Annotated in this window: 105 protein-coding genes and 1 tRNA gene (2 of these 106 cut by a window edge); 60 read left to right on the top strand and 46 right to left on the bottom strand. The window is 60.9% G+C overall.

What is annotated here, in order from left to right; all coding sequences use genetic code 11:
- Window positions 1-86, bottom strand: partial view of a histidine kinase gene (locus CWC48_RS13440; protein WP_100492018.1) — the 5' end (the start) only. It extends 1,909 nt beyond the left edge of the window; 86 of the gene's 1,995 nt are visible here — the first part of the coding sequence; it begins with the start codon at window positions 84-86; its stop codon lies off the left edge, out of view.
- A gap of 77 nt (window positions 87-163) precedes the next feature.
- Between CWC48_RS13440 and CWC48_RS13435 the strand changes: the two genes are divergently transcribed.
- Window positions 164-1,138, top strand: a complete 975-nt coding sequence (locus tag CWC48_RS13435; RefSeq protein WP_099493037.1) for an alpha/beta hydrolase family protein — start codon at window positions 164-166, stop codon at window positions 1,136-1,138.
- Between the two features lie 141 nt (window positions 1,139-1,279).
- Here the strand turns inward: CWC48_RS13435 and CWC48_RS13430 are convergent, their stop codons facing one another.
- From CWC48_RS13430 to CWC48_RS13420, 3 genes are read right to left on the bottom strand one after another with little or no spacing between them, the layout of a single operon-like run.
- Window positions 1,280-2,047, bottom strand: a complete 768-nt coding sequence (locus CWC48_RS13430; RefSeq protein ID WP_100492017.1) for a TerB family tellurite resistance protein — start codon at window positions 2,045-2,047, stop codon at window positions 1,280-1,282.
- A 1-nt stretch (window position 2,048) separates the two neighbouring features.
- A complete protein-coding gene (gene murU / locus CWC48_RS13425) occupies window positions 2,049-2,723 on the bottom strand; it encodes an N-acetylmuramate alpha-1-phosphate uridylyltransferase MurU (protein ID WP_078050420.1) in 675 nt (224 codons plus the stop codon).
- Window positions 2,720-3,745 (bottom strand): aminoglycoside phosphotransferase family protein, encoded by a 1,026-nt coding sequence (locus CWC48_RS13420; protein WP_099493039.1) that lies wholly within the window; start codon window positions 3,743-3,745, stop codon window positions 2,720-2,722. The genes murU and CWC48_RS13420 overlap by 4 nt, the downstream gene beginning before the upstream one ends.
- A gap of 130 nt (window positions 3,746-3,875) precedes the next feature.
- On the opposite strand from CWC48_RS13420, the gene CWC48_RS13415 reads away from it, so the two are divergent.
- The 11 genes from CWC48_RS13415 to CWC48_RS13365 all read left to right on the top strand — a co-directional run bounded on the left by CWC48_RS13415 (window position 3,876) and on the right by CWC48_RS13365 (window position 18,011).
- Complete coding sequence (locus CWC48_RS13415; RefSeq protein WP_100492016.1) at window positions 3,876-6,689, top strand: LPS-assembly protein LptD; 2,814 nt, start codon at window positions 3,876-3,878, stop codon at window positions 6,687-6,689.
- Window positions 6,664-8,001 carry a peptidylprolyl isomerase gene (locus CWC48_RS13410; protein ID WP_078050423.1) on the top strand — a complete coding sequence of 446 codons (1,338 nt, stop codon included), beginning with the start codon at window positions 6,664-6,666 and terminating at the stop codon, window positions 7,999-8,001. Before CWC48_RS13415 ends, CWC48_RS13410 begins: the two co-directional genes overlap by 26 nt.
- Window positions 7,998-8,987 (top strand): 4-hydroxythreonine-4-phosphate dehydrogenase PdxA, encoded by a 990-nt coding sequence (gene pdxA / locus CWC48_RS13405; protein WP_099493041.1) that lies wholly within the window; start codon window positions 7,998-8,000, stop codon window positions 8,985-8,987. Before CWC48_RS13410 ends, pdxA begins: the two co-directional genes overlap by 4 nt.
- Entirely contained in the window at window positions 8,984-9,796 is an 813-nt protein-coding gene (gene rsmA / locus CWC48_RS13400; RefSeq protein WP_100492015.1) for a 16S rRNA (adenine(1518)-N(6)/adenine(1519)-N(6))-dimethyltransferase RsmA, read from the top strand. Before pdxA ends, rsmA begins: the two co-directional genes overlap by 4 nt.
- A gap of 175 nt (window positions 9,797-9,971) precedes the next feature.
- Complete coding sequence (gene apaG, locus CWC48_RS13395) at window positions 9,972-10,352, top strand: Co2+/Mg2+ efflux protein ApaG (RefSeq protein WP_010206973.1); 381 nt, start codon at window positions 9,972-9,974, stop codon at window positions 10,350-10,352.
- Window positions 10,352-11,203 carry a symmetrical bis(5'-nucleosyl)-tetraphosphatase gene (locus CWC48_RS13390; protein WP_078050426.1) on the top strand — a complete coding sequence of 284 codons (852 nt, stop codon included), beginning with the start codon at window positions 10,352-10,354 and terminating at the stop codon, window positions 11,201-11,203. The genes apaG and CWC48_RS13390 overlap by 1 nt, the downstream gene beginning before the upstream one ends.
- A 32-nt stretch (window positions 11,204-11,235) precedes the next feature.
- Window positions 11,236-11,565 (top strand): thiosulfate sulfurtransferase GlpE, encoded by a 330-nt coding sequence (glpE, locus tag CWC48_RS13385; RefSeq protein WP_078050427.1) that lies wholly within the window; start codon window positions 11,236-11,238, stop codon window positions 11,563-11,565.
- 283 nt (window positions 11,566-11,848) lie between these two features.
- Window positions 11,849-13,771 carry a PrkA family serine protein kinase gene (locus CWC48_RS13380; protein ID WP_078050428.1) on the top strand — a complete coding sequence of 641 codons (1,923 nt, stop codon included), beginning with the start codon at window positions 11,849-11,851 and terminating at the stop codon, window positions 13,769-13,771.
- 113 nt (window positions 13,772-13,884) lie between these two features.
- On the top strand, window positions 13,885-15,156 hold the full coding sequence (locus CWC48_RS13375; RefSeq protein ID WP_034109658.1) for a YeaH/YhbH family protein: 1,272 nt from the start codon (window positions 13,885-13,887) through the stop codon (window positions 15,154-15,156).
- On the top strand, window positions 15,153-16,718 hold the full coding sequence (locus CWC48_RS13370) for a SpoVR family protein (RefSeq protein ID WP_078050429.1): 1,566 nt from the start codon (window positions 15,153-15,155) through the stop codon (window positions 16,716-16,718). Before CWC48_RS13375 ends, CWC48_RS13370 begins: the two co-directional genes overlap by 4 nt.
- A 63-nt stretch (window positions 16,719-16,781) precedes the next feature.
- Window positions 16,782-18,011, top strand: coding sequence for a multifunctional CCA addition/repair protein (locus tag CWC48_RS13365; protein WP_100492014.1), 1,230 nt, complete (start codon window positions 16,782-16,784; stop codon window positions 18,009-18,011).
- A gap of 58 nt (window positions 18,012-18,069) precedes the next feature.
- On the opposite strand, the gene folK is transcribed toward CWC48_RS13365, so the two are convergent.
- Window positions 18,070-18,588, bottom strand: coding sequence for a 2-amino-4-hydroxy-6-hydroxymethyldihydropteridine diphosphokinase (gene folK / locus CWC48_RS13360; protein ID WP_078050431.1), 519 nt, complete (start codon window positions 18,586-18,588; stop codon window positions 18,070-18,072).
- Window positions 18,579-18,932: a dihydroneopterin aldolase gene (folB, locus tag CWC48_RS13355; RefSeq protein ID WP_099493044.1), complete on the bottom strand. Its 354-nt coding sequence runs from the start codon at window positions 18,930-18,932 to the stop codon at window positions 18,579-18,581. The genes folK and folB overlap by 10 nt, the downstream gene beginning before the upstream one ends.
- A 74-nt stretch (window positions 18,933-19,006) precedes the next feature.
- Between folB and plsY the strand changes: the two genes are divergently transcribed.
- Window positions 19,007-19,576 (top strand): glycerol-3-phosphate 1-O-acyltransferase PlsY, encoded by a 570-nt coding sequence (plsY, locus tag CWC48_RS13350; RefSeq protein ID WP_078050433.1) that lies wholly within the window; start codon window positions 19,007-19,009, stop codon window positions 19,574-19,576.
- Between the two features lie 33 nt (window positions 19,577-19,609).
- Here plsY and tsaD read toward each other — a convergent pair whose 3' ends face one another.
- Window positions 19,610-20,635 (bottom strand): tRNA (adenosine(37)-N6)-threonylcarbamoyltransferase complex transferase subunit TsaD, encoded by a 1,026-nt coding sequence (gene tsaD / locus CWC48_RS13345; RefSeq protein WP_078050434.1) that lies wholly within the window; start codon window positions 20,633-20,635, stop codon window positions 19,610-19,612.
- Between the two features lie 202 nt (window positions 20,636-20,837).
- Here tsaD and rpsU point away from each other — a divergent pair, with 202 nt between their 5' ends.
- The 5 genes from rpsU to CWC48_RS13320 all read left to right on the top strand — a co-directional run bounded on the left by rpsU (window position 20,838) and on the right by CWC48_RS13320 (window position 29,347).
- On the top strand, window positions 20,838-21,053 hold the full coding sequence (gene rpsU, locus CWC48_RS13340; RefSeq protein WP_002551877.1) for a 30S ribosomal protein S21: 216 nt from the start codon (window positions 20,838-20,840) through the stop codon (window positions 21,051-21,053).
- Between the two features lie 444 nt (window positions 21,054-21,497).
- Window positions 21,498-23,471, top strand: a complete 1,974-nt coding sequence (gene dnaG, locus CWC48_RS13335) for a DNA primase (RefSeq protein WP_100492013.1) — start codon at window positions 21,498-21,500, stop codon at window positions 23,469-23,471.
- A 67-nt stretch (window positions 23,472-23,538) separates the two neighbouring features.
- Entirely contained in the window at window positions 23,539-25,389 is a 1,851-nt protein-coding gene (gene rpoD, locus CWC48_RS13330) for an RNA polymerase sigma factor RpoD (RefSeq protein WP_034109669.1), read from the top strand.
- 121 nt (window positions 25,390-25,510) lie between these two features.
- Window positions 25,511-29,254, top strand: coding sequence for a bifunctional diguanylate cyclase/phosphodiesterase (locus tag CWC48_RS13325; RefSeq protein ID WP_100492012.1), 3,744 nt, complete (start codon window positions 25,511-25,513; stop codon window positions 29,252-29,254).
- Between the two features lie 16 nt (window positions 29,255-29,270).
- A tRNA-Ile gene (locus tag CWC48_RS13320) sits at window positions 29,271-29,347 on the top strand.
- Window positions 29,348-29,392: 45 nt separating this feature from the next.
- Here the strand turns inward: CWC48_RS13320 and CWC48_RS13315 are convergent.
- Window positions 29,393-29,818, bottom strand: a complete 426-nt coding sequence (locus CWC48_RS13315) for a VOC family protein (protein WP_078050437.1) — start codon at window positions 29,816-29,818, stop codon at window positions 29,393-29,395.
- Window positions 29,819-29,931: 113 nt separating this feature from the next.
- Here CWC48_RS13315 and CWC48_RS13310 point away from each other — a divergent pair, with 113 nt between their 5' ends.
- From CWC48_RS13310 to pqqE, 10 genes are all read left to right on the top strand, one after another.
- The gene (locus tag CWC48_RS13310) at window positions 29,932-30,801 is read left to right on the top strand and encodes a LysR family transcriptional regulator (RefSeq protein ID WP_099493047.1); all 870 of its coding nucleotides are present in this window, start codon (window positions 29,932-29,934) and stop codon (window positions 30,799-30,801) included.
- A gap of 38 nt (window positions 30,802-30,839) precedes the next feature.
- Window positions 30,840-31,286, top strand: coding sequence for an Lrp/AsnC family transcriptional regulator (locus tag CWC48_RS13305; RefSeq protein WP_010206997.1), 447 nt, complete (start codon window positions 30,840-30,842; stop codon window positions 31,284-31,286).
- Between the two features lie 167 nt (window positions 31,287-31,453).
- A complete protein-coding gene (locus CWC48_RS13300; protein WP_099493332.1) occupies window positions 31,454-33,136 on the top strand; it encodes an NAD(P)/FAD-dependent oxidoreductase in 1,683 nt (560 codons plus the stop codon).
- Window positions 33,137-33,146: 10 nt separating this feature from the next.
- Window positions 33,147-33,941 (top strand): carbon-nitrogen hydrolase family protein, encoded by a 795-nt coding sequence (locus tag CWC48_RS13295; RefSeq protein ID WP_100492011.1) that lies wholly within the window; start codon window positions 33,147-33,149, stop codon window positions 33,939-33,941.
- 48 nt (window positions 33,942-33,989) lie between these two features.
- The gene (gene pqqF / locus CWC48_RS13290; protein WP_100492010.1) at window positions 33,990-36,338 is read left to right on the top strand and encodes a pyrroloquinoline quinone biosynthesis protein PqqF; all 2,349 of its coding nucleotides are present in this window, start codon (window positions 33,990-33,992) and stop codon (window positions 36,336-36,338) included.
- A 159-nt stretch (window positions 36,339-36,497) separates the two neighbouring features.
- Entirely contained in the window at window positions 36,498-36,572 is a 75-nt protein-coding gene (gene pqqA / locus CWC48_RS13285) for a pyrroloquinoline quinone precursor peptide PqqA (protein ID WP_003194766.1), read from the top strand.
- A gap of 66 nt (window positions 36,573-36,638) precedes the next feature.
- Entirely contained in the window at window positions 36,639-37,550 is a 912-nt protein-coding gene (gene pqqB / locus CWC48_RS13280; protein ID WP_032883902.1) for a pyrroloquinoline quinone biosynthesis protein PqqB, read from the top strand.
- Window positions 37,551-37,561: 11 nt separating this feature from the next.
- Entirely contained in the window at window positions 37,562-38,314 is a 753-nt protein-coding gene (gene pqqC, locus CWC48_RS13275) for a pyrroloquinoline-quinone synthase PqqC (protein WP_100492009.1), read from the top strand.
- Window positions 38,311-38,586, top strand: a complete 276-nt coding sequence (gene pqqD, locus CWC48_RS13270; RefSeq protein WP_100492008.1) for a pyrroloquinoline quinone biosynthesis peptide chaperone PqqD — start codon at window positions 38,311-38,313, stop codon at window positions 38,584-38,586. The genes pqqC and pqqD overlap by 4 nt, the downstream gene beginning before the upstream one ends.
- Window positions 38,579-39,709, top strand: a complete 1,131-nt coding sequence (pqqE, locus tag CWC48_RS13265) for a pyrroloquinoline quinone biosynthesis protein PqqE (protein ID WP_100492007.1) — start codon at window positions 38,579-38,581, stop codon at window positions 39,707-39,709. Before pqqD ends, pqqE begins: the two co-directional genes overlap by 8 nt.
- Window positions 39,710-39,714: 5 nt before the next feature.
- Here the strand turns inward: pqqE and CWC48_RS13260 are convergent, their stop codons facing one another.
- A complete protein-coding gene (locus CWC48_RS13260; RefSeq protein ID WP_003194776.1) occupies window positions 39,715-39,873 on the bottom strand; it encodes a YqaE/Pmp3 family membrane protein in 159 nt (52 codons plus the stop codon).
- Window positions 39,874-40,058: 185 nt separating this feature from the next.
- Window positions 40,059-41,327: an aspartate aminotransferase family protein gene (locus CWC48_RS13255; RefSeq protein ID WP_100492006.1), complete on the bottom strand. Its 1,269-nt coding sequence runs from the start codon at window positions 41,325-41,327 to the stop codon at window positions 40,059-40,061.
- Window positions 41,328-41,536: 209 nt separating this feature from the next.
- Here CWC48_RS13255 and CWC48_RS13250 point away from each other — a divergent pair, with 209 nt between their 5' ends.
- Window positions 41,537-42,436, top strand: coding sequence for a LysR family transcriptional regulator (locus CWC48_RS13250; RefSeq protein WP_100492005.1), 900 nt, complete (start codon window positions 41,537-41,539; stop codon window positions 42,434-42,436).
- 226 nt (window positions 42,437-42,662) lie between these two features.
- On the opposite strand, the gene CWC48_RS13245 is transcribed toward CWC48_RS13250, so the two are convergent.
- The 10 genes from CWC48_RS13245 to bioB all read right to left on the bottom strand — a co-directional run bounded on the left by CWC48_RS13245 (window position 42,663) and on the right by bioB (window position 54,997).
- Entirely contained in the window at window positions 42,663-44,441 is a 1,779-nt protein-coding gene (locus CWC48_RS13245; protein WP_078050446.1) for an acyl-CoA dehydrogenase C-terminal domain-containing protein, read from the bottom strand.
- 122 nt (window positions 44,442-44,563) lie between these two features.
- Window positions 44,564-46,333, bottom strand: a complete 1,770-nt coding sequence (locus CWC48_RS13240) for an acyl-CoA dehydrogenase C-terminal domain-containing protein (protein WP_100492004.1) — start codon at window positions 46,331-46,333, stop codon at window positions 44,564-44,566.
- A 90-nt stretch (window positions 46,334-46,423) separates the two neighbouring features.
- Window positions 46,424-47,713 (bottom strand): diguanylate cyclase, encoded by a 1,290-nt coding sequence (locus CWC48_RS13235; protein WP_078050448.1) that lies wholly within the window; start codon window positions 47,711-47,713, stop codon window positions 46,424-46,426.
- Between the two features lie 208 nt (window positions 47,714-47,921).
- The gene (locus CWC48_RS13230) at window positions 47,922-49,727 is read right to left on the bottom strand and encodes a phenylacyl-CoA dehydrogenase (RefSeq protein WP_078050449.1); all 1,806 of its coding nucleotides are present in this window, start codon (window positions 49,725-49,727) and stop codon (window positions 47,922-47,924) included.
- Window positions 49,728-50,051: 324 nt separating this feature from the next.
- Window positions 50,052-50,333 carry a hypothetical protein gene (locus CWC48_RS13225; protein WP_025857014.1) on the bottom strand — a complete coding sequence of 94 codons (282 nt, stop codon included), beginning with the start codon at window positions 50,331-50,333 and terminating at the stop codon, window positions 50,052-50,054.
- A 106-nt stretch (window positions 50,334-50,439) separates the two neighbouring features.
- Complete coding sequence (bioD, locus tag CWC48_RS13220; RefSeq protein ID WP_078050450.1) at window positions 50,440-51,120, bottom strand: dethiobiotin synthase; 681 nt, start codon at window positions 51,118-51,120, stop codon at window positions 50,440-50,442.
- Window positions 51,117-51,929 (bottom strand): malonyl-ACP O-methyltransferase BioC, encoded by an 813-nt coding sequence (gene bioC / locus CWC48_RS13215; protein WP_100492003.1) that lies wholly within the window; start codon window positions 51,927-51,929, stop codon window positions 51,117-51,119. The genes bioD and bioC overlap by 4 nt, the downstream gene beginning before the upstream one ends.
- On the bottom strand, window positions 51,922-52,653 hold the full coding sequence (locus tag CWC48_RS13210) for an alpha/beta fold hydrolase (protein WP_078050452.1): 732 nt from the start codon (window positions 52,651-52,653) through the stop codon (window positions 51,922-51,924). The genes bioC and CWC48_RS13210 overlap by 8 nt, the downstream gene beginning before the upstream one ends.
- Window positions 52,646-53,827, bottom strand: a complete 1,182-nt coding sequence (gene bioF, locus CWC48_RS13205; RefSeq protein WP_100492002.1) for an 8-amino-7-oxononanoate synthase — start codon at window positions 53,825-53,827, stop codon at window positions 52,646-52,648. Before bioF ends, CWC48_RS13210 begins: the two co-directional genes overlap by 8 nt.
- Before the next feature lie 114 nt (window positions 53,828-53,941).
- On the bottom strand, window positions 53,942-54,997 hold the full coding sequence (gene bioB / locus CWC48_RS13200) for a biotin synthase BioB (RefSeq protein ID WP_016977842.1): 1,056 nt from the start codon (window positions 54,995-54,997) through the stop codon (window positions 53,942-53,944).
- 92 nt (window positions 54,998-55,089) lie between these two features.
- Between bioB and CWC48_RS13195 the strand changes: the two genes are divergently transcribed.
- The 5 genes from CWC48_RS13195 to rarD all read left to right on the top strand — a co-directional run bounded on the left by CWC48_RS13195 (window position 55,090) and on the right by rarD (window position 60,827).
- Window positions 55,090-55,827, top strand: a complete 738-nt coding sequence (locus CWC48_RS13195) for a ComF family protein (RefSeq protein WP_100492001.1) — start codon at window positions 55,090-55,092, stop codon at window positions 55,825-55,827.
- Window positions 55,828-55,885: 58 nt separating this feature from the next.
- Entirely contained in the window at window positions 55,886-56,650 is a 765-nt protein-coding gene (locus tag CWC48_RS13190; protein ID WP_100492000.1) for a TOBE domain-containing protein, read from the top strand.
- 79 nt (window positions 56,651-56,729) lie between these two features.
- Entirely contained in the window at window positions 56,730-58,628 is a 1,899-nt protein-coding gene (locus CWC48_RS13185; RefSeq protein ID WP_078050456.1) for a PhoX family phosphatase, read from the top strand.
- A gap of 168 nt (window positions 58,629-58,796) precedes the next feature.
- Entirely contained in the window at window positions 58,797-59,771 is a 975-nt protein-coding gene (locus tag CWC48_RS13180) for a serine/threonine protein kinase (RefSeq protein ID WP_010207031.1), read from the top strand.
- A 171-nt stretch (window positions 59,772-59,942) separates the two neighbouring features.
- Window positions 59,943-60,827, top strand: a complete 885-nt coding sequence (rarD, locus tag CWC48_RS13175) for an EamA family transporter RarD (protein WP_078050457.1) — start codon at window positions 59,943-59,945, stop codon at window positions 60,825-60,827.
- A gap of 223 nt (window positions 60,828-61,050) precedes the next feature.
- Here rarD and CWC48_RS13170 read toward each other — a convergent pair whose 3' ends face one another.
- Window positions 61,051-61,563: a glycine cleavage system protein R gene (locus CWC48_RS13170; RefSeq protein ID WP_100491999.1), complete on the bottom strand. Its 513-nt coding sequence runs from the start codon at window positions 61,561-61,563 to the stop codon at window positions 61,051-61,053.
- A 266-nt stretch (window positions 61,564-61,829) separates the two neighbouring features.
- Between CWC48_RS13170 and CWC48_RS13165 the strand changes: the two genes are divergently transcribed.
- On the top strand, window positions 61,830-64,007 hold the full coding sequence (locus CWC48_RS13165; RefSeq protein WP_100491998.1) for a malate synthase G: 2,178 nt from the start codon (window positions 61,830-61,832) through the stop codon (window positions 64,005-64,007).
- A gap of 148 nt (window positions 64,008-64,155) precedes the next feature.
- On the opposite strand, the gene CWC48_RS13160 is transcribed toward CWC48_RS13165, so the two are convergent.
- The 3 genes from CWC48_RS13160 to CWC48_RS13155 all read right to left on the bottom strand — a co-directional run bounded on the left by CWC48_RS13160 (window position 64,156) and on the right by CWC48_RS13155 (window position 66,371).
- Window positions 64,156-64,605 carry a hypothetical protein gene (locus CWC48_RS13160; RefSeq protein ID WP_100491997.1) on the bottom strand — a complete coding sequence of 150 codons (450 nt, stop codon included), beginning with the start codon at window positions 64,603-64,605 and terminating at the stop codon, window positions 64,156-64,158.
- Window positions 64,606-65,093: 488 nt separating this feature from the next.
- Window positions 65,094-65,507: a hypothetical protein gene (locus CWC48_RS30155; protein WP_157806816.1), complete on the bottom strand. Its 414-nt coding sequence runs from the start codon at window positions 65,505-65,507 to the stop codon at window positions 65,094-65,096.
- 417 nt (window positions 65,508-65,924) lie between these two features.
- Window positions 65,925-66,371 carry a response regulator gene (locus tag CWC48_RS13155; protein WP_058426679.1) on the bottom strand — a complete coding sequence of 149 codons (447 nt, stop codon included), beginning with the start codon at window positions 66,369-66,371 and terminating at the stop codon, window positions 65,925-65,927.
- Between the two features lie 246 nt (window positions 66,372-66,617).
- On the opposite strand from CWC48_RS13155, the gene CWC48_RS13150 reads away from it, so the two are divergent.
- The 8 genes from CWC48_RS13150 to CWC48_RS13120 all read left to right on the top strand — a co-directional run bounded on the left by CWC48_RS13150 (window position 66,618) and on the right by CWC48_RS13120 (window position 75,494).
- Window positions 66,618-68,540 carry a putative nucleotidyltransferase substrate binding domain-containing protein gene (locus CWC48_RS13150; RefSeq protein WP_177409487.1) on the top strand — a complete coding sequence of 641 codons (1,923 nt, stop codon included), beginning with the start codon at window positions 66,618-66,620 and terminating at the stop codon, window positions 68,538-68,540.
- On the top strand, window positions 68,537-69,244 hold the full coding sequence (locus CWC48_RS13145) for a PolC-type DNA polymerase III (RefSeq protein ID WP_100491996.1): 708 nt from the start codon (window positions 68,537-68,539) through the stop codon (window positions 69,242-69,244). Before CWC48_RS13150 ends, CWC48_RS13145 begins: the two co-directional genes overlap by 4 nt.
- Before the next feature lie 100 nt (window positions 69,245-69,344).
- Window positions 69,345-69,863: an RNA polymerase sigma factor gene (locus CWC48_RS13140; RefSeq protein WP_100491995.1), complete on the top strand. Its 519-nt coding sequence runs from the start codon at window positions 69,345-69,347 to the stop codon at window positions 69,861-69,863.
- Window positions 69,860-70,828: a FecR domain-containing protein gene (locus CWC48_RS13135; protein ID WP_100491994.1), complete on the top strand. Its 969-nt coding sequence runs from the start codon at window positions 69,860-69,862 to the stop codon at window positions 70,826-70,828. The genes CWC48_RS13140 and CWC48_RS13135 overlap by 4 nt, the downstream gene beginning before the upstream one ends.
- Window positions 70,829-71,055: 227 nt before the next feature.
- Window positions 71,056-73,488 carry a TonB-dependent siderophore receptor gene (locus tag CWC48_RS13130; RefSeq protein ID WP_100491993.1) on the top strand — a complete coding sequence of 811 codons (2,433 nt, stop codon included), beginning with the start codon at window positions 71,056-71,058 and terminating at the stop codon, window positions 73,486-73,488.
- A gap of 64 nt (window positions 73,489-73,552) precedes the next feature.
- Window positions 73,553-74,656: a PepSY domain-containing protein gene (locus CWC48_RS13125; RefSeq protein ID WP_100491992.1), complete on the top strand. Its 1,104-nt coding sequence runs from the start codon at window positions 73,553-73,555 to the stop codon at window positions 74,654-74,656.
- On the top strand, window positions 74,653-74,829 hold the full coding sequence (locus CWC48_RS30355; RefSeq protein WP_099493066.1) for a hypothetical protein: 177 nt from the start codon (window positions 74,653-74,655) through the stop codon (window positions 74,827-74,829). Before CWC48_RS13125 ends, CWC48_RS30355 begins: the two co-directional genes overlap by 4 nt.
- Before the next feature lie 35 nt (window positions 74,830-74,864).
- Window positions 74,865-75,494 carry a glutathione S-transferase family protein gene (locus tag CWC48_RS13120; protein ID WP_078050466.1) on the top strand — a complete coding sequence of 210 codons (630 nt, stop codon included), beginning with the start codon at window positions 74,865-74,867 and terminating at the stop codon, window positions 75,492-75,494.
- Between the two features lie 186 nt (window positions 75,495-75,680).
- On the opposite strand, the gene creD is transcribed toward CWC48_RS13120, so the two are convergent.
- Genes creD through CWC48_RS13100 form a run of 4 tightly spaced genes read right to left on the bottom strand, consistent with a single transcriptional unit; the run spans window position 75,681 to window position 79,723 of the window.
- On the bottom strand, window positions 75,681-77,054 hold the full coding sequence (creD, locus tag CWC48_RS13115; RefSeq protein ID WP_099493067.1) for a cell envelope integrity protein CreD: 1,374 nt from the start codon (window positions 77,052-77,054) through the stop codon (window positions 75,681-75,683).
- A 51-nt stretch (window positions 77,055-77,105) separates the two neighbouring features.
- Window positions 77,106-78,545 carry a two-component system sensor histidine kinase CreC gene (creC, locus tag CWC48_RS13110; protein WP_100491991.1) on the bottom strand — a complete coding sequence of 480 codons (1,440 nt, stop codon included), beginning with the start codon at window positions 78,543-78,545 and terminating at the stop codon, window positions 77,106-77,108.
- Window positions 78,545-79,213 (bottom strand): two-component system response regulator CreB, encoded by a 669-nt coding sequence (gene creB, locus CWC48_RS13105; protein ID WP_100491990.1) that lies wholly within the window; start codon window positions 79,211-79,213, stop codon window positions 78,545-78,547. Before creB ends, creC begins: the two co-directional genes overlap by 1 nt.
- A gap of 9 nt (window positions 79,214-79,222) precedes the next feature.
- Window positions 79,223-79,723, bottom strand: a complete 501-nt coding sequence (locus tag CWC48_RS13100; protein WP_025858771.1) for an ATP-dependent zinc protease — start codon at window positions 79,721-79,723, stop codon at window positions 79,223-79,225.
- Window positions 79,724-79,896: 173 nt separating this feature from the next.
- On the opposite strand from CWC48_RS13100, the gene CWC48_RS13095 reads away from it, so the two are divergent.
- Window positions 79,897-80,784 carry an acyltransferase gene (locus CWC48_RS13095; protein WP_078050470.1) on the top strand — a complete coding sequence of 296 codons (888 nt, stop codon included), beginning with the start codon at window positions 79,897-79,899 and terminating at the stop codon, window positions 80,782-80,784.
- On the opposite strand, the gene CWC48_RS13090 is transcribed toward CWC48_RS13095, so the two are convergent.
- Window positions 80,781-81,353 (bottom strand): DUF2780 domain-containing protein, encoded by a 573-nt coding sequence (locus CWC48_RS13090; RefSeq protein WP_078050471.1) that lies wholly within the window; start codon window positions 81,351-81,353, stop codon window positions 80,781-80,783. The genes CWC48_RS13095 and CWC48_RS13090 overlap by 4 nt on opposite strands.
- Window positions 81,354-81,489: 136 nt before the next feature.
- Between CWC48_RS13090 and CWC48_RS13085 the strand changes: the two genes are divergently transcribed.
- From CWC48_RS13085 to CWC48_RS13070, 5 genes are all read left to right on the top strand, one after another.
- Entirely contained in the window at window positions 81,490-81,948 is a 459-nt protein-coding gene (locus CWC48_RS13085) for an anti-sigma factor domain-containing protein (protein ID WP_078050472.1), read from the top strand.
- A 396-nt stretch (window positions 81,949-82,344) separates the two neighbouring features.
- A complete protein-coding gene (locus CWC48_RS30350) occupies window positions 82,345-82,500 on the top strand; it encodes a hypothetical protein (RefSeq protein WP_177409486.1) in 156 nt (51 codons plus the stop codon).
- A 205-nt stretch (window positions 82,501-82,705) separates the two neighbouring features.
- On the top strand, window positions 82,706-83,059 hold the full coding sequence (locus CWC48_RS13080) for a hypothetical protein (protein ID WP_100491989.1): 354 nt from the start codon (window positions 82,706-82,708) through the stop codon (window positions 83,057-83,059).
- A 53-nt stretch (window positions 83,060-83,112) separates the two neighbouring features.
- Window positions 83,113-83,517, top strand: a complete 405-nt coding sequence (locus CWC48_RS13075; RefSeq protein ID WP_100491988.1) for a DUF3757 domain-containing protein — start codon at window positions 83,113-83,115, stop codon at window positions 83,515-83,517.
- A 158-nt stretch (window positions 83,518-83,675) separates the two neighbouring features.
- On the top strand, window positions 83,676-84,059 hold the full coding sequence (locus CWC48_RS13070) for a hypothetical protein (protein ID WP_100491987.1): 384 nt from the start codon (window positions 83,676-83,678) through the stop codon (window positions 84,057-84,059).
- 44 nt (window positions 84,060-84,103) lie between these two features.
- On the opposite strand, the gene fdhA is transcribed toward CWC48_RS13070, so the two are convergent.
- The 8 genes from fdhA to CWC48_RS13030 all read right to left on the bottom strand — a co-directional run bounded on the left by fdhA (window position 84,104) and on the right by CWC48_RS13030 (window position 93,849).
- On the bottom strand, window positions 84,104-85,303 hold the full coding sequence (gene fdhA, locus CWC48_RS13065; RefSeq protein ID WP_078050476.1) for a formaldehyde dehydrogenase, glutathione-independent: 1,200 nt from the start codon (window positions 85,301-85,303) through the stop codon (window positions 84,104-84,106).
- Between the two features lie 189 nt (window positions 85,304-85,492).
- Window positions 85,493-86,350 carry a formyltetrahydrofolate deformylase gene (purU, locus tag CWC48_RS13060; protein ID WP_099493074.1) on the bottom strand — a complete coding sequence of 286 codons (858 nt, stop codon included), beginning with the start codon at window positions 86,348-86,350 and terminating at the stop codon, window positions 85,493-85,495.
- Window positions 86,351-86,360: 10 nt separating this feature from the next.
- Window positions 86,361-86,993 carry a sarcosine oxidase subunit gamma gene (locus tag CWC48_RS13055; RefSeq protein ID WP_100491986.1) on the bottom strand — a complete coding sequence of 211 codons (633 nt, stop codon included), beginning with the start codon at window positions 86,991-86,993 and terminating at the stop codon, window positions 86,361-86,363.
- A 131-nt stretch (window positions 86,994-87,124) separates the two neighbouring features.
- Window positions 87,125-90,142 (bottom strand): sarcosine oxidase subunit alpha, encoded by a 3,018-nt coding sequence (locus CWC48_RS13050; protein ID WP_078050479.1) that lies wholly within the window; start codon window positions 90,140-90,142, stop codon window positions 87,125-87,127.
- Window positions 90,139-90,441 (bottom strand): sarcosine oxidase subunit delta, encoded by a 303-nt coding sequence (locus CWC48_RS13045; RefSeq protein WP_010207083.1) that lies wholly within the window; start codon window positions 90,439-90,441, stop codon window positions 90,139-90,141. Before CWC48_RS13045 ends, CWC48_RS13050 begins: the two co-directional genes overlap by 4 nt.
- A 15-nt stretch (window positions 90,442-90,456) precedes the next feature.
- Entirely contained in the window at window positions 90,457-91,707 is a 1,251-nt protein-coding gene (locus CWC48_RS13040; RefSeq protein ID WP_010207084.1) for a sarcosine oxidase subunit beta, read from the bottom strand.
- Window positions 91,708-91,729: 22 nt separating this feature from the next.
- Complete coding sequence (gene glyA / locus CWC48_RS13035) at window positions 91,730-92,983, bottom strand: serine hydroxymethyltransferase (RefSeq protein WP_100491985.1); 1,254 nt, start codon at window positions 92,981-92,983, stop codon at window positions 91,730-91,732.
- Window positions 92,984-93,120: 137 nt separating this feature from the next.
- Window positions 93,121-93,849: a TraX family protein gene (locus CWC48_RS13030; protein ID WP_100491984.1), complete on the bottom strand. Its 729-nt coding sequence runs from the start codon at window positions 93,847-93,849 to the stop codon at window positions 93,121-93,123.
- A 90-nt stretch (window positions 93,850-93,939) separates the two neighbouring features.
- Here CWC48_RS13030 and CWC48_RS13025 point away from each other — a divergent pair, with 90 nt between their 5' ends.
- A complete protein-coding gene (locus tag CWC48_RS13025) occupies window positions 93,940-94,980 on the top strand; it encodes a low specificity L-threonine aldolase (protein WP_078050483.1) in 1,041 nt (346 codons plus the stop codon).
- 176 nt (window positions 94,981-95,156) lie between these two features.
- On the top strand, window positions 95,157-95,393 hold the full coding sequence (locus tag CWC48_RS13020; RefSeq protein WP_100491983.1) for a hypothetical protein: 237 nt from the start codon (window positions 95,157-95,159) through the stop codon (window positions 95,391-95,393).
- 113 nt (window positions 95,394-95,506) lie between these two features.
- Here CWC48_RS13020 and gbcB read toward each other — a convergent pair whose 3' ends face one another.
- Complete coding sequence (gene gbcB, locus CWC48_RS13015; protein WP_100491982.1) at window positions 95,507-96,607, bottom strand: glycine-betaine demethylase subunit GbcB; 1,101 nt, start codon at window positions 96,605-96,607, stop codon at window positions 95,507-95,509.
- A 280-nt stretch (window positions 96,608-96,887) separates the two neighbouring features.
- On the opposite strand from gbcB, the gene gbcA reads away from it, so the two are divergent.
- Window positions 96,888-98,183: a glycine-betaine demethylase subunit GbcA gene (gene gbcA / locus CWC48_RS13010; RefSeq protein ID WP_100491981.1), complete on the top strand. Its 1,296-nt coding sequence runs from the start codon at window positions 96,888-96,890 to the stop codon at window positions 98,181-98,183.
- 685 nt (window positions 98,184-98,868) lie between these two features.
- On the opposite strand, the gene CWC48_RS13005 is transcribed toward gbcA, so the two are convergent.
- From CWC48_RS13005 to CWC48_RS12980, 6 genes are all read right to left on the bottom strand, one after another.
- The gene (locus CWC48_RS13005) at window positions 98,869-99,639 is read right to left on the bottom strand and encodes an electron transfer flavoprotein subunit beta (RefSeq protein WP_078050487.1); all 771 of its coding nucleotides are present in this window, start codon (window positions 99,637-99,639) and stop codon (window positions 98,869-98,871) included.
- 10 nt (window positions 99,640-99,649) lie between these two features.
- Window positions 99,650-100,870, bottom strand: a complete 1,221-nt coding sequence (locus tag CWC48_RS13000) for an electron transfer flavoprotein subunit alpha/FixB family protein (RefSeq protein ID WP_099493078.1) — start codon at window positions 100,868-100,870, stop codon at window positions 99,650-99,652.
- Window positions 100,870-102,813: a dimethylglycine demethylation protein DgcB gene (gene dgcB / locus CWC48_RS12995; protein WP_078050489.1), complete on the bottom strand. Its 1,944-nt coding sequence runs from the start codon at window positions 102,811-102,813 to the stop codon at window positions 100,870-100,872. Before dgcB ends, CWC48_RS13000 begins: the two co-directional genes overlap by 1 nt.
- Before the next feature lie 184 nt (window positions 102,814-102,997).
- On the bottom strand, window positions 102,998-105,058 hold the full coding sequence (gene dgcA, locus CWC48_RS12990; RefSeq protein ID WP_099493080.1) for a dimethylglycine demethylation protein DgcA: 2,061 nt from the start codon (window positions 105,056-105,058) through the stop codon (window positions 102,998-103,000).
- 15 nt (window positions 105,059-105,073) lie between these two features.
- Window positions 105,074-105,604 (bottom strand): DUF5943 domain-containing protein, encoded by a 531-nt coding sequence (locus CWC48_RS12985; protein ID WP_016977793.1) that lies wholly within the window; start codon window positions 105,602-105,604, stop codon window positions 105,074-105,076.
- 69 nt (window positions 105,605-105,673) lie between these two features.
- Entirely contained in the window at window positions 105,674-106,651 is a 978-nt protein-coding gene (locus tag CWC48_RS12980; protein WP_078050491.1) for a dipeptidase, read from the bottom strand.
- A gap of 219 nt (window positions 106,652-106,870) precedes the next feature.
- On the opposite strand from CWC48_RS12980, the gene CWC48_RS12975 reads away from it, so the two are divergent.
- Both CWC48_RS12975 and CWC48_RS12970 read left to right on the top strand, forming a co-directional pair.
- Complete coding sequence (locus CWC48_RS12975; RefSeq protein ID WP_078050492.1) at window positions 106,871-107,272, top strand: lysozyme inhibitor LprI family protein; 402 nt, start codon at window positions 106,871-106,873, stop codon at window positions 107,270-107,272.
- A 41-nt stretch (window positions 107,273-107,313) separates the two neighbouring features.
- Window positions 107,314-107,730, top strand: a complete 417-nt coding sequence (locus CWC48_RS12970; protein ID WP_078050493.1) for a DUF3010 family protein — start codon at window positions 107,314-107,316, stop codon at window positions 107,728-107,730.
- A 123-nt stretch (window positions 107,731-107,853) separates the two neighbouring features.
- On the opposite strand, the gene CWC48_RS12965 is transcribed toward CWC48_RS12970, so the two are convergent.
- On the bottom strand, window positions 107,854-109,032 hold the full coding sequence (locus tag CWC48_RS12965) for an AAA family ATPase (RefSeq protein ID WP_100491980.1): 1,179 nt from the start codon (window positions 109,030-109,032) through the stop codon (window positions 107,854-107,856).
- Between the two features lie 68 nt (window positions 109,033-109,100).
- On the bottom strand, window positions 109,101-110,045 hold the full coding sequence (locus CWC48_RS12960) for a GlxA family transcriptional regulator (protein WP_078050495.1): 945 nt from the start codon (window positions 110,043-110,045) through the stop codon (window positions 109,101-109,103).
- A 193-nt stretch (window positions 110,046-110,238) separates the two neighbouring features.
- On the opposite strand from CWC48_RS12960, the gene CWC48_RS12955 reads away from it, so the two are divergent.
- The 6 genes from CWC48_RS12955 to CWC48_RS12930 form a co-directional block, all read left to right on the top strand.
- Window positions 110,239-111,183 carry a choline ABC transporter substrate-binding protein gene (locus CWC48_RS12955; RefSeq protein WP_099493084.1) on the top strand — a complete coding sequence of 315 codons (945 nt, stop codon included), beginning with the start codon at window positions 110,239-110,241 and terminating at the stop codon, window positions 111,181-111,183.
- A 73-nt stretch (window positions 111,184-111,256) separates the two neighbouring features.
- Entirely contained in the window at window positions 111,257-112,144 is an 888-nt protein-coding gene (locus CWC48_RS12950; protein ID WP_100491979.1) for a 3-keto-5-aminohexanoate cleavage protein, read from the top strand.
- A 125-nt stretch (window positions 112,145-112,269) separates the two neighbouring features.
- Window positions 112,270-113,235, top strand: a complete 966-nt coding sequence (locus tag CWC48_RS12945; RefSeq protein ID WP_100491978.1) for an L-carnitine dehydrogenase — start codon at window positions 112,270-112,272, stop codon at window positions 113,233-113,235.
- A 13-nt stretch (window positions 113,236-113,248) separates the two neighbouring features.
- Entirely contained in the window at window positions 113,249-113,725 is a 477-nt protein-coding gene (locus CWC48_RS12940) for a thioesterase family protein (protein ID WP_100491977.1), read from the top strand.
- 27 nt (window positions 113,726-113,752) lie between these two features.
- The gene (locus tag CWC48_RS12935; protein WP_100491976.1) at window positions 113,753-114,913 is read left to right on the top strand and encodes a gamma-butyrobetaine dioxygenase; all 1,161 of its coding nucleotides are present in this window, start codon (window positions 113,753-113,755) and stop codon (window positions 114,911-114,913) included.
- A 294-nt stretch (window positions 114,914-115,207) separates the two neighbouring features.
- Window positions 115,208-115,343, top strand: the 5' portion of a protein-coding gene (locus CWC48_RS12930) for a hypothetical protein (RefSeq protein WP_028618238.1). 128 nt of this gene lie beyond the right edge of the window; only the first 136 of its 264 coding nucleotides appear in the window; it begins with the start codon at window positions 115,208-115,210; its stop codon lies off the right edge, out of view.

The following is a 115,343-nucleotide window of genomic DNA, read 5'->3' as shown; positions in this document are numbered from 1 at the left end:
GCCTGCGGTGCAGCGGGCGCAGGGGCGGCATTGGCCATCAAGGCAAGGCACAAACAGCCGATAACCAGCAGACAGCGATAAACCATGATCCACGTCTCACATCACTGACAAATACTGACCAACCCATTAGGCTGCTGGAATCACTTCTGGCCGGGAATTAACGATGCCCTTTTTCCAACGTTCGGCACTGCCAGCATTGTGCCTGTCGCTGCTTTTTACCAGTGCCTTTTCTGTACAAGCCGCTGACGCCCCTGCACCTGCCGCCGAAAAACCTGTCGAGCGCCAGCCGCTGCCAGAGCGTAGCCAGGAAGAAGCCAGCTTTCTTACACGCAAAATCCCGCAACAGGAACAGCAACAATTGCAGGCCGGCAGCGATTCATTCCTGGCGCTGTGGAAGCCGGCCAACAGCGCCGAACCCGAGGGCGTGGTGATTATCGTACCGGGCGCCGGCGAAAACGCTGACTGGCCGCAAGCAATCAGCCCGTTGCGGCACAAATTGCCGGATGCCAATTGGGGCAGCCTCAGCCTGTCGCTGCCAGACGTGAGCGTGGACACCCTGCCGCCGCGCGTAATGGAAGCGCCCAAGGCCACTGTCGACACCAGTAGCAAGGAAGCGAGCACCGCCGACAAACCCATCGAGCAGGCCGCCAGTGCCGAAGCCGAAGGCACCGACCCGTCACTGGTGCCGGGCGCCGATGAGCAAGACAAGACCGATGCGTCGCGCATTTTCGACCGCATCGACGCCGCCGTGGCCTTCGCCCAGACCCAGAGCGCGCGCAGTGTGGTACTGCTCGGCCATGGTACCGGCGCCTGGTGGGCCGCGCGCTATCTGAGCGAGAAGCAACCGTCCCAGGTGCAGAAGTTCGTCATGGTGGCGGCGCAGACGCCCACCGGGCGCCATCCCGATGTCCAGCAGTTGGCCCCAGGCCTGAAACTGCCGACTGCCGATGTTTTCTATCAAGACCAAGCCCTATCGCGCAAAAACGCCCTGGCCCGCGCCCAGGCGGCCAAGCGTTTGAAGAATGAGGGCTATAAGCAGGTGTCGTTGAAAACCTTGCCCGGCAACAGTGATGCCGGCCAGGAGCAGTTGTATCGCAGGGTTCGCGGCTGGCTGAGCCCGCAAGCAAGCGCCGACTGAGGGCACACCGCAGGTCTCCTTTGAGGGCGGGCTTGCTCGCGAAGGCGGTGGGTCCGTCAGCGCATCGGATACTGATAGACCGCATTCGCGAGCAAGCCCGCTCCCACACGGGAACGGGTTATCAACGTGAGGAAGTGAAAACTAACGGAAATCCCGGCGTTCGCGGATCAACGCATAGGCGTTGTGCAACTCGCGAGTACGCTCGGTGGCCTCACGCACTTGCGCGGCGCTGGCGCCGGTACCGGCAATCTTGTCCGGATGATGGCGACTGAGCAGGCGGCGATAAGCCCGTTTAATCATCGACGGCTCGGTAGTGGCGGTCACGCCCAGCAAACGCAACGCATCCTGATAAGTGGGGCCCCGACTGACCAGTGGCTTGCGCTCCGGCGTAAAGTCGGCGGCCAGTGCCTGGAGTTGCTGCGGCGTCCAGCCCAGCCACTTGCCCCAGAGGTCGATCAGGTCGCGCTCGGCGTCACTCGCCTTGCCATCCGCCCAGACCATGCGCCAACACGCGCGCAATACACCCTCCGCGGCATGAGGTTGAGCCTTGAGCACACGTAGATAACTGCGAACCCGATCGGAACCGGACTTGCCGCGATTGAACGCCGCAATCGCACGGCGCTGGGCTGAGTCACTCATGTCCAGCGCGCGCATTTCCTGGCGCGCCTGCTGGATATGCCCATCCACCACTCGCCCATTGCTCTTGGCCAAGCGCCCCAGCAACACAAACAACAATTCGTCATTGCGCAATGCCGGGCGCCCGCCCAGGCGCTCGCGCAGTTGCGCCCAACTCTGCAGTTGCAGACGGCGATCCAGCGCCTGCCCCAACAGTGCACCCAACATGGCCCCCGGAATACTGGCAATGGCAAAGCCAGCCCCGGCGCCGATCAGCGTCCCTGGCCACAGCATCTTACTGCCCCGCTGTCAGCAGGGTTTCGACTTGCGCCAGGCGCTCCAGCGTGCCGACATCAATCCAGCGTCCCGCCATGTGTTCCCCCGTTACCAGACCTTTGGCCATGGCCGCTCGCAACAGCGGCGCCAGCTTGAAGGCACCCGCGCTGCAACCCGCGAACAGCTTGGGGTCGAGGACGGAAATGCCACTGAAGGTCAGGTTATCGGCACCGGCCGCTGCATCATGAAGCAAACCTTGATCAAGGTAGAAATCGCCACCCGAAGGGTGATGCGCCGGGTTATCGACCATCACCAAATGAGCCAGGCCCTTGATCGGCTGCTTGAGCTGGGTGAAGTCGTAATCGGTCCAGATGTCGCCATTGACCACCAGGAAAGGCTCGTCCCCCAGCAATGGCAACGCCTGGAAAATTCCCCCGCCGGTTTCCAGCGGCTCGCCTTCTGCGGAGTAACGGATGCGCAGGCCAAACTGCGCACCGTCCCCCAGGTAGCTTTCGATCTGTTGGCCGAGCCAGGCGTGGTTGATCACGATCTCGGTGAAGCCAGCCTTGGCCAGCGCCTCCAGGTGATACTCGATCAAGCGCTTGCCGCCGGCCTGCACCAGCGGCTTGGGCGTGTGCAAGGTCAGTGGACGCATCCGCTCGCCTTTGCCAGCGGCCAGGATCATGGCCTTCATACGCTCGCCTCGACGGGCTGACGCAGGCTGGCCAGCAGCTCACCGAGTTCGCTCAGTTCCGGCCGGTCCGCCAGCACTGCTTCTATATAGGCAAAGAAGCGCGGCACGTCGGCCAGGTAGCGTGGCTTGCCGTCGCGATGACAAATGCGCGCGAAAATCCCGATGACCTTGAGGTGACGCTGCACGCCCATCAAGTCGCTGGCGCGCAGGAAGTCTTCGAAATCCGGCTGCACTGGAATGCCCAGTTGCCCGGCACGCGCCCAATAGCCGCGCTGCCAGTCCCGCACGCGCGCCTTGGGCCAACTGAGGAAGGCGTCCTTGAACAGACACGTGATGTCGTAGGTGACCGGCCCGTAGACCGCATCCTGGAAATCCAGCACGCCTGGGTTCGGCTCGCTGATCATCAGGTTGCGTGGCATATAGTCGCGGTGCACCAGCACCTTCGGCTGCGCCAGGGCGCTGTCAATGAGGTGGTCACTGACACGCTGCCAAAGCGCTTGTTGCTGTGTATCGAGTTCGATACCCAGGTGCCGACGCACGTACCATTCAGGAAACAATTCGAGCTCGCGGCGCAGCAAGGCGACGTCATAGCTGGGCAGCGGCGCGTCCATCGGCAGTTGCTGGAAAGCCAGCAAGGCGTCGATGGCATCGGCAAACAATTGATCGGCGTTTTTGTCGTCAATCACGTCCAGGTAGGTTTTTCTGCCCAGGTCATTGAGCAAAAGAAAGCCTCGCGGCAAATCTTCTGCGTAAATTTTTGGAACATTTATTCCCGACTTCGCCAGCAAATGAGCGATATCGACGAAAGGTTTGCAGTTTTCCTGGGGGGGTGGAGCGTCCATGACCACGAAGGTCCGGCCACCGCCTTCCCAACGGAAGTAGCGCCTGAAACTCGCGTCGCTGCTGGCCGCGGTCAATGTGGCCGGGGGTACGGCACCCCAGTCTTGAGCGTTGAAAAGGATCGGCAACTGCTCATCCAGCCAGACTTCCAGCTGTTGTAAACGTAGATCTTGCTCGGGCATTACAAGGGTCTCCGACGGCGCTAGCCGTCAAGCGGGGCATGCTTTATTATCACGCATCTTTTTCAGACCATCGAGAGGCGTGCGGCCCAAACCGCGGGCAGATGGCACGCAGGAAGCCCGGACTAATAAGATGGCATTGAAATCCCCCGCGTTTCGTAGAAAATTTCCGTTGCTGGTAACCGGCAGTCTGCTGGCCTTGCAACCCTTCGCCACCTCATTCGTGGTCGCCGCGGAACAGTATGACTGCTCAGTCTCTGCTTCGGGTGCCTGGGATTGCGCGCCAAAAACCGCCGCAGCCCCGTTGCCACCACGCCCGGTGCATGACGGTGCAGCCGTCAGCTCCGCCAACAGCACGGCGCAAGCCGATGCTGGCGGCAAAGCCGAGGCCGAGCCCAAGACCGCACTGGTCACCGAATCCAAGGGCCGTGGCCTGCGTTCGCGCAGCGCCGACTACAGCCACCTGGACTGGGTACCGCGCGACAAGCTGACCGCAGCGCAACTGGCCGAAACCGGCCCTTACTGCGGCGGTGCGTACATCGAGCCGACTCGTCCTGGCATGAACGACAAGACGAACAAGAGCGATGCGCCTACCTTCATCGGCGCCAAGGCCTCGCGTTACGAGCAGGAGTCGCAGGTTGCGACCCTGGCAGGCGACGTCGTCATGCGCCAGGGCAGCATGCAGCTGGAGTCGGAAGAAGCCAGCCTGTACCAGGCCGAGAACCGTGGCGAGCTGAACGGCAACGTCCGTCTGCGCGACAACGGTGCACTGATCGTGGGTGACCACGCCGAAGTGCAACTCGATACCGGCGCGGCCCAGATCGACAATGCCGAATACGTGATGCACAAGTCGCGCATCCGCGGTAACGCGCTGTACGCCAAGCGTGCCGAGAACGCGATCATCCGTCTCAAGGACGGTACGTACACCACGTGCGAGCCAGACAGCAACGCCTGGCAGCTCAAGGGCAACAACATCACGTTGAACCCGGCCACCGGTTTCGGTACGGCCACCAACGCGACGTTGCGGGTCAAGAACATCCCGATCCTCTATACGCCTTACATCTACTTCCCGATCGACGACCGTCGTCAATCCGGCTTCCTGCCACCGAGCTTCAGCACCGGCAGCGAAACCGGCTTTACCCTGGTGACGCCGTACTACTTCAACCTGGCGCCGAACTATGACGCCACGTTGTACCCGCAATACATGACCAAGCGCGGCATGATGATGGAAGGCGAATTCCGCTACCTCACCAAGTCCAGCGAAGGCCAGTTCGGCGGCGCGTACCTGAACGACGACAACGACGAACGCAAGCGTCAGACCGACTACGAAAAAACCCGCTACATGCTCAACTGGCAGCACAAGGGCGGGCTGGATTCGCGCGTACTGACCGAGGTCGACTACACCACGATCAGCGATCCCTACTACTTCCAGGACCTCAAGTCCTACCAGGAAGGTGTAGAGAGTCGCGACTACTTGAACCAGCAAGGTGCCGTGACTTATCGCGGCGACACCTTCCAGGCGCGCTTGAACCTGCAGGCCTACCAGCTGGCAACGATTTCGCAGGTCACTCCGTATAACCGCCTGCCGCAGATCACCTTCAATGGTCAGCTGCCGTATCACCCGGGCGGCTTGAACTTCAGCTACGAGACCGAGGCCGTGCGCTTCGATCGCGACCTGGAGAACGGCAACTTCACCAATGAAAACGGTGAAACCGAAGCACGCCTGGACACCTACGTGCGTGGCCTGACCCGTGCAAACGGTACCCGCCTGAACGTAGCACCAGCCGTCGAATACCCGATGAACTGGACCTACGGCTTCGTTACACCGAAGCTCAAGTACGTGTACACCAAGTACGACCTGGACCTGGACAACATCGGCAAGAACCAGATCATTGCTGACCAGGCTACATCGGTGGCAAATGGAACACAGTACGCCGGTGGCACCTTCAAAAGCTCCCAAGACCGTGCGGTCCCAGTGGCCAGCATCGACAGCGGCCTGTACTTCGATCGCAATACCAACTGGTTCGGCAAAGACTATCGCCAGACCCTCGAGCCACGTGCGTTCTACCTGTACGTGCCGAACAAGGACCAGGCTGATATCCCGGTCTTCGACACCAGCGAGTACTCGTTCAGCTACGCTTCGCTGTTCCGCGACAACCGCTTCAGCGGCTCCGACCGGATCGGCGACGAGAACAAGCTGTCCCTGGGCCTGACCAGCCGCTGGATCGAAGAGAATGGCTTCGAGCGTCAGCGCGTGTCCGTGGGCCAGGCGCTGTACTTCAAGGATCGTGAAGTGCAATTGCCAGGCATCCTGGCGGCTGACCGTGCCGATGCACAGTCGGATGTTTCCCCGGTTGCCCTGGACTATGAGTTCCGCTTCAACCGCGACTGGCGCGCCACTGCCGACTACAACTGGGACACCGAGGAACACAGTCCCCGTTCCGGCAGCGCGATGCTCCACTACCAGCCGGAAGACAACCCGAACAAGATCATCAACGTGGGTTATCGCTATCGTAACGACCAGGTTGTCTACAACCAGCTGACCGGCAAATGGCAGTTTGGTGGCGACTACGGCCAGCCAGGCGACGCGAATTTCGTGAAGGATTACTACAAAATCCAACAACACGACTTCTCGATGATGTGGCCGATCATTCCTCAGTGGAACCTGATCACCCGCTGGCAGTATGACTACGCCCGCAACCGTACCCTGGAAGCCTTCGGTGGTTTCGAGTACGACAACTGCTGCTGGAAACTGCGCGTCATCAACCGTTACTGGGTTTCCAACGACGAATACAGCCAGATCGCCCCGCTTAACGAAAAGGGTGACCACGGGCTCTTCTTCCAGATCGTCCTCAAAGGACTCGGCGGCCTGACCGGCGCCAAGGTAGAGAGCTTCCTCGACAAAGGCATTGAAGGTTATCGTGAACGTGAAAACCAAGCTTTCTGATTGTCTGCGCCCGCTAGTGCTGGGCGCGCTGTTCCTGGGTACCGCATCGGCGCACGCTGCGGTTCAAGAACTGGATAAGGTCGTGGCCATCGTCGATAACGATGTGATCATGCAGAGCCAACTGGACCAGCGCGTCAAGGAAGTCCAGCAAACCATCGCCAAGCGTGGCGGTGGCGTGCCACCGACCAGCGTCCTGGACCAACAGGTACTGGAACGCTTGATCGTCGAAAACCTACAACTGCAGATCGGTGATCGTTCCGGCATCCGTATTTCGGACGAAGAACTGAACCAGGCCGTGGGCACCATCGCCCAGCGCAACAACATGAGCATTGACCAGTTCCGTGCAGCCCTGGCCCACGACGGTTTGTCCTATGAGGACGCCCGTGACCAGATCCGCCGTGAAATGATCATCAGCCGTGTGCGTCAGCGCCGTGTTGCCGAACGGGTCCAGGTATCGGAACAAGAAGTGAAGAACTTCCTGGCATCCGACCTGGGCAAGATGCAGCTTTCCGAAGAACTGCACCTGGCCAACATCCTGATCCCGACACCGGACAGCGCCAACTCCGAGCAGCTCAATGCAGCCGCCGCCAAGACCCAGGCTATCTATGATCGCCTGAAAGCCGGTGCCGACTTTGCCCAGATGGCCATTGCCCAATCCGGCAGCGACAACGCCCTCGAAGGCGGTGACATGGGCTGGCGTAAAGCCGCTCAATTGCCACCTCCCTTCGATCGTGAACTGAGCGCAATGGAAGTGGGCGGCATCACCCAGCCAGCCCGCACGCCAGGTGGCTTCATTATCCTGAAATTGCTGGAACGTCGCGGTGGCGAGACCTCGCTGAAAGACGAAGTGCATGTTCGTCATATCCTGGTCAAACCAAGCGAAATCCGCACTGAAGCCCAAACCAAGGAGCTGGCCCAGAAGATCTATGACCGCATCGAAAGCGGTGAAGACTTCGCCACCCTGGCCAAGAGCTTCTCGGAAGATCCGGGTTCTGCCCTCAACGGTGGCGACCTGAATTGGATCGACCCTAAAGCCTTGGTGCCAGAGTTCCAGCAAGTGATGGCCGACACCCCGCAAGGCGTGCTGTCCAAGCCGTTCAAGACCCAATATGGCTGGCACGTGCTGGAAGTCCTTGGCCGTCGCGCCACCGACAACACCAGTCAGGCCCGCGAGCAACAAGCGTTGAACGTGCTGCGTAACCGCAAATACGACGAAGAGCTGCAAACCTGGCTGCGTCAGATCCGCGACGAAGCCTACGTTGAGAACAAGCTGCCAGGCGCCCAGACAGGCACCGACCAGGCCGTTCAGTGAAACCCCAGCGTTTCGCGGTGACACCCGGCGAGCCGGCCGGCATTGGTCCTGACCTGTGCCTGCTGCTCGCCTCGCAACCCCAGCCACACCCCCTGATTGCCATTACCAGCCACGACCTGCTCCTTGAGCGGGCCGTGCAACTGGGTGTGGCTGTCAACTTGCTGAAGGTGGCGCCAGGCAACTGGCCCGACCTGCCCGCCCCCGCCGGCAGCCTGTACGTGTGGGACACCCCGCTGCAGGCCAAGGTGGTTGCCGGGCAACTGGACAAGGCCAATGCAGCGTTCGTGCTGGAAACCCTGACGCGCGCGGGGCAAGGCTGCATCGACGGCGACTTCGCCGGCATGATCACTGCGCCAGTGCACAAGGGCGTGATCAACGAATCCGGCATCGCGTTTTCCGGTCACACCGAATTTCTCGCCGAACTGACCCACACCGAACAAGTGGTGATGATGCTGGCGACGCGCGGCCTGCGGGTCGCTCTGGTGACCACGCACCTGCCGCTGCGTGAGATTGCCGATGCCATCACCGCCGAACGACTGGAACGCGTGACGCGCATCCTGCACGCCGACCTGCAACAGAAGTTCGGCATCGCCCAACCGCGCATCCTGGTCTGTGGGCTCAACCCCCACGCCGGTGAAGGCGGCCACTTGGGCCATGAAGAAATCGACATCATCGAACCAACCCTGGAGCGTCTGCGCCAAGAAGGCATGGACCTGCGCGGCCCACTGCCTGCGGACACTCTGTTTACCCCCAAATATCTGGAGCACTGCGATGCAGTGCTGGCGATGTACCACGACCAGGGGCTGCCGGTGCTTAAATACAAAGGCTTCGGCGCCGCAGTCAACGTGACACTGGGCCTGCCGATCATCCGCACCTCCGTCGACCATGGCACCGCCCTGGATTTGGCGGGCAGTGGCAAGATCGATACCGGCAGCCTGCACGTGGCCCTGGAAACCGCCTATCAGATGGCCGAGACCCGTATATGACTGAGCATTACCAACACCGGGCGCGCAAGCGCTTCGGGCAAAACTTCCTGCACGACGCTGGCGTGATCGACCGTATCCTGCGCTCCATCCATGCCAAGCCCGAAGACCGTCTGCTGGAAATCGGCCCAGGCCAGGGCGCATTGACTCAAGGCCTGCTGGCCAGTGGCGGCCAATTGGACGTGGTTGAGTTGGACAAGGACCTGATCCCGATCCTCAACCAGCAGTTCGCCGGCATGCCCAACTTCAACCTGCATCAGGGTGATGCATTGAAGTTCGACTTCAACACCCTCAACGCCGCGCCCAACAGCCTGCGGGTGGTGGGAAACCTGCCATACAACATCTCTACGCCGCTGATTTTCCACCTGCTGAACAATGCCGGGATCATCCGCGACATGCACTTCATGCTGCAAAAGGAAGTGGTGGAACGCCTGGCTGCCGGGCCTGGCGGTGGCGATTGGGGCCGTCTGTCGATCATGGTCCAGTATCACTGTCGCGTCGAACACCTGTTCAACGTCGGCCCGGGCGCGTTCAATCCTCCGCCGAAGGTCGATTCAGCCATCGTGCGCCTGGTGCCGCACGCCGTGCTGCCACACCCGGCCAAGGATCACAAACTGCTGGAGCGCGTCGTACGCGAAGCCTTCAACCAGCGCCGCAAGACCCTGCGAAACACGCTCAAGGCGTTGTTGAGCAATGCCGAGATCGAAGCCGCCGACGTCGACGGCAGCCTGCGTCCCGAGCAACTGGACCTGGCCGCGTTCGTGCGCCTGGCTGACCAGCTTGCCATTCAGCCCACGCCAGCCGCTGAATAACCCTGTAGTAGCCGGCTTGCCGGCGATGTCGCCCTCAAGATCGCCATCGCCGGCAAGCCGGCTACCATAAGGGCGTGCCCACCCGGCCAGACGGCAAGTCTGGCCTAGTGCCCTCCTCTTGGCCTAGACTGACCGGCATCTGCTGTCCTCCGCTTTTGCTTTTAAGGCCTCTTGCATGTCCGATCCTCGCTACCAGATCGACGTCAGCGTCGTCACCCGCTTCCTGGCGGACCAATCGCAACCTGAACAGAACCGCTTCGCCTTTGCCTACACCATCACGGTGAAAAACAACGGGCTGGTGCCGGCCAAGCTGCTGTCGCGCCACTGGGTCATCACCGACGGTGACGGTCAGGTCGAAGAAGTTCGCGGTGCAGGCGTGGTGGGTCAACAGCCGTTGATCGACAGCGGCGCCAGCCATACCTACAGCAGCGGCACGGTGATGACCTCCAAGGTCGGCACCATGCAGGGCTCGTATCAGATGAAAGCCACCGACGGCCAACTGTTCGACGCCATCATTGCGCCCTTCCGCCTTGCAGTGCCGGGAGCCCTGCACTGATGGCAACCTACGCGGTCGGCGACCTGCAAGGCTGCCTGGAGCCCCTCAAGTGCCTGCTTGAACGCGTAAGCTTCGATCCGGGCAACGATCGACTGTGGCTGGTCGGTGACCTGGTTAATCGTGGCCCGGCATCCCTGGAGACGCTGCGCTACTTATATAGCCTGCGCGAATCCCTGGTGTGCGTACTGGGCAACCACGACCTGCACCTGCTGGCGGCCGGCAATAACATCGAGCGCCTGAAAAAGGGCGATACCCTGCGCGAAATCCTCGAAGCGCCCGATCGCGCCGAGTTGCTCGACTGGCTGCGCCGGCAAAAAATCATGCATTACGATGAAGGCCGCAACATGGCGCTGGTCCATGCGGGCATCCCACCCCAGTGGACACTCAAGAAAGCCCTCAAATGTGCCGCCGAAGTCGAGAGCGCCCTCGCCGATGACAACCTGTACACCGCTTATCTTGACGGCATGTACGGTAACGAGCCGGTGAAGTGGGACAACGACCTCACGGGCGTTACGCGGCTGCGGGTAATCACGAATTACTTCACGCGCATGCGCTTTTGCACCGCGGAAGGCAAGCTGGACCTCAAGAGCAAGGAAGGTGCCGACACCGCACTGCCCGGTTACAAACCCTGGTTCGCCCACAAGGAACGCAAAACCCGCGACACGAAGATCGTCTTCGGTCACTGGGCCGCCCTTGAGGGCAAATGCGATGAACCCGGCGTATTCGCCCTCGACACCGGTTGTGTGTGGGGCGGCGCCATGACCCTGATGAACATCGACACGGGCGAGCGCCACAGCTGCCAGTGCGAATCCCCCCTTCCCGTTACACTGCCGGCCGCCGCCAAGCGCTAGACGCCGCCGCTGCCAAGCCCAAGGAGCCCGCCATGAGCGAATTCAAACGTATCCCCCCTGAACAAGCCCAGGCCCTGCGCGAGAGAGGTGCAGTGGTGGTCGACATCCGTGACCAGCCGACCTATTTGGCTGCCCACATCACCGGCGCCCAACATCTGGACAACGTCAACATCGCCGATTTCATCCGCGCTGCCGACCTCGATGCACCGGTGATCGTGGCCTGCTACCACGGCAATTCCAGCCAGAGCGCGGCGGCCTACCTGATCAGCCAGGGCTTCTCCGACGTCTACAGCCTGGACGGTGGCTTTGAGCTGTGGCGCACGACCTATCCTGCGGAAATTTCCTCAGGCAATTCGCAATAATTTTTTTACACCCCGCTACCCCGCGTGACGCTTGGGCTCGCGCCGTTTCTGACGAACGGCGCAGCCAAACTAATTGCGCATCGCGCCTTGACCTCTCCGATTCCGAACTATCCTTAAGCGCAGGCCATCCGAATCAGGGGAGAGCCGGTACACCGGCGTGCGGGTCATCGGTAGCGTTTCAGGGTGTTTGGGGGGAAAACAGCCGTTGGCGTTCGCCAATGTCTGCCAGCATCGACTGATTGATCCGGCGTCGGCTCCACGTATCGAGCGAGGTGACGACGTCATGAGTATTTTTAGCCACTTCAAAAACCGCTTCGAATCCACACAGCAGGAAGAACTCACGCTGCAAGAGTATCTCGAGCTGTGCAAACAGGATCGCAGCACCTACGCCTCTGCCGCCGAACGTCTGCTGCTGGCAATTGGCGAGCCGGAGCTGATAGACACCTCGAACAATTCGCGCCTGTCGCGAATATTCTCCAACAAGGTGATCCGCCGTTATCCGGCCTTTGAAGACTTCCACGGAATGGAAGAATGCATTGACCAGATCGTCTCCTACTTCCGCCATGCCGCCCAAGGCCTGGAAGAGAAGAAACAGATCCTCTATCTGCTCGGTCCCGTCGGCGGCGGCAAGTCGTCCCTGGCCGAAAAGCTCAAACAGCTGATCGAGAAGGTGCCCTTCTACGCCATCAAGGGCTCACCGGTCTTCGAGTCGCCCCTGGGCCTGTTCAACGCCACGGAAGATGGCGCGATCCTCGAAGAAGACTTCGGCATCCCGCGCCGCTACCTCAACACCATCATGTCGCCGTGGGCCACCAAGCGCCTGGCCGAGTTCGGCGGTGATATCAGCCAATTCCGCGTGGTGAAACTCTACCCATCGATCCTCAACCAGATCGGCGTAGCCAAGACCGAACCAGGCGACGAGAACAACCAGGACATTTCGGCCCTGGTGGGCAAGGTCGATATCCGCAAACTCGAGGAATTCCCACAGAACGACGCCGACGCCTACAGCTACTCGGGCGCACTGTGCCGGGCCAACCAGGGCCTGATGGAGTTCGTGGAAATGTTCAAGGCACCGATCAAGGTGCTGCACCCCCTGCTTACCGCGACCCAGGAAGGCAACTACAACAGCACCGAGGGCCTGGGCGCGATCCCGTTCACCGGGATCCTGCTGGCCCACTCCAACGAATCGGAATGGCACACCTTCCGCAACAACAAGAACAACGAAGCCTTCATCGACCGGATCTACATCGTCAAGGTGCCGTACTGCCTGCGGGTCAGCGATGAAATCAAGATCTACGACAAGCTGTTGTTCAACAGCTCCCTGTCCAAGGCTCATTGCGCCCCCGACACTTTGAAGATGCTCGCCCAGTTCACCGTGCTGTCGCGCCTCAAGGAGCCGGAAAACTCGAACATCTATTCGAAGATGCGCGTGTACGACGGCGAAAACCTCAAGGACACCGATCCGAAGGCCAAATCGATCCAGGAATACCGCGACACTGCCGGCGTGGACGAGGGCATGAACGGCCTGTCGACACGCTTTGCGTTCAAGATCCTGTCCAAGGTCTTCAACTTCGACCCGCACGAGATCGCCGCCAACCCTGTGCATTTGCTCTACGTGCTGGAACAGCAGATCGAGCAGGAACAATTCCAGGCGGAGACCCGCGAGCGCTACCTGCGCTTCCTCAAGGAATACCTGGCGCCGCGCTATATCGAGTTCATCGGCAAGGAAATCCAGACCGCGTACCTGGAGTCCTACAGCGAGTACGGCCAGAACATCTTCGACCGCTACGTGCTCTACGCCGACTTCTGGATCCAGGACCAGGAATACCGCGACCCGGAAACCGGCGAAATCCTCAACCGCGTAGCGCTCAACGAGGAACTGGAAAAAATCGAGAAACCCGCCGGTATCAGCAATCCGAAAGATTTCCGCAACGAAATCGTCAACTTCGTACTGCGCGCCAGGGCCAACAACAACGGCAAGAACCCTACCTGGCTCAGCTACGAGAAGCTGCGGGTGGTCATCGAGAAGAAAATGTTCTCCAACACCGAGGATCTGCTGCCGGTCATCAGCTTCAACGCCAAGGCCAGCAAGGAGGACCAGCAAAAACACAACGACTTCGTCACACGAATGGTCGAGCGCGGCTACACCGACAAACAGGTACGGCTGCTCTCCGAGTGGTACCTGCGGGTTCGCAAATCGCAGTAAGGCAGCGACAGGCGTGCGCTGCCGGGCCTCAGGCCTGGCAGCCGACCGCTTGTCTCTAAGCTTCCAGCTCGCGGCTTGAAGCTTGTAACGTGAAGCTGCCCGGAGGGCTCCCCATGAGCTATGTGATCGACCGACGCCTCAATGGCAAGAACAAAAGCACGGTAAACCGCCAGCGTTTCCTGCGGCGTTACCGTGACCACATCAAAAAGGCCGTTGAAGAGGCCGTCAGCCGCCGTTCCATTACCGATATGGAGCATGGCGAACAAATCAGCATTCCCGGACGGGACATCGACGAACCGGTGCTGCACCACGGCCGGGGCGGTAAGCAGACCGTCGTGCACCCCGGCAACAAGGAGTTCACCACCGGCGAACACATCCAGCGCCCCCAAGGCGGTGGCGGCGGCAAAGGCCCGGGCAAGGCGGGTAACTCCGGCGAAGGCATGGACGAGTTCGTGTTCCAGATCACCCAGGAAGAATTCCTCGAATTCATGTTCGAGGACCTGGAACTGCCCAATTTGGTCAAGCGCAACCTGACCGGCACCGACACGTTCAAGACCGTGCGCGCCGGGATCAGCAACGAGGGCAACCCGTCACGCATCAATATCATTCGCACCCTACGCTCGGCCCATGCCCGGCGTATCGCCCTTTCCGGCAGCAGCCGCGCCAAACTGAAGGAAGCCAAAGACGAATTGGCGCGCCTGAAGCGTGAAGAACCGGATAACTTCGGTGATATTCAGGAAATCGAGGCGGAAATCGAGAAACTCAGCGCGCGTATTCATCGCGTGCCCTTCCTCGACACCTTTGACTTGAAGTACAACCTGCTGGTCAAACAGCCCAATCCCAGCTCCAAGGCGGTGATGTTCTGCCTGATGGACGTGTCGGGCTCCATGACGCAGGCCACCAAGGACATCGCCAAGCGCTTCTTCATCCTGCTGTATCTGTTCCTCAAGCGGAACTACGACAAGATCGACGTCGTGTTCATTCGCCATCACACCAGCGCACGAGAAGTAGACGAAGAAGAGTTCTTCTATTCACGCGAAACCGGCGGCACCATCGTTTCCAGCGCCTTGAAACTGATGCAAGAGATCATGGCCGAACGCTATCCGGCCAATGAGTGGAACATCTACGCCGCCCAGGCCTCGGACGGGGACAACTGGAACGACGACTCGCCCATCTGCCGCGACATCCTGATCAACCAGATCATGCCGTTTGTGCAGTACTACACTTACGTTGAAATCACCCCCCGTGAGCACCAGGCACTGTGGTTCGAATACGAGCGCATCGGCGAAGCCTTTGCCGACACATTCGCCCAACAGCAATTGGTCTCGGCCGGCGATATCTACCCGGTCTTCCGTGAACTCTTCCAGCGCAGGTTAGTGACATGACCGCCAAAAAAGAGCAAAAACGCCAACCTATCTCCACGGGCTCCGAGTGGACCTTTGAACTGATCCAGGCCTATGACCGGGAAATCAGCCGCATTGCGGCGGGTTATGCCCTGGACACCTACCCCAACCAGATCGAAGTGATCACCGCCGAACAGATGATGGATGCCTATGCATCGGTGGGCATGCCGCTGGGCTATCACCATTGGTCCTACGGCAAACACTTCCTCAGCACCGAGAAGTCCTACACTCGGGGCCAGATGGGCCTGGCCTACGAGATCGTGATCAACTCCGACCCCTGCATCGCTTACCTGATGGAAGAAAACACCATCTGCATGCAGGCACTGGTGGTGGCGCATGCCTGCTACGGGCATAACAGCTTCTTCAAGGGCAATTACCTGTTTCGCACCTGGACCGACGCCAGTTCGATCATCGATTACCTGGTGTTCGCCAAGCAGTACATCATGCAGTGCGAGGAACGCCACGGCATCGACGCAGTGGAAGACCTGCTCGACTCCTGCCACGCGCTGATGAACTATGGCGTGGACCGTTACAAACGCCCGTACCCGATCTCCGCCGAGGAAGAACGCCTGCGCCAGAAGGAACGCGAGGAACACCTGCAGAAACAGATCAACGACCTGTGGCGCACCATCCCCAAGCGCGCTGGCAAGAACAGCGACAAGGACAATGCACGCTTCCCCGCCGAACCCCAGGAAAACATCTTGTACTTCCTGGAAAAGCACGCCCCCTTGCTTGAACCTTGGCAACGGGAAATCGTGCGCATCGTGCGCAAGATCGCCCAGTATTTCTATCCACAGCGCCAGACCCAGGTCATGAACGAAGGCTGGGCAACGTTCTGGCACTACACGCTGATGAATGACCTATACGACGAAGGCCTGGTCACCGACGGCTTCATGATGGAGTTCCTGACCTCTCACACCAGCGTAGTCTTCCAGCCCGGCTTCGACAGCCCTTACTACAACGGCATCAACCCCTATGCACTGGGCTTTGCCATGTACCGTGACATTCGGCGCATGTGCGAACACCCTACCGAGGAAGACCGCCGCTGGTTCCCGGAAATCGCTGGCAGCGATTGGTTGTCCACCATCAAGTTCGCCATGAGCAGCTTCAAGGATGAGAGTTTTATCCTGCAGTACCTGTCGCCTCAGGTGATCCGCGATCTCAAGCTGTTCAGCATTCTCGACGATGATCTCAAGGATGATCTGGTAGTGCCGGCGATCCACGACGAACCTGGCTACCGCATCATCCGCGAAACCCTGGCGGCGCAGTACAACCTGGGTAATCGCGAACCCAACGTGCAGATCTACAGCATCGATGTGCGTGGCGACCGCTCGCTGACCTTGCGTCACCAGCAGCACGACCGCAAACCCCTGGGTGAGTCCACCGAGGAGGTGCTCAAGCACTTGCACCGGCTATGGGGCTTCGATATCCATCTGGAAACCCTGCAAGGCGATCAGGTGATGAAGACCCATCATGTGCCACCGCGCACCGATCACAACGACAACGACTACGGTCGCCTGGACCTGGCCGTCGTACATCTCTGAAACAGCAAAGCCTCCATTGGCCAGGCACAGGCGGTATCCTGTGGCGCTAATGGAGGCTTTTTCATGAAAATCTACAAAGTCGGCGGTGCCGTGCGTGACCGCCTGCTGGGCATCAAGGTCACCGACATCGACCGCGTCGTCGTGGGCGCAACCACCGAGGAGATGCTGGCCAGGGGCTTCAAGCCTGTGGGCTCAGACTTCCCGGTATTCCTGGACCCGAAAAACGGCGACGAATACGCCTTGGCCCGTACCGAACGCAAGAGCGGCCGCGGCTACGGCGGCTTTGTGTTTCATGCCAGCCCCGAAGTTACCCTGGAAGAGGACCTGATCCGTCGCGACTTGACCATCAATGCGATGGCGGAAGACGACGACGGCAACCTGACCGATCCCTACCATGGCCAGCGTGATCTGGAAGCACGCATTCTGCGCCACGTTTCCCCGGCGTTCGCCGAAGATCCATTACGTGTACTGCGAGTCGCGCGCTTTGCTGCGCGCTATGCGCACTTGGGTTTTACCGTCGCGCCGGAAACGCTGGAACTCATGCGTCAACTCAGCGAATCCGGCGAACTGGAAGCCCTGACGCCTGAGCGCAGCTGGAAAGAAATATCCCGGGCACTGATGGAGAACCAGCCTCAGGTGTTCATCCAGGTACTGCGCGACTGTAATGCGCTGAAAACCTTGATGCCCGAGGTCGATGCACTCTTTGGTGTACCGCAACCCGCAGTTCATCACCCGGAAATCGATACCGGCCTGCACACCTTGAGCGTATTGGAACAGGCTGCACTCCACCAGCAGCCGCTGACTGTACGCTGGGCCTGCCTGCTTCACGACCTGGGCAAAGGCACGACACCTGTGGATAAGTTGCCGCAGCACATTGCCCATGAACACCGAGGTTTGGAGCTGATCAAGGCTGTCAATGAACGCTTCAAAGTACCGAAGGATTGCCAGGAATTGGCGTTGCTGGTGGGCCAATACCACACTCACGGCCATCGGGCACTTGAGCTAAGAGCCTCGACGTTGCTGGAATTGCTGCAGAGCTTTGACGTGTATCGTCGGCCACAGCGCTTTGAAGAGTTTGTGGTCGCCTGCGAGATGGACGCCCGAGGCCGCAAGGGGCTGGAGCAAAGAAGTTATCCACAAGCGGATTATTTGCGTGGGGCCGCGAAGGCCGCTCGCGAAGTGGCGGTTGCCCCCTTACTGGAGAAGGGTTTCAAAGGCCCTGAGCTGGGCGAGGCCCTCAAGCGCGAACGGCTCAAGGCCCTAAAAATCTACAAAGAACACCACGCACTGTAGGCGCTCGGCTTGTCGGCGATAGCGACCTCAAGAACGCCATCGCCGGCAAGCCGGACGCCTACAGGAGAATGTTTGGCGTGAGTGGCTGGCCCTGCCATTCAAACGCGACAGGCGCCAGCACCTGGTCAATCTGCGCGTCGCGCCACAGCTCAGCCAGGCTCTTGCCCACTTCAGGGTGTACGCGCGCGGGCGCCATCAGCGACAGCGGCCACAGCACAAACGCGTTCTTCAGGATCTCTGCACGCGGCAGCACCAAACCATCGAAATTGCCCACTAGATCGCCATACAACAGCACGTCTATATCCAGCGGCAGCCCCTTGCGATCCGGCGCGTAGCGGCCATTGTCGGCCTCGATGAACTTCAAACGGCGATCCAGCTCCATCAACGGCAGATCGGTGTAGGCCGACACCACCAGGTTGAAGAACGGCCCGCTCTTGATACCCACTGGCTGGCTCTCGAACACCGGCGAACAACGCAGATCCGTCAGGAAACTCGCCAACGCGTCCAGACCAGCGCACAGATGCCGCTCACGCTCGATGTTGCTGCCTAGGCCTAGGTAAACCTGAGTTAGCGACATCCGCGCTCGATCTCCACGCCCACGCCCTTGGCAGCCGGCACGGCGCCTGGCTTGGTCAGTTTGAGGTGCAACCAGGGAATCTGGAATTCACTCATCAACACGTCGGCCAGGCGCTCGGCAAAGGTTTCCACCAGTTGGAACTGGGACTGTTCGGCAAACGCCTGGATACGGGCGGACACACTGGCGTAATCCAGCGCCAAGGTCAGGTCGTCACCAGCGGCGGCCGGGCGATTATCCCAGGCGAAGCTCAGGTCCAGGCGCAGGCATTGGCGGATTCCGCGCTCCCAGTCGTAGGCCCCGATGACGGTGTCGACTTCCAGGCCTTCGATAAACACTCTGTCCAAGCACTCTTCTCCGCAGCACGACAAGGGCGCGATGCCCCGTTAGAATCAGGGCGTCCTCGCCCGGAATAGTTAGCATGTTTTGGTCACTGGCGGTTTTCGCCTACCTGCTCGGCTCGCTGTCCTTTGCCATCTTGCTCAGCCGCCTGACGGGAAATCCCGACCCGCGAATGAGTGGCTCAGGCAATGCCGGCGCCACCAATATGTTGCGCCTGGCCGGCAAGAAGCTCGCCGTACTGACGCTTTTGGGTGACGTCTGCAAGGGCCTGTTGCCCGTGCTGATCGCCAGCCTCGCCGGCCTTACCCTGCAACAGCAGGCCTGGATCGGCGTATGCGCGGTCCTGGGCCATCTGTTTCCACTGTACTTCCGCTTTCGCGGTGGCAAAGGCGTCGCCACGGCTGCCGGCATGTTGCTGGGGATTTACCCACCGGCAGCGTTGCTGGCCGTTCTCGCCTGGCTGCTGACGTTCTACCTGACCCGCACCAGCTCACTCGCCGCGCTGATCGCCACTCCGCTCACCCTGCCGCTACTGGCCTGGCAGGAACCGGCGGCATTGCTGCCGATGAGCGTACTGACACTGTTGATCGTCTGGCGCCACCGGGGCAATTTACGCGACCTGTTTGCCGGGCGCGAACGGCATTTTTAAATACGTTCGCTGACCCCGGCCCACGTTACGGCGTTACAGCGGCGACAATTGCTCCATCGGCCAGCGCGCCTGCACGCTGATCGCCAGGCTCTCATGCTGCCCGGCCTGCAGGCGCTGGCAACCGGCATAGGCGATCATCGCGCCATTGTCGGTGCAGAACTCGGGCCGCGCGTAAAACACATCGCCTTTCATGTCGCCGAGCATTTTTTCCAGTGAACTGCGCAAGGCCTTGTTGGCGCTGACGCCGCCTGCGATCACCAGGCGCTTCATACCCGCCTGTTTCAGGGCGCGCTTGCACTTGATGGTCAAAGTCTCCACCACGGCCTGCTGGAACGCCAGTGCGATGTCGCAACGGGCTTGCTCACTGTCGTCCCCGGCGCTGACGCTCTGCTGCCAGGTGTTCAGCGCGGAGGTTTTCAAGCCGCTGAAGCTGAACATCAAGCCGGGGCGATCACACATCGGGCGCGGGAAGGTGTAGCGACCGGCAACACCCCTTTCGGCGAGACGGGCGATTTCCGGTCCGCCTGGATAATTGAGGCCCATCATCTTCGCGGTCTTGTCGAAAGCTTCCCCGGCGGCGTCATCCAGGGACTCACCCAAAAGGGTGTATTGACCGATACCATCCACCTGAACCAACTGCGTATGGCCGCCCGAAACCAACAAAGCGACGAACGGGAACTGTGGCGGTGTTTTTTCCAGCATCGGCGCCAGTAAATGGCCTTCCATATGATGCACACCGAGGGCCGGAATACCCCAGGCAAAGGCCAGCGCCTGGGCGCAAGAGGCCCCCACCAGCAGGGCTCCAACCAATCCAGGCCCGGCGGTATAGGCAATGGCGTCGATTTCGGTCGGCACGCAGCCGGCCTCATCCAGCACCTGGCGAATCAGGGGCAGCATACGCTTGACGTGATCACGGCTGGCCAGCTCCGGCACCACGCCGCCATAGGCACGGTGCAGGTCGATCTGGCTGAACAGCGCATCGGCCAAGAGCCCGCGTTCACTGTCGTAAAGTGCGACACCGGTTTCGTCGCAGGAGGTTTCAAGTCCCAGTACTAGCATGGGTTTGCGCCTTGTAGAGGCTGAATTCGAAGGCGCGCATAATAGTCGCCACTCCCCCTCCCGACTAGCGGTTTTCGATCAGAGGCTTTGCATTCCGGGCAATGAGGGGTTAACATCCGCAACCCTTAAAAACCGACGACCTCAGCCGCGAATTTTTTGCGACGAGAACGTTGATCCCGGTAATGAAAGAAGGTAGCTCTGGATGCCAGCCGTCAAAGTTAAAGAGAACGAACCCTTCGACGTAGCTCTGCGTCGTTTCAAGCGCTCCTGCGAAAAAGCCGGTGTACTGGCTGAAGTTCGTAGCCGCGAATTTTACGAGAAGCCTACTTCTGAGCGTAAGCGTAAAGCAGCAGCCGCTGTTAAGCGTCACGCCAAGAAAGTTCAGCGCGAACAGCGCCGCGCCGTTCGTCTGTACTAATACACAGACGTCTGTAGCAAGCTTCTGCCAAGCCCGGCCCTCAGCCGGGCTATTGGCATTTGCGGATATCGCTTGATGCTTCACTGTTGACGCCGCACACGCGACCGAGACAACTGCTTCACACGTCAGGACTGGCTTTTTGCCAGCGGTGCACGTCTCTTCTGACGAGCCTAACAAGGCTACTGACGAGCACACTCATTTTGTAAACAGGCGACCCACTGTATCGACTGTGCCTATCGAAGCGTATCCGAGGCCCGCCATTGGCCAAGACCGGACGCTGGGGCAACATTTCCACACCGATAACTGATCAGAAATTAACGTCAGTGAATATTCGGCAGATACACTTCCGTACACCCCATGCAGTCGCTAGATGCTCGAGCACTCGATACGTGCGCTTGAACACTTCACGGGCCCTCATTTACACGCAGTGATGACGAGAACGCCATGGCCGGGCTGATTCCCCAGAGCTTTATTGACGACCTTCTGAACCGCACCGACATCGTCGATGTTGTCAGCTCGCGCGTGCAAATGAAGAAGGCTGGCAAGAACTACACCGCCTGCTGCCCGTTCCACAAGGAAAAAACCCCGTCGTTCAGCGTGAGCCCCGACAAGCAGTTCTACTACTGTTTCGGTTGCGGCGCGGGCGGCAATGCCCTCGGCTTCATCATGGACCACGACAACCTGGACTTCCCCCAGGCCGTCGAGGAACTGGCAAAAGCCGCCGGCATGGAAATCCCTCGCGAAGAAAGTGGGCGCCCGCACAAACCGCGGCAACCCACGGATTCGCCGCTGTACCCGTTGCTGACTGCCGCTGCCGACTTCTACCGTCAGGCGCTTAAAAGCCATCCGCAACGTAAGGCAGCCGTCGACTATCTCAAGGGTCGCGGCCTCACGGGTGAGATCGCCCGCGACTTCGGGCTGGGGTTCGCCCCGCCCGGCTGGGACAACCTGTACAAGCACCTGAGCAGCGACACTCTCCAGCAAAAAGCCATGATCGACGCAGGCCTGCTGGTGGAAAACGCCGAGACCGGCAAGCGCTACGACCGATTCCGCGACCGCGTGATGTTCCCGATCCGCGACAGCCGGGGCCGCATCATCGCCTTTGGTGGCCGCGTGCTGGGGGACGACAAGCCCAAGTACCTGAACTCGCCGGAAACCTCCGTGTTCCACAAAGGCCAGGAACTCTACGGCTTGTTCGAAGCGCGCAAGAACAACCGCAACCTCGATGAGATCATCGTGGTTGAAGGCTATATGGACGTGATCGCGCTCGCCCAACAGGGCCTGCGCAACGCCGTCGCCACCCTCGGCACCGCTACCAGCGAAGAGCACATGAAACGCCTGTTTCGCGTGGTGCCCAGTGTGCTGTTCTGTTTTGACGGCGACCAGGCGGGCCGAAACGCTGCCTGGCGTGCGCTGGAGGCCACGCTGTCGAGCCTGCAGGACGGCCGTCGCGCGCGCTTTTTGTTCCTGCCCGAAGGCGAAGACCCGGACACCCTGGTGCGCTCCGAAGGCACCGACGCGTTTCGCGCGCGCATCAATCAACACGCACAGCCGCTGGCAGACTATTTCTTCCAGCAACTGACCGAAGAAGCCGACCCGCGCTCCCTCGAGGGCAAGGCCCACATGGCCACCCTCGCCGCCCCGCTGATCGACAAAGTACCCGGCGCCAACCTGAAATCGTTGATGCGCATGCGCTTGCTGGAAATCACTGGGCTTAGCGGCGAAGCCGTCAGCCAGCTGGTGCACAACGCACCCCATGATGCAGCGCCACCGGCCTACGACCCAGGCATGGATTACGACGCCATGCCGGACTATTCCGACTTCCATCAACCGCAGGAAGCCTACGCGCCCCAGCAGGAATGGACGCCGAAGAAACCCGGCGCCGGCGGCAAGAAATGGGACAAGAAACCCTGGAGCAAAAACGGCAAGCGCGGTGACGGCGATGAGGCCTATGCCCCACGCACCCCGGTTGCTGTGGAAGCGCCGACATTGATTGCGCTGCGCACGCTCATCCACCACCCGCAACTGGCGGAAAAGGTCGAGAGCGCCGATCACTTTGCCAACGAGAGCAATACCTACGCCCAGGTGCTGATCGCCTTGATCGAGGCGGTACAGAAAAATCCTAAGCTAAACTCAATTCAGTTGATGGCGCGTTGGCATGGCACCGAACAAGGCCGGTTATTGAAAGCCCTCGCAGAAAAGGAGTGGCTAATTGACGGCGATAACCTTGAACAACAGTTTTTAGACACCATTACTAGGTTATCCGCGGGTCAGCACACGCAGACCCTCGATGAACTCATCAAGAGAGCAAGGCAGCCGGGATTATCGGCTGAAGAGCAAATTCAGATAGCAAAACAGATGCGCGACCTCTTAAAACAGAATGTTTCCGCATCAAACCCGACCTCAGCTGGCGTGTGAGGTCATAGCTCGGGTATAATCCTCGGCTTGTTTTTTGCCCGCCAAGACCTTCAGTGGATAGGGTGTTATGTCCGGAAAAGCGCAACAGCAGTCTCGTATCAAAGAGTTGATCGTTCTCGGTCGTGAGCAGGGTTACCTGACTTACGCGGAGGTCAACGACCATCTGCCTGAGGATATTTCAGATCCAGAGCAGGTGGAAGACATCATCCGCATGATTAACGACATGGGGATCAACGTATTCGAAGCTGCGCCAGATAAGGATTCCCTTATGCTGGCGGACGCCGATACCGACGAGGCTGCCGCTGAAGAAGCGGCTGCCGCGCTGGCTGCTGTGGAGACCGATATCGGTCGTACCACCGACCCTGTGCGCATGTATATGCGTGAAATGGGTACCGTCGAGCTGCTGACACGCGAAGGCGAAATCGAAATCGCCAAGCGTATCGAAGAGGGCATCCGTGAAGTGATGGGCGCAATTGCGCACTTCCCTGGCACGGTTGACCATATTCTCTCCGAGTACACCCGCGTTACCACCGAAGGTGGCCGTCTGTCCGACGTCCTGAGTGGTTACATCGACCCGGACGACGGCATCGCGCCGCCTGCCGCCGAAGTGCCGCCGCCTGTCGATGCCAAGGCTGCAAAAGCCGACGACGACTCCGAAGACGACGACGCTGAAGCCAGCGGCGACGATGAAGACGAAGTTGAAAGCGGTCCAGACCCGATCATCGCTGCCCAGCGTTTCGGTGCGGTTTCCGACCAAATGGAAATCACCCGCAAGGCGCTGAAAAAGCACGGTCGTGGCAACAAGCAGGCGATTGCCGAGCTGTTGGCCCTGGCTGAGCTGTTCATGCCGATCAAGCTGGTGCCGAAGCAATTCGAAGGCCTGGTTGAGCGTGTTCGCAGCGCCCTTGAGCGTCTGCGTGCACAAGAGCGTGCGATCATGCAGCTCTGTGTCCGTGATGCGCGCATGCCGCGTGCCGACTTCCTGCGCCAGTTCCCGGGCAACGAAGTAGACGAAAGCTGGACCGACGCACTGGCCAAGGGCAAGGCGAAATACGCCGAAGCCATTGGTCGCCTGCAGCCGGACATCATTCGCTGCCAGCAGAAGCTGACCGCGCTTGAGACCGAAACCGGTCTGACGATTGCCGAGATCAAGGACATCAACCGTCGTATGTCGATCGGTGAGGCCAAGGCCCGCCGCGCGAAGAAAGAGATGGTCGAAGCCAACTTGCGTCTGGTGATCTCCATCGCCAAGAAGTACACCAACCGTGGCCTGCAATTCCTCGACCTGATCCAGGAAGGCAACATCGGCTTGATGAAAGCGGTGGACAAGTTCGAATACCGTCGCGGCTACAAGTTCTCGACTTATGCCACCTGGTGGATCCGTCAGGCGATCACTCGCTCGATCGCCGACCAGGCCCGCACCATCCGTATTCCGGTGCACATGATCGAGACGATCAACAAGCTCAACCGCATTTCCCGGCAGATGTTGCAGGAAATGGGTCGCGAACCGACCCCGGAAGAGCTGGGCGAACGCATGGAAATGCCTGAGGATAAAATCCGCAAGGTATTGAAGATCGCTAAAGAGCCGATCTCCATGGAAACCCCGATTGGTGATGACGAAGACTCCCATCTGGGTGACTTCATCGAAGACTCGACCATGCAGTCGCCAATCGATGTCGCCACCGTTGAGAGCCTTAAAGAAGCGACTCGTGACGTACTCTCCGGCCTCACTGCCCGTGAAGCCAAGGTACTGCGCATGCGTTTCGGCATCGACATGAATACCGACCACACCCTTGAGGAAGTCGGTAAGCAGTTTGACGTGACCCGTGAGCGGATCCGTCAGATCGAAGCCAAGGCGCTGCGCAAGTTGCGCCACCCGACGCGAAGCGAGCATCTGCGCTCCTTCCTCGACGAGTGATACCAGAACCCCCGGCCCAGGCCGGGGGTTTTGCTTTCTACAGATAAAATCCCAAGCAACACCCCACCCCCGCAATGCCCGTCTACACTCGAAACATTCCCCGTGCCATAACGAGACCGTTATGCCCAGACTGCCGGCCGTGTTACTGCTGTCGCTGCTGACCTGGACCGCAACGGCTGGCGCGTTGACTCTTAGCGATGATGAGCGTGGCTGGCTGGCGGACCATCAGGAGTTGCGCCTGGGGGTGGACGCCTCTTGGCCACCCTTTGAATACCGTGACGAAGAGGGTCGCTACCAAGGCTTGGCGGCCGATTACGTGCGCCTGATCCAGGATCGCCTGGGTGTGCGGGTCAAGTTGATCGAGCCAGTTAACTGGAGCGCCGTGCTGGAGCAAGCCCGCAACAACCAGCTCGACCTGTTGCCCGGCATCATGTCTACGCCCGAACGCCAGGGCTACATGGCGTTCACTCGCCCGTACCTGGACTTTCCCATCGTCATCCTGGCCCATGAAGGCGGCGCCAAACCGCGCACCCTGAAGGACCTCTACGGCTTGAAGATTGCCGTGGTGGAAAACTACGCCCCCCATGAACTGCTGCGCACCCATCATCCCGATCTCAACCTGGTGGCCATGCCCAACGTCAGCTCGACGCTGCAGGCCCTGGCCACCGATGAAGTGGATGCGGTGGTCGGCGACCTCGCCTCAAGTGTGTGGAGTCTGCGCCAACTCAAGCTCGACGGCTTGTACGTCAGCGGCGAAACGCCCTACCGCTACCAATTGGCGATGGGAGTACCGCGCGACAACAAGATGCTCGTGGGCATCCTCGACAAGGTGCTGGCCGACCTCAGCCCGGAGGAAACCGACGCGATCCAGCAACATTGGGTCGGCAGCTTTACCGACCATCGCACGTTCTGGGCGGACCTGCTGATATACGGCCTGCCCGCCGTGCTGCTGTTGAGCACCGTATTGGCCGTAGTGATTCGGATCAATCGCCGGCTCAGCTCGGAAATTTCCCGCCGCGTCGCCCTAGAACAGGAGTTGCGCAGCAGCGAATACCACTATCGCGGATTGGTGGAGAGCCTGTCCGCTATCGCCTGGGAAGCCAGTGTCACCGACTTCACCTACAGCTACGTGTCGCCGCATGCCGAGGAGTTACTCGGCTATCCCCGTGCGCATTGGCTGATTCCGGGCTTCTGGCGCAACATCATTCACCCAGCCGACCTGACGCGCACCGAAGCCTATTGCTACCGCGAGACCCGCGCCAACCGCGACCACAGCATCGATTACCGCGTAATCACCGCCGACGGCCGCTGCCTGTGGGTGCGCGACATCGTCAGCCTGATCGAACACGGCCATGAGCCGGTACTGCGCGGCTTGATGATCGATATCAGCGAAGCCAAGCGCACCGAGGAAGCCTTGCAGCTGTCCGAGCAGAAATTCGCCTCGGTATTCCAGCAATGCCCGGACATGTTAGTGATTGCACGCCTGTCCGATGGCTGCCTGCTGGAGGTCAACAAGGCATTCGAGGACCAGATAGGTCTCAAGGCCGAACAAGTGGTGGGCAAAACCGCTACCGAATTGAATATCTGGGGTATCCAGGGCGTGGGGCCGGACCTGCTGCAACGGGTGCAGACCACCAGCATCCGCAACCTGGAAATGCCCTTTCTGCGCAGCAATGGCCAAGCCTTCACCGGGTTGATTTCCGCCGAGCCGTTTCAACTCGATACCGTTGAAGCCATTGTGGTGGTGGTTCGCGACATCACTCAGCTCAAGGAAACCCAGCAACAGCTGCAGACCTCCGAAGAGAAATTCGCCAAGGCCTTCCACGCCTCCCCCGACGGCTTGCTGCTGAGCCGACAGCGCGATGGCCTGTTGATTGAAGTGAACGATGGCTTCAGTCGGATTACCGGCATCAATAGCGCGGCCTCCCTCGACCAATCGACGCTGGACCTGGGCATCTGGGTCGATCTCAATGAACGCAAACACATGCTCGAGCTGATGCAGCGCGATGGTTTTGTGCGCGACTTCGTCTGCCATATACGCCGCAGCGATGGCCAGATTCGCCTCTGTGAGCTGTCCAGCCGCCCACTGCCGATCGGCGACGACGATTGCATGCTGACCATCGCGCGGGACATCACCGAACGCCAACTGATGCAGGAAAAACTGCAACAAGCCGCCACCGTGTTCGAGAGCACGGCAGAAGGCGTATTGATCACCGATACCCAGCAGAACATCAGCGCCGTCAACCGTGCCTTCAGCGAGATCACCGGCTACAGCGAAACCGAAGCCCTGGGCCAGACCCCTCGCCTGCTAGCCTCCGGCCTGCATGACAGCGCCTTCTACGCCGCCATGTGGCACCAGTTGACCGCGCAGGGTCACTGGCAGGGCGAGATTTCCAACCGCCGCAAGAACGGCGAGCTGTACCCAAGCTGGTTGACGATCAGTGCCGTGCGCAACCGAGAGCACTTGGTCACCCACTTTGTCGCGGTGTTTGCCGACATCTCCAGCCTCAAGCTCGCCCAGGCGCGCCTGGACTACCAGGCACACCACGACCCCTTGACCGGCCTGCCCAACCGCACGCTGTTTGAAAGCCGGCTGCAGGCGGCTCTCAACGGGCAGCAAGAAACCGGCAAGCAAGGCGCCGTGCTGTTTCTGGACCTGGATCGCTTCAAACACATCAATGACAGCCTCGGCCACCCGATCGGTGACCTGCTGCTTAAAGACATCGCCGTACGCCTCAAGGAACAACTGCGCGACATCGACACCGTCGCTCGCTTGGGCGGCGACGAGTTCATCATCCTGCTCCCCGGCCTGCAACACGCCAGCGACGCCCAGTACCTGGCCAATAAACTGCTGGCCTGCTTCACGCCGCCGTTCCAGGCCGGTGAGCATGAGTTCTTTATCAGCGCCAGCATCGGCACCAGCCTGTACCCCCAGGACGGCACCGACGTCGCCACCCTGGTCAAGAACGCCGACGCCGCGATGTACCGCTCCAAGGCCAAAGGGCGCAACCGCGTCGAAAGCTATACCCGCGACCTCACCGCCCAAGCCAACGAACGCGTAGCACTCGAACATGAACTGCGTCGCGCCATCGAGCGCGACGAACTGAGCCTGTACTACCAGCCGAAACTGAGCCTGGAGACCCAGGCACTGATCGGTGCCGAAGCGCTGATCCGCTGGCGCCATCCCACTTTTGGCGACGTGCCGCCCGAACACTTCATTGCCCTGGCTGAAGAGAACGGCATGATCCTGCAAATCGGCGACTGGGTACTGGAACAGGCCTGCCAACAACTGCACGCCTGGCAAGGCACGTTCGACGATTTCGGCCCGCTGTCGGTGAACCTGGCTGGCGCCCAACTGCGCCACCCCGGCCTGCTCGGTCGCATCGAACAGCTACTGCGCGACTACCGACTAGACCCTGGCTGCCTGCAACTGGAGATCACCGAAAACTTCATCATGAGCCAGGCCGAAGAAGCGCTGGAAGTCCTGCACCAACTCAAGGACCTGGGCGTACAACTGGCCATCGACGATTTCGGCACCGGCTACTCCTCCCTCAGCTACCTCAAGCGCTTGCCGCTGGACTTCCTCAAGATCGACCAATCCTTCGTCCGCGGCCTGCCTGACGACCCCCACGATGCCGCCATCGTCCGCGCCATCATCGCACTGGGCCACAGCATGCAATTCACCATCATCGCCGAAGGCGTGGAGAACCCCGCACAGCAAGCCTTCCTGGCCGCCGAAGGCTGCGAACAGATGCAAGGCTACATCGTCAGCCTGCCGTTACCACCGGAGCTTTTTGCCGCGACGTTTCTTCGTATGAGCATTGAGGATTTTTCGGATGGCACAGCGGGGAAACCATCGTTATAATCCGCGACCTGTTACAGGGCCTATAGCTCAGTTGGTCAGAGCAGAGGACTCATAATCCTTTGGTCCACGGTTCAAGTCCGTGTGGGCCCACCAAACAAGAAAGCCGCGCATTGCGCGGCTTTCGTGTGTCTGGCAGTCTCACTTCGCAAACAACTGCCCAATATCCCGGAATGCCTTGAACTCCAGCGCGTTCCCACACGGATCAAACAGAAACAACGTCGCCTGCTCCCCCACCTGCCCCTTGAAGCGAATGTGCGGCTCCAGCACAAAACGGGTTTCCCTGGCCTGCAGACGTTCTGCCAAGGCCTGCCAATCTTCCCAGCCCAGCACCACGCCAAAATGCGGCACGGGCACGTTATGGCCGTCTACCGCGTTGGTGTGGGCTGACTCCTGGGAGGCGGTTTTCGGGTGTTCGTGAATGACCAACTGATGCCCGAAGAAGTTGAAATCTACCCAGTGTTCGCTGGAACGCCCCTCTTCAAGGCCAAAGACTTCACCGTAGAAATGCCGCGCAGCGGCGAGGTCGTATACCGGAATTGCCAGGTGAAAAGGTGCGAGTGTCATCAGGTCAAACCTCTTTGGGCATTAAGTCCCCCCGAGTTTAGCCTTGCTCCTGGCGATGAAAAGACGATAGTTTTTGCGCCGAGCTCAAATTATTTCGATCAATCGAGACGCCCATGCTGCGCGAATTGAAAACCTTTATTGCGGTAACCCGTCACGGCACGTTTGCGTCGGCGGGCATGCATATCGGGCTGACGCAGTCGGCGGTCAGTGCGCAGATTCGTCAATTGGAGCAGGCGCTTGGCGTGCAGTTGTTCGACCGTACCGGGCGCCAGGCCACGTTGAATGCAGCCGGTTTGCGCGCCTTGCCGTTGGCGAGGGAGATCCTGGAAACCTTCAATCGCATGGCCGTGCCCGTGGATGCCAACGAGTACCGGGGCGAACTGAAAGTGGGCGCCATCACCACCGCGCAGACCGGCCTGCTGCCCCAGGCGCTGGTGCGTTTGCGTCAGGCGGCGCCGACGGTGGAGTGCAAGTTGATACCGGGCGTTTCCCTGGAGCTATTGAGCCGGGTGGACGCTGGCGAATTGGACTCGGCCATCATCATTCGACCGCCCTTTGATTTGCCCAAGGAGTTGCACGTACAGGTACTGCGCAAGGAGCCATTTGCGCTGGTCGTGCCTCATGCACTGACCGGCGATGACCCTTTGCACCTGCTCGCGACACAGCCCCATGTGCGTTACGACCGTGCGTCGTTTGGCGGTCGGTTGGTCAGCCGTTTCCTGCGTGAACAGAAGCTGGATGTACAGATGGCGCTGGAGCTGGATGAGCTGGAAGCCATCGTCAAGATGGTCGAGTGCGGCCTGGGCGTGTCGCTGATTCCTCAGGCTGGGTTGTGGTTGGAGCGCTCGCCCAACGTGCGAATCATCCCCTTGGGCAGCCTGACTTTTCACCGCGAAATCATCCTGCTCAGTCGCTACAGCCAACACCACCTCCCCGTACCGCAACTGTTTACCCGCTGCCTGCTCGCCGATGCCAGCCTGTAAGATGCACGCACACTGCCCCCCTTATCGGAGCCCTCGCCTTGCCCGCCCTAGACGAAATTGATCGCCAACTGATCGCCGCCCTGCAGATCAACGCCCGCGAAAGCGTGGCCATGCTCGCACGGCAGTTGGGCATCGCGCGCACCACGGTGACGTCACGCCTGGCACGCCTGGAGAAAACCCAGGTGATCACCGGTTATGGCGTGCGCCTTGGGCAACGCGTGGTCGATGGTGGTCTGCAGGCTTACGTCGGGATCACCGTGCAAGCGCGCTCGGGCAAGGAAGTGTTGCGAAGGTTGAGTGCGATGGCACAGGTGCAGCAGTTGTGCGCGGTGAGTGGCGAGTTCGATTACGTCGCTTGGCTGCGCACGGATTCGCCCGAACAGTTGGACCAGTTGCTGGACCAAATCGGCAGCGTGGACGGGGTGGAGAAAACCACTACATCGATCATCCTGAGTAACAAATTGGATCGCGGCCAGCCAATCTGATCAACATGTTCGTCATTTCGACTAAAAACAGATCAATCCGACGACACATTGCGTCTTATTAACGAACGCTACGCTCCCTAAACTGGCTGCCATCTTTTCCTATACTCAGCGGGTCACGCCCGCCAGGTCGCCAGTAAGGGTCAGCCATGAGCATTCCGTCCAGCACCATCAGCAAGACCAATCGCCACCCCGCCGACGGCAAGAAACCCATCACCATCTTTGGCCCGGACTTTCCGTTTGCCTTTGATGACTGGATCGAACACCCGGCCGGCCTGGGCAGCATCCCCGCCGCCAACCACGGCGCCGAAGTGGCGATCGTCGGCGCCGGGATTGCGGGCCTGGTGGCCGCTTACGAACTGATGAAACTGGGCCTCAAGCCGGTGGTGTACGAAGCCTCTAAAATGGGCGGCCGCCTGCGCTCGCAAACTTTCGAAGGCGCCGAAGGCATCATCGCAGAGCTGGGTGGCATGCGCTTCCCGGTGTCATCGACCGCCTTCTACCACTATGTGGACAAGCTCGGCCTGGAAACCAAACCCTTCCCCAACCCGCTGACGCCAGCGTCCGGCAGCACGGTGATCGACCTCGAAGGCCAGACCCACTACGCCGAAAAACTCTCCGACTTGCCAGCACTGTTCCAGGAAGTGGCTGACGCCTGGGCGGATGCCCTGGAAGCCGGTTCGCAGTTCGGGGATATCCAGCAAGCCATCCGTGACCGCGACGTGCCACGCCTCAAAGCGCTGTGGAACAAGTTGGTACCGCTGTGGGACGACCGCACCTTCTACGACTTCGTCGCCACCTCCAAGGCGTTCGCCAAGCTGTCGTTTCTGCACCGCGAAGTGTTCGGCCAAGTGGGCTTCGGCACGGGTGGCTGGGACTCGGACTTCCCCAACTCGATGCTGGAAATCTTCCGCGTGGTGATGACCAACTGCGACGACCACCAACACCTGGTGGTCGGTGGCGTGGCACAAGTGCCAATGGGCATCTGGCGCCATGTCCCGGAGCGATGCGCCCACTGGCCGGCCGGCACCAGCCTGAGTTCGCTGCATCGCGGTGCGCCAAGGGCCGGGGTGAAACGCATTGCCCACGCCGCCGATGGCCGTTTCGCTGTCACCGATAACTACGGCGACACCCGCGAATACGCCGCAGTGCTGACCACCTGCCAGAGTTGGCTGCTGACCACCCAGATCGAATGCGACGAGACCCTGTTCTCGCAAAAAATGTGGATGGCCCTGGACCGCACGCGTTACATGCAGTCATCTAAAACCTTCGTGATGGTCGACCGCCCGTTCTGGAAAGACAAAGACCCGGAAACCGGGCGCGACTTGATGAGCATGACCCTCACCGATCGCCTGACCCGTGGCACCTACCTGTTCGATAACGGTGACGACAAGCCAGGGGTGATCTGCCTGTCTTACTCGTGGATGAGCGACGCCCTGAAAATGCTGCCGCAGCCCATCGACAAGCGCGTGAAACTGGCCCTCGACGCACTGAAAAAGATCTACCCGAAAGTCGATATCAAGGCGCGCATCATCGGTGACCCGATCACCGTGTCCTGGGAAGCGGACCCGCATTTCCTCGGCGCCTTCAAGGGCGCGCTGCCGGGCCACTATCGCTACAACCAGCGCATGTATGCGCACTTCATGCAAAAGGACATGCCCGCCGAGCAACGCGGAATCTTTATCGCCGGTGATGATGTGTCCTGGACTCCTGCGTGGGTGGAGGGCGCGGTGCAAACCTCGCTGAACGCAGTATGGGGCATCATGACTCACTTCGGCGGCAGCACTCACCCGGAGAACCCGGGGCCGGGGGATGTATTCGATGAAATCGGGCCGATCGCCCTGGCGGATTAAGGAGTTGAACATGCGTGTCGCCCTGTACCAATGCCCACCGCTGCCTTTAGATGTGGCCGGCAACCTCAAGCGCCTGCATCAACTGGCGCATGAGGCGTCCGGCGCCGATGTGCTGGTGCTGCCGGAGATGTTCCTGAGCGGCTACAACATCGGCGCCGAAGCCGTTGGCGCCTTGGCCGAGGCACAGGACGGGCCGTCGGCGCAGGCAATTGGCGAACTGGCCAAAAGCGCCGGGCTGGCAATTCTGTACGGCTACCCGGAACGGGCCGAAGATGGCCAGATCTACAACGCCGTGCAGTTGATCGACGCCCACGGCCAGCGCGTGTGCAACTACCGCAAGACGCACCTGTTTGGTGATCTGGACCATTCGATGTTCAGCGCCGGCGACGATGATTTCCCGCTGGTGGAGCTCAACGGCTGGAAGCTGGGTTTCCTGATCTGCTACGACCTGGAGTTCCCGGAAAACACCCGGCGCCTGGCCCTCGCAGGTGCCGAATTGATCCTGGTGCCCACGGCCAATATGGTGCCGTTCGACTTTGTCGCCGATGTGACCGTGCGGGCGCGGGCCTTTGAAAACCAATGTTATGTGGCCTACGCCAATTACTGCGGGCACGAAGGCGATATCCAGTACTGCGGGCAAAGCAGCATCGCCGCGCCGAATGGCCAGCGCATTGCCCAGGCAGGCCTGGATGAAGCGCTGATCGTCGGAGAGCTTGATCGCCAGTCGATCCTCGACGCCCGCGCTGCCAATCACTACCTGCAAGACCGTCGCCCTGAGTTATACGGCGCGCTGCACAAGCCCTGATCCAGCCGGTTTGTTAGCATAGGCACATTCTACGTTTCGGAAGTGCCCATGCCTGCGCCGGCCCACCCTCATCCTCTTCACCTGACCCTGGCCAACGGCTTGCGGGTTTCCTTGCAGCACGCGCCGCGTTTGAAGCGGTGCGCAGCCGTGCTAAGGGTGGCAGCTGGCAGCCATGACGTGCCGCCGGAGTGGCCGGGGCTGGCGCATTTCCTCGAGCATCTGTTGTTCCTCGGAACCGAACGTTTTCCCACAGACGAAGGGTTGATGGCCTACGTGCAACGTCATGGGGGCCAGGTCAATGCCAGCACCCGTGAACGCACCACGGATTTCTTCTTTGAACTGCCGGTCGCAACGTTTGCCGGTGGACTGGAGCGGTTGGTGGACATGCTGAACCACCCACGCCTGACCCTGGAGGATCAACTGCGCGAGCGCGAAGTGCTGCACGCTGAGTATGTGGCTTGGGCCCAGGATGCCAAGGCACAACAGCAGGTCGCGTTGCTGGAAGGGCTGGCGGCGGACCACCCGCTGCGGGGTTTTCATGCGGGCAACCGCGACAGCCTGCCGGTGGAGCGTGAGACCTTTCAGCAGGCCTTGCGGGAATTCCACGCGCAGTTTTATCAGAGCGGGCAGATGACCTTGAGCCTCGCCGGCCCATTGCCGCTGGAGGAGCTGGAAGCCTTGGCACAGCGCTTCAGTGAACAACTGACCTCAGGGCCTCTACGCCAACAATCCGCGCCACCGGCATTGATGCAGGGGCAAGCGCAGCGCTATCAGCACATCGCCGATAATCACCTGCACCACGTCATCACCTGTAACACCCCGCGTGAAGCCCTGGAATTCCTCTGCACTTGGCTCAACGCCCCGGCACCCGGCGGGCTGCTGGCTGAACTGAACACTCGGCAACTGGGCAGTGCACTGCAGGCTTCGGTGCTGTATCACTTCGCCGGGCAGGCGGTGTTGGATATCGACTTTACACTCAATAATCCCGCTGGATCGGCGCCGCAGGTCGAGTCGATGCTGCACGACTGGTTGAGTTTTTTCGCACACAGCGACTGGGCTGCCTTGCGCGAAGAATTTGCCCTGCTGGCCGCTCGCCAACAACAGACCCTAGGCGCCTTGGCACTGGCTCGGCACGACAGCGAGGCACTGTCGGAACAGGCGGTCATCGCCCTCAAGAGTCTGCTCGACACACTGCACCTGCCGCCCTCCGGGCACACGTGGCAACTGCCGCCGAACAATCCATTCCTGCGCCCACCGGTGCAGGAAGAGCGCGCCGGCCTGATTCGCGGACAGACCAGCGCCCACCGAGGGTTGCGCACCTTCGCCCAGGATCGCTCCCGCGGGCGTCGTGAGGTATCGGCGCTGGCGTTCAGCCAGGCAGTGGCGGCCGACAGCGATGAAGGTGCGCTGTATCTGCAATGGCAGTCTGCGCCGTCCGGGCTGGAAAGCGCCGTGCAGTCGCTGCGCGAAAATGCTCGTCAAGCGGGCGTTGATGTGTCGTTCGAATGCCTGGGTAGCCACGAGCTGGTGAAGATGGTCGGGCTACAGGAACCCATTCCAGCCGTGCTGGAGGTATTGGCGCGGAGCCTGAGCGAACCGCACGCCGCCCCAGCCGTCTCGCCGCCCATGATTGCCATCCGAACCTTGCTCAAGGCGCTGCCCGCTTGCTGCACCTCGACCATGCCCGAACCGGCATCCTGGGCCACCGCGCGCTGGCAAGGCCTGGGGCTGGGCTTCTCTGCCGCGCATGAAGCCGCGATCAAAACCGCAGCGGCTCGTCTACCGGGGCAACCCGCGAGCCTCACTCCGGTCGCGCCGCCCCTCAGCGGCCAACGTATCTGGCATGAGGTGCATACCGACTCAACCGAAGCCGCCTTACTGCTGTTTTGCCCGGCACCCAGCCAGTCCCTGGCGGACGAGGCCGCATGGCGACTGCTCGGCCATCTGCTCCAGGGGCCGTTCTACCAGCGCCTGCGCGTGGAGCTGCAAATCGGCTACGCCGTATTCAGCGGCGTCCGACAGATAAACGGCCAGACCGGACTGCTATTGGGTGTGCAGTCCCCCAGCGTGTCCCTTGAAGGCATCGCTGATCACCTGCACACCTTCCTCCAGCAATTGCCGACACTGATCGATAGCCTCGATGACTTGGGCAACCAGGCCTTGGCGCAGCAGTTCTCGGCGCAAACACTGCCCAACGCCCAAGCCGCCGAACTGCTGTGGCACGCCCACCTGGCGGGCCATCCGTCGGGGTATTTGGCGCACCTGCGCACTCATATCCAAACCTGTACACGGGAAGCCTTGCAGCTCGCCGCCAAGCAATTGAACGACGCCGCGGGCGGTTGGCGTTGCGTGGCCAACGGCCCGCGCCTTTCGACCATCTGGCAAACGGCAGGCTGATCATTGCCGCCCCTGCAAAAGGCTTTTTCCACCAAGACAGCGCTAACTTGAAAAGAATTGAGTAACATTCCTACGCACACATCTGAACATCTCCGACTGGAGGTGGACTATATGTATTACTTGGTAGTAAACGTCCCATCCCTTCGTAGGAGTAAGAATATGACCTGGTCCAAACCTGCTTACACTGATCTGCGCATCGGTTTCGAAGTCACCATGTACTTCGCCAGCCGTTAATCCGCTGGGTAATACAACGCCTCGGTTCGCCCGGGGCGTTTTTGTTTTGAGCTTGATGGAGCTGCCATGTTTGTCCAGATTCTAGGTTCCGCCGCCGGCGGTGGTTTCCCGCAGTGGAACTGCAACTGCGTGAACTGCGCGGGTTTTCGTGATGGCAGCCTGCGGGCCCAGGCGCGTACGCAGTCCTCTATCGCGATCTCCGACGATGGCGTGAATTGGGTGCTGTGCAATGCCTCGCCGGATATCCGCGCGCAACTCCAGGGCTTTGCACCGATGCAACCCGGCCGCGCCCTGCGGGATACCGGCATCAGCGCGATCATCCTGATGGACAGCCAGATCGACCACACCACCGGCCTGCTGAGCCTGCGCGAAGGCTGCCCGCACCAGGTGTGGTGCACCGACATGGTCCATGAAGACCTCAGCACCGGCTTCCCGCTGTTCACCATGCTCACCCACTGGAACGGCGGCCTGGCCTGGAACCGCATCGAGCTGGACGCCAGCTTCACCATCCCGGCCTGCCCGAACCTGCGCTTCACCCCGCTGCCACTGCGCAGCGCCGCACCGCCCTACTCGCCGCACCGCTTCGATCCGCACCCCGGCGACAACATCGGCCTGATCGTCGAAGACCTGCGCACTGGCGGCAAACTGTTCTACGCCCCAGGCCTGGGCAAGGTCGACGCGCCGCTGCTGGAGATCATGGCCGGCAGCGACTGCCTGCTGGTGGACGGCACGATGTGGGATGACGATGAAATGCAGCGCCGTGGCGTCGGCACCCGCACCGGCCGCGAGATGGGCCACCTGGCGCAAAACGGCCCCGGCGGCATGCTGGAAGTGCTGGAACAGTTGCCCGAGCAGCGCAAAGTACTCATCCACATCAACAACACCAACCCGATCCTCGATGAAGACTCCCCCGAGCGAGCGGAACTGGTGCGGCGCAATGTCGAAGTGGCTTACGACGGCATGAGCATTGAATTGTAGGAGCGACCGACATGACTGACACGCCATTGACCACCGCCGAATTCGAAGCAGCCCTGCGGGCCAAGGGCGCCTTCTACCATATCCATCACCCGTACCACATGGCGATGTACGAAGGCCGCGCGACCCGCGAACAGATCCAGGGCTGGGTCGCCAACCGTTTCTATTATCAGGTGAACATCCCGCTCAAGGACGCCGCGATTCTGGCTAACTGCCCGGACCGCGAGATCCGCCGCGAGTGGATCCAGCGCTTGCTCGATCACGATGGCGCCCCCGGTGAGGACGGCGGTATCGAAGCCTGGCTGCGCCTGGGCCAAGCGGTGGGCCTCGACCCAGACCAACTGCGCTCCCAGGAACTGGTATTGCCCGGTGTGCGTTTTGCCGTGGATGCCTACGTCAACTTCGCCCGCCGCGCCAGCTGGCAGGAAGCCGCCAGCAGCTCACTTACAGAGCTATTCGCGCCGCAGATCCACCAGTCGCGCCTCGACAGTTGGCCGCAGCATTACCCGTGGATCGACCCGGCCGGCTACGAATATTTCCGTACCCGCCTCGGCCAGGCCCGCCGCGATGTGGAACACGGTCTGGCGATCACCCTGCAGCACTACACCACCCGCGAAGGCCAGGAACGCATGCTGGAAATTCTCCAGTTCAAACTCGATATCCTCTGGAGCATGCTGGATGCCATGAGCATGGCCTACGAACTCAAACGCCCGCCGTATCACAGCGTGACCGAGCAGCGGGTGTGGCATAAAGGGATCACCCTATGAGCTTTGATCGCAGCAGAATACCGACCTGGCGCCAGGGCTATCGCTACCAGTACGAGCCCGCGCAAAAGGGCCATGTGCTGCTCTACCCCGAGGGCATGATCAAGCTCAATGACAGCGCCGCGCTGATCGGTGGTTTGATCGACGGCGAGCGCGACGTGGCGGCGATCATCGCCGAGCTGGATAAACAATTCCCTGGCGTGCCGGAGCTCGGCGAAGACATCGAGCAATTCATGGAGGTCGCCCGTGCTGAGCACTGGATCACCCTTGACTGAGAAGCCAGCCATCGGCCTGCCGCTGTGGTTGCTGGCCGAGCTGACCTACCGCTGCCCGTTGCAGTGCCCGTACTGCTCCAACCCGTTGGACTTTGCCGAACAGGGCAAGGAGCTGACCACCGAGCAGTGGTTCAAGGTGTTTCGCGAAGCCCGCGAGATGGGTGCCGCGCAGTTGGGTTTTTCTGGCGGTGAACCACTGGTGCGCCAGGACCTTGCCGAGTTGATCGCCGAGGCCCGCAAACTGGGGTTCTACACCAACCTGATCACCTCCGGCATCGGCCTGACCGAGCAGAAGATCAGCGACTTCAAGAAGGCCGGGCTCGACCATATCCAGATCAGCTTCCAGGCCAGCGACGAACAGGTGAACAACCTGCTGGCCGGCTCGAAAAAAGCCTTCGCGCAAAAGCTGGAAATGGCCCGCGCGGTGAAGGCGCACGGCTACCCGATGGTGCTGAACTTCGTCACCCATCGGCACAATATCGACAAGATCGACCGCATCATCGAGCTGTGCATTGCGCTTGAGGCGGACTTTGTCGAACTCGCCACCTGCCAGTTCTACGGCTGGGCGCAGCTTAATCGTGTGGGCTTGTTGCCAACCCAGGAACAACTGGTGCGCGCCGAACGCATCACCAACGAATACCGCGCCAAGCTCGAAGCTGAAGGCCACCCGTGCAAGCTGATCTTCGTTACACCGGATTACTACGAAGAGCGCCCGAAAGCCTGCATGAACGGCTGGGGCAGTATCTTTCTGACAGTAACACCAGACGGCACCGCCCTGCCCTGTCACGGCGCCCGTCAGATGCCGGTGCAATTTCCCAACGTGCGCGAGCACAGCATGCAGCACATCTGGTACGACTCGTTTGGCTTCAACCGCTTTCGTGGCTACGACTGGATGCCCGAGCCGTGCCGTTCGTGCGATGAAAAAGAGAAGGACTTCGGCGGCTGCCGTTGCCAGGCCTTCATGCTCACGGGGGATGCGAGCAATGCCGACCCGGTGTGCAGCAAGTCCGAGCAGCACGGCATCATCCTGCAAGCGCGGGAAGAGGCCGAACATGCCACCCAGACCATCGAGCAACTGGCCTTTCGCAATGAGCGCAACTCACGGCTCATCGCAAAAGGCTGAACGCCTCAGCGCTTGGCGATGATGTACACGGCGTGGATGATGCCTGGGAAGTAACCGCACAGGGTCAGCAGAATATTCAGCCAGAACGCACCGCCGAAACCCACTTGCAGGAACACACCCAGTGGCGGCAGCAGAATGGCGATGATGATACGAATGATGTCCATGGGTAAGCTCCAAAAAATCGGCTCGTGTGAGCCGTGTAGCTAATCGACCTTGGGCGTTCGTGAGGGTTCAGTGGGATCTGGCGTTGGGCCATCCATCGTTGTTGCGCAGACAAAAAAACGCCCCCAGCCAAAAGAATCAGGCCGGAGGCGCCGCGTAGTCCGCGAGACGGTTCAGGAATAGGGCGTTAAACGGCGATGCCCTTGCGGCACTGCAGCTGTGCAGTGCGTACGCGGGAGAAGGCGCGGGCCAGGCGCAGGAGCATTTCGTCGATGTTGCTTTTGCTCACGGTCAGGGCCGGGGTGAAGCGCAGGCAGTCAGGTTGCGGGGCATTGATGATCAGGCCTTCGTGCAGGGCAGCTTTTACGACGGCTTGCGCCGAATCATCCGACAGCGTCAGGCCCCACATCAGGCCGTGACCGCGCAATTGACCGTGGTCGTAGCGGTAGGCCAAGCGGGCCAGGCCTTCGCCAAGGTAAAGGCCGGACTCACGCACTTGCTCCAGGAAGCCGTGCTCCAGCACGGTATCGAGCACGGCAACCCCGGCTGACGCCATCAGCGCATTGCCATGATGGGTGCCATCCAGTTCGCCCACTTCGAAACAGCAGGCCTTGCCGCGTGCCAGCAGCGCCGCCAGGGGCACGCCGCCGCCCAGGCCTTTGCCCAGGGTGATGATGTCAGCCCGTACGCCGTATTGCTGCTCGGCGAGCAGAGTGCCGCAGCGGCCAATGCCGGTGTGCACTTCGTCGAGGATCAGCAGGATGCCCAATTCGCGGCACAGCCGCTCGACCCCTTTGAGATAGTGCTCCGTCGCGGGGACCACGCCGGCCTCACCCTGGATCGGCTCAAGCATGATCGCAACGGTTTGCGCATCGACTGCCGCATGCAGCGCTGGCAGGTCATTGAAGGGCACATGGCTGAATCCCGGCAGGTGCGGTTCAAAACGATTGCCACGCTCACTCGCCGACGCCGACATCGCCGCAAAGCTGCGGCCGTGGCAACCACTGCTCGCGCTGATGATGCGGTAGGCGCCACCGCGATGCAGCTGCCCCCATTTGCGCGCCAGCTTGATCGCCGCTTCGCAGGCTTCCGCGCCGCTGTTGAGCAGGTACGCCTGGTCGCTGCCAGTGCGGTGGCACAGGCGATCAACGAGGTTGAGTTGGGTGCGGTTATGCAGGCCGCTACCCGGATTGATCAGCGCCTGGGTCTGATCGGCCAAGGCCTTGATCAACACCTGTGGGCTGTGGCCGAGGCTGTTGGCTGCGCCGCCCTGGTTGAAGTCCAGGTAAGCGCGGTCGTCGCTGTCCCACAGCCAGGAGCCCTGGCCGCGCACAAACACTTGAGCCGGCCGCGCCACTGTGGGCATCAGCGATTCGCTGGAAGGACTGTCGCCTGGTGTATCGAGGATCAGGTCGTCGAGGCTCGGCGCGGGACGGCGCATATTGAACAGGTTCACACCTCACCCCCGCTGGCAACCGGACCTTGGTCGGTAGACACCCTGTGCCCTGGCCGGAAATTGTTTGCCTTGCCTATGTAAACGCTATCAACATAAACGCTGTTCATTGCCCAATCCGGCCCTGTAAGCCCTGCGAATAGGCGCTAGACTAGGCGTCTCGGGGGCCAACAGCCATTTCGTTTTTCCAGCTTTTTCGATAAGTAAGTCTTATGGATTTCAAGCAACTGCGTTATTTCGTCGCGGTGTATGAGGAAGGCCACGTAGGCCGTGCCGCGGAGCGTCTGTCGATCTCCCAGCCGGCGCTGTCTCAGCAGATTCGCCAGTTGGAACAGAACCTGGACGTGAGCCTGTTCGAACGCAGCAGCAAGCGCCTGCTCCCGACACTGGCGGCGCACACGCTATACAACCATGCCCTGCCGCTGATCGATGGTCTGCAGCAGGCGGTTGAAGCGCTGCGTAACTTCAAGGGCCAGGCGATGCGCACGTTGGCCATTGGCGTACTGCAAACCGTGCACACCAGCCTGGTCCCGCAGATGCTCGAACGCGTGCGCAAGGCTCAGCCGCACTTGGTGGTGCAGATCTACGAATTGACCGGGCTTGAGATCGAACGGCGGTTGCTGAACGGTTCGCTGGATATCGGCATCAGCTATTTGCCGCCACGCCAGCCGGGGCTGCATGGCGTGTTGCTGTATGAAGATGAGCTGAAAGTGGTCATCCCCGAGGACCACCCGTTGCGCGAATTCAAGAAAGTCTCGCTGAAGCAGGCGGCCGAGTTGCCCATGTTGCTGCTCGGGGAAGAGTTCCAGGTGCGACAGATCTGGCAGGGCCAACTGTCCAACCTCGGACGGCGCCCGCAAGTGCAGGCGGAGCTCAATACCATGGTGGGGATTCTCGACAGCTTGCCGCACACAAAACTGGCGACCGTGCTGCCGGGGCGCTCCCAAGACGAGCACAACAGCCAGTTGCTGCTGTGGAAACCCTTGAGTGAACCCAGGGTGCCGCTGAAAGTGGGGTTGGTGTGCCGCGATGTGCAGCGCCAGCAGGCGACGGTGGCGCTGCTGCGCACTTTGCTGGAAGACGTGATGAATGCCCCGCAGGCGCCTGCCTGACTTTTTCGCGGGCAAAAGAAAACCCCGCCGAAGCGGGGCTTTGCAGACTGTTTCCCTGACATCCATTTCACTCCGCCTTCCTGGCAGAATCCTACGTGTCCGTGTTGTTGCTTTGCGCTTCCTGCGCGACGTCCATGTGAAGTAGATTATCCGTGGATCCAATCTGGCGATAGAGGACGAATAGCAGCACGTCATGTAAGAGAATGCTTACACGCCCTCCAATCCCTTAAAACAGGGCTTCATCCAGCAAGAACAGCGATTCGCTACCGGATTTTACCGACGCACTCAGCGAGTGAATGCGTGGCAACAAGCGCGCAAAGTAGAAGCGCGCGGTGCCCAGCTTGCTGGCGTAGAAATCTTCTTCCGATTCCTTGCCCAGCGCGGCCTTGGCCATGCGTGCCCACATGTAGGCATAGGCCATATAGCCAAAGGCGTGCAAGTACTCCACCGACGCTGCGCCGATTTCGTTCGGGTTGGTCTTGGCGCGATCCAGCACCCAGGCGGTCAACTCATCCAGGTTATCCACGGCCGCGCTCAACGGCTTGGTGAATTCACCCAGCTCGGTACCCGCCGAGGCAATGAACGCGCGGATCTCATCGGCGAACAAGGTGTAGAACGCCCCGCCGCTGCCGACAATCTTGCGGCCCATCAGGTCCAAGGCCTGGATACCGTTGGTGCCTTCGTAGATCTGGGTGATGCGCACATCCCGCACCAGTTGCTCCTGGCCCCACTCGCGAATGTAACCGTGGCCACCAAACACTTGTTGACCGAGCACGGTGGTTTCCAGGCCCAGGTCGCTCAAGAACGCCTTGGCCACCGGGGTCAATAACGCAACCAGGTTATCGGCGCGCTCACGGGCTGCGGCATCATCGCTGAACTTGGCGATGTCCAGTTGCGTCGCCACATAGGTGGAGAACGCACGGCCACCTTCGTTCGCGGCCTTCATGGTCAGCAACATGCGGCGCACGTCCGGGTGCACGATGATCGGGTCGGCCACTTTGTCTTTATGCTGTGCGCCGGTCGGTGCACGGCTTTGCACGCGGTCGCGCGCATATTCAATGGCGTTCTGGTAGGAACGCTCGCCGGACGCCAGGCCCTGAATGCCCACACCCAGACGCTCGTAGTTCATCATGGTGAACATCGCCGCCAAGCCACGGTTCGGCTCACCCACCAGGTAGCCCACGGCTTCATCGAAGTTCATCACGCAGGTCGCCGAAGCCTGGATCCCCATCTTGTGCTCAATGGAACCGCAGCTCACGGTGTTGCGTGCGCCCAGGCTACCGTCGGCATTGACCATGAATTTCGGCACCAGGAACAGCGAGATACCCTTTGGACCGGCCGGTGCGTCCGGCAGCTTGGCCAGCACCAGGTGGATGATGTTGTCGGTGAGGTCGTGTTCACCCCCGGTGATAAAGATTTTGGTACCGCTGACTTTGTAGGAACCGTCCGCCTGCGGCTCGGCCTTGGTGCGGATAATCCCCAAGTCAGTACCGGCGTGGGCTTCGGTCAGGCACATGGAGCCGGCCCATTCACCGGAATACATCTTCGGCAGATAAGCGGCTTTCAGTTCTTCGCTGGCGTGGGTGTTGATCGATACGCAGGCGCCGGAGGTCAGCATCGGGTACAAACCGAACGCCAGGCTCGACGAGTTGATCATCTCTTCAACCTGGGCCGACACCGCCTTGGGCATACCCATGCCGCCGAACATCGGGTCACCACCTACCCCAACCCAGCCGCCTTCGGCATAGGTTTTGTAGGCCTGTGGAAAACCGTCCGGGGTGAACACAGCCGTGTTGTCCCAGCGGCAACCTTGTTCATCGCCGCCGCGGCTGAGCGGGGCGATGGACTTGGCGGTGACCTTGCCGGCTTCTTCGAGGATGGCCTCTACGGTTTCGGCGTCAACGGTGTCTGCCAATGCCGGCAATTGGGCCCAAGTGGTGGCGACCTCAAAGACTTCGTTGAGGACGAAGCGCATATCACGCAGCGGCGCTTTGTAATCAGCCATGGCAAACCTCGTGAGAACATGAAAAGTGATTCGGTAGGATCGGTTTTACAGGCCCCGAGTGTACCCGAACAACTTTTCAGACACATAGGGTCTACTTGTGACTGGTAGGTATTTTTAAGTCATCACAGCGCAAATGCCTCCGCAGGCAGACTCATCAGGCATTCGCTGCCCGCTTCCACAGCCGCGCGGTGGGTGGCGGTGCGCGGCAGCAGCCGCTTGAAGTAGAAGTCGCACGTGGCCAGCTTGGCCTTGGCAAAGTCGGTGTCATCGTGGGCCAAGGCCGCAATAGCCATGCGCAACCACAGGTAGGCGAGAATGACGTAGCCGCTGTACATCAGGTAATCCACGGCCGCCGCGCCCACTTCATCAGGGTTCTTCATCGCGGCCATGCCGACTTTGGTGGTCAGTTCGCCCCACTCCCCGTTCAGTTGGTTGAGCTGCGCCACATAGCCCTTGAGCTGCGGGTGCTCGGCATTCGCCCCACAGAACTTATGCACAATCTTGGTAAAACCACGCAGCAGCTTGCCCTGGCTGCCCAGCACCTTGCGCCCCAGCAGGTCGAGGGCCTGGATGCCATTGGTGCCCTCGTAGATCGGCGCAATCCGCGCATCGCGTGCCAGTTGTTCCATGCCCCATTCACGGATGTAACCGTGGCCGCCGAAAACCTGCATGCCGTGGTTGGTCACCTCCAGCCCGGTGTCGGTCATGAAGGCTTTGCAAATAGGTGTGAGAAACGCCAACAGGTCCTCGGCGTCCTGGCGCTGGGTGGCGTCGCTGCTCAAGTGCGCCGTGTCGAGCAATTGCGCGGTGAAGTAGGTCAGCGCGCGGTTGCCTTCGTTAAAGGCCTTCATGGTCAGCAGCATGCGGCGCACATCGGGGTGCACAATGATCGGGTCGGCGGCTTTTTCCGGGGCCTTGGCGCCGGTCAGCGAGCGCATCTGCAGGCGGTCGTTGGCGTATTTGATCGCCCCCTGGAAGCTCGCCTCGCCATTGCACAGGCCCTGCATGCCAGTGCCCAGGCGGGCATGGTTCATCATGGTGAACATGCAGTTGAGGCCCTTGTTCGCCTCGCCGATCAGGAAGCCCTTGGCGCCATCAAAGTTGAGCACGCAGGTCGCCGACCCCTTGATGCCCATCTTGTGTTCGATAGAACCGCAGTGCACCGCGTTGCGCGCGCCGGTATCGGCATGGAACTTGGGCACGATAAACAGTGAGATACCTTTGGTGCCCGCCGGCGCATCCGGCAGCTTGGCCAGTACCAGGTGGATGATATTGGCGCTCATGTCGTGTTCGCCGGCGGAGATGAAGATCTTGCTGCCGGTGACCGCGTAGCTGCCGTCCGCCTGGGGCACGGCGCGGGTCTTGATCAGGCCCAGGTCGGTGCCGCAGTGGGCTTCGGTGAGGCACATGGTGCCGGTCCATTCGCCGGCGGTGAGTTTGGTGAGGAACGTGTCTTTCTGCTCGGCGGTGCCATGGGCATGGATCGCCGACATCGCCCCGTGGGTCAGCCCTGGGTACATGCCCCAAGAGGTGTTGCTGGAGCCGATCATCTCGCTGAGTACCAGGCCCAATGACTGCGGCAAGCCCTGGCCGCCGTAGGCCGGGTCTGCCGCCACGCCGTGCCAGCCGCCTTCCACGTACTGGGCGAAGGCTTCCTTGAAACCCTTGGGCGTAGTGACCACGCCATTGTCGAAATGGCAGCCTTCTTCATCGCCACTACGGTTGAGCGGTGCGAGCACGTTCTCGCAGAATTTCGCACCTTCTTCGAGGATCGCGCCGACCATGTCCGGGCTGGCATCGGTCGCGCCCAATGCGGCGTAGTGGCCGTGGAAATCAAACACGTTGTCGATCAGGAAGCGCATGTCGCGAAGGGGAGCTTTGTACTCAGGCATGGCAATGTCTCCGTCAGCAGATGGTTTCAACCTACTGCCAGCCACTGCCGCGAACAATCACTGTAGAACCGCTGAATACACCACCATCACTCAACCGGCAGCGCTCTCCATGCGCACTGCGCCGCGCCGCGTTTGCCCGGCCGCCACCACGCAGTTGCGCCCCGCGCCCTTGGCGGCGTACAGCGCCTGGTCGGCGGACTTGAGTACTTCCTCCGGCGTGCGCTGCTCGGCCTGGCGTTCGGCCACACCGATACTGATGGTCACCGACACACTGGAAGCGCCGCTGCCCGAACGACGCTGACGCCCCTGTTGATCGTCCTGGGGACGGTCCGAATTACGCAGCTTGATGTCGTAGTCGGCAATGATCTCGCGGATCTCTTCCAGGTGCGGCAAGCATTCCTCCACCGTCTTGCCGGCGAACACCACGGCGAACTCTTCACCGCCGTAGCGGTAGGCGCGCCCGCCGCCGTTGACCTTGGACAGCTTACTCGCCACCAGCCGCAGCACTTGGTCACCGACATCATGGCCATGGGTGTCGTTGAAGCGCTTGAAGTGGTCGACGTCGCTCATCGCCAGCACATAATTGCGCCCCAGGCGCTGCATGCGCTCGTTCAGCGCGCGACGCCCCGGCAGGCCGGTCAGCTCATCGCGGAAGGCCATTTGATAAGCCTCATGGGCCACGCCGGCGGCGATCATCAACATCACCTGGCTGCACATGATGTTCAGGGTGAACGGCAGGATGAAGGTCTGCGGCAACATCCAGAACAGGCCCAGCAGGCCCACCAGCTGCGCCGCATGCAGCGGGCGCGGTTGGTACCAGTATTGCGCCGCCAGGGTCAGGAAGCCGATCAGGAACATTGGGTAAGACAGTTGAATCAGGCTCATCCAACTGCCGTGCAGCGCCGGCCAGCGAATCTCCGCCAGCCAGTTCAGCACCGCCTGGGGATAACTTTGCTCCAGCGCCAAGGCCACGCTGCCGATCGCCAGCAACACCGCACCACGCGCGACGAAGTCACGGAACAGGTGGGTCTTCTCCTGCCACAGCGCGTAGATGCTGAACAGCAACGGCAGCAACAGGCAGCACAAGTGGAACACCACGGCCGCGTCTTCGCGCACACGTCCGTTGTCGCGGTAGAAGTCGGTCTGGGTATCCAGCAGGAAGTAGGCGATGTACACGGTGATCATCAAGAACAGTTCACGCTGACGGCGGTACACCGCGCAGTACGAACCGCCGAGCAACAGCACCAGGGTCGGCAACACATTGAACAGCGAGGTGAAGAAGACGTTGAGGTCCTTGACGTACGCAGCCGAGAGCCCCGCCAGCAAGAGCAGCAACGAAGGAAGAAAGTGACTGAACCGTACAGCGGACACGCGTGACAAGGGTAAAACTCCGACCCGCAAAAAAATGATGGCACTGTGCCTTTATGCGAACAGTTAAGCACACCCTGCCGCACATGTATCACATTGCCATCACTGTAACGGCAGCCGGCGACAATCCCTGAGCGCTGTACTGCGGTTTTTTATCGCCCACAAAAAAGCCGCCGCTCCCGTAAAGGAGCGGCGGCTCTGGAAGTGAACCCGGTGAGGCTTAGTAAGCCAGGCCGAAGTCTTCTTCTTTCATGTCCATCAGGTTGTTGGCGCCCGACAGCATGGTGGCCACATGAGTGCGGGTACGCGGCAGGATGCGCTGGAAGTAGAAGCGCGCGGTCTGCAGCTTGGCGGTGTAGAACGCCTCTTCGGTAGTGCCGGCCGCCAGTTTTTCGGCAGCCAGGCGCGCCATGTCGGCCCAGAAGTAAGCCAGGCACGCGTAACCGGAGTACATCAGGTAGTCCACCGAGGCGGCACCCACTTCTTCGCGGTCTTTCATCGCGGCCATGCCGACCTTCATGGTCAACTCGCCCCACTCTTTGTTCAGTGCAGCCAGCGGTGCAACGAATTCTTTGACGGCTTCGTTGCCTTCGTTGGCCTGGCAGAACTTGTGCACGATCTTGGTGAAGCCCTTGAGCGCTTCGCCCTGGGTCATCAGCACTTTACGGCCCAGCAGGTCCAAGGCCTGGATGCCAGTGGTGCCTTCGTACAGCATCGAAATGCGGCTGTCGCGAACGTTCTGCTCCATGCCCCACTCGGCGATGAAACCGTGGCCGCCGTAGATCTGCACGCCGTGGTTGGCCGATTCAAAACCGACTTCGGTCATGAACGCCTTGGCGATCGGAGTCATGAAGGCCAGCAGGCCGTCGGCCTGCTTCTTGGCCTCGTCGTCGGTGCCGTATTTGACGATGTCCACTTGCTTGGCGGTGAAGTACACCATCGCACGGTTGCCTTCGGCGAAGGCTTTCATGGTCAGCAGCATGCGGCGCACGTCGGGGTGCACGATGATCGGGTCAGCGGCTTTGTCCGGAGATTTCGGGCCGGTCAGGGAGCGCATTTGCAGGCGATCACGCGCGTATTTCAAGCCGCCCTGGAAGCCGATCTCGGCGTGGGACAGGCCCTGCAGCGCGGTGCCCAGGCGAGCGGTGTTCATAAAGGTGAACATGCAGTTCAGGCCTTTGTTCGCCGGGCCGATCAGGAAACCGGTGGCTGCGTCGAAGTTCATCACGCAGGTGGCGTTGCCGTGGATGCCCATCTTGTGTTCCAGGGAACCGCAGGACACGGCGTTGCGCTCACCGATGGAGCCATCGGCGTTCGGCAGGAACTTCGGCACGATAAACAGCGAGATGCCTTTGGTGCCGGCCGGTGCATCCGGCAGGCGGGCCAATACGATGTGGACGATGTTATCGGCCATGTCGTGTTCACCGGCCGAGATGAAGATCTTGGTGCCGGAGACTTTGTAGGAACCATCAGCCTGAGGCTCGGCCTTGGTGCGCAGCATGCCCAGGTCGGTGCCGCAATGTGGCTCGGTCAGGCACATGGTGCCGGTCCATTCGCCCGACACCAGCTTGGTCAGGTAAGCCTCTTGCTGCTCGGGGGTGCCGTGCTCGGAGATGGTGTTCATCGCACCATGGGACAGGCCTGGGTACATGCCCCACGACCAGTTGGCGGCGCCAACCATTTCGCTTACTGCCAGGCCCAGGGATTCCGGCAGGCCTTGGCCCCCGTGCTCCACGTCGTGGGCCAGGCTTGGCCAGCCGCCTTCGACGAATTGTTTGTAGGCTTCTTTGAAACCCGTAGGGGTCTTAACGCCTGACTCACTCCAGGTGCACCCTTCGATGTCGCCCACGCGGTTCAACGGTGCCAGTACTTGCTCACAGAACTTGGCGCCTTCCTCAAGGATGGCGTCAACCATGTCCGGGGTAGCGTCCTGGCAAGCCGGCAGGCTCTGATAGTGCGCTTCATAGCCAAGCAGTTCGTCACGAACGAAGCGAATATCACGCAAGGGGGCCTTGTAGTCAGGCATAGCGATAAACCTCTGCTGATGTATCTGGAATGAACAACCGCGTGGAATTGTGCTGTGGCGGTCAAACAGGTGTTTGAAACATACGTTTACCACCTGGGGATGTCAAGCGTCGTCCGGGCGCCGTTTGTCATGACGTGAATCAATCGCGCAAGGGCAACGCCTGCGGCGAGATGCCACACGAACGATCAGGAGAGAAACAGGACTGTTGGAGTTGGCTTGCCTGCGATACAGGCGCCGCGTTAAATCAGTGAAAACGATTAGATGCTAGCGCAGGCAAGCCAGCTCCCACGTAAAGCGAGAGCCGACTGGCATGTAGAGGGGGGGTTAAGCGTAGGTGTCGATCAAGGTACCGAGCATTTCATCCGAAGCCTTGGCGACTTTTGCACCCAGCTCCACTTGGAATTTACCTTGGGCCATTTCCACCATATTGCTTGCCGAGTTGGACGGTTGGGCCCGATCGTTGGCTTGCAGACGGTCGCTTTGCGCATCCGATGGCTGGGTGGTCGCGGCGCTGGCAATTTTGCCGGCGGCCTGGTCGACACGGTTCTGCCCGGCCTGAATAGTGCTCAGCCCCGAGTAAAACGCGCTGCTTCCAGAGATTTCCATGGCGTAAGCCTGCCTTTAGAGAATCGTGAAGTTGAATTGAAGCAGATATCCCGGCAAACAGCCCGTCAAAAACACTAATGGCATAATGCCTTGCCGATAGCCAAAATCAGTCAAGCAGGTCCAATTGCAAGTATTCAGCAACGGCTTCGGCCCCGGCGTGCTTGAGTTTGGGCACGCGCCCCAGGCAGGGTGCAGGCAGCCGCTCGGCCAGGGTGGCGAGGTTCTCTTCCAGACGAGAGGTCTTGGGGTCGATGATATTTGCCACCCAACCGGCCAACTGCAAACCGTCCCGGGCGATGGCTTCGGCGGTAAGCAAGGCATGGCTGATGCAACCCAGGCGCACGCCTACCACCAGGATCACTGGCAGCTTGAGCGCCATGGCCAAATCCGACAGGTTCGCCTGATCCGCCAGTGGCACGCGCCAACCGCCTGCGCCTTCGATCAAGGTGAAATCTGCCTGCCGCGCCAGAATCTGTTGCATGGGTTTAAGCAAGGATTGCACTGTCAGTGATACACCCGCCTCACGCGCCGCCAAATGCGGCGCGATGGCCGGTTCGAACGCCACCGGGTTGACCTCGGCATAACTCAAGGGCAAGGAACATTCGGCCAACAACGCCAGGGCATCGGCGTTGCGCAAGCCCTTGGGCGTGACCTGGCAGCCGGATGCCACGGGCTTACCGGCCGCCGTGCTTCTGCCGGCTTGCCGCGCAGCGTGCAACAGGCCGGCGGCGACAGTAGTCTTGCCGACGTCGGTGTCGGTCCCGGTGATAAAGTAAGCGGCGCTCATAGAGGTTTCTCCAGTACGGCATACACCACTTGGTAAGTCGCCGGCAGGCCCTGGGCCTGGCGGAACTGCTCATAGGCTTGCACCAGTGCAACAATCCGCGCGCGCCCCGTCAACCCTCCCGGCCGCCCCGGATTGAGGTTATGGGCGCCCAAGGCCTTCAATTCGTGGGTCAGGCTGCGCACATCCGGGTAATGCAGCACATGGGGGCGCCGCTCAAGGCTGACCACTCGCAGCCCGCTGCCCGCGCACAGTTGTTGATAAGCCTCGAACGTACGGAAGCGATTGACGTGCACCAGTCCATCCGCCGCGCGCCAGCTTTCGCGCAGCTCTTGCAGGGTGCCCACACAGAGACTGGCGAAAGCCAGCACACCGCCCGGTTGCAACACGCGATAGGCCTCACTGAGAACCGCCTCAAAGTTGGCGCACCATTGCACGGCAAGGCTGGAGAAGACCAATCCCAGGCTTTCATCCTTGAGCGGCAAGCGCTCCGCATCCCCCGCGACGAAGTGATGTGCGCCCCCCAAGGGTCGTGCGTGGTTGAGCATGCCCTCGGCGATATCCAGCGCAATGCCTTGGCTTGCCGGCAACCGTTCGGCCAGCACGCGGCTGAAATACCCGGTGCCGCAGCCCATGTCCAGCCAGCGTTGTGGCGCAGTGCTCGCCGGCAAGTGCGCCAGCAATTGGCTGCCCACCGCCCGCTGCAACTCGGCGACGCTGTCGTAACTGGCAGCCGCGCGGGAAAAGGAAGCCGCCACCTGGCGCTTGTCCGGCAAGGCCCCCGGCAGCGGGGCGTGGGATAAATCAGTCATCGACGCACTCATGCAAAAAAGCCTGGATCGCCCCCGCAACACCGTGAGGGTCCTCCAGAAGAAACGCGTGGCCGGCCTGTTCAATCAGGCCGATTTCAACATCGGGGAGCAAGGCCAGCAGGTCGCTGGCGGCTTCGGCGGGCACCAGCCCGTCCAGTCCGGCGAACAGGTGCAATTGTGGCCCGCGATACGCCAACAAGGCCTCGCGTGTGTCGAGTTGGGCGAGCAGTTCAAGCCCGGGCATCAACACGCTCGACGGCGTATTCGGTGCGCCGCTGACCAGCAGGCGCGACAACCCGCGCGGGTCTTCGGCCCCCTTGGCGCACAACAGGCCGAAACGCTTGAGGGTGACCTGGGAGTCGGCATGGCAGCCGGCGAGAAAGGCGTCGAAGGTCTCGGCGGGCATCGCGCTCGGCCAATCGTCGTGGGCGACAAAACACGGGTTGCTCGCCAGGGTCAGCAGGCCGCAACAGCGTTCGCCGCGCCGCGCCGCCAACTCCGACGCCAGCATGCCTCCCAGGGACCAGCCGCCCAGCCAGGCGTTGTCCGGCAGCGTGGCGTCGAGTTCGTCGAGCCATTCAGCCAGGTCGCTGGAATCCAGCGCAGGCAACGGCTCGATCTGCACCTGCAGGTGCTCGTCCAACCCCTGCAACGCAGCGGCCAACGGTTCCAGCGGCGATACGCCCAGGCCCCAGCCGGGGAGCAATATCAGTCGATCACGCATGGCTTCGCTCCGAACTGCCTAACAAGCGGAAACACGCCTCCAATGCGTTTAACAATAGCTGCACCTGCGCCGCGCTGTGGGCTGCCGTCAGCGTCACGCGTAAACGCGCGCTGCCCGCCGGCACGGTAGGTGGACGGATCGCGGTGACCATCAAGCCGCGCTCGCGCAGCATCTGCGACAGGCGCACGGCCTTGGCGCTGTCGCCGATCAGGATCGGCTGGATCGGCGTGAAGCTGTCCATCAGGTCCAGGCCCAGCTGCTCGGCCCCCTGGCGGAACTGGCGGATCAAACCATTGAGGTGCTCGCGTCGCCAATGTTCTGTGCGCAACAGCGCCACGCTTTTGAGGGTGGCGCACGCCAGCGCAGGCGGTTGGCTGGTGGTGTAGATGTACGGGCGGGCGAACTGGATCAGGCTTTCGATCAGGTCTTCACTGCCGGCCACAAAAGCGCCGGCGGTGCCGAATGCTTTGCCCAGGGTGCCGACCAATACCGGCACGTCGTCCTGGCTCAGGCCGAAATGCTCGACGATCCCACCGCCATTGGCGCCCAATGGGCCGAAGCCATGGGCATCGTCCACCATCAGCCAGGCGCCTTTGGCCTTGGTTTCACGGGCCAGCGCGGGCAGGTCTGCCAGGTCGCCGTCCATGCTGAACACGCCGTCGGTGACCACCAGGGTATTGCCGGTGGCTTTCTCCAGGCGCTTGGCCAGGCTGTCAGCGTCGTTGTGCAGGTAGCGGTTGAAACGCGCACCGGAGAGCAAGCCTGCATCCAACAGCGAGGCATGGTTGAGGCGGTCTTCCAGCACCGTATCGCCCTGCCCCACCAACGCCGTGACTGCGCCGAGGTTGGCCATGTAGCCCGTGGTAAACAGCAGCGCACGCGGGCGACCGGTGAGGTCCGCCAGGGCTTCTTCCAGCTCATGGTGCGGCGTGGCATGCCCAACCACCAGGTGCGAAGCGCCACCGCCCACGCCCCAGCGGGAGGCTCCGGCGCGCCAGGCTTCGATCACCTGCGGGTGATTGGCCAGGCCCAGGTAATCGTTGTTGCAGAACGCCAGCAGCGGCTGGCCGTCCACCACCACGTCCGGGCCTTGGGGGCTGTCCAGCAGCGGGCGTTGGCGATAAAGGTGTTCGGCACGGCGGGCAGCGAGGCGCGCGGCGAGATCGAAAGACATGCTGGCCTCGATTTAACAGGATTAACTCAGTCGAGAATGTCGGAGGGGCTGCTTCGCAGCCCTGCGCAGGACAAGCCTGCTCACCACAGCAAGCCGGCTCCTACAGGGTCCGAGTCAAACAACGGCGTTATAAAACTGCTCGCTGCTCTTCTGCTCCACCAACGCCTGCTCGATCGCCGCTTGATGCACCTCGTCCGCGTGCTCTTCGCGCGCTTCCGGCAGGATGCCCAGGCGCGAGAACAGTTGCATGTCCTTGTCGGCTTGCGGGTTGGCGGTGGTCAGCAACTTGTCGCCGTAGAAGATCGAGTTGGCACCGGCAAAGAACGCCAGGGCCTGCATCTGCTCGTTCATCGCTTCACGGCCGGCCGACAGGCGCACATGGGACTGCGGCATCAGGATGCGCGCCACGGCGAGCATGCGGATGAAGTCGAAGGGGTCGATGTCCTCGGCGTTTTCCAGCGGCGTGCCGGCGACTTTCACCAGCATGTTGATCGGCACCGATTCCGGATGCTCCGGCAGGTTGGCCAACTGGATCAGCAGGTTGGCGCGGTCGTCGAGGGACTCGCCCATGCCGAGGATGCCGCCGGAGCAGATCTTCATCCCTGAATCACGCACATAGGCGAGGGTTTGCAGACGCTCGCTGTAGGTGCGGGTGGTGATGATGCTGCCGTAGAACTCCGGCGAAGTGTCGAGGTTGTGGTTGTAGTAGTCGAGGCCGGCCTGGGCCAAGGCCTCGGTCTGGTCCTGGTCGAGGCGGCCAAGGGTCATGCAGGTTTCCAGGCCCATGGCCTTTACGCCTTTGACCATCTGCAGCACGTAGGGCATGTCTTTGGCCGACGGGTGCTTCCAGGCGGCGCCCATGCAGAAGCGGGTCGACCCGATGGCTTTGGCGCGAGCGGCCTCTTCGAGGACCTTCTGCACTTCCATCAGCTTCTCTTTTTCCAGGCCGGTGTTGTAGTGGCCCGACTGCGGACAATATTTGCAATCTTCCGGGCAGGCGCCGGTTTTGATCGAGAGCAGCGTCGACACTTGCACACGATTGGCGTCGAAATGCGCGCGGTGCACGGTCTGCGCCTGGAACAGCAGGTCATTGAAGGGCTGCACGAACAGCGCTTTGACTTCGGCGAGGGACCAATCGTGACGCAAAGTGGCGGTGGTGCTGGCGCTCATGGGCGATTCCTTGATTATGCTTTGGCAAGCGCTGCGGGAAGGGCAATACCCACAGGCACGACACGGATGCTCGGCATATTTAAGGAAGATTCATGCACTGTCAACCCGACTACAAACACAAGGTTTACATCTGGTTAAAAAACGATCAAACCTGTTTAATCTGCGATGAAGCGACCGACTCCGCCAATTGTGTATGCAACGTCTGCGAAACCGAGCTTCCCTGGCTGCTGGAACACTGCGAGGTGTGCGCCCTGCCCCTGCCAATGGAGGGCCTGATCTGCGGTCAATGCCAGAAACACCCTCCTGCCTTTAAACAGGTGATCGCACCTTGGACCTACAGCTTTCCCATCGACAGCCTGATCAGCCGCTTCAAGCACCAGGCGCGCTGGCCCCTTGGGCAGATGCTCGCGCGGCTTTTGGCGCAGCACCTGCAACACCGCCTCGACAATAGCGAACTCACACGGCCCGAATGCTTGCTGCCGGTGCCCATGGCACGCCAGCGCCTGCGCGAACGCGGCTATAACCAGGCGCTGATGCTGGCGCGCTGGCTCAGCACCGACCTGAACATCCCCTACGATGCACAGCTGTTGTTACGCCCCCATGAAACTGTCGCCCAGCAAGCCCTCGATGCCAAGACCCGCAAACGCAACTTGCTCGGCGCTTTCGCACTGGCGCCCGACGCCCAGGTGCAAGGCCGTCACCTGGCCCTGGTCGACGACGTACTCACCACCGGTGCCACCGCCCACAGCCTGGCGCGGTTGTTGATGCAGGCCGGTGCGCGGCAGGTCGATGTGTACTGCCTGGCGCGCACGCCCAAACCCGGCAGCTGACTTGACTCCCGCCCACCTTGCCCGCAACGTTCAGCCCATCACATCGAAGCGTATCCCTATGTCTCTGCCTGCATCCCTCAGCCAACACATCATCCGTCGCCCCCAGCGCATTGCCTTGCTGGCGCATATCGCCGAGCAGGGCTCCATCACCCGGGCCGCGAAAAGCGCCGGTTTGAGTTACAAGGCGGCGTGGGATGCCATCGACGAGTTGAACAACCTGGCGCAAAAACCGCTGGTAGAACGCAGCGTTGGCGGCAAAGGCGGCGGTGGCGCCAAGCTGACGGCCGAGGGCGAGCGCGTGTTGCGTCTTTACCAACGCCTGCAAGCGGTGCAGGCCGAAGTGCTGAGCTCGGATGAAGCCGCCAGTGACTTCAACCTACTTGGCCGCTTGATGCTGCGCACCAGTGCACGTAACCAATTGCACGGCCAGGTCATCGCCATCGAGCCGCATGGCCGGAATGACCTGATACGCCTGCAACTGGCGGGTGGGCTGAGCCTGGATGCGCAGATCACCCGTGACAGCACGCAGCGGCTGGAACTGGAAACCGGTGTTGAAGTGGTCGCACTGATCAAGGCCGGCTGGTTGGAACTGCTGGCGGCCGGGTGCCCTGCAACAACTGGACACAATTGCATGAGCGGCACCGTCGACGCCATTCTCGACGCCGACGACGGCCCCAGCGAAGTCCGCATCGCCCTGCCCAGCGGCCAGGTTTTGTGCGCCCTGGCGCAGCCCGACGCACTCAAGGCCCTGGGCGCCGCCGAAGGCCAGACGATCCAGGTGCAATTCGCACCGAGCAATGTGCTGCTCGGAACGCCGCTGTAGCCGTAGCCCGTATTGAAACTGCAACAATTTCGTCACGCCCGCTCCTTATGGTGTCTGCAAAAACCGCAGGGAGCCTGAGATGAGCCTATTAGAAGAAAACCAAGCCACCGACCTTGAACAGATGGTCGGCCTCACCCGCCGCCGCTTCATCGGCGCCGGCGCCTTGTGCGGTGCCGCGATGTTCCTGGGTGGCAACCTGCTGACCCGCAGCGCCCTGGCCGTCAACGCCGCCAGCGCCAGCCCGCTGCTGGGCTTTACCAGCATCGCCGCCGCCACCAGCGACGCCATCACCTTGCCGCCGGGCTACAGCGCCTCGGTGCTGATCAGTTGGGGCCAGCCACTGAGCAAGAGCGCGCCGGCCTTCGACCCGTCCGGCAACGGCACGGCCAAGGCCCAGGAACAGCAGTTCGGTGACAACAACGACGGCATGAGCCTGTTCGCCTTTCCCGGCGACGACAACCGCGCGTTGATGGCAATCAACAACGAATACACTAACTACCGCTACCTTTTTGCCCACGGCGGCGCGCCGCAATCGGCCGAAGACGTGCACAAGGCCCAGGCCAGCGAAGGCGTGTCGGTGATCGAAGTGCGGCGCAAGGGCGACACCTGGCAGTTCGTCCAGGACTCGCGCTACAACCGGCGCATCCACGGCAACTCGCCGATCCGCCTCAGTGGTCCTGCCGCTGGCCACGCCTGGCTGAAGACCAGCGCCGACAAAACCGGCAAGAAGGCCCTCGGCACCTTCCAGAACTGCGCCAACGGCAAGACACCGTGGGGCACTTACCTGACCTGCGAAGAGAACTTCACTGACTGCTTCGGCAGCACCGACCCACAACAAACCTTCGACGCCGGGCAGAAACGCTATGGCGTGGTGGCGGCCAGTAAAGAGATCAACTGGCACCCGCACGACCCGCGCTTCGACCTCGCCAAGAACCCCAACGAACTCAATCGCCATGGCTGGGTGGTGGAAATCGACCCGTTCGACCCGCAGTCCACGCCGGTCAAACGCACCGCCCTGGGGCGCTTCAAGCACGAGAACGCCGCCCTGGCCGAAACCCGTGACGGCCGGGCCGTGGTGTACATGGGCGACGACGAGCGCGGCGAGTTCATCTACAAGTTCGTCAGCCGCGACAAGATCAACCACAAGAACCCCAAGGCCAACAAAGACCTGCTCGACCACGGCACCTTGTACGTGGCGATCTTCGACGCGGGCGACGGCAACGCCGATCATCCCAAGGGCAAGGGCCAGTGGGTCGAGTTGACGCACGGCAAGAACGGCATCGACGCCAGCACCGGCTTCGCCAGCCAGGCCGAAGTGCTGATCCACGCACGCCTCGCCGCCAGTGTGGTGAAAGCCACGCGCATGGACCGCCCGGAATGGATCGTCGTCAGCCCCACCGATGGCCAGGTCTATTGCACCCTCACCAACAACGCCAAGCGCGGTGAAGACGGCCAGCCGGTGGGTGGCCCCAACCCGCGTGAAAAAAACGTCTACGGCCAGATCTTGCGTTGGAAGGCCGACGCGGATAACCACGGCTCAACGGCATTCAGCTGGGACCTGTTTGTGGTGGCCGGCAACCCGGGCGTGCACGCTGGCACACCGAAAGGCGGCTCGTCGAATATCAACCCGCAGAACATGTTCAACAGCCCTGATGGCCTGGGGTTCGACAAGGCCGGGCGCTTGTGGATCCTTACCGATGGCGACTACAGCAATGCCGGCGACTTCGCGGGGATGGGCAATAACCAGATGCTCTGCGCCGACCCGTCCACTGGGGAAATCCGCCGCTTCATGGTCGGTCCGGTGGCCTGTGAAGTAACAGGCATCAGCTTCTCGCCGGATCAGAAAACGCTGTTTGTGGGGATCCAGCACCCAGGCGAAACCGGTGGGTCGACCTGGCCGGAGCACCTGCCGAACGGCAAGCCGCGTTCGTCGGTGATGGCGATTCGGCGGGATGATGGCGGCATCGTCGGCGCCTGATAAGCACTCTTCGCGAGCAAGCCCGCTTTCACACTTGACCGAGTTCCAGCATGAGAATGCGGTCGAATGTGGGAGCGGGCTTGCTCGCGAAGGCGTCCGCACAGTCACCACCTATCACTGTTACCATACCCGGCCGGACGCGGCGCCCTGCTGCGCGCAGGAGTTCGCATGGCCCACCCGTTTGAAACACTCACCCCCGACCTGGTGCTCGACGCTGTCGAAAGCATCGGTTTCCTCAGCGATGCTCGCGTTCTGGCGCTCAACAGCTACGAAAACCGCGTCTACCAAGTGGGCATCGAAGACTCCGAGCCACTGATTGCCAAGTTCTATCGCCCGCAGCGCTGGACCAACGAGGCGATCCTCGAAGAACACCGCTTCACCTTCGAACTGGCCGAATGCGAAGTGCCGGTGGTCGCGCCCCTGATCCACAACGGCGAAAGCCTGTTCGAACATGCCGGGTTCCGTTTCACCTTGTTCCCTCGCCGTGGCGGCCGTGCGCCGGAGCCGGGCAATCTCGATCAACTGTATCGCCTTGGGCAATTGCTCGGCCGTTTGCATGCGGTGGGCTCCACCCGCCCGTTCGAACACCGCGAAGCCTTGGGCGTGAAGAACTTCGGCCACGACTCCCTCACCACGTTGCTGGAAGGCAATTTCATCCCCAAGAGCCTGCTGCCGGCCTACGAGTCCGTGGCCCGCGACCTGCTCAAGCGGGTGGAAGAGGTGTACAAGGCCACGCCGCACAAGAACATCCGCATGCACGGCGACTGCCACCCCGGCAACATGATGTGCCGCGACGAGATGTTCCATATCGTCGACCTGGATGACTGCCGCATGGGCCCGGCGGTGCAGGACCTGTGGATGATGCTCGCCGGCGATCGCCAGGAATGCCTGGGCCAATTGTCGGAATTGATGGACGGCTATCAGGAATTCCATGATTTCGATCCGCGCGAATTGGCGTTGATCGAACCCCTGCGCGCCCTGCGCCTGATGCACTACAGCGCCTGGCTGGCGCGGCGTTGGGACGACCCGGCGTTTCCCCATAGTTTCCCGTGGTTTGGCAGCGAGCGTTATTGGGGCGATCAGGTGTTGGCGCTGCGTGAGCAGCTCTCGGCCCTGAACGAAGAGCCCCTGAAACTCTTCTGACAGCTTCTCTGTGGGAGCCGGGCTTGCCCGCGATGCAGACGCCTCGGTTTTGCAGGCGTACCGAGGTGATGCTATCGCGGGCAAGCCCGGCTCCCACAGAAAGCAGATCCCATTGCCTGAGAAATATCCTTACAATCGCGCTTTGTTAGCTGCCTAAGCAAGGATTCTGCAATGCACGCCGCCAACCCCCGGAAGGGGTACATCCTGGGCCTGAGCGCCTACGTCATCTGGGGTCTGTTCCCGCTTTACTTCAAAGCCATCGCCAGCGTACCTGCCGCCGAAATCATCGTGCACCGCGTGTTGTGGTCGGCGCTGTTCGGCGGTTTGCTGTTGATGGTCTGGAAACACCCCGGCTGGTTTCGTGAACTGCGTGACAACCCCAAGCGCCTGGCGATCCTGGCCCTCAGCGGGTCGCTGATCGCGGGCAACTGGCTGACCTACGTATGGTCGGTGAACACCGGGCGCATGCTGGAGGCGAGCCTGGGTTACTACATCAACCCGTTGGTGAACGTGGTGCTGGGCATGCTGATTCTGGGGGAGCGCCTGCGCCGCTTGCAGTGGGTCGCCGTCGGGCTGGCGGCCGTGGGTGTGGCGCAACAGGTCTGGCAGGTGGGCAGCCTGCCATGGGTGTCGCTGGTGCTGGCGCTGACCTTTGGTTTCTACGGGCTGATCCGCAAGCAAGCGCCGGTCAAGGCGCTGCCGGGGCTGGTGGTGGAAACCTGGATGCTGGTGCCGATTGCAATTGCCTGGCTGCTGTTCAACCCAACCGCCCACAGCGCGCAAATGGCGTTCTGGAGTACGTCCGAAGCCTGGTGGCTGGTGGCGGCCGGCCCGGTGACGCTGATCCCGCTGGTGTGTTTCAACGCCGCCGCACGGCATTTGCCCTACACCGCATTGGGCTTTTTGCAGTACGTCGCGCCGACCCTGGTGTTGCTGGAAGCCGTGCTGCTGTTCGGCGAACACCTGGCACCCAGCACCCTGACCGCCTTCGCCTTCATCTGGGCGGGCCTGGTGGTGTACAGCGTGGATATCTGGCTCAGCGTGCGCAAACGCTGATCAAATAACGTACAAACCTCTGCAAGCCACAGCCGGCGCGGCTTGCAGGCATCCACCCCAAGGTTATCCACAACCTGATCCCCGCCATTTGTGCACAAGCTTTTGAAATTGCTCGTTTTTTGCTCAGATGCCAGAGAAGCCCGGCCAGCGTGGCCTGGCGCCGGGTCTCTACAGGTTATCCACAGGCCCATGCAAGATTTACATGCATAACCCTGTGGGCAGATCATTCCTCGTGGTGCAGTTCCACCATCAAGTCATCGGCCAGGTTTTCCAGGGACAACTGCAAGGTATCCAGGGATAACGCGGCCGGCACCTGCAACAGTGCCTCGGCGGTAAACAACGGATCACCGCTCATGGGTGCCGGACGTACATCGGTACTCAGGCTCTCCAGGTTCACGCCCTGCTTGCTCAGCAGCGCGGTGATCTCGCGCACAATGCCTGCACGGTCATTGCCCACCAGCGTCATCATGATCGATTTGGAGGCCGAGGCCTGCCCGCCGCTGCCCTCGCCCACCAGCACGCGAATGCCATGGGTGGATAAATCCTCCAACGCCCCGACCAATGCCTGACGTTGCTCTGTAGGCACGCTGACCCGCAGGATCCCGGCAAACTGCCCGGCCATGTGCGCCATGCGGCTTTCCAGCCAGTTGCCACCGTGGGCAGCGATATTCTGCGCGATGCGTTCAACCAGGCCGGGTTTGTCGGCAGCGATAATTGTGAGTACAAGATGGTCCATGGCAACGCCCTCTGGAATTCAATCTACAAGGTGGACCCGAAGGGCCTCGATAACAAATCGTGTACCATTTTTAGATTTATCTGGAACAATCCAATAGTTTTTTGAGAACATCCGGTTCTCCGCTGTGACCGTACGACCAAAGTGGGTCGCTAAACGACGTATTTAGTCTAATTTTCACAACCGCAAGTCATCATGTAGTATGCGCAACCTGGCACTACATAATGAAAATCTAAAAAGCGCTTAAGCTGTGCAGAGTGAGGCAAGCAATGACTGAACACGTTCAAGTCGGTGGCCTGCAGGTCGCCAAAGTCCTGTTCGACTTCGTGAACAACGAAGCCATTCCCGGCACCGGCATCACTGCCGACCAGTTCTGGGCCGGTGCCGACAAGGTCATCCACGACCTGGCACCGAAGAACAAAGCCCTACTCGCCAAACGCGACGATTTCCAAGCGCGGATCGATACCTGGCACCAGACCCACGCCGGCCAGGCGCACGACCCGGTGGCCTACAAGGCCTTCCTGCAAGACATCGGATACCTGCTGCCAGAAGCCGCAGACTTCCAGGCCACGACCCAAAACGTCGATGACGAAATCGCCCGCATGGCCGGCCCGCAGTTGGTGGTGCCGGTGATGAACGCCCGCTTCGCCCTCAACGCCTCGAACGCGCGTTGGGGCTCGCTGTACGACGCGCTGTATGGCACCGACGCCATCAGCGAGGCCGACGGCGCCGAGAAGGGCCAGGGCTACAACAAGGTGCGTGGCGACAAGGTGATTGCCTTTGCCCGTGCCTTTCTCGATGAAGCCGCACCGCTCAGCGCCGGCAGCCATATGGATTCGACCGGCTACAAGATCGTCGATGGCACGCTGATCGTCAGCCTCAAGGGCGGCAGCAACAGCGGCCTGCGTGACGACGCGCAGTTGATCGGCTTCCAGGGCGACAGCGCCCAACCGATCGCGATCCTGTTGAAACACAACGGCCTGCACTTCGAAATCCAGATCGACGCCAGCACCCCAGTCGGCCAGACCGACGCCGCCGGCGTCAAAGACGTGCTGGTGGAAGCCGCGCTGACCACCATCATGGACTGCGAAGACTCCGTCGCCGCCGTCGATGCCGATGACAAAGTGGTGATCTACCGCAACTGGCTCGGCCTGATGAAGGGCGACCTGGCCGAAGAAGTGGCCAAGGGCGGCAAGACCTTCACCCGCACCATGAACGCCGACCGCGTCTACACCGGCGTGAATGGCCAGGACGTGACCCTGCATGGCCGTTCGCTGCTGTTCGTGCGCAACGTTGGCCACTTGATGACCATCGACGCGATCCTCGACAAAGACGGCAACGAAGTGCCGGAAGGCATTCTCGACGGGCTGATCACCAGCCTCGCGGCGATCCACAGCCTCAACGGCAACAGCACGCGCAAGAACAGCCGCACCGGTTCCGTGTACATCGTTAAACCGAAAATGCACGGCCCGGAAGAAGCTGCGTTCACCAACGAGCTGTTCGGCCGCATCGAAGACGTACTGAACCTGCCGCGCAACACGCTGAAAGTCGGGATCATGGACGAGGAGCGCCGCACCACGGTCAACCTCAAGGCCTGCATCAAGGCGGCCAGCGAGCGCGTGGTGTTCATCAACACCGGCTTCCTCGACCGTACCGGCGACGAGATCCACACCTCCATGGAAGCCGGCGCGATGGTGCGCAAGGCAGCCATGAAGGCAGAAAAATGGATCGGCGCCTATGAAAACTGGAACGTCGATATCGGCTTGAGCACCGGCCTGCAAGGCCGTGCACAGATAGGTAAAGGCATGTGGGCGATGCCCGACCTGATGGCGGCGATGCTCGAGCAGAAGATCGCCCACCCACTGGCCGGCGCCAACACCGCCTGGGTACCGTCGCCTACAGCGGCAGCCCTGCACGTGTTGCATTATCACAAGGTCGACGTATTCGCCCGCCAGGCCGAACTGGCCAAGCGCGAGCGCGCGTCGGTGGACGATATCCTGACCATTCCCCTGGCCAGCAACACCGATTGGTCCGAAGAAGAGATCCGCAACGAGCTGGACAACAATGCCCAGGGCATCCTCGGCTATGTGGTGCGCTGGATCGACCAGGGCGTCGGCTGCTCGAAAGTGCCGGACATCAACGATGTGGGCTTGATGGAAGACCGCGCCACCCTGCGTATCTCCAGCCAGCACATCGCCAACTGGCTGCGTCACGGCATCGTCAATGAAGCCCAGGTCATGGAAAGCCTCAAGCGCATGGCGCCGGTGGTGGACCGTCAAAACGCCGGGGATAAGCTGTACCGTCCACTGGCACCCGACTTCGACAGCAACATCGCGTTCCAGGCAGCGGTGGAGTTGGTGATTGAAGGGACCAAGCAGCCTAACGGGTATACCGAGCCGGTGTTGCATCGCAAGCGTCGGGAGTTCAAGGCTAAAAACGGCCTATAACGAGTGACCGAAACTTAAAAAGCCCTGATCAAACGATTAGGGCTTTTTATTTACCGCAACTAGATTTTGCAACCGGTGAAGAGTTGATGAAAAGCCCCCAACTTAAAGCTGGGATTCAATAGACCGGTTCAGAACCTCTTTTAATTATCTACCTACGAGATGAATAAAATGTCACTGTGAAACTTCCGCTTAAAGAAACCTTGAGCTTCTCGTCCTCATAGCTGATATTCAAAAACCAACCGTCGTGGGTAAAGGTGCCATTTTGATTATCCGTTACATCAACGTAAACGTCACCGCTCTTGGCGTAATAAACCGCTTGATTGTACGGATCACTATACCCATTTCGAAACAAGCTCTTAACATCAAAGTGATAATTCCCCGCCTCTAGCTCCTTCCCATACACCCAAAACAGGCTCTCACGAGAAAAAAAATCATCACTATAGATCGTCAAACCGGATCTCTGACCCGAGATAATTGTTGTACGAAAAAAACGGGCTGCTCCGTCGGCCAACACTAATACATGCCCCACAGATTCCACAACTTTTGCACGCACTTCTTTAAACTCGACATCATCGGTAAAGTGGTTATCAGTATTCATTCTCTGCACCTCTTTTAGCGTTAGGGAACGACAAGCTTGTCAGGCCTTCGCACAGTAAAGGAGCAGCGCTGAGGATTGCCTACTGTTAGAGTTAACAGTTTTAGCCACCTACTGACGGACGGTACTGCGATATCCCCAGCTCCCGCTTCACCCTCCTCGCCAATTTCATGCTATCAATCGGTTGGGGAGGGAAATCCGCCACGCCCAAATGCATCGTACTGATCAGGTCTGGCGCCTCCGCTTACCCTGGACTGTTCTACCCTGCGTATCTCCAGCCAGCACATCGCCAACTGGCGCCGGATTTCGACAGCAAAGTGGCATTTTCCGGCTGCGGTGGAGCGAGTGATTGAAGAGACTAAGTGGCCTAATGGGTACACCGAGCCGCTGTCGCACCGTCGGCTGAGAAGTTCAAGCCTCAAAAGGTATTTAAGTAATCTAAAACCAAACAAGCTCTAATTGCAGAATTAGAGCTTGTTCATGACAACTGTTTAAGGGAATGAATAGACACCCTCTTGTTTTACTTCGACCGAGATTACTCGCCCATCGCTTACAAAGGTAGCGGAAATTGACCCCTCTTGAACATCACCATTGTTTGATGCAACGACGCGAACTTTTCCGGTTAAGCCGTATGCTTTACTGCCTGAAGAATATTGCAGGTGGTACCCATCCCCACCATCGCCATCTACATAAGCGAACTCGTACACCCCATCAAGTACGCGTTCTGGATAGGTCATATAAATAGTTTCGCCACCTCTACTCCCTGAAAAGGCACGATCATTAAAGTAGATGGATGTTGCTTCGAACGTATGAGTTACCGCCCCATTCAAGTAAAACTTTGCGTTCATGCTCCCGATAAATGAACGCCCATTTCCACCCGCGCCACAACTCGAATTACTGTTCATAATAAACTCCCATTCTTCATTTAGTGATACGCGAATCTAATTCCGCGCTCTCAACGAGTGAATAAGAATTAGAAATCGACGACTACTGTCAGAATTGACAGTCCCGACAAACGGTAGAAACTGCGCCATCCCCCCAAATTCCGCGTCACCCCTCTTCGCCAATTTCACGCTATCAATCGGCTTGAGTGGGAAGTCCACCACGCCCAAATGCCAGCCGATAGCGTACCGATGGTGACGGGAGTTCAAGGCCAAGAAAGGCCTGTAGACAAAAAGCCCTGATCGCGAGATCAGGGCTTTTTCAAGGGTTCAGGGAGACCGACGTGGCCGCATCGCTGGCAAGCCAGCTCCTACGGGATAAATACATTCCATTGTAGGCACTGGCTTGGCAGCAATAGCGCCCGACCAGTAACGTGAAATTCAGGACGCCATCCCCAACTCCCGCTTCACCATCTTCGCCAACTTCACGCTATCGATCGGCTTCAGCAAAAAGTCCACCACACTCAAATGCATCGCATCGATCACGTCGGGTGCTTCCGCGTCCCCCGACATGATGATGATCGGCAGCGCTGCCCGGGTGGATTCGCGTACCTGGCGGATCAACTCCAGGCCATTGCTGGGGGCCATGCGCAGGTCGGTGATCAGTAAACCGATGGAACTGCTGGACTTCAACAAATCCCACGCCGCCTCACCACTGTCGGCGGTCATGCAGCGAATACCGTCCAGCCCCAGGATTTCCGCCAGCAGTTCACGTGCGTCCTTGTCATCGTCAACAATCAACACACGTTGTGGCGGTAAATCAGGCTCCAGCATCACGGCGCTCAGCGCCTCGCGCTCGGCATCACTCAAAATATCGTGGTCGGACATACGGTTCTCAGCAATTCTCATCAATCTCCCAGCACACTCGTCAGACATCTGCGGAAGGGCGATCAATGTGCACTTCGTCGGAAAGTTTGCCTAGTGGGCGTTCTACGGGTTTTGGACGATAGTCATGTAAGGTTTTTCCCGAGGTGTGTGCCGTTTGTATCGACCTAGACTTACGTCCAATGGGCACCCGCTGCCCAGGAGTCGACCATGAGGGACGATAACGACAAAAAAACTGCGGTCACTGTTATGAGTAAAGCTGATGCCTTCGCCCAGGCGGGGAAAACTGCTGTGTTGCAAAATATCCACGGCACCCTGCAATTCCTGCAACGCTTCCCGCCGTTCAACCAGATGGAAAATGCCCACCTGGCGTTTCTGGTGGAACAGTGCCAGTTACGCTTTTATGGCCCCGGCGACAGCATCCTCAAACCGTCGGGCGGGCCGGTTGAACACTTCTACATCGTCAAGCAGGGCCGCGTGGTGGGAGAGCGGCCGGACAGCGCCGAAACCACCTTTGAAATCACCACTGGCGAATGCTTTCCCCTGGCAGCCCTGCTAGGCGAGCGGGCGACCCGCACCGAACACAAGGCCGCCGAAGACACCTTCTGCCTGCAACTGAACAAGCCCGCCTTTATCAAGCTGTTCGCGCTTTCCAGCCCGTTTCGCGACTTTGCCTTGCGCGGCGTCAGCAGCCTGTTGGACCAGGTCAACCAGCAAGTCCAGCAAAAGGCAGTGGAAACCCTTGGCACTCAATACTCCCTGAACACTCGCCTCGGCGAGTTGGCCATGCGTCACCCGGTGACGTGCAGCCCAACCACACCGCTACGCGAAGCCGTCACGCTGATGCATGAGCAACAGGTGGGCAGCATTGTGATCGTCGACGAGCACAAGGCGCCCCTGGGAATTTTCACCCTGCGCGATCTGCGTCAGGTTGTGGCTGACGGCACCAGCGATTTCAACCAGGGTATCGAAGCCCATATGACCCAGGCGCCCTTCTTCCTCACCCCGGACCACAGCGCCTTCGACGCTGCGATCGCCATGACCGAACGGCATATCGCCCATGTGTGCCTGGTCAAGGACCAGCGCCTATGCGGCGTGGTGTCCGAGCGCGACCTGTTTTCCTTGCAACGGGTGGACCTGGTGCACCTGGCGCGTACCATCCGCAATGCACCGCGGGTCGACAACCTGGTGGCGATTCGCGGCGAGATCGGCCAGTTGGTCGAACGCATGCTGGCCCACGGCGCGTCGTCCACCCAGATCACCCACATTATTACGCTGCTCAACGATCACACCGTGTGCCGGGTGATCGAACTGACCCTCGCCGAAAAAGGCGACCCCGGCGTGCCGTTCAGTTGGCTGTGCTTTGGCAGCGAAGGCCGCCGCGAGCAGACGCTGTACACCGATCAGGACAACGGCATCCTGTTCGATGCCAAGGACGCCGCCGAAGCGGCCGAAATCCGTGGCCGTCTGTTGCCACTCGCGCAGCAGATCAACCAGAGCCTGGCGCTGTGCGGGTTCAGCCTGTGCAAGGGCAACATCATGGCCGGCAACCCGGAGTTGTGCTTGTCGCGGGCCGAATGGGCGCGGCGGTTCGCGGCGTTTATCCGCGAGGCGACGCCGGAAAACCTGCTGGGCTCCAGCATCTATTTCGATTTGCGTGTGGTGTGGGGCGATGAGCGCGGTTGCGAGCAATTGCGCCAAGGCATTCTCGACCAAGTGGCCGATAACCGATTGTTCCAACGCATGCTGGCCGAAAACGCGCTGCGTCAGCGACCACCCGTAGGGCGTTTTCGCGAGTTTGTGCTGACCCGCAACGGTGGTGAGAAAGCCACCCTCGACCTCAAGGTGCAGGGCCTTACGCCCTTTGTCGACGGCGCACGCCTGCTGGCCCTGGCCAATGGCATCCACGCCAACAACACCCTGGAGCGCCTGCGTCAGCTGGTGGTCAAGGAAGTGATCGAGCCCCTGGACGGCGCGGCCTACGAAGAGGCCTACCACTTTATCCAGCAAACCCGCATGCAACAGCATCAGTTGCAGACCCGTGAGAACCAGCCCTATTCCAACCGTGTCGACCCGGAGAGCCTCAACCACTTGGACCGGCGCATCCTGCGTGAATCCCTGCGCCAGGCTCAGCGCCTGCAAAGCAGCCTGACATTGCGGTATCAGCTGTGAGTTTGTTCGGCTGGCTGCGTACGAAGAAGCCCGGGCTCGACAGCAGTCAGCAACAGCGCCTGGAGCAACTGCGCCAACCCTCGCCATTGGGCGACCAACCGTTACGCAGCCAACGCTGGGTCGTGCTGGACCTGGAAACCAGCGGCCTCAACCTCAACCGAGACCAAGTGCTGTCCATCGGTGCGGTGGTGATCGAGGACGGCGCGGTGGACTTTTCGCAGATGTTCGAGCGCACCCTGCAACGGGTCGAAACAAAACTCAGCCCCAGCGTGTTGATCCACGGCCTCGGCCCCAGTGCGATCGCCGCCGGCAGCGATCCGGTCGACGCGTTACTAGACTTCATGGACTTTGTGGGCGACAGCCCATTGCTCGCCTTCCATGCGCCATTCGATCAACACATGCTGTGTCGGGCGCTCAAGGACAGCCTGGGTTACCGCCTGGCCCATCCGTTTCTTGACGTTGCAGACATCGCCCCTCTGCTCTGCCCGGATGCGCATATCCGTGAAGCCGGGTTGGACGATTGGATCAACCACTTCCATCTGCACGTAGGCGAGCGCCATCACGCCAGCGCCGATGCCCTGGCCACGGCGGAGCTGATGCTGATCCTGTTCAGCCGCGCGCGCCAGCAACGCATCGACACGCCACAGGCGTTGCAAGAGCGTTTGAGCCAATGGAAACGGCGTCAACACGCGCCATCGTTTTAATGTCATCTCCCGACAGACGCCAATTGCGCCCACTCCACGGCTCTGACACAATCGCGAATAATTCTCGTTAGTTTAAACATCGCGTTTACTAGGTGATGCCTTGTCGTCGATCCAGAACCCACACAGTGAGCTTGTTGGCGCGTTGTATCGCGACCATCGTGGCTGGCTGCTGGCCTGGCTTCGACGCAACGTCGCCTGCCCGAGCCGCGCCGAGGACCTGAGCCAGGACACCTTCATGCGCCTGCTGGGCCGTGACGAGTTGCGCGAACCCCGCGAGCCACGGGCCTTCCTGGTAGCCATCGCCAAGGGCTTGTTGTTCGACTACTTCCGCCGCGCCGCCCTGGAACAGGCCTACCTCACCGAGCTGATGCTGATCCCGGAAAGCGAACACCCTTCGCCGGAAGAACAGCAACTGATCCTCGAAGACCTCAAGGCCATCGACCGCCTGCTCGGCAAGCTGTCGAGCAAGGCCCGCACTGCCTTCCTCTACAGCCGCCTCGACGGCCTGGGCCATGCAGAAATCGCGCAACGCCTTGGCGTGTCGGTGCCCCGTGTGCGCCAGTACCTGGCCCAGGGCATTCGCCAGTGCTATATCGCCCTGTATGGCGAGCCGCAGTGACGGTGATCAGTTCCAAACCGGTCTCGGCCCGCGTGCTTGATGCCGCGATTGCCTGGCAATTGTCCCTCGACTCGGGCGACGGCAGCCTGGTGGAGCGCGAAGAGTTCGACAAATGGCTGGCCAGTGATGAAGAGCACGCACGCGCATGGCGCCAGTTGGGCATGCTCGACCAGCGTTTCAGCGTGGCCTCGGGCCCCGCACGGGCGGCACTGTTGCAATCGCGCGAAGGCATTCGCCAGCGCGTGCGCAAGCTGGGCAGCGGCCTGGCGAGCATTGCACTGGTCGTCGGCCTGGCGTTGTTTGCCGGTGAGCGCTTTGTGCCGATCCACTATTGGCTGGCCGACCAACGCACCGCCACCGGCGAGCAGCGCACGCTGAAGCTGGCGGATGGCACGCTGATCAACCTCAACACCCACAGCGCCATCGACGTGCGTTTTGACGAAAAACGCCGGCTGATCGTGTTGCAGGAAGGCGAGATTCTGGTCGAGACCGGCCACAACGACGCACGCCCCTTTTATGTACAGACCCGCCACGGCAGCCTGCGCGCATTGGGCACGCGGTTTATCGTCAAGCGTGAAGACGACGCGACGCGCTTGAGCGTGCTGCAATCGGCGGTGGCCGCGCGGCCCGAGGCGCTGCAACAGGAACAGGTCTTCAAGGAAGGCCAGCAAGTGCTGATGCGCAGCGGCGGCCTCGGCCCGCTGCTGGCCGTTACCCCGGCCACTGACGCCTGGACCCGCGGCATGCTGGTGGTGGACAACGCCCGCCTGGGCGATGTGGTCGAGGAGCTGAGCCGCTACCGCACCGGCTACCTGGGCGTGGATAAAAACGTGGCCGACCTGCGCATTACCGGCAGCTTCCCACTGCACGACACCACCTTGGCACTCAATGCACTGCTGCCGACCTTGCCGGTGCAGATTGAGCAGCACACGCCGTGGTGGGTGACGGTTAAGGGCAAGCCTTAGGTTTGGCGGTGCCTTGGCTATCGCTTTCGCAGGCAAGCCAGCTCCCACACTTGACCGCGTTCCACCTGAAAAAACTCGGTCGAATGTGGGAGCCGGGCTTGCCCGCGAAGAGGCCCGCAAGCACACCTTAACGCCCAGGGAAAAATATTTTCATCCTGCCCTATCACTTTTCGATTCTCGTTCGGCACCTAGGCAATTGCGAAATATTTCCATTCAGGAGCCGCCTTATGTCCCGCACGCTAGACACCCTGTTGCGCCCCAGCCTGTTAGCCATGGCCATTGCCCTCAGCGCCCCGCTGGCCAGCACCTCGCTGATCGCCGCCGAACAGGCCTCCAGCGTGCGCACCTACAACCTGCCGGCGGCACCGTTGGCCACGACCCTCAACCAGATCGCCAGCCAGGGCGGCCTGGCGCTGACCCTCACCCCGGCGCTCGCCGCGGGCAAGACCTCGGCGCCGGTCCAAGGCCAGTTCGATGCGCCGGGTGCGCTGCGTGAAGCGTTGCGTGGTACCGGGTTGCAGTTGGAGCAGAGCAGTGCGGGGACTTATACCTTGGTGGCGGTGCCCGATGGCGTGATGGCACTGCCGGTCACCAACATCACAGGTCAGGACGGCGACCAGGAAAGTGCCTGGGGCCCGGTGCACGGTTACCTGGCTACGCGCACCGCCGCGGGCACCAAGACTGACACCGCGCTGGTCGAGGCACCACGCTCGATCTCCGTAGCCACCCGCGAACAGATGCAGGACCGCAACGTCCAGAACCTGGATGACGCCGTCAAATACATGCCTGGCATTGTCTCCGCCAGCTACGGCAGCGACACCCGCTACGATTGGATGCGTGTGCGCGGCTTCGAACCGACCCAGTTCCTCGACGGCCTGCCACTGCCGCGTGGCGTGTATGCCAACCCGAAAGCCGAGACCTGGAACCTCGATCGCCTCGCCCTGCTGCGCGGCCCAGCCTCGTCGATCTACGGTCAGACCCCACCGGGTGGCTTGCTGGACATGGTCAGCCGCCGTCCCAGTGCTGAGTCGAGCAATGCCGTCCAGGTGCAATACGGCAGCAACAACTATCGCCAGATCAACTTTGCCAGCACCGGTAAGATCGATGACGAAGGCCAGTTCCTCTACGGCCTCAGCGGGGTGGTGCGCGACGCCGGTACCCAAGTCGACCATATCGACAACAAGCGCTACAACATCGCGCCGAGCCTGACCTGGAACATCGACCCGGATACCAAACTGACCTTCCTGTCGCAGTTCACCCGCGACGATACGGGCACCACCAGCCAGTTCATGCCGATCCAGGGCACCAAGATCAAATCACCGCTGGGCGACGTTTCCCACCACAAGAACCTGGGCGACCCGGACTACGAGTTCTACGACCGCACTTACTACGCGCTGGGTTATGCGTTCGAACACCGCTTCAACGATACGTGGCAGTTCAAGCAGAACCTGCGCTACACCAAGTCGGAGTTGGACTTCCAGCAATTGACCGTGGGCTCCTATGCATTCTCCCCAGCCAATGCGGCGGGCGATATCTCCCGGTCGACCACCAACGTGAATGAAAGCATCGGCCAGTTCGCGGTGGACAACAACTTCCAGGCTGACTTTGCCACTGGCGACATCACCCACACCTTGCTGCTCGGCCTGGATCACCAACGCACCGATACCACCTATCGCGCAATCTACGGCACCGCATCGAATATCAACATCTTCAACCCGGTCAACACTCAGCCGACATTGCGCCCAACCGGCGTTCGTCCTTTTTACGACTACAACCAGAAAACCGTTCAAACCGGCCTCTACGCGCAAGACCAGATGGCCCTGGACAACTGGCGTCTGACCCTGGGCGGGCGTGAAGACTGGGTGCATCAGGGCACCACCTACTTCAACGACAACGACGCGACCAACACTGACCGCATCAAACACTTCAGTGGCAACGCAGCCCTGAGCTACGTGTTCGACTCGGGCTTCGTACCGTACTTGTCCTACGCCGAATCATTCCAGCCAGCGAGCAACGCCGATACCAACGCCACCAAGACGTTCAAACCGACAGAGGGCAAGCAGTGGGAAATGGGCGTCAAGTACCAGCCGCCCGGCTCCAATACGCTGCTGAGTGCGGCAGTCTATGACCTGACCCAGAAGAATGTGCAGGTGACCACCCTCGGCGCCGGGGGCCAGCAGATCAACAGCCAGACCGGCGAAGTGAAGGTCAAGGGCCTGGAGCTGGAAGCCGTGTCTGACGTGACCGAGAACCTCAAGGTCATCGCCGCCTACACCCTGGCGAAATCCGAGGTGCAAAAAGGCATCTACAAAGGCAACCGCCTGACCTTGATGCCCAACCAGCAAGCGTCGCTGTGGACCGACTACACCTGGCACACCGGTGTTCTGGATGGCTTCGGCATCGGCTTCGGCGCACGCTACACCGGCAACACCTACGGCGACCAGGCCAACACCTGGCTGGGCAAGGCCAATGCCTACACCGTGTTTGACGGTGCCGTGCACTACGACCTGGGCCGCCTGGACAACAGCCTGAAGGGCGCTTCGGTGAAGTTGAACGCCACCAACCTGTTCAACAAGGACTACCTGTCTACCTGTGATGGCAACTACTGCTACTTCGGCGACCAACGCAGCGTCGTCGCCAGCGCCACCTACCAGTGGTAATCGGCTGAGTTAACCGCCAGGCCGCCCCAGTGGGCGGCTTTGGTGTGTCTGAAGGTTGAAAAAAATGAAAAGCAAAACCATCCGCCGCTGGTCCTTCATCCACACCTGGACCAGCCTGATCTGCACGGTATTCCTGCTGCTGCTCGCCCTCACTGGCCTGCCACTGGTGTTTCACCACGAGATCGACCACCTACTGGGCAACGAGCCGGAGTTGGCGCAGATGCCTGCCGACACGCCACAGCTCAACCTGGAACAACTGGTGGCCAAGGCTCAGGCCCATCGTCCTGGCGAAGCCATGCAGTACCTGGCGTGGGATGAAGATGACAAGAACGGCGTGATCGCGATCATGGCCGCCACCGCCGGCACCGAACCCAACTCGTCCCACACCTTCATGCTCGACGCGCGCACGGGTGAAGCCGTGGAGACCCCAGCGGCGAACGGCGGCTTAACCCTGTTCCTGCTGCGCCTGCATGTGGACATGTTCGCCGGCCTGCCGGGCAAGCTGTTGCTGGCGTTCATGGGCATTTTGTTTGTGCTGGCGATCATCTCGGGCACGGTGTTGTACCTGCCCTTCATGCGGCGCTTGACGTTCGCCACTGTGCGCCAGGACAAATCCAGCCGCCTGCGCTGGCTCGACCTGCATAACCTCATCGGCGTGGTCACACTGACGTGGGCGCTGGTGGTGGGCGTGACCGGCGTGATCAGCGCCTGCGCCGACCTGATCATCGCCGCCTGGCGCCAGGACAGCCTCAGCGCGATGATCGAACCTTACAAAAACGCCCCGCCACTGACCCAACGTGCGCCAGCCACCGAGCTGTTGGCGATTGCCGCCAAGGCCGCACCCGGTATGGCACCGGACTTCATCGCCTTCCCCGGCACGCGCTTTTCCAGCGAGCACCATTACGCCGTGTTCATGAAGGGCAGCACCCACCTGACCTCGCACCTGCTCACGCCGGTGCTGATCGACGCCAGCACCCTGGCCGTCACCGCCATCGCCGAACGGCCGTGGTACATGGACGCCATGGGCATGTCCCAACCGCTGCATTTTGGCGACTACGGCGGCATGCCGATGAAGATCCTGTGGGCGGCGCTGGATGTGCTGACCATCATCGTGCTGGTCAGTGGGATTTACTTGTGGATCGTGCGGCGCAAGGCGGGCAAGGCATGAAGCCCAGGCAATCGAATTTCTGGAAGGTGTTTGGTGTGCCGCTGGTGATTGGCCTGCTCAGCGCCGCCGGGTTGTTTGCGGCATTGCTCGGCGATGGGCTGTGGGATTCGCTCAGTTGGCTCGGGTTAGGCATTCCCGCTGCAATTGGCACTTGGGCCTTGCTCAAACGGTGAGATAGATTAGCCCAGCCCTTTCTTGAGGAATGCCCATGTCCGCTCCCAGCATGACCTTGTTCCACAACCCCGCTTCACCGTTCGTTCGTAAGGTTCGCGTGTTGCTGGCTGAAACCGGCCAGCAGGACCGCGTCGCCCTGCACGGCTGCATGCCGACCCCGGTCAACCCGGATGCGCAGGTGGTGCAAGGCAACCCCGTGGGCAAGATCCCGGCCCTGCGCCTGGCCGACGGCACGGTGCTGCACGACAGCCGGGTGATCCTCGATTACTTCGACCACCAGCACGTCGGCAACCCGCTGATCCCGCGCGACGGCTCGGCCCGCTGGCGCCGCCTGACCCTGGCCTCGATGGCCGACGGCATCATGGATGCCGCCGTGCTGGTGCGCTACGAGACCGCCCTGCGCCCGGCGGAAAAGCAATGGGACCAATGGCTGGACGAGCAGCGCAACAAGATCCGCCGCAGCCTCGCCGAATTGGAAGCGGATGCGATTGCCGAACTGACCAGCCACTTCGACATCGCCGCCATCAGCGTGGCCTGCGCCTTGGGTTACCTGGACTTCCGTCATCCGGATATGCAATGGCGCCTGGCTAACCCGAAGCTTGCCGCCTGGTATGCCGAGGTCAGCCAGCGGCCTTCGATGCTGGAAACCCAGCCGCCCGTGTGACGTTCACACCGACCCAATGTGGGAGTGGGCTTGCCCGCGATCGCGGTATGTCATTCAGCACATCTGTTTCTGAACCACCGCTATCGCGGGCAAGCCCACTCCCACATTGGACGGTGGTGGTATTGAGGAACGTAACGATCCTTGAGGCTAAATGCGCCCCCACTTGCTGGTCCTCCCGCAACCCGATCATTGCACCGCCTCCAGGTCAAACGACATCGGCTCAGCCGCCTTGCGCTTGCCCACGCCATACCAATCCAACTTACGCGTCAGCACCATCACCGTGCCCAGCAGGCCAAACAGCAGCAGCGAGCCCATCAGCAACGCGTAATCCTCGGCACTCAGCAGGCCGTACAACAAGCCATACAGCGCCGCCAACCCCGCTGAAAACCCCAGGCCGTGAGCGACGCTGCGCAGCACATGGCACACGTAGAAGCCAATCAACAACACGCAGGCGCTGGCAGAGATGAGATAAGCCAGCGCGAACCCAATGTGCTCGGACAACGACAGCAACAGCAGGTAGAAAAACGCCAGCGCAAACCCCACCAACGCGTACTGCACCGGATGCACTGCCAGGCTCTTGAGTACTTCGAACAGGAAGAAGCCGGCGAAGGTCAGGGCGATGAAGAGCAGCGCGTATTTGATCGCACGGTCGCTCTTGAGGTACTGGTCCACCGGATCGATGAAGTTCACGCCGAAGCTGCGGTTGTTGAAGTCTTCACAGCCCTGCTTGTCCAGGCAGGTTTGCAGCGCTTGCTCAAGGTTGGTGGAGAAGAACGAGGTCTGCCAGTTGGCGCTGAAGCCCTTGTCGGTAATCTCGCGTTGTGCCGGCAGGAAATTGCCGATGAAGCTGGGATGTGGCCAGTTGGAAGCGAGTGACACCTGGCTGGTCTTGCCCACCGGCACCACTTGCAGTTGCTCGGTGCCTTGCAGGCGCAGGTCGAAAGCAAAGTTCACGACGTTGGGCTTTTTGCTGTCGTGCTCCGGCAGTGTCACGTGCACGCCTTCGCCCAGCCAGTCCACCTGGGAGCCGGGTTCGAACTCCAATTGCTGGCTGCCCAGCTCCAGCTTCAGCGCGTTTTCGATGCCGCGAATATCGCTGATGCCCACCGCGAGAAATGCCGGCTCAAAGCGGTAATCGGCGAAGTCTTCGGTGATACCCAACTGCGCAGGCAATTCGAAATGCCCGCTGATGCGGTTGTCGGCATGGAACAGCCGCGCCTGGTAGATGCCCCGTGCGCGCAATTCGGTCTGCACCTTGCCGTCGAGTTCAAATCGGTCCGGCAGGAAATACAGACGACCGCGCTCTTCGCGGGTGACTTCGTAGCGTTTGTTGAGCTTTTCATTGAGCTTCCACTCGCGGACGGTCTTGCGATACGGCACTACCATCACCGGGCCGGTGAGGCGCTGGGCGTAGCTGGAGCTGCGGGCGATGTCCATCAATACGCCATCGCGCAGTTGCTGGCGGTCGCTGATAATGCCGTTGATCATCAGCAACGGAATCAGCAACAGCAGGATCAGCAGCGCAATCGCGCCAAGTTTGAAAAGCAGGCTGCGGTTCATGGGTCTCTCCCTGTTTTGATGGGGAGAGTCTGGGCAGACTATGTGGGGGATTTATGTGGGCAATGTGGAGACTGTGTGGAGATGCAGCACCGCCTGCACGCCGCCGTCGACATTGCCGATCTGCAATGCGCCGCCGTGCAGCTTCATCACTTCCTCGACAAAGTTGAGGCCCAGGCCGGTGCTTTTGCGCCCACTGGCCGGGCGTGGCAGCGAGTAGAAACGCTCGCTCAGGCGTGGCAGGGCGTAGTCGGGAATCGGCGTGGCCTGGTTGAACAGGCTCACCTGCACGTCGTTGTGTCGCGTCTGCGCGCTGAACCTCAGCAGGCCGCCGGGCGGCGTGAAGTCCAGTGCATTGTCCAGCAGGTTGCCCAGTGCCTGACGCAGCAGAAAGGGTTCGCCATACACGTTTACATCCGCCGCAATCGTCTGCTCGACGCGCAACCCGGCGCCTTCGATACGGGCACACTGGGCCTTGAGTACCTCATCGACCATGGCCGCCAGTGCAATACTGGCCTGCTCTTCCAGGCCCTGGCGTTGTTCGACCTGCGCCAGGTTCAGCAGGCGCTCGATCAACTGCTGCAGGCGCGCACTTTCGCTGTCGATATTGCCGACGAAGCGCTGCTGCTGCTCACGGGTCATATCGCCCTGCAACAGCTCGGCCGCACCGCGTATCGCCGCCAGCGGGCTCTTCAATTCATGGGTCAGGGTGTGCACGTAGCGCTCGACGTAAGCCTTGCCTTCCAACTGCGTGCGCATGTGCTCGACGGCAGTAGAGAGCTGCTTGAGTTCGCCGCCACGGTAATGGGGCAACTCGGCACGCCGGCCTTCGCTCACCGCTTCGGCGTAGGCCGTCAGCCGCCTAAGGGCAACGCTCAGCCACCACGACAATACCGCGCCAAGCAACAGGCCAAGAATCACCAAGCCAGCGCCGTACCACAGCAAGCGCCGCTCAGTGCGGTCGACATACGGCTGCAATGAGCTGTTCGGCTTGGCCACGGTGACCACGCCAATGATCTGGCCGTTGTCACGGATCGGCGCGCCCACGTGCATTACCGACGAAGCAGGGTCGTCCAGTTCGCTGCGGGTGGAACGCGCACCGTATTCACCGCGCAGGGTCAGGTACACATCGTTCCACTTGGAATAGTCTTGCCCCACCGCTTCGCCCGTGGAATCGAGCAACACGGTGCCCTTGGCGTCGGTCACGTAGATGCGATGGTTGACCTGGTTTTTCGGCAGCCCCCAGATGGTCGCGCCCGGCTGGCGATTGCCGTAGGCCTTGAGCAACTCCGGCCAGTGGCTTTGGCCGAGGGTGCCGTTCTTTACGTCGTCGCGCAGGATCTCGGCCAGCAGGTTGGCGGTGTCCACCAGGGTTTCTTCGGTGGACTGGCGCACGCCGGGGCGGATTTCCTTCATCACGGTGCTGAGCACAAAGTAGCCGGTCAGGCCGATAAACAGCGCGTACACCAGGAAGATCCGCAGCCCCAGGCGCATCAGCTATTGCTCGGGCTGTAGCTGTAGCCGAGGCCGCGGTGAGTCTCGATCGGCTCGGCCTCGGCGGCCACGCTGCGTAATTTGCTGCGCAGGCTTTTGATGTGGCTGTCGATATTGCGCTCGTAGCCGGCATCCGCCGCCACGCCTACCGCGTCCAGGAGTTGCTCGCGGCTGAACACGCGCTCGGGCTGTTCCAACAGGCTTTGCAGTAAACGGAATTCATGGCGCGTGAGGCTCAACGGCTGGCCGCGATAGCTGATCTGCATGCGTTCCAGGTCAACCTGGAACAGCGCCGGCGCAGCACCGGGGCCAATCCGCTTGAGGATCGCCCTGACCCGCGCCGTCACTTCCCGTGGGCTGAAGGGCTTGACCACATAATCGTCGGCGCCGATCTCCAGCCCCACCACGCGGTCGATCTCACCATCCCGGGCACTGAGGAACATCACCGGCACTTCGCTGAACCGGCGCAGTTGCTTGCAGGTTTCAAACCCGGTGATATCTGGCAGGCCGATGTCGAGGATGATCAGGTCGGCAGGCGTCTGGCGCTGATGGGCCAGCGCCTCCTGGCCGAGGCTCAGCCAGGTGGTGGTGAAGCCCTCGCCTTGCAGGGCGAATATCAGTGTGTCGGCTATTGCCGCTTCGTCTTCGACAATCAGGATATGCGCCATGGTGGTTCGTCAGCAGTCCGGTTTGTCGGCAGTGTAACGACGCGCCGGGTTCACCGCCGCGCCAAATTCACGCAGGGCCTTGGCGCCGATCAACAAGGGGTAGTTGAAGCTGCTGCGGTCGGTGAGGTTGACCTCGACAGTGCGCTTGACGTTGCCCAGGCACATTTCCAGGTCGACCACCGGACGCTTGGCCACGGACGGCTCGTCCTTGTCGTCGTCTTCGTCGGCGCGGCTCTTGATCTTGCTGATGCGCGACACTTTGTGTTCATAGACTTTATTGGACGCGTCCTTGCCGCCGAGGCGGAAGCGCACCCAATCGTCGCCATCACGGGTGAAGGTCTCGATGTCACGGGCCGACAGCGAGGCAGTCAGCGCGCCGGTGTCCATCTTGGCCTTGAAGGTTTCACCGATCTCCGGCAGTTGGATGTATTCGTAGCGACCGTACAGGGTCGGCTCGGCGGCCATGACAGGCAAGGCAGCCAGGGCGAGGGAGGCAAGGAGCAGTTTCACGAAGTGATTTCCTCGGAAAGAAGTAGGCGGATTCTAGACCGCAAAGGCAGCACTTAGTTAGCTCGCTCCAGCATAACCGGCACATTGTGAAACATTCGTCCGGCGAATTCGGATTTGGCCTCTAGACTCACCTCTCTTATCATGGCCCGCCCACAGGACTCCAAGAGTTACTTATGCGCCGCCTGCTCACCGGCTGTTTCGTCACACTGCTGCTATTGCTCAACACCCTGGTGCTGTTCGGCCCGTTGATGGTGTTTGCCCTGCTCAAGCTGGTGGCCCCCGGTCGCTTGCGTGACTACATGTCGTGGGCGGTGATGTGGATCGCCGAGACCTGGGCCGAGATCGACAAGCTGATTTTCTCGCTGTGCATCCCCACCCGCTGGGATATTCGCGGCGGCGACGATTTGCGCGGTGACACCAGCTACCTGGTGATCAGCAACCACCAATCCTGGGTGGATATCCCGGCGCTGATCCAGGCCCTCAACCGGCGCACGCCGTTCTTCAAATTCTTCCTGAAAAAAGAGCTGATCTGGGTGCCCTTCCTGGGCCTGGCGTGGTGGGCGCTGGATTACCCGTTCATGAAGCGCTACACCAAGGCGTTCCTGGCCAAGCACCCGGAACTGGCGGGGCAGGATTTGAAGATCACCAAAGAGGCCTGCGAGCTGTTCAAGCGCCAGCCGGTGACGGTGGTCAATTACCTGGAGGGTACGCGGTTCACCGAAGGCAAACGCAAGCAGCAGGACTCACCGTTCACGCGCCTGCTCAAGCCCAAGGCCGGTGGCGTAGCATTCGTGCTGGCGGCGATGGGTGAACAACTGGACGCGGTGCTCGACGTGACGGTGGTCTACCCGCAAGACAGGATTCCGGGGTTCTGGGATTTGATCTGCGGATCGGTACCGACGGTGATCATTGATATCCGTACCCGCGAGCTGGACCCCGCGTTGTGGCAAGGGGATTACGAGAACGATCCGGCATTTCGCCAGACCGTCCAGAACTGGGTCAACCAGCTCTGGACGGAGAAGGACGCGCGCATCGAACAACTGCGCGCGGAGCGTCCTTAACTGCCGGTGCCCCAGGCCTGGGCCAGCTTGCCCAGCACCGAGCTGCTGGCACCCTGGCCGCCCAGGTATTGCAGGATCACCGGGGCAAACTGGCCGACCATGCCACTGTCCATGCCCAAGGCGCTGAACGCGGTGTTCAGGTCGTTGGTGTTCTTCACATTGCCCAGCAGGCCGTCGAGGCCGCTGGTCTTGCTGCCGCCGGTCTGGCCGAGCATCCCGCTCAAGGCCCCGAGGCTACCCAACGCATTGTTGCCCGACAGCTGGTCGAGCCCCGGCACGCTATTGCCCAGCTGCGAATAGTCGTTGCCGCTCAGTTTGTTCTTGGCCAGGCCCAGCATGGCGCCCGTACCGCCCACCGCTTGTTCGGGCGTGATATTCAGTTGCGAGGTCAGGGCGCTCAACAACCCGGCCGTCTCGGACGACGGTGCGGCTGCAGCGGCCTTGTTGTTGCCACCCTGCATACCGGAAATGGCATTGGCCGCGTCGCCAAGGCTGAACCCTGCGGCGAACACCGGGCCGGCCGCCAGGGTCATCAGGCAGGAAAGGGCGAAACCGCGTGAAATCTTCATCGAAACAACCTCTGGGTGTAGGGGTGAAAGCAGGCGTTTGACTGGGGATCCGGCACATTGTTCCGGGTCGGCCGAGGAACCCAATCGGCATATCAGAGTCCATGAAATGACTTCAAGACTTGCCAGGAATAGCCATATGAGCGCCACCCGTCCCCAAGTAATTGAGCAAAAGCCGCCTTTCTGGAACCGTCCACGCGTGTTCATCGGCGTCTGCGTGGCCATCGTCGCCGGCCTCGGCGGCGCGTTCTACACCCAGGACAACGTCAATTCCGCCGCCACCCTGGTGACCACCGCCCAGCAACCCGCGGCGCAGATTATGGCGCACAACGATTACCTCGAAGTAGAGCCGATCGCCACGGCAGCAGTTGAGCCGGATCGCAGCCTGGAACTGTGGGCCATGCCCGACGGCAGCGCACCGGTGTCGCTTGGGCTATTGCCGGAGGATGGCAAAGGCATCATCGGACTCAACCCCCGCCAGCAGGAAAGCATCAGCAAGCCGGTGGAGCTGATGGTGAGTTCGGAGACCAAGGGTGGTTCCATCAGCAAACAGCCGACGGGGCCGACCGTCTACCAAGGCGCACTGGCCACACGCTGATCCCCCAAACACCACAAACCCATGTGGGAGGGGGCTTGCTCCCGATAGCTGTAGTTCAGTCACAACTTTACTGACTGAGCCACCGCCATCGGAGCCCCCTCCCACATTGATATTCAGTGCCTGGGTGACTTGCTCTTGGCAAGGGATGGCGCTTTATAGTTCGGCCGTCGTCCACATGGCGACACGGGTTTGGCGACCCGGTGAATGGTGCAAAAGCTTCTGCTTTTTTGCAGGCCCTTTTGCGTCCGCAATAGCCGCTTTCGTGGTGGCTGTGCGCGGGAGACCTTCGGGTCTGCCGGTTCTATTCCCGGTTCGCCAACCTGCGTACAGCTGCCACCCAATTCGTTTGGCGACAAATATGTGTGTAGCCCACTTCTACTTGAATGGGTTCAAAACATGAACCGATACATGCCGCTCACCGGCCACGACAGCGCCACCCCATCCCTGCACACCGACACCCTCGTCCCCCAGGACTTCGACCTGCTATGCGCCATTGCGCTGTGCGACGGCTGCGATTTGCTCGATGTCATCAGCCGGCGATTGCAGGCTTAAAAATTGCCGCAAAAAGGGCGATGCCCTGTCGCCCTTTCTGTACCTGCGTATGCAATTTCTGGCAGCTTCAAATATACCGACTTTCATATAAAACGAATTTTTCATACCGAATAATTATAAATTACTGTCATTTCTAACAGTATCCCACGCTAGCAAGCCGTCTTAGCATTCAGACGTCACCTCACAATTCAATTAAGGATCAGATATGAATTATCAATTCGCCGTAGGAATGCTGGCTGCTTGTGTATTGGCCGGGGGCGCTCATGCAGCTGATATCAAGGACTGCCCGGCACCTAGCACCATTAAATCTGAAGCATTCCAAGAAACCATCCAAGGTAATAGGGTCGACGGTTTCAAATACACCGCCGAGAGCGGTGGTAAGAAGTGGACGGGCCAAACAGGTAACACTAAACATGATTACCTGGAACGTAAATATGAACTCGAAGCAGAGACGATCAATGTAGTGAATGGAAAGCTGCGCTGTGACTACGGCGGCAAAACGCTGATAGAAAATGGTGAAACTGCAGTTCCTAATCTAAGACTCACAGCAACGCAATAATTAATAAGGGCGACTTTGCGGTCGCCCTTCCCGCAACCCACAGGAGGCGGGTAATGAGAAGCTCACTACTTGCAGGTATGTTGGCCACGATGGCCCTGATGAACACTGTCGGTGCAGCGACCTCCACCTGTCCCTCGATCCAAGCCATCAAACAAACGGAGATGATCAATGGCGGTTACCGCTATGAGGCGTCACAACCTGATGGACGGGCCTGGATAGGTGAAAACCCGTTGGCTGCCGCTTCGTACTTGAATGATTCGACCTTTCACGATGCCCGGTACGATGCAAACAACAAAACCGTCACCTGCACCTATAAGGGCCCCATGAATAACGACGCGAGCTTTTCGGTCACGCTCAAACCTGTGTCTGCCTGGAACCTTATCCCTCCTATTGGCGAGTGGAAAGGCACGTATTGCGAAGCCCTGGCAATTTCCAAGTGCTCATTTACGCATCAGTAAAAACGTCACCCGAATCATTCCGACCGTTCACGTTCACAAATCCTCAGCCAGCCGTCGACGTTCTTGCGGAACTGTGGGCCCGGCACGGCCCACCCAAGGCAGCCTTCTCACGATTTTCGACGCGAAGGTTCAGCCACAAACAAAGGAACTGTGACGACATGATCGGATTGATACCCAATATTTTTGCTGCCGCTACCGCACTCAACCTTCTCGATCTTCGCAGGCCACACCAGGCCTCATCGGGCCAGGCCATCGACATCGGCCAATGCCCAGCCGTCAGCGACATCCACTCCAAACCCTACACGGACCCTGACCTGCCACCGCCCTACGGCGAAGGCTATAAATACTCGGCCCACGCCAGGGGCAGGACATGGAAGGGCCAGACAGCCGGAACAGATGACGATTATCTAGCCCCCAGGTACGCACTCAAGGCAGAGACCATCACCCAGACAGAGGGAAGGCTACGTTGTGACTATGGCGGAAAGACTGTCGTTGAAGAGGGTGTAACAGCCACTCCCTACCTGCGGCTCAACTCACAATAAATAATAAGGGCGACCCTGGGGTCGCCCTTATTTTGCCCTGCTCTTTATGCCGCACTGAACAACTTATGCGGATCAATCACAAACTTCTTCGGCACACCCGCATCGAACTCGCCATACCCACGCGGCGCGTCGTCCAGGCTGATCACCTGCACACCGACGATCTCGGCAATGTTGATACGGTCCCACATGATCGCCTGCATCAACGCGCGGTTGTACTTCATCACCGGGGTCTGGCCGGTGTGGAAGCTGTGGGACTTGGCCCAGCCCAGGCCGAAGCGGATGCTCAGGCTGCCCATTTTTGCCGCAGCGTCCACAGCACCCGGATCTTCGGTGACGTACAGGCCAGGGATACCGATCTTGCCCGCCACGCGCACCACGCCCATCAGGGAGTTGAGCACGGTGGCCGGGGCTTCCGCCTTGACGCCTTCATGACCATGACCACGGGCTTCGAAGCCCACGGCATCGACGGCGCAGTCCACTTCCGGCTCACCCAGCAGTGCGGCGATCTGTTCGTGCAGCGGGGTGTCCTGGGACAGGTCGGCAATCTCGAAGCCCTGGGCCTTGGCGTGGGCCAGGCGGATCGGGTTGACGTCACCGATGATCACCACTGCCGCACCCAACAGGCGCGCCGATGCCGCCGCCGCCAAGCCCACAGGGCCGGCACCGGCGATATAAACTGTGCTACCTGGGCCAACGCCGGCAGTGACGGCGCCGTGGTAGCCGGTGGGGAGAATGTCGGAGAGGCAGGTCAGGTCGCGGATTTTCTCCATGGCCTTGTCGCGGTCCGGCAGTTTGAGCAGGTTGAAGTCGGCGTACGGCACCAGCACGTACTCGGCCTGGCCACCGGTCCAGTCGCCCATGTCGACGTAGCCGTAGGCGCCACCGGCACGGGCCGGGTTGACGGTGAGGCATACGCCGGTGTGCTGCTCCTTGCAGGAACGGCAGCGGCCGCACGCCACGTTGAAGGGTACGGAAACCAGGTCGCCGATCTTCAGGTTTTCGACGTCGCTGCCCTTCTCGATCACTTCACCGGTGATTTCATGACCGAGCACCAGGCCGGTCTGGGCAGTGGTGCGGCCACGCACCATGTGTTGGTCGGAGCCGCAGATGTTGGTGGAGACCACGCGCAGGATGACGCCGTGCTCAATCTTCCTGCCACGGGGGTCCTGCATTTTGGGATAGTCGATTTTCTGTACTTCGACCTTGCCGTTGCCGAGATACACGACACCACGATTACCAGACATGCTTTCACCTCGCTGTTGTTTTTATGGAACCGCGTTGCCCGTTTGGGTGGGCACCGCGTTAAGTGCTCGGGTTACAGATGCTGTTTTTGCGTTGTTTGTAAGGGCCTCATCGCGGGCAAGCCCGGCTCCCACATTTTGATCTATGAACACATTCAAAAATGTGGGAGCTGGCTTGCCTGCGATAGCGATCTAAAGAACGACCGTGCGATTGGCGTTCAAAAACACCCGCCGCTCAATGTGATACCCAACGGCCCGGGCCAACGTCAGCCCTTCGATATCGCGCCCCTTGGCAATCAAATCCTCGGGGTAGTGACTGTGATCGACCACCTCCACACCCTGGGCAATGATCGGGCCTTCATCCAGATCGTTGTTGATGTAATGCGCCGTGGCCCCCACCAACTTCACGCCCTTGTTGTACGCCTGGTGATACGGCTTGGCGCCCTTGAACCCCGGCAGCAACGAGTGGTGAATGTTGATGGCCTTGCCATCCAGCTTGCGGCACAGCTCCGGCGACAGCACTTGCATGTAGCGCGCAAGGATCACCAATTCCGCGCCGGTGTCTTCCACCACTTGCCACACCTGACGCTCCTGGGACGGTTTGTCGTTGGGGTCGAGGGGGAAATGGTAGTAGGGAATTTGGTGCCAGTCGGCCAAAGGTTTCAAATCGGGGTGGTTGGACACCACCGCGACCACGTCCATCGACAGTTGGCCGATACGCTGGCGGTACAGCAGGTCGTTCAGGCAGTGATCGGCCTTGGAGACCATGATCACCACTTTTGGCCGGTAGTTTGGCGCGGTGAGTTCGAAGATCATGCCGAAGGCCTCGCCACGGGTGGCCAGGCCATCGCGGAAGGCCTGCTCGTCAAAACCCTCGGGTTGGCGGAACTCCACGCGGATGAAAAACCGGCCCGAAAGCCGGTCATCGAACGAGTGGTGCTCGGTAACGTAGCAGCCCTGCTCGAACAGGTAGCGGGTGACCGCGTCCACCGTGCCGAGCACGCTGGGGCAGTCGGCGGTCAAAATCCATGTATCGGGTGCGCGGCTCATGGGGTATTCCTCAGGCTTGGATGCTCAGGCCGAATTCGGCGGATGCATCCTGCAGCCACAACCACCAGTAGTCCGAGAAGCTGCGACGAATCACCAGCTCCCAAGTGTCTTCAGCCGTGTGGCGGATCACCAGTTGCGACTTGGCGAACACCGTGCCCACCGCCTTGCCCACCGGGAAGTTGTTGGGGTGCACGTCGTAGCTGGTGGATTTCATCAACACATCGCGCACATTCGGGCCGCTGAGTTCGAGGATCTGCTGGCCGCCGCTGACGTTGACGACCTGGATGTGCAACTCACCCAACGCGGCACGCAGGTTTTGCTCAGCGGCGAATTCTTCACCGCTTGGCACGATCAGCAACCACTCATCCGGGCCGAGCCACTGCAGGCTGATTTCACCCTTGACGATCACTTGCAAGGCGCCGGGCAATTCGATGCCCAGGGCCTTGTGCACGCCCGCAGCGAAGGCTGCATCGTGGCCATCGCCACGAATGGTCAGGTGGCCCAGGAGTTTCTTTTCACGCACGGTCACGCCGGCGTTCTTGCGACCCTTGCCGACCAGGCTGGCGAGGTCGGCATGGTGCAGCGACGACTCGGCCTTGGCGCCGGTGGTGGGACGTTGTTGGTAAACATTGGCTGCTGTCATAAAGCACCTGTTTGAATGCTGTGGTGTCTGTTCTGGCCTCATCGGGGGCAAGCCCCCCTCCCACATTTTTGAATTGTGAATCGATTCAAATGTGGGAGCTGGCTTGCCTGCGATGCAGGCACCTCGGTCTGTCAGATGTTCTGGCGATCGCCTTTCGGGTCGAAGAACACCGAGGACACAATCTCCGCCTCGATCACGCTGCCATCCGCTTGCGGTGAGAACACCCGCTCGCCGATGCGCTTCAAGCCACCCTTCACCACCGCCATCGCAAACGAATAACCCAGGGAGTTATGCGCATAGCTCGATGTCACGTGGCCGACCATCTTCATCGGGATCGACTGCTTCGGATCGAACACCAACTGCGCGCCTTCCGGCAGCCATACTTTCGGATCGACCGGCTTGAGGCCCACCAGTTGCTTGCGCTCTTCGCGCACGCAGTCTTCACGGTTCATGCCGCGCCAGCCGATCCACGAGAACGGCTTGGTGCGGCCGACGCACCAGCCCATGTTCAGGTCGTCCGGGGTCATCGACCCGTCGGTGTCCTGGCCGACGATGATGAAGCCCTTCTCGGCCCGCAGCACGTGCATGGTTTCGGTGCCGTACGGGGTCAGGTTGTACTTTTGGCCGGCCGCGACGATCTGTTCCAGCACGCCCATGGCGTAGTCGGCCTGCACGTTGACTTCGTACGACAGCTCACCGGTAAACGAGATACGGAACACCCGCGCCGGTACGCCACCCACCAGGCCTTCTTTCCAGGTCATGAACGGGAAGCCGTCCTTGTCCAGGTCGATATCGGTGACTTCCGCCAGCAGCTTGCGGCTGTTGGGGCCGGACAGGGTCATGGTCGCCCAGTGGTCGGTGACCGAGGTGAAGTACACCTTGAGGTCTGGCCATTCGGTCTGTTGGTAGATTTCCAGCCATTGCAGCACACGAGCAGCGCCGCCGGTGGTGGTGGTCATCAGGAAATGGTTGTCGGCGAGACAGGCGGTCACGCCGTCATCGAAGACCATGCCGTCTTCCTTGCACATCAGGCCGTAGCGCGCCTTGCCCACATCGAGCTTGGTCCAGGCGTTGGTGTAGATGCGGTTGAGGAATTCGCGCGCGTCCGGGCCCTGGATGTCGATCTTGCCGAGGGTCGACGCGTCCAACAGGCCGACGCTGTCACGCACGGCCAGGCATTCGCGTTTGACGGCGGCGTGCAGGTCTTCACCGTTGCGTGGGAAGTACCAAGGGCGTTTCCACTGGCCGACGTCTTCAAACTCGGCGCCGTTCTTCACGTGCCAGGCGTGCAGCGCGGTGTAGCGCACCGGTTCGAAGATGTGCCCACAGTGACGGCCCGCTACCGCGCCGAAGGTGACCGGCGTGTAGTTGGGACGGAACATGGTGGTGCCCATCTGCGGGATGGTCACGTTCAGCGAGCGCGCGGCAATCGCCAGGCCGTTGACGTTGCCCAACTTGCCCTGGTCGGTGCCGAAACCCAACGCGGTGTAGCGTTTGACGTGCTCGACCGACTCGAAACCTTCGCGGGTCGCCAGTTCGATGGCGGCGGCAGTCACGTCGTTTTGCAGGTCGACAAATTGCTTCGGCGCCCGTGCGGTTGGCTTGTCGTGCGGCACTTGGTAGATCGCCAACGTCGGCTCTTCCAAGCGGCTCAGGGCTTTCGGCAAGGTGCCTTCCACCGGGGCAAAACCGGCTTCGCTGGCCGCGCGCACACCGCCTTCAAAACCGTCTGCCAGGGAATCGCCAAGGCCATAGACGCCGTTGATACCGCCGACGCACACGCGTTTCTGCGGGGCTTCACCGGGCACAAAACCGAGGATGTCTTCACGCCAGGTCGGCTTGCCGCCCAGGTGCGAAGCCAGGTGGACCACTGGGCTGTAGCCGCCAGAGCTGGCGACCAGATCGCAATCCAGCCACTCGCCTGGGCTGGTGACTTTGTGCGCTTTCACATCAATCGCAGCGACGCGGGCGGCGGTGACGTGCTTGCTGCCGCGAGCCTCGATCACAGCGCTGCCGGTGAGGATTCGAATACCTTTGGCGCGGGCTTCTTCAACCAGTGCGCCGCGTGGGTTGTGGCGTACATCAGCCACGGCCACCACTTGCAGGCCGGCGTCGAGCCAGTCCAGCGCAACGCGGTAGGCGTGATCGTTGTTGGTCGACAGCACCAATTTCTTGCCCGGCGCCACGCCATAGCGACGCACGTAGGTAGAAACCGCACCGGCCAGCATGTTGCCCGGCACGTCGTTGTTGCCGTACACCAGCGGGCGCTCACACGCACCGGTCGCCAGCACCACGCGCTTGGCGCGCACGCGGTGGATACGCTGGCGCACCACGCCAATCGGCGCACGGTCACCGAGGTGATCGGTGAGGCGCTCGTGAATGGTCAGGAAGTTATGGTCGTGGTAGCCGTTGACGGTGGCGCGGGGCAGCAACACTACGTCCGGCAGGGCCTTGAGTTCAGCGATCACGCTGGCAACCCATTCCGCAGCCGGCTTGCCGTCGAGGCTTTCACGCGAATCCAGCAGCGAACCGCCAAACTCTTCCTGCTCGTCAGCGAGGATCACACGGGCACCGCTGCGGGCGGCGGCCAGTGCGGCAGCCAAGCCCGCAGGGCCGGCGCCGACGACCAGCACGTCACAGTGACGGTTGAAGTTGTCGTAGGTGTCCGGGTCGTTCTCGGTCGGCGAGCGGCCAAGACCTGCTGCCTTACGGATGTACTTCTCGTAAGTCATCCAGAACGATTGCGGGTACATGAAGGTTTTGTAGTAGAAACCCGGTGGCATCAGCTTGCCGCCGACCTTGCCAAGAATGCCCATCACGTCAGTGTTGACGTTCGGCCAGCCGTTGGTGCTGGTGGCGACCAGGCCTTGGTACAGCGCCTGTTGCGTGGCGCGCACGTTGGGAATCTGGGTGGCTTCGGTGGCGCCGATCTGCAGCACCGCGTTCGGCTCTTCGGCGCCCGCAGCGAAGATGCCGCGAGGGCGCGAGTACTTGAAGCTGCGGCCGATGATGTCGACGCCGTTGGCCAGCAGGGCTGCAGCGAGCGTGTCACCTTCAAAACCTTTGTAGCTCTGGCCGTTGAAGGTAAACGTCAGGACTTTATTACGGTCGATCCGGCCACCGTTGGACAGGCGATTGGTCTGGCTCATACCTTCTCTCCAGAGGCCTTGGCGGTGAATTGTGGCTTCTCACCGATCTTGTAGGTTTCAAGAATTTCGTAGGTCAGGGTGTCGCGGGTCGCGTTGAAGTACTGGCGGCAACCGGCGGCGTGAATCCACAGTTCGTGGTGCAGCCCGCGGGGGTTGTCGCGGAAGAACATGTAGTCGCCCCACTCTTCATCGGTGCAGGCATTCGGGTCCAGCGGGCGCGGGATGTGCGCTTGGCCGGAGGCGTGGAATTCCTCTTCGGAGCGCAGTTCGCCACAGTGAGGACAGAAGATATGCAACATAGGGAATTTCTCCTGTTAGTGGGCGACGGCCGCAGCGCCGTGTTCGTCGATCAACGCACCGTTGTGGAAACGGTCGATGGAAAAAGGTGCCGCCAACGGGTGCATTTCACCCTTGGCCAGGCTGGCGGCAAACACGTTGCCTGAGCCCGGCGTGGCCTTGAAGCCACCGGTGCCCCAACCGCAGTTGAAGAACATGTTCGGCACGGGGGTCTTGGAGATGATCGGGCAGGCATCCGGCGTGGTGTCGACGATACCGCCCCACTGGCGGTTCATGCGCACGCGGGACAGCACCGGGAACATCTCGACGATGGCCTGGATGGTGTGTTCGATCACCGGGTACGAGCCGCGCTGGCCGTAGCCGTTGTAGCCGTCAATACCGGCGCCGATCACCAGGTCGCCCTTGTCGGACTGGCTGATGTAGCCGTGCACGGCGTTGGACATGATCACGCTGTCGATAATCGGCTTGATCGGCTCCGACACCAACGCTTGCAGCGGGTGGGACTCAATCGGCAGGCGGAAGCCCGCGAGCGACGCCATGTGCCCGGAGTTACCGGCAGTGACCACACCGACGCGCTTGGCGCCGATAAAGCCCTTGTTGGTTTCCACGCCGATGCACACACCGTTTTCCTTGCGAAAGCCGATCACTTCGGTCTGCTGGATCAAATCCACGCCGAGGGCGTCGGCGGCACGCGCAAAGCCCCAGGCCACGGCATCGTGACGGGCCACGCCGCCGCGACGTTGCACGGTGGCGCCGAGCACCGGGTAGCGGGTGTTTTTCGAGCAATCGAGGTACGGGATCTCGTCGGCCACTTGCTTGGCATTGAGCAATTCGCCGTCCACGCCGTTGAGGCGGTTGGCGCTCACACGGCGCTCGGAATCACGGATGTCTTGCAGGGTGTGGCACAGGTTGTACACGCCACGCTGGGAGAACATCACGTTGTAGTTCAGGTCCTGGGACAGGCCTTCCCACAGTTTCATCGCGTGTTCGTACAGGTGCGCCGACTCGTCCCACAGGTAGTTGGAACGCACGATGGTGGTGTTGCGCGCGGTGTTACCGCCGCCCAGCCAGCCTTTCTCGACCACGGCCACGTTGGTGATGCCGTGTTCCTTGGCCAGGTAGTAGGCGGTCGCCAGACCATGCCCGCCGCCACCGACGATGACCACGTCGTAGACCTTTTTAGGGGTCGGCGTGCGCCACATCTTCTGCCAGTTTTCGTGGTGGCTGAGTGAGTGCTTGAAGAGGCCGAAGCCCGAGTAGCGTTGCATAGTCATTACTCCAAAACCGCGCTCAGCGATAAACCGGGAAATCAGCGCACAGGGCAGACACGTGCTTGGCCACGTTGGCCTCGACGTCGGCGTCGCCGAGGTTGTCGAGGATGTCGCAGATCCAGCCGGCCAGTTCGATGCACTGCGGCACTTTGAAACCACGCGTGGTCACCGCCGGAGTGCCGATGCGCAGGCCCGAGGTCACGAAGGGCGACTGCGGATCATTCGGCACGGCGTTCTTGTTGACGGTGATGTGGGCGCGGCCGAGGGCGGCGTCCGCCTCTTTGCCGGTGAGGCCCTGACGGATCAGGCTGACCAGGAACAGGTGGTTGTCGGTGCCGCCGGACACAACATCGTAGCCGCGTTTGATAAACACGCTGGCCATGGCCTGGGCGTTGTCGATCACTTGTTGCTGGTAGACCTTGAAGCCAGGTTCCTGGGCTTCCTTGAAGCACACGGCCTTGCCGGCGATCACGTGCATCAACGGGCCACCCTGGGCGCCGGGGAATACAGCAGCGTTGAGTTTCTTCTCGATTTCTTCGTTGGCCTTGGCCAGGATCAGGCCGCCACGGGGACCGCGCAGGGTCTTGTGGGTGGTGGTGGTGACCACATCGGCGTACGGCAGCGGGTTCGGGTACAGGCCGGCGGCGACCAGGCCGGCGACGTGGGCCATGTCGACGAACAGCAGCGCACCGACCTTGTCGGCGATGGCGCGAAAGCGTGGGAAATCCAGGGTCTTGGAGTAGGCGGAAAAACCGGCCACGACCATTTTAGGTTTGTGTTCCACCGCCAGGCGTTCGACTTCGTCGTAGTCGATCAGGCCGGTGTCGGTGTTGATGCCGTACTGCACGGCGTTGTAAAGCTTGCCCGAGGACGACACCTTGGCGCCGTGGGTCAGGTGGCCGCCGTGGGCCAGGCTCATGCCGAGGACGGTGTCACCGGCGTTCAACAGGGCCAGGTACACCGCGCTGTTGGCGGAAGAACCGGAGTGCGGCTGCACGTTGGCGTAATCGGCGCCGAACAATTGCTTGGCGCGTTCGATGGCCAGGGCTTCGACCTTGTCCACATGCTCGCAGCCACCGTAGTAGCGCTTGCCCGGGTAGCCTTCGGCGTATTTGTTGGTGAGGCCGCTGCCCTGGGCTTCCATCACGCGTTTGCTGGTGTAGTTCTCTGACGCGATCAGCTCGATATGATCTTCCTGACGCTGCTCTTCGGCATTCATGGCCGCCAGCAGTGCGTCGTCATATCCCTGGATCTGGTCTTTTTTGCTGAACATCGCGTCTCTCCCAGCCTTTCGTATTGTTGAGGCCCGTGCAGGGCCCTTTGATGCGATGGTAGGGCTGGCGCAGACAGGTCAAATGCCTACGGACGCCACGCAAAGGTGCGTTTACGACATGGAATGAATTCTGCGACTCAGGCAAGGCTGTGGCGCAAGGCCAGCAGCAGCAGGAAATGCGCGGGATAGAGGGCATACGCCCAGCGGCGCATAGGCGGCGGGGAGGCATTTTTGGCATGTCGCAACAGGACCAGGCCGAGTGTTGGCGCAATCAGACAAGTGGCCAATCCCGCCAACGCGACAGGGGAGCCACTAGCGAGCAGAACCTGCCATTGATTGGCCGCGACGCAGACCACGCCCGGCAATACGCTGAAATACCAGGGACGACGGAACACCAGCAGCATCGCCAGTGGCAGCAATACACCGAAAAAACCGAACATCAGCTGCGTGGAAAACACCGCGGCAATCGTGGCCGCGATCAGCGCCAGTCCGCGATCAAAAAGCACTTTCTGCTGCCATCCTCGGGCAATAAGCAAGCCCAACGCCAACGTCGGCAATACGTTCAATGTATCGGCATCATCGATAAAAAGTCGGTACGGCACTTCGCTGATTACGCTGAACAGCAACAGCCAGCCCAGATACCGCCACTGGCCGGTGACAGGTGAGTTTTTCGCCCGATGCAGGTTCGCCGCAATCGCCAGGCAAAACCACGGAAACGCCAGGCGCCCCGGCACATACAGGCCATCCAGGCTCAAACCGACATACCGCAGGTGGTCCAGCACCATGCTCAACAGCGCCAGCCACTTGAGCAGATCCAGAGCGCCATCACGGACGCGTCCGACAGGAATCGTTTGAGTACCGTGCATAATTCCCCAGTGACTTTGCATTTACAGTGCGTGCGCACCCGCAACAATCTTGGTTACAGTGCGCACCAACATCGACCACAGGAATGGGCCATGACCGACAAGAGCCAACAATTCGCCAGTGACAACTATTCCGGCATCTGCCCGGAAGCCTGGGCCGCCATGGAACAAGCCAACCAGGGCCATCAACGCGCCTATGGCGATGATGAATGGACCCACCGCGCCGCCGACGGTTTCCGCAACCTGTTTGAAACCGACTGCGAAGTGTTCTTTGCCTTCAACGGCACTGCTGCCAACTCCCTGGCGTTGTCTTCGCTGTGCCAGAGCTACCATAGCGTGATTTGCTCGGAAACTGCCCACGTCGAAACCGACGAATGCGGCGCGCCGGAGTTTTTCTCCAACGGCTCCAAGCTGCTCACCGCCCGCACCGAAAACGGCAAGCTGACCCCCGAGTCGATCCGTGAGATCGCCCTCAAGCGCCAGGACATCCACTACCCGAAACCGCGCGTAGTCACGCTCACCCAAGCCACCGAAGTCGGCAGCGTGTACACCCCGGAAGAAATCCGCGCCATCAGCGTGACCTGCAAAGAGCTGGGTCTGAACCTGCACATGGACGGCGCGCGCTTCTCCAACGCCTGTGCATTCCTCGGCTGCTCGCCGGCGGACCTGACCTGGAAAGCCGGCGTGGACGTGCTGTGCTTTGGCGGCACCAAGAACGGCATGGCCGTGGGCGAAGCGATCCTGTTCTTCAATCACGAGCTCGCCGAAGACTTCGATTACCGCTGCAAACAGGCCGGCCAACTGGCCTCGAAAATGCGCTTCCTGTCTGCCCCTTGGGTAGGCCTGCTGGAAAACGACGCCTGGCTCAAGCACGCCCGCCACGCCAACCACTGCGCGCAACTGCTGAGCAGCCTTGTGGCAGATATTCCCGGCGTGGAACTGATGTTCCCGGTGCAGGCCAACGGTGTGTTCCTGCAACTCTCGGAACCAGCCATTGCGGCGCTGACCGCCAAGGGCTGGCGCTTCTACACCTTCATCGGCAAAGGCGGCGCGCGCTTTATGTGTGCGTGGGACACCGAGGAAGAGCGTGTAAGAGAATTGGCGGCGGATATTCGGAAAGTGATGGAGGCCTGAAACCACGGGCCTTCCAGCGGTGTTGCAGAGACTGTTTGTACGTATTTCTGACAGTATCTATCTACCCCCTGCGTTGGATAGGATTTCGTCACCCCGAACACACGGACGCGTTACTTCGGGGTTGACTGCCTGCCGAATGATCGGTCGGAAATGGAAATCCAGCAGAGGGTTACATCATGGAATATCAGAACAACGGCAACACCCTGCAAAGCGACGGCACGATCAGCACCACCGTCATTGATTGGGATGAATTCAGGAAACACGCAAAAGTCGGTGACACCATCCGAGAGCCGTCAAAGACATTGAGGATCTACGAAAAAGCCTATGAATTGACAGCATCAGGCCAGCACTTTGTAGTCCATATCTACGCCCAATGCCCGTTAGCGCCTAAGACCCGCGCCGCAGACTCATGACCTGCAACGCGGGACTGTTGATCGTTCCCACGCTCTGTGTACTTACCCATGACACCCCCAAAGGTTGTGTCCAACCTTTGGGGGTCAGTTCACTGCGTGGGAACGATCATTGGTCAGAACTCGATGCGCACATCACCCTTCGGCACACTGCAGCACGACAGGATGTAGCCTTCGGCTTCGTCTTCCTCGGTGATCCCGCCGTTGTGGTCCATCTCGACCTCCCCGCCCAGCTTCATCACTTTGCACGTGCCACAGATGCCCATGCCGCAGGCTTTCGGGATCAGCAGTCCAAGCTTCGCAGCAGCGGCATGCACGGTTTCGCCCGGTGCCACGCGAATGCTCTTGCCCGAGGCAATGAATTCCACCTGATGCAGGTCCGCCAAGTCGATTTCCGGCGCATCGGCGGCTTGTTCGGCCTGCTCCACCGCGTCTGCACGGGCTTCCGGCGGCGTGGCGCCGAAGGACTCCTCGTGATACCGCGCCATGTCGAAACCGGCCGCTTCGAGCAGGCGCTTCACCGCGTTCATGTACGGCGTAGGCCCGCAGCAGAACACTTCGCGCTCCAGGAAGTCCGGCACCATCAGTTCGAGCATCTTGTGGTTCAGGTAACCGCGATAGCCGGCCCATGGCTCACCCAACCCATGTTTCTCGCAAATCAGGTGCAGGCTGAAGTTGTCGATTCGCGACGCCATGTGCTCCAGCTCGCGGTGGTAGATGATGTCCTTGGGCGAGCGCGCGCTGTGGATAAACGTCATATCGACGTTGGCGTTGGTGTCGTAGAACCAACGGGCCATGGACATCACCGGCGTGATGCCGACGCCGCCGCTGAGGTACAGCACCTTCGGGCTCGGATAGTCGATGGCATTGAACAGACCTACCGGCCCGTGCACCGCCAGTTCCTCGCCTTCGTGCAGGGTGTCGTGCAGCCAGTTCGAGACTTTGCCACCCGGCACGCGCTTGATCGTCACCGAAAAGCTGTAGGGCACCGATGGCGAGCTGGAAATGGTGTAGGAACGCATGATCGGCTGACCGTCGATTTCCAGCTCCAGGGTGACGAACTGCCCCGGCTTGAAAAAGAACAGGATCGGCTGGTCGGCCATGAAACAGAACGTGCGCACGTCCCAGGTTTCCTGGATGACTTTGACGCAACGGACAATGTGCCGACCATTGGCCCAGGTCTGGGTGGTTACCGGATTCAGGAAATTGCTGGACATGTTGTTCTCCACCGCCGACATCGGCCTTATGGTGGCGATTCTGCGTAACGCAAGAACCACCCATTTACCTATCTGCGACATTCACATACTTATCGCGACCAGCCCCCAACGACCTAGGGTTGCGCGTCGGGATCAGATTGGGCCATGTCGCCCATGGATAAGGTTCGGCGCATCAGCGGCCCCACACTCGCTCCCAACACAGACGCTTTCTTTACGCCTTGCTGCAAACCTGATTAGCCACTTATCTCGGCCACACAGAATGGCCATGAGGACACACACGATGGACGTCACCGCAACCTTAAGCTTGGGCGATCCGCTGGAACCCGCACGCAAGGCCACCGCGCAAATGCTGCAAGAGCGCGAGCGCACGTTTTCGCTGCCACAGCCGTTCTACTCTGATGAGCGGTTGTTTGATATCGACATGCAGGAGATCTTCCAGAAAGAGTGGCTGATCGCTGGCATGACTTGCGAGATCCCCACCAAGGGCAACTACCTGACCCTGCAAGTGGGCAAGAACCCGATCATCGTGATCCGTGGCGCCGAAGGTGTGGTGCATGCCTTCCACAACGTGTGCCGCCACCGTGGCTCGCGCTTGTGCACCAGCGACAAGGGCAAGGTCGCCAAACTCGTGTGCCACTACCACCAGTGGACCTACGAGCTGGACGGTCGCCTGCTGTTCGCCGGCACCGAGATGGGCGCCGACTTCGACATGAAGCAGTACGGCCTGAAGCCTGTGAATGTGAAGACCGCTGGCGGCTACATCTTCATCAGCCTGTCGGAGAACCCGCCGGCCATCGATGACTTCCTGTCGACGCTCAACCACTACATGGAACCGTACGACATGGAGAACACCAAGGTGGCGGTGCAAACCACCTTGATGGAAAAAGCCAACTGGAAGCTGGTGCTGGAAAACAACCGCGAGTGCTACCACTGCAATGCGTCGCACCCGGAATTGTTGAAAACCCTGCTGGAATGGGACGACGTTACCGACCCGCGCGCCGACCAGGCCTTCAGGGATCACGTCGCCGCCTCCGCCGCCGCCTGGGATGCCGAGAAGATTCCTTACGCCCACGCCAGCTTCGGCCTGCGTAACCGTATCGTGCGCATGCCGCTGCTCAAGGGCACCGTGTCGATGACGATGGACGGCAAGCAGGGCTGCGCCAAACTCATGGGCCGCATCAAGAACCCGGACCTGGGCTCGATGCGTATCCTGCACCTGCCCCACTCCTGGAACCACTGCATGGGCGACCACATCATTGTGTTCACCGTGTGGCCGATCAGCGCCCAGGAGACCATGGTCACCACCAAGTGGCTGGTGCACAAGGACGCCGTGGAAGGCGTGGACTACGACCCGGCGCGCATGCGCGAAGTGTGGGACGCCACCAACGACCAGGACCGTCGCCTGGCCGAAGAGAACCAGCGCGGCATCAACTCCACCGCCTACCAGCCTGGCCCGTACTCCAAGACCTATGAGTTTGGCGTGGTGAACTTTGTGGACTGGTACAGCGAGCGCATGCTGAGCAACCTGGGCGCCGCCCCCGCGCCGTACCTCAAGGGCGTTGCGGTTCACGAATAACCCCCACCCCCGTAGGAGCCGGCAAGCCGGTTCCTACGGGGGTGCGTTGTTCAAGAATTGATCGATAGCGTTCTAAGCCTGTCTTTACCTGCCCTCCAGCCTTTACCCAACAACTTATCCACAAAGCCACCCACAGCAATTGTGGGCAAGTACGTCTCCCGCCCGAAATTAAATCAAGAAAATCCGTGACTTATTCAAATGAATCGGTTTGAACACTCATTGATCACTTATTAACCAACACATCGAAAGCCCCGTAATACGTGGCGTGTAGCGGTACGCGAACACCTTATCCACAGAAGCACCAACAGACTTTGGGGGCAACTTAAACAGTGCTGTGGAAAACCACCTCAAACCTTCATAAATCGTGGTTTGCAGGAATTTTAATCAGCAAAAAAGCCAAATTGGTCAGATTTTAATCAATCCTTTGAAAGCCTTTATTTATAAGGCCTGCAGCTGAGAGCGAACACGTTATCCACAGAAGCGCCAACAGAGTATGGGGGCAAGTCCGCCAGGTAAACTGCACAGGCACAGCAAAAAACCCAAGTAAAAACCGTCAGTTAGCCTGGTTATTTTTCGTACAGAGGGCTGCAGGGCTTGATTTGCAGGGGGTGTGGACAACCGCGAACAGGTTATCCACAGACGGGTCAACAGGGATTGTGGGTAAGCCACCCACACGCCCCTTCAATCAGCGAACGACGCCTTCCTCAACCAGCAGCTTGAGAATCGCCTCGGCACCCGCTTGCGGGCTAAGGCCCTTCAGCACTTGCCCGCCGCCGCCACTGGCCTTGGCCGTGGCGGCCTTCATACGGTCCGCACCGCTCTTGGCCTTGATCACCTTGAGGCGCTTGGGCCGTGGCTTGGCCGGCTGCAGCACGGCGCCTGTGAATAACTCGTCTTGTTCGATTTCAACTTCATGGGCCGCCAACTCACCGCGTTGCGCCGGGCCATAGGCGCTCTGCCGGGGTTTGGGCGCGGCGTTATCCACCGTCGCCAGGAACGGCAAGCGTACCTTCAGGCGTCGCCGCTGGCCGCGTGGCAAGGCTTGCAGCACATGGGCCACGCCGCCGTCGATGGATTCCACCTGCGCCAGCCCCACGATCAGCGGCCAGCCCAATTGCTCGGCCAGCAGGAACGGCAACATGCCCGAGCCTTCACCGGTTTCGGCCTGGCTGCCGGCGAGCACCACCTGGGCACCCGCATCGCGCAGGTACTCGCTGAGCACCGGCAACGCATCGCTGCCCGCCGGTTGCTCCAGCACATGCAATTGCGGCAGGCCCATGCCCAGGTAGCTGCGCAGGGTCGGTTCGGCGATGTTACCGGCGTGCAGCACCTGCAACTTATCCCCAGCCATTTGCAGGCCCAACTCCACGGCTCGCGCATCCTGCTCGGCACGGCGCGGGCGCCCGGAAGTCGGGTGGGCGCCGATGGACACCAGGCTGATTACATTCGTGGACATGGCCATCTCCTTAAGCTGCATCGCGCTTGGCGCCGTTGCGGTAGGCCTCTACCGCAACGATCAAGGCTTGCAGTATCGCGGCGCTTTCGCCGATCACCGACAGGTCGGCACGCTTGATCATGTCGCAACCAGGGTCAAGGTTGATTGCCACTACTTTGTCGCAGGCGCCAATGCCCTGCAGGTGCTGGATCGCCCCGGAAATACCCACGGCCACATAGACCCGCGCCGTGACCCAGGTGCCGCTGGCGCCGACTTGGCGATCACGCGCCATGAAGCCATCGTCCACCGCCACCCGCGAAGCGCCTTCGGTGGCGCCCAGGGCGGCGGCGGTCTGGTGGAACAGCGCCCAGTCCTTCACGCCGTTGCCGCCAGAGAAAATAAACTCTGCCTCGGCCATGGGAATCGCCGCCGGGTCCACCGCCACCGCGCCGAGGTCTTCGATGCGTGGCAGGCTGCGCGCCAGAGCTGTGGATAACTCCACTGGCAGCACTTCGTGACGGGTTTCGCTGACTGGCTCAGCGCATTCTGCGGCAGCCAGGATCAAGCGCGGCAGCGGCCGCGCCAAGTCTTCCTGGCCAGCGCCGGCGCGGCCGATGCACTCGTCGCCCTTGATCTGCCACACCCGTGTGGCCGGGCGTTCCTTGAGGCTGGCGGCAAAGCGCCGACCCAGTTCGCCGCCACCGCTGCGGCTGTCCGGCAGCAACCAATGACGCGGGTTGAACTGGTTATCCACAGCGCGCAAACCTTGTACCCGCTGTTCCGGTGAATAACCGTCGAACTCATGGCCTTCCAGCACCAGCAGACGGTCGACGCCAGCGGTAGCGAACGCACTCTCCTTGTGTTCGCCAAACACCACCGCCAGCACCGCACCGTCACTGCCGGCGAGCTGCCGCGCCAGGCCCAGCAAGTCGCGGTCGTGGCTGCTCAGGCGGCCACCCACCATGTCCGGCACCACGTTGATGTAGAACGCCGGCGCAGGCACCTGGTGCAGTGGCAACTGAACCTCCACCGCCGCGGTGCGCTTGGCTGCCCCGCCCTGCTGGGCGCCGCTGCGGTCGATGCGCTTGATGCCGTTGGGGCCGATAAAACCGACGCCATGTACGTTCTTGCGGATGACGCCGTTGGGTCCCATCCAGCTGTGTTGCACCGGCTGCATCGCCGCGTGCAGCGGGTGCAGGCGGTTGCGGGCGATCCATTCGGCCCGTGGGTCGCGGCGGATAATGTCGCTCATTAATGCACCTCCGCAGGTTCACGCTTGATGGGAGCTTTGGTGGGCGCTGCCTCTTCAAGTAATGCGTCGGCCACCAGCTCGGCAATATCCTTGATCAACGGTCGCGGCTCGACCACGCCTTCCAGCATCGCCGTGCACTGTGGACAACCCACGGCCACCAGCTCGGCGCCGGTTTCGCGGATGTCTTCCATGCGCATATCGGGGATCCGTTGCTTGCCGGGAATGTCGGTAATCGGCGCCCCGCCACCACCGCCGCAGCAGCGTGAACGGAAGCCCGAGCGCTGCATCTCCTTGACCTCAATGCCCAGCGCCCGCAGCACTTGGCGCGGCGCCTCGTACTCGCCGTTGTAGCGCCCCAGGTAGCACGGGTCGTGATAGGTCACGCTGTTGCCTTTGTGTTGGCCCAGGTTCAGCGCGCCCTCGCCGATCAACTCGGCCATGAAGGTGCTGTGATGCTGCACGAGGTAGTTGCCGTTAAAGGCGCCGTACTCGTTCTTCAGCACGTGGAAGCTGTGCGGGTCGCAGGTGACGATGCGCTTGAAGCTGTACTTGGCCAATGTCTGGATATTGCGCGAAGCCAGCAACTGGAAGGTCGCTTCATCGCCCAGGCGACGGGCCACGTCGCCACTGTCGCGCTCCTCCAGGCCGAGCACGGCGAAGTCGACCTTGGCTGCTTTCAGCACTTTGACGAATGCGCGCAAGGTCCGTTGGTTACGCATGTCGAAGGCGCCATCGCCCACCCAGAACAGCACCTCGCAACTGCCCTTGTCGCTGAGCAGTGGCAGGTTCAGATCCGCTGCCCAGTTAAGGCGCCCGCCCGGCGCGAAGCCGCCAGGGTTGTCGGTGGCGATCAGGTTTTCCAGGACTTCGGCGCCCTTGTTCGGCGTGGCGCCCTTTTCCAGGGTGAGGTGGCGACGCATATCGACGATGGCGTCCACGTGCTCGATCATCATCGGGCACTCTTCCACGCAGGCGCGGCAGGTGGTGCACGACCACAGGGTCTCGGCGTCCACCAGGCCGTTGACGATGGGCTGGTGCGGGTTGCCGCTGTGTTCGCCGATCGGTTTGCCTGGATAGGGGCTGCCGGCGAACTTGGCATCCGTGCCGCCGGCCAGGCCAACGACCATGTCCTGGATCAGTTTTTTCGGGTTCAGTGGCTGGCCGGCGGCGAACGCCGGGCACGCGGCTTCGCACTTGCCGCACTGCACGCAGGCGTCGAAGCCGAGCAGTTGGTTCCAGGTGAAATCCTTGGGTTTTTCCACGCCCAACGGCGCGGTTTTATCGCTGAGGTCCAGCGGCTTCAACCCGGTGGAACGGCCACCGCCAAAGCGTTCGGCGCGACGGTGCCAGGCCAGGTGCAGGGCACCCGCGAAGGCGTGCTTCATCGGGCCACCCCAGGTCATGCCGAAGAACATCTCGGACACGCCCCACAGCACACCGACACCCAGCAACGCGGCCAGCAGCCAGCCGCCGAAATCAGCCGGCAGGATGCCCGCCACCGGCAGCGTCACCAGGAAGAAGCTCACCGAGAACGCCATCAGGCTTTTCGGCAGGCGCATCCACGGGCCTTTCGACAAGCGCGCCGGCGGATTGCGCCGACGCAGGTAAACGAATGTGGCGCCGACAAACATCAGCACCGAGGCCAGTAGCAAGGCGTAACCGAGGATGCGGTTATGCAGGCCAAAACCGTGCACCAGGATCGCCAACAGCGCCGACAACACAAAGCCCAGCGCGGTAGCGACGTGGGTGTTGGCGATGTATTTGTCGCGGGCGACCACGTGGTGCAGGTCGACCATGTAGCGCTTGGGCATGGCCAGCAGGCCCCCCAGCAGGTCGACCTTGGAAGCACGGCCACGGCGCCACATGTTCACCCGGCGCAGGGCGCCAAGGACGGCAAGCCCCAGGGCCGCGAACAAGAGGATAGGAAGCAAGGTGTTCAACATGGTGAAGCTCCCAAAGACCACACAGGTCCTGCATGGGAGCCGGCTCACTGTGGGAGCTGGCTTGCCTGCGATGGCATCGCCTCGGTATCACTCAAAACCGAGTCGCCTGCATCGCGGGCAAGCCCGGCTCCCACACTGATCAGCTCCCACATTTAGATCGAGTACACAGTGGTTCTGTGGTTTTCTAGAAATCCTTGCACAAGCGCAGGGCGTCATAGATCGCAGCATGGGTATTACGCTGCGCCACACAATCGCCAATGCGGAACAGCAAGTACCCGTCACCCGCCTCGCTCAGGCACGGCTGCGGCTTGATCGCGAACAAGGCTTCGACGTCGATCTGACCCTTGTTGCGCGAGCCTTCCTTGAGCGCGTAGTAGATGGCTTCATCCGGACGCACGCCGTTCTCCACCACCACCTGGTCAACCACCCGCTCCTCTTTGGCGCCGGTGTATTCGTTCTCCAGCACCGCCACCAGCTTGTCGCCCTCGCGGTAGACCTTTTCCAGCATCATGTCGCCGGTCATGATCACTTCCTTGGGGTACATGCTGCGGTAGTAGGTCGGGAACGACGTACCGCCGATGGCCACGCCCGGCTTGATATCGTCGGTGACGATCTCGACCTGGCTGCCTTTGTCCGCGAGGAAATCCGCCACCGACATGCCGGTGAATTCGCAGATGGTGTCGTACACCAGCACGTTTTTACCCGGTGCCACCTTGCCGTCGAGCACGTCCCAACTGCTCACGACCAAGCCTTCAGCCGCGCCCCAGTGTTCGTTCTGCTCGACATTCGGGTGCCCGCCGACCGCCAGTACCACCACGTCCGGACGCACGTCCAGGATAGTGTCGGCATCAGCGGCCACGCCCAGGCGCAGGTCGACCTTCAACCGTGCCAGTTCCAGTTGGTACCAGCGGGTGATACCGGCAATCTGGTCACGTTGCGGCGCCTTGGACGCCGTGGTGATCTGCCCACCAATAAACTCTTTTTTCTCGAACAGGGTCACGTCGTGACCACGTTCGGCTGCCACGCGCGCAGCCTCCATCCCGGCCGGGCCGGCACCGACCACCACAACCTTGCGTTTGACGCCGGTGGTTTTTTCGATGATGTGCGGCACACCCATGTATTCACGGGACGTCGCGGCGTTCTGGATGCACAACACATCCAGGCCCTGGTACTGGCGGTCGATGCAGTAGTTGGCGCCGACGCACTGCTTGATCTGGTCGATCTGGCCCATCTTGATCTTGGCGATCAAGTGCGGATCGGCGATGTGTGCACGGGTCATGCCGACCATGTCCACGTAGCCGCCTTCCAGGATGCGCGTGGCCTGGTTCGGGTCCTTGATGTTCTGCGCGTGCAGCACCGGGACCTTGACCACTTCCTTGATACCGGCAGCCAGGTGCAGGAACGGCTCCGGTGGGTAACTCATGTTGGGGATCACGTTGGCCAGGGTGTTATGGGTATCGCACCCCGAGCCCACCACGCCGATGAAATCGAGCATGCCGGTGTCGTCGTAATACTTGGCAATCTGCTTCATGTCCTCATGGGACAGGCCGTCCGGGTGGAATTCGTCACCACACAGGCGCATGCCCACGCAGAAGTCATCACCCACTTCGGCGCGCACGGCTTTCAATACTTCCAGGCCGAACTTCATGCGGCCTTCAAAGGTGCCGCCCCATTCGTCGGTACGTTTGTTGACCCGTGGGCTCCAGAACTGGTCGATCATGTGCTGGTGCACGGCGGACAGTTCCACCCCGTCCAGGCCACCGGCCTTGGCGCGCCGTGCGGCCTGGGCGTAGTTGCCGATCACGCGCCAGATTTCTTCCGGCTCGATGGTCTTGCAGGTGGCACGGTGCACCGGCTCACGCACGCCGGATGGCGACATTAGGGTAGGCCAATTGAAGCCGTCCCAACGCGAGCGACGGCCCATGTGGGTAATCTGAATCATGATCTTGGCGCCATGCTTGTGCATGGCGTCAGCCAGGTTCTGGAAGTGCGGGATAATCCGGTCGGTCGACAGGTTGACCGAACTCCACCACTCCTGCGGGCTGTCGATGGCCACCACCGAGGAACCACCGCAGATTGCCAGGCCGATGCCGCCCTTGGCTTTCTCTTCGTAATACTTCACATAGCGGTCGGTGGTCATGCCGCCGTCGGTGGCGTACACCTCGGCGTGGGCGGTACTGAGCACGCGGTTGCGGATGGTCAGTTTGCCGATCTGGATCGGCGCAAACATTGCTTCGAAAGCCATGGCACGGTCCTCGGCTTACAACGGCTTGACGGTGAACAGGCCGTCATCGTGGCCCTCTTCGGAGCCTCCGTAGACTTGTTCGGCGACGGTGCGGATCTGGCTGCCGCGCGCTTGCAGAATCTGGTCCATGGCACCGGCAAACCAGCCGGTGAACATGTAGTCCACTTTGCGCCCGACCTTGCCGTACACGTAGACGAAGGCCGAGTGTTCGAGCTTGACGCTGGCGGTGCCTTTGTCGAGGTCGATGTCCTGGATCTTGAACAGGCCCCAGCCGCGTTGCGACAGGCGCTTCATGTAGTGCTCGAACACCGCGACGCCTTCCAGGCCGTGGCATTCGGCTTCTTTTTCACACCAGTGCCAGGCGGATTTGTAGCCGGCCTTGTAGAGGATCTCGGCATAGGCGTCGGCGCCCAGCACTTCTTCGATACCGATGTGGTTGTTGACGAAGAAATGGCGGGGCACGTACAGCATCGGCAGGGCGTCGGAAGTCCAGACACCGGTTTCGCTGTCGACTTCGATAGGCAATTGCGGGGCGATCTTGGCCATGGAAACTTAACTCCAGAAAATTCTTGGTAGTGCCCCCGACGCGGACGGCCGGGGGAGAAATGCGGTGGCTTATTCGCCCCAGACGTCTTTCAGGACGCTGACCCAGTTCTCGCCCATGATCTTGCGCACCACGCGCTCAGGATGGCCGCGCTTGAGCAGGGTCTCGGTGAGGTTGGGGAACTCGCCCACAGTGCGGATGCCCAGCGGGTTGATGATCTTGCCGAAGCTGGTCAGGCGGCGCGCGTAGCCCTTGTCATGGGTCAGCATTTCGAAGAAATCCTGGCCATGGCCCTGGGTGAAGTCGGTGCCGATGCCGATCGCGTCTTCACCGACGATGTTCATGGTGTACTCGATGGCTTCGGCGTAGTCGTCGATGGTCGAATCGATGCCCTTGGCCAGGAACGGCGCGAACATGGTCACGCCGACAAAGCCGCCGTGGTCAGCGATGAACTTCAGCTCTTCATCGGACTTGTTGCGCGGGTGCTCTTTAAGGCCGGACGGCAGGCAGTGGGAGTAGCACACGGGTTTTTTCGATTCGAGGATGACTTCTTCGGACGTCTTGGAACCCACGTGGGACAGGTCGCACATGATGCCGACGCGGTTCATCTCGCCGACGACCTCACGACCAAAGCCCGACAGGCCGCCATCGCGCTCGTAGCAGCCGGTGCCGACCAGGTTCTGGGTGTTGTAGCACATCTGCACCACACCGACGCCGAGCTGCTTGAAGATCTCCACATAGCCAAGCTGGTCTTCGAAGGCATGGGCGTTCTGGAAGCCGAAGATGATGCCGGTCTTGCCTTGTTCCTTGGCTTTGCGGATATCAGCGGTGGTTTTCACCGGGATCACCAAATCGCTGTTCTCACGGATCAAGGTCTGGCTGGCCACGATATTGTTGATGGTGGCCTGGAACCCTTCCCACACCGACACCGTGCAGTTGGCAGCGGTGAGGCCACCTTTGCGCATGTCCTCGAACAGGTCGCGGTTCCACTTGGCAATAATCAGCCCGTCGATAACGATGCTGTCGGCGTGCAATTCGGCTGGGCTCATCAGGCGTCCCCTTATTGGCGATTCATGCGCCGAATCGTCTGCCGGCGCTTTGGGGCCAGCATATGCCCAGGGGCCGACAGAGCCGGGTGCAAAAACGACAGGGGAATTGCCGAAAGCGTCAATCCGCGACAAAGGCTGTTAAGAGAGGTCTGACTGGCGGCTGTTCTTTGTCCTACGCTTGAGCCAGAATTCCCGCATCACCTGATATGAGACGGCGCAATGAAATCGATTTTCCTGGCTTTGGCACTCATCGCAACCGGCGCCCACGCGGCCGAAGACACCGACAGCACGCCGTGCGACGGCATTGAAAACGACAAGCAAACCCTGGAATGCGCCACCTACAACAAAACCACTGCAGAGCAGTTGCTCAAGGATAACTATCAGGGCCTGCTGGAACGCATGGGTTCGACCTATGGCAGCGACAAGACCAAACTGGCCGACATTACCGCTCGTCTGAAGGATGCCCAACAGAAATGGGAAAAACTGCGCGACGCCGACTGCGCCGTGGACACCTTCCCGGCGGTGAACGGCACCAAGGCCTATGCCATTGCGCAGAATGATTGCCTGGCGCGGATGAGTGATGAGCGGTCGGAGTTTTTGGAGTCGATCGGGCAGGAATAAGCGACAATCCCCGCCACTTTCTCTCTGGACCAAGGCTACCCATGAAGACTTGCGGCATCGAAATCAAAGGCAGCGAAGCCATCATCGCTGTCGCCTCCCTGGACAACCAGGCGCTGACCCACGTTGCCCTGGCCACCAAAAAGATCGCCCTCGACGATGATGACGAGGCCGCCAACGTCAAAGCCTTCGCGGCCCAGGTGAAGGCGTTCGTGCAGGAAAACGCCGTCGAGCGTATCGCGATCAAGAAGCGCAGCAAGAAAGGCGAGTTCGCCGGTGGCCCGACGACGTTCAAGATTGAAGGGGTGTTTCAGTTGCTGGACGGGGTTGAGGTGACCTTGCTGTCGCCGCAGACCATTAATGCGCAGAACAAGAAGCACAATTTTGATCTGCCCGCGACGCTGAACAAGTATCAGCATGAGGCGTACAAGGCGGCGTGTTCAGCGCTGGTCAAGAAATAAGCCACACCCTATATCAATGTGGGAGCTGGCTTGCCTGCGATGGCGGTGTATCAGCCAGCATCTACAGCGCTGCCTCACCGCTATCGCAGGCAAGCCAGCTCCCACATGTGCTCAGCGTTTGATTCAGTTAAGTGCACGGCGCCGGTGCTGCAGCCAATCACCGAAGGATTTGTCCTCCAGGGCATAACCCCCCCGGCTCGACTTCCATACCAGCTCTTTATCGCGCAGGGCATCGATACAGGCCTGAATGGTCTGCGTGCCTGGTACCACGTCGCTGCCCATGTCTTCCAAGACCTTGCTGACGGCCGTGATGGTGCTGTCGGTAAACGGCGCGAACGGTTCGTTGTTCTGTGAACGCTCCACCATCACTTCCAGCACCGCACGCTGGGGAATGGTGAGGGCGTTCCAGGCACTTTCGAACTCGGTCCAAACGCCGGCGCGCAGCAGTTCGGCGCGACTGTGCAGCAGTTGGCCCAGATTGCTCGCCTCCCCCAGTTCCAAGGCCACTTCACCAATGATGGTGCGCAACATTTCCGGGCGACGGCCCACCAGCTCAAACGCTTCATCGATGTCGGCAGCATTGAACTGGTTGGTCTTGGCCAGAAGGCCGTTGAGGTACACGGTGTAGGCCTGTGTGAATGCTTTGCCCAGCAGTGGAAATGGCGTGATGCTGGACCCGAAGAACGGCTGGCTTTTACCTAATACCAGGTGGGCAAGCTTGTCGCGATTGGACCCCGTGAACACCAGGCGCAACCCGCTGCCCTCGCCTTCACGGCCTTGGTTGAGCTGGTCCCGTGCGGCCTTGAGGGCAAACATCGCATTAACACCGGCTTCGGTGGTGAGCGCGTGTTGCGCTTCGTCGATCACCAGCACGACGGTTTTCTCGGCAGCCCTGTGAAGCAACTCCAGCGCTTGCGTCAGTGTCGCGCCAGCAGGCAATTGCGGCTTGGTGAAATCCCAGGACAAGGTGCGCAGGAAGCTGAGCTTTTCAATGCCGATATTCTTGGCCAGCTTGCGGATGCCCTTTTCAAAGGGCACCAGGGCACCGGCGATGGCACTGGAGATCAGGTCGGCGGGGTCTTTTTCTTTGTCCGCCCATAGATCGACATACACAGCCAGCCAACCACGCGCCTGGCATTGCGGAACAAGGTCCTCACGCAAAAAAGTACTTTTGCCCGTGCGACGCGGCGCCGCGAGAAACAGGCCAGAGGTGAAATCCTGAATACCGGCGCCCACCAGGCCATCGGCAATGCTGCTTGCCAGGTCGGGGCGGCGGAACACGAAGCCGCTGTTCTTGGACATGCTTTTATACCCAATTATGGAAAGGACTATAAATTATAGTCGTGAGTATAATTGACTATAATCAGCCGTCAAACGACCTCCCGTCGCCGATCTTCCCTTGGGCATTTCGCAAACCGTGCCCGATAACTCCGCGTGAAATACGACGGCGACTCAAACCCGCAGGCAATGCTCACTTCCAGCACACTCATACCGCTTTGACGTAAGAGCTGCCGGGCTTTCTCCAGGCGCAGGCCGAGGTAGAAGTTGCTCGGGGTGTCATTCAAATGCAGGCGAAACAGCCGCTCCAGCTGGCGCCGGGTCACCTTGATCGTCTCAGCCAGGGCCAATGTGCTCAGCGGCGGCTCGGTGTGCTGTTCCATCTCACCGATCACCTGCACCAGCTTCTTATTGTTGATGCCATAGCGCGTGGCGATCTGCATGCGTTGGTGGTCTTTGCGTGGACGGATACGGCCGAGCACGAATTGCTCGGAGACTTGGATCGCCAGGTCGGGGCCATGGGCCTGGGCGATCAGGTCGAGCATCAGGTCGATGGACGCAGTGCCGCCGGCGCAGGTGATACGGCGGCGGTCGATCTCGAACAGCTCCTGGGTGACGCTCAGGTGCGGATAGGATTCCTTGAAGGCGTCGATGGCTTCCCAGTGCAGGGTCAGGCGGTGGCCGTCGAGCAGGCCGGCTTGCGCCAGTACGCAGGCGCCCGTATCGATGGCGCCGAGGGTCACGCCATCGTGGTCGAGACGGCGTAGCCAGTGCTCCAGCGCAGGCGTGGCGAACTGCAGCGGTTCGAAGCCCGCCACCACCAATAACGTCGCGCCCTTTTTCAACGGTTCCAGCGCGGCGTCGGCGTTGACCGACATGCCATTGCTCGCCAGCACCGCGCCGCCATCGGCGCTCAGCACGTGCCAGCGGTATAGCTCGCCACGAAAGCGGTTGGCCACCCGCAGCGGTTCGAGCGCAGAGATAAAACCGATGGCCGAGAAGCCCGGCATCAGCAGAAAGTAGAAATCCTGGGACATGGTAGCGCTCTCGTCGGACGGGCAGCGTGGCACTGTGATACTCCCGTTCTCGGCTGGATTCAAGGGGGCAGGTCGCTGCAGTGCAAGAGCTGGTCGCCGCCGTGCGTTTTGTCGGCCCTCAAGCTGCGTAACTTGATCCTACGGCGCACAAAGACGCCGGACCCCACAATAACGACCTGCCGAGGGATCCACCATGAACCGACTGATCAGCCGCTGCGTGCTTGCACTCAGCGCCAGCGCCATCTTGAGCACGAACGTATTGGCTGCCGACGCGGCATCTTGCCAGAACGTGCGCATGGGCGTGGTGAACTGGACCGACGTAATCGCCACCAGCGCCATGACCCAAGTGTTGCTCGACGGCCTCGGCTACAAGACCAAACAGACCAGCGCCTCCCAGCAAATCATCTTCGCCGGCATTCGCGACCAGCGCCTGGACTTGTTCCTGGGCTACTGGAACCCGCTGATGACCCAGACCATCACCCCGTTCGTCGACGCCAAGCAAGTCAAGGTGCTCGACAAGCCCAGCCTGGAAGACGCCCGCGCCACCCTCGCCGTGCCGACTTACCTGGCAGACAAAGGCCTGAAAACCTTCGCCGACATCGCCAAGTTCGAAAAAGAGCTGGGCGGCAAGATCTACGGCATCGAGCCAGGCTCGGGCGCCAACACCCAGATCAAGGCAATGATCGCCAAGAACCAGTTCGGCCTGGGCAAATTCCAACTGGTGGAATCCAGTGAAGCCGGCATGCTCGCCGCCGTCGACCGTGCGGTTCGCCGCAAGGAAGCCGTGGTGTTCTTCGGCTGGGCGCCGCACCCGATGAACGTCAACATCGCCATGACTTACCTCACCGGCAGCGACGATGCCCTGGGCCCGAACGAAGGCATGGCCACCGTGTGGAGCGTCACCGCGCCGAACTACGCCGAGCAGTGCCCGAATGTGCACAAACTGCTGACCAACCTGACCTTCACCGCCGCTGACGAGAGCCGGATGATGCAGCCGTTGCTGGATCACAAGGACGCTATCGAGTCCGCCAAGCAGTGGCTCAAGGATCACCCGCAAGACCAGGCGCGCTGGCTGGAAGGGGTGACCACCTTCGACGGCAAGCCGGCCGCGGCCAACCTGCAACTGACCAGCAAATAACTTTTTCTGAACCACCGTTTCGCAGCTCAACCGGGCTGCGAACGGCACCACCACGCCTGTAAGGAACCGCCTCATGAACCACGACGTCATCATCACCTGCGCACTCACCGGTGCTGGCGACACGACCAGCCGCAGCCCACACGTGCCGGTCACCCCCAAGCAAATCGCCGCTGCGGCCGTGGAAGCCGCCAAGGCCGGCGCCACCGTTGTGCACTGCCATGTGCGCGACCCCGAGACCGGCAAATTCAGCCGCGACGTCGCCCTGTACCGCGAAGTAATGGAGCGCATCCGTGAGGCCGACATCGACATCATCGTCAACCTCACCGCCGGCATGGGCGGCGACCTGGAGATCGGCGGCGGCGAGAACCCGATGGAATTCGGTCCCAACACTGACCTGGTCGGCCCGCTGACCCGCCTGGCCCACGTGGAAGAACTGCTACCGGAAATCTGCACCCTCGACTGCGGCACCCTGAACTTCGGCGATGGCGACACCATTTACGTGTCCACCCCGGCGCAACTGCGGGCGGGCGCCAAACGCATCCAGGAACTGGGCGTAAAGGCTGAGCTGGAGATCTTCGACACCGGTCACCTGTGGTTCGCCAAGCAGATGATCAAGGAAGGCCTGCTCGACGACCCGCTGTTCCAACTGTGCCTGGGCATCCCATGGGGCGCGCCGGCCGACACCACCACCATGAAAGCCATGGTCGACAACCTGCCCGCCGACGCGGTGTGGGCCGGCTTCGGCATCGGCCGCATGCAAATGCCGATGGCGGCGCAAGCGGTGCTGCTGGGCGGCAACGTGCGGGTCGGCCTGGAAGACAACCTGTGGCTGGACAAAGGCGTGCTCGCCACCAACGGCCAACTGGTGGAACGCGCCAGTGAAATCCTCAGCCGCCTGGGTGCACGGGTCATGACCCCGGCCGAAGGTCGCGTGAAGATGGGCCTCACCAAACGCCGCTGATCAAAATGTGGGAGGGGGCTTGCCCCCGATGGCGGAGGATCAGCACCAGCTGTATCGACTGACACACCGCTATCGGGGGCAAGCCCCCTCCCACAGGGGATTACCAACCTCTTTAGGAATTTGCCATGCGCTTTATTACAGAAATCAAAACCTTCGCCGCCCTCGGCAGCGGTGTCATCGGCAGCGGCTGGGTCTCCCGTGCCCTGGCCCACGGCCTGGATGTGGTCGCCTGGGACCCGGCGCCCGGTGCCGAAGCCGCACTGCGCAAGCGTGTCGCCAACGCCTGGGGTGCCTTGGAGAAACAAGGCCTGGCACCGGGCGCCTCCCAGGACCGCCTGCGCTTTGTCGCCACCATTGAAGAGTGTGTGAAAGACGCCGACTTCATCCAGGAAAGCGCCCCGGAGCGCCTGGAACTGAAACTGGATCTGCACAGCAAGATCAGCGCGGCGGCCAAGCCGAATGCGTTGATTGGGTCGAGCACGTCCGGCCTGTTGCCGAGCGAGTTCTACGAGGGCTCGACCCACCCTGAGCGGTGCGTGGTCGGCCATCCGTTCAACCCGGTTTACCTGCTGCCGCTGGTGGAAGTGGTCGGCGGCAAGAACACCGCGCCGGAAGCCGTTCAAGCCGCGATCAAGGTGTACGAATCCCTCGGCATGCGCCCCCTGCATGTGCGCAAGGAGGTCCCAGGCTTTATCGCTGACCGTCTGCTCGAAGCGCTGTGGCGTGAAGCCCTGCATCTGGTCAATGACGGCGTGGCCACCACCGGCGAAATCGACGACGCGATCCGCTTTGGCGCGGGCTTGCGCTGGTCGTTCATGGGTACCTTCTTGACCTACACCCTGGCCGGCGGCGACGCCGGCATGCGCCACTTCATGGCGCAGTTCGGCCCGGCACTGCAATTACCGTGGACCTACCTGCCGGCGCCGGAGCTGACCGACAAGCTGATCGACGATGTAGTCGACGGCACCAGCGATCAACTGGGCAACCACAGCATTTCGGCGCTGGAGCGCTATCGTGATGACTGCCTGCTGGCGGTGCTGGAGGCGGTGAAAACCACCAAGGCCAAGCACGGCATGACCTTCGCCGAATAACGGAACCCCTGACATGCCCGCACTCACCACCTACACCACCCAGGTCCACCCCGACTGGGTGGACTACAACGGCCATCTGCGCGACGCGTTCTACCTGCTGATCTTCAGCTACGCCACCGACGCGCTGATGGACACCCTGGGCCTAGACAGCGAAAACCGCGAAGCCAGCGGCCATTCACTGTTCACCCTGGAGCTGCACCTCAACTACCTGCACGAAGTGAAACTCGGTGCCGACGTGGAGGTGCATACCCAACTGATCGCCTTTGATGCCAAGCGCCTGCACCTCTATCACAGCCTGCATTTAGTGGGAGATGAAAAGGAGCTGGCGGGCAACGAGCAGATGCTGCTGCACGTTGATCTGGCGGGCCCGAATTCGGCGCCGTTCACCGAGGCCACATTGGAAAGACTCACGGCTATCAGTGCGGAGCAGGCCGACCTGCCGCGCCCCGCCCTGCTTGGCCGAGTGATTGGACTGCCGCTGAAAAAATAGCCACCCAAAAAACCATAAGGAGCCACCATGCAAACCGCCGCCGCTGTTGCCGACTTCCGTACTTACCCGAAGATCTGCTACATCGCGGACGTCAGGGTGCTGGAGGATCAAATCCTTGTGCAGTGGGTGGATGGGCGGGTCAGCCCGTTTCATCATCAATGGCTGCGGGACAACTGCCCGTGCACGGAATGCGTGTACAGCGTGACCCGTGAGCAGGTGCTGGAGATTGTCGACGTGGATGCCAATCTCAGTGCGGCCTCTGCATGCATTGATCAAGGCAATCTGAGCCTGGAATGGAGCGGCGGGCACCGCAGCCAATACGATCCCGGCTGGCTGCGGGCCCATGCCTACGACGATGAATCCCGTGCCGAACGCCGTGCCGCAAAGCCCAAATCGCAGTTGTGGGACAGTCGCTTCCAATTACCGGTTTTCGAATACAAGGCGGTCATGGAGGACCCGCACGCACTGCTGCAGTGGCTGCTGGCGCTGCGCGATTCGGGCCTGACGCAGATCCGAGGCGTCCCCACCGAGCCCGGCTCCCTGGCGCTGGTCGCCAAGCGCATTGCCTTCATCCGCGAGAGCAACTTCGGCGTGCTGTTCAACGTGCAATCCAAGGCCGATGCCGACAGCAATGCCTACACTGCTTTCAACCTGCCGTTGCACAGTGATCTGCCCACGCGCGAGCTGCAACCGGGCTTGCAGTTTTTGCATTGCCTGGTGAACGATGCCAACGGCGGCGAGAGTATTTTTGTCGATGGATTTGCCATCGCCCATGCGTTGCGCACAGAAGACCCCGAAGCGTTTCGCGCACTGTGTGAAATACCCGTGGAGTTTCGCAACAAAGACCGTCACAGCGACTATCGCCGCCTGGCGCCGATCATTGCGCTGGATGCCCTGGGGGAGGTGGCGGAGATTCGCATGGCCAACTTTCTGCGCGGGCCGTTCGAGGCCAGTGTGGAACAGATGCCCTTGCTGTATCGGGCCTACCGGCGGTTTATTGCAATGACGCGGGAGCACCGTTTTCGGCTGGTCAAGCGCCTGAACCCGGGCGAGTTGTGGTGCTTCGACAACCGCCGCACCTTGCATGCACGCAATGCTTTTGATCCCACTTCGGGGGCGCGGCACTTCCAGGGGTGTTATATCGACCGGGATGAATTGCTCTCGCGCATCCTGGTATTGCAGCGCTAGACCGTGTCGGCGATGGCGTCCGTGTAATCAGCACAAATCCCAGGCAAAAAAAGCCCCGGTCCAGCCGTGACTGGATCGGGGCAGAGTGCTTTGTGTGGCGTGACATCCCGAGGGTGACCAAACCTTCAAGTTGCTTGCCTGGCATTCAGTGTGCCTATTACTTCTGTTGGCAAATGGCTCGAAAACGACCTGCTCATAGCCATCTGAGGCATTCGTGCAATCTGCCCTTGCCGACCGTTTGAGCGGCTACCAGAATCCAAGTCAAACCCCGCTCCCTTCACCAGGATAAACGTCATGATGCATGCGGATTTGATTGACCAGGATGACCTGCTGGGCCAACTGCGCTCGCTGGGTTTCGAAGTGTCCAGTGGCGCCACTGCCGAACAGGCCTGCGAGTGTGCCGTGCGCGGTTTGAGCCCGGCGCGGGCCA

It is taken from the genome of Pseudomonas sp. S10E 269, assembly GCF_002798465.1.
Lineage (GTDB): Bacteria > Pseudomonadota > Gammaproteobacteria > Pseudomonadales > Pseudomonadaceae > Aquipseudomonas > Aquipseudomonas pergaminensis.
The sequence above is the reverse complement of the archived record's forward strand: the minus strand, read 5'-3'. Positions and strand labels throughout refer to the sequence as shown.

Bases quoted from the DNA above. Each gene is read 5' to 3' on its own strand.
- creC (WP_100491991.1), bottom strand. From the start codon at position 78,545: ATGCGCCTGGGGCTGCGGATCTTCCTGGTGTACGCGCTGTTTATCGGC.
- CWC48_RS13050 (WP_078050479.1), bottom strand. From the start codon at position 90,142: ATGAGCCAGACCAATCGCCTGTCCAACGGTGGCCGGATCGACCGTAAT.
- CWC48_RS13095 (WP_078050470.1), top strand. From the start codon at position 79,897: ATGCGCCGCCTGCTCACCGGCTGTTTCGTCACACTGCTGCTATTGCTC.
- CWC48_RS13045 (WP_010207083.1), bottom strand. From the start codon at position 90,441: ATGTTGCATATCTTCTGTCCTCACTGTGGCGAACTGCGCTCCGAAGAG.
- apaG (WP_010206973.1), top strand. From the start codon at position 9,972: ATGTCCGATCCTCGCTACCAGATCGACGTCAGCGTCGTCACCCGCTTC.
- CWC48_RS13155 (WP_058426679.1), bottom strand. From the start codon at position 66,371: ATGTCCGACCACGATATTTTGAGTGATGCCGAGCGCGAGGCGCTGAGC.
- bioF (WP_100492002.1), bottom strand. From the start codon at position 53,827: ATGTCTTTCGATCTCGCCGCGCGCCTCGCTGCCCGCCGTGCCGAACAC.
- creD (WP_099493067.1), bottom strand. From the start codon at position 77,054: ATGAACCGCAGCCTGCTTTTCAAACTTGGCGCGATTGCGCTGCTGATC.
- tsaD (WP_078050434.1), bottom strand. From the start codon at position 20,635: ATGCTAGTACTGGGACTTGAAACCTCCTGCGACGAAACCGGTGTCGCA.
- dnaG (WP_100492013.1), top strand. From the start codon at position 21,498: ATGGCCGGGCTGATTCCCCAGAGCTTTATTGACGACCTTCTGAACCGC.
- CWC48_RS13295 (WP_100492011.1), top strand. From the start codon at position 33,147: ATGCGTGTCGCCCTGTACCAATGCCCACCGCTGCCTTTAGATGTGGCC.
- rsmA (WP_100492015.1), top strand. From the start codon at position 8,984: ATGACTGAGCATTACCAACACCGGGCGCGCAAGCGCTTCGGGCAAAAC.
- rpoD (WP_034109669.1), top strand. From the start codon at position 23,539: ATGTCCGGAAAAGCGCAACAGCAGTCTCGTATCAAAGAGTTGATCGTT.
- CWC48_RS13245 (WP_078050446.1), bottom strand. From the start codon at position 44,441: ATGGCTGATTACAAAGCGCCGCTGCGTGATATGCGCTTCGTCCTCAAC.
- CWC48_RS13090 (WP_078050471.1), bottom strand. From the start codon at position 81,353: ATGAAGATTTCACGCGGTTTCGCCCTTTCCTGCCTGATGACCCTGGCG.
- CWC48_RS12965 (WP_100491980.1), bottom strand. From the start codon at position 109,032: ATGTCCAAGAACAGCGGCTTCGTGTTCCGCCGCCCCGACCTGGCAAGC.
- CWC48_RS13170 (WP_100491999.1), bottom strand. From the start codon at position 61,563: ATGGACCATCTTGTACTCACAATTATCGCTGCCGACAAACCCGGCCTG.
- rarD (WP_078050457.1), top strand. From the start codon at position 59,943: ATGCACGCCGCCAACCCCCGGAAGGGGTACATCCTGGGCCTGAGCGCC.
- CWC48_RS13025 (WP_078050483.1), top strand. From the start codon at position 93,940: ATGACCGACAAGAGCCAACAATTCGCCAGTGACAACTATTCCGGCATC.
- murU (WP_078050420.1), bottom strand. From the start codon at position 2,723: ATGAAGGCCATGATCCTGGCCGCTGGCAAAGGCGAGCGGATGCGTCCA.
- CWC48_RS30155 (WP_157806816.1), bottom strand. From the start codon at position 65,507: ATGAACAGTAATTCGAGTTGTGGCGCGGGTGGAAATGGGCGTTCATTT.
- glpE (WP_078050427.1), top strand. From the start codon at position 11,236: ATGAGCGAATTCAAACGTATCCCCCCTGAACAAGCCCAGGCCCTGCGC.
- purU (WP_099493074.1), bottom strand. From the start codon at position 86,350: ATGAGCCGCGCACCCGATACATGGATTTTGACCGCCGACTGCCCCAGC.
- CWC48_RS13030 (WP_100491984.1), bottom strand. From the start codon at position 93,849: ATGCACGGTACTCAAACGATTCCTGTCGGACGCGTCCGTGATGGCGCT.
- CWC48_RS13430 (WP_100492017.1), bottom strand. From the start codon at position 2,047: ATGCTGTGGCCAGGGACGCTGATCGGCGCCGGGGCTGGCTTTGCCATT.
- CWC48_RS12975 (WP_078050492.1), top strand. From the start codon at position 106,871: ATGAAATCGATTTTCCTGGCTTTGGCACTCATCGCAACCGGCGCCCAC.
- rpsU (WP_002551877.1), top strand. From the start codon at position 20,838: ATGCCAGCCGTCAAAGTTAAAGAGAACGAACCCTTCGACGTAGCTCTG.
- CWC48_RS13185 (WP_078050456.1), top strand. From the start codon at position 56,730: ATGAGCCTATTAGAAGAAAACCAAGCCACCGACCTTGAACAGATGGTC.
- CWC48_RS13120 (WP_078050466.1), top strand. From the start codon at position 74,865: ATGTCCGCTCCCAGCATGACCTTGTTCCACAACCCCGCTTCACCGTTC.
- CWC48_RS13250 (WP_100492005.1), top strand. From the start codon at position 41,537: ATGGATTTCAAGCAACTGCGTTATTTCGTCGCGGTGTATGAGGAAGGC.
- creB (WP_100491990.1), bottom strand. From the start codon at position 79,213: ATGGCGCATATCCTGATTGTCGAAGACGAAGCGGCAATAGCCGACACA.
- pqqC (WP_100492009.1), top strand. From the start codon at position 37,562: ATGACTGACACGCCATTGACCACCGCCGAATTCGAAGCAGCCCTGCGG.
- CWC48_RS13000 (WP_099493078.1), bottom strand. From the start codon at position 100,870: ATGAGCGACATTATCCGCCGCGACCCACGGGCCGAATGGATCGCCCGC.
- CWC48_RS13165 (WP_100491998.1), top strand. From the start codon at position 61,830: ATGACTGAACACGTTCAAGTCGGTGGCCTGCAGGTCGCCAAAGTCCTG.
- CWC48_RS30350 (WP_177409486.1), top strand. From the start codon at position 82,345: ATGAACCGATACATGCCGCTCACCGGCCACGACAGCGCCACCCCATCC.
- CWC48_RS13365 (WP_100492014.1), top strand. From the start codon at position 16,782: ATGAAAATCTACAAAGTCGGCGGTGCCGTGCGTGACCGCCTGCTGGGC.
- CWC48_RS13080 (WP_100491989.1), top strand. From the start codon at position 82,706: ATGAATTATCAATTCGCCGTAGGAATGCTGGCTGCTTGTGTATTGGCC.
- glyA (WP_100491985.1), bottom strand. From the start codon at position 92,983: ATGTTCAGCAAAAAAGACCAGATCCAGGGATATGACGACGCACTGCTG.
- CWC48_RS13210 (WP_078050452.1), bottom strand. From the start codon at position 52,653: ATGCGTGATCGACTGATATTGCTCCCCGGCTGGGGCCTGGGCGTATCG.
- bioC (WP_100492003.1), bottom strand. From the start codon at position 51,929: ATGACTGATTTATCCCACGCCCCGCTGCCGGGGGCCTTGCCGGACAAG.
- CWC48_RS30355 (WP_099493066.1), top strand. From the start codon at position 74,653: ATGAAGCCCAGGCAATCGAATTTCTGGAAGGTGTTTGGTGTGCCGCTG.
- CWC48_RS13230 (WP_078050449.1), bottom strand. From the start codon at position 49,727: ATGCCTGACTACAAGGCCCCCTTGCGTGATATTCGCTTCGTTCGTGAC.
- pqqD (WP_100492008.1), top strand. From the start codon at position 38,311: ATGAGCTTTGATCGCAGCAGAATACCGACCTGGCGCCAGGGCTATCGC.
- gbcB (WP_100491982.1), bottom strand. From the start codon at position 96,607: ATGTCCAGCAATTTCCTGAATCCGGTAACCACCCAGACCTGGGCCAAT.
- CWC48_RS13070 (WP_100491987.1), top strand. From the start codon at position 83,676: ATGATCGGATTGATACCCAATATTTTTGCTGCCGCTACCGCACTCAAC.
- CWC48_RS13240 (WP_100492004.1), bottom strand. From the start codon at position 46,333: ATGCCTGAGTACAAAGCTCCCCTTCGCGACATGCGCTTCCTGATCGAC.
- plsY (WP_078050433.1), top strand. From the start codon at position 19,007: ATGTTTTGGTCACTGGCGGTTTTCGCCTACCTGCTCGGCTCGCTGTCC.
- CWC48_RS13260 (WP_003194776.1), bottom strand. From the start codon at position 39,873: ATGGACATCATTCGTATCATCATCGCCATTCTGCTGCCGCCACTGGGT.
- CWC48_RS13005 (WP_078050487.1), bottom strand. From the start codon at position 99,639: ATGTCCACGAATGTAATCAGCCTGGTGTCCATCGGCGCCCACCCGACT.
- CWC48_RS12980 (WP_078050491.1), bottom strand. From the start codon at position 106,651: ATGAGCCCAGCCGAATTGCACGCCGACAGCATCGTTATCGACGGGCTG.
- folK (WP_078050431.1), bottom strand. From the start codon at position 18,588: ATGTCGCTAACTCAGGTTTACCTAGGCCTAGGCAGCAACATCGAGCGT.
- CWC48_RS13130 (WP_100491993.1), top strand. From the start codon at position 71,056: ATGTCCCGCACGCTAGACACCCTGTTGCGCCCCAGCCTGTTAGCCATG.
- fdhA (WP_078050476.1), bottom strand. From the start codon at position 85,303: ATGTCTGGTAATCGTGGTGTCGTGTATCTCGGCAACGGCAAGGTCGAA.
- bioD (WP_078050450.1), bottom strand. From the start codon at position 51,120: ATGAGCGCCGCTTACTTTATCACCGGGACCGACACCGACGTCGGCAAG.
- CWC48_RS13420 (WP_099493039.1), bottom strand. From the start codon at position 3,745: ATGCCCGAGCAAGATCTACGTTTACAACAGCTGGAAGTCTGGCTGGAT.
- CWC48_RS13085 (WP_078050472.1), top strand. From the start codon at position 81,490: ATGAGCGCCACCCGTCCCCAAGTAATTGAGCAAAAGCCGCCTTTCTGG.
- CWC48_RS13160 (WP_100491997.1), bottom strand. From the start codon at position 64,605: ATGAATACTGATAACCACTTTACCGATGATGTCGAGTTTAAAGAAGTG.
- CWC48_RS13415 (WP_100492016.1), top strand. From the start codon at position 3,876: ATGGCATTGAAATCCCCCGCGTTTCGTAGAAAATTTCCGTTGCTGGTA.
- CWC48_RS12985 (WP_016977793.1), bottom strand. From the start codon at position 105,604: ATGGCCAAGATCGCCCCGCAATTGCCTATCGAAGTCGACAGCGAAACC.
- CWC48_RS12940 (WP_100491977.1), top strand. From the start codon at position 113,249: ATGCCCGCACTCACCACCTACACCACCCAGGTCCACCCCGACTGGGTG.
- CWC48_RS13040 (WP_010207084.1), bottom strand. From the start codon at position 91,707: ATGCAACGCTACTCGGGCTTCGGCCTCTTCAAGCACTCACTCAGCCAC.
- CWC48_RS13020 (WP_100491983.1), top strand. From the start codon at position 95,157: ATGGAATATCAGAACAACGGCAACACCCTGCAAAGCGACGGCACGATC.
- gbcA (WP_100491981.1), top strand. From the start codon at position 96,888: ATGGACGTCACCGCAACCTTAAGCTTGGGCGATCCGCTGGAACCCGCA.
- CWC48_RS12935 (WP_100491976.1), top strand. From the start codon at position 113,753: ATGCAAACCGCCGCCGCTGTTGCCGACTTCCGTACTTACCCGAAGATC.
- CWC48_RS13075 (WP_100491988.1), top strand. From the start codon at position 83,113: ATGAGAAGCTCACTACTTGCAGGTATGTTGGCCACGATGGCCCTGATG.
- CWC48_RS12960 (WP_078050495.1), bottom strand. From the start codon at position 110,045: ATGTCCCAGGATTTCTACTTTCTGCTGATGCCGGGCTTCTCGGCCATC.
- CWC48_RS13150 (WP_177409487.1), top strand. From the start codon at position 66,618: ATGAGTAAAGCTGATGCCTTCGCCCAGGCGGGGAAAACTGCTGTGTTG.
- CWC48_RS13225 (WP_025857014.1), bottom strand. From the start codon at position 50,333: ATGGAAATCTCTGGAAGCAGCGCGTTTTACTCGGGGCTGAGCACTATT.
- CWC48_RS13310 (WP_099493047.1), top strand. From the start codon at position 29,932: ATGCTGCGCGAATTGAAAACCTTTATTGCGGTAACCCGTCACGGCACG.
- CWC48_RS13055 (WP_100491986.1), bottom strand. From the start codon at position 86,993: ATGACAGCAGCCAATGTTTACCAACAACGTCCCACCACCGGCGCCAAG.
- CWC48_RS13195 (WP_100492001.1), top strand. From the start codon at position 55,090: ATGCACTGTCAACCCGACTACAAACACAAGGTTTACATCTGGTTAAAA.
- pqqF (WP_100492010.1), top strand. From the start codon at position 33,990: ATGCCTGCGCCGGCCCACCCTCATCCTCTTCACCTGACCCTGGCCAAC.
- dgcB (WP_078050489.1), bottom strand. From the start codon at position 102,813: ATGTTGAACACCTTGCTTCCTATCCTCTTGTTCGCGGCCCTGGGGCTT.
- CWC48_RS13190 (WP_100492000.1), top strand. From the start codon at position 55,886: ATGTCTCTGCCTGCATCCCTCAGCCAACACATCATCCGTCGCCCCCAG.
- CWC48_RS13325 (WP_100492012.1), top strand. From the start codon at position 25,511: ATGCCCAGACTGCCGGCCGTGTTACTGCTGTCGCTGCTGACCTGGACC.
- CWC48_RS13390 (WP_078050426.1), top strand. From the start codon at position 10,352: ATGGCAACCTACGCGGTCGGCGACCTGCAAGGCTGCCTGGAGCCCCTC.
- CWC48_RS13180 (WP_010207031.1), top strand. From the start codon at position 58,797: ATGGCCCACCCGTTTGAAACACTCACCCCCGACCTGGTGCTCGACGCT.
- CWC48_RS13125 (WP_100491992.1), top strand. From the start codon at position 73,553: ATGAAAAGCAAAACCATCCGCCGCTGGTCCTTCATCCACACCTGGACC.
- CWC48_RS13370 (WP_078050429.1), top strand. From the start codon at position 15,153: ATGACCGCCAAAAAAGAGCAAAAACGCCAACCTATCTCCACGGGCTCC.
- CWC48_RS12950 (WP_100491979.1), top strand. From the start codon at position 111,257: ATGAACCACGACGTCATCATCACCTGCGCACTCACCGGTGCTGGCGAC.
- CWC48_RS12945 (WP_100491978.1), top strand. From the start codon at position 112,270: ATGCGCTTTATTACAGAAATCAAAACCTTCGCCGCCCTCGGCAGCGGT.
- bioB (WP_016977842.1), bottom strand. From the start codon at position 54,997: ATGAGCGCCAGCACCACCGCCACTTTGCGTCACGATTGGTCCCTCGCC.
- CWC48_RS13435 (WP_099493037.1), top strand. From the start codon at position 164: ATGCCCTTTTTCCAACGTTCGGCACTGCCAGCATTGTGCCTGTCGCTG.
- CWC48_RS12970 (WP_078050493.1), top strand. From the start codon at position 107,314: ATGAAGACTTGCGGCATCGAAATCAAAGGCAGCGAAGCCATCATCGCT.
- dgcA (WP_099493080.1), bottom strand. From the start codon at position 105,058: ATGGCTTTCGAAGCAATGTTTGCGCCGATCCAGATCGGCAAACTGACC.
- pqqB (WP_032883902.1), top strand. From the start codon at position 36,639: ATGTTTGTCCAGATTCTAGGTTCCGCCGCCGGCGGTGGTTTCCCGCAG.
- CWC48_RS13375 (WP_034109658.1), top strand. From the start codon at position 13,885: ATGAGCTATGTGATCGACCGACGCCTCAATGGCAAGAACAAAAGCACG.
- CWC48_RS12955 (WP_099493084.1), top strand. From the start codon at position 110,239: ATGAACCGACTGATCAGCCGCTGCGTGCTTGCACTCAGCGCCAGCGCC.
- CWC48_RS13315 (WP_078050437.1), bottom strand. From the start codon at position 29,818: ATGACACTCGCACCTTTTCACCTGGCAATTCCGGTATACGACCTCGCC.
- CWC48_RS13380 (WP_078050428.1), top strand. From the start codon at position 11,849: ATGAGTATTTTTAGCCACTTCAAAAACCGCTTCGAATCCACACAGCAG.